Origin of the sequence: Pseudolactococcus plantarum, from assembly GCF_002441715.1 — a bacterium.
GTDB lineage: Bacteria > Bacillota > Bacilli > Lactobacillales > Streptococcaceae > Pseudolactococcus > Pseudolactococcus plantarum.
The window spans coordinates 115,343-214,459 of sequence record NZ_JXJX01000001.1; the positions used below are offsets into that span (position 1 = coordinate 115,343).

116 protein-coding genes and 1 pseudogene (1 of these 117 running past the window's edge) are annotated in these 99,117 nt (G+C 37.8%); 103 read left to right on the forward strand and 14 right to left on the reverse strand.

What is annotated here, in order from left to right:
- The 3 genes from RU87_RS00560 to RU87_RS00570 form a co-directional block, all read right to left on the reverse strand.
- Nucleotides 1-220, reverse strand: partial view of an S-ribosylhomocysteine lyase gene (locus RU87_RS00560; protein WP_068159758.1) — the start only. Its footprint begins 254 nt before the window's first position; the window shows 220 of its 474 coding nt (coding positions 1-220); its start codon is at nucleotides 218-220; its stop codon lies off the left edge, out of view.
- A gap of 233 nt (nucleotides 221-453) precedes the next feature.
- On the reverse strand, nucleotides 454-870 hold the full coding sequence (locus RU87_RS00565) for a hypothetical protein (protein WP_082782104.1): 417 nt from the start codon (nucleotides 868-870) through the stop codon (nucleotides 454-456).
- Nucleotides 871-997: 127 nt separating this feature from the next.
- Nucleotides 998-1,816, reverse strand: coding sequence for an Rgg/GadR/MutR family transcriptional regulator (locus RU87_RS00570; RefSeq protein ID WP_068159754.1), 819 nt, complete (start codon nucleotides 1,814-1,816; stop codon nucleotides 998-1,000).
- Nucleotides 1,817-2,077: 261 nt separating this feature from the next.
- Between RU87_RS00570 and RU87_RS00575 the strand changes: the two genes are divergently transcribed.
- The 12 genes from RU87_RS00575 (at nucleotide 2,078) to RU87_RS00630 (ending at nucleotide 16,836) form a co-directional block, all read left to right on the forward strand.
- The gene (locus tag RU87_RS00575; protein WP_068159751.1) at nucleotides 2,078-2,932 is read left to right on the forward strand and encodes an aldo/keto reductase; all 855 of its coding nucleotides are present in this window, start codon (nucleotides 2,078-2,080) and stop codon (nucleotides 2,930-2,932) included.
- Between the two features lie 329 nt (nucleotides 2,933-3,261).
- Entirely contained in the window at nucleotides 3,262-5,922 is a 2,661-nt protein-coding gene (locus tag RU87_RS00580) for a cation-translocating P-type ATPase (RefSeq protein ID WP_068159749.1), read from the forward strand.
- A gap of 107 nt (nucleotides 5,923-6,029) precedes the next feature.
- Nucleotides 6,030-6,521, forward strand: a complete 492-nt coding sequence (locus RU87_RS00585; RefSeq protein ID WP_068159746.1) for an RNA polymerase sigma factor — start codon at nucleotides 6,030-6,032, stop codon at nucleotides 6,519-6,521.
- On the forward strand, nucleotides 6,508-7,509 hold the full coding sequence (locus tag RU87_RS00590; protein ID WP_068159743.1) for an anti sigma factor C-terminal domain-containing protein: 1,002 nt from the start codon (nucleotides 6,508-6,510) through the stop codon (nucleotides 7,507-7,509). The genes RU87_RS00585 and RU87_RS00590 overlap by 14 nt, the downstream gene beginning before the upstream one ends.
- Nucleotides 7,510-7,684: 175 nt before the next feature.
- A complete protein-coding gene (gene clpB / locus RU87_RS00595; protein ID WP_068159741.1) occupies nucleotides 7,685-10,279 on the forward strand; it encodes an ATP-dependent chaperone ClpB in 2,595 nt (864 codons plus the stop codon).
- Between the two features lie 202 nt (nucleotides 10,280-10,481).
- Nucleotides 10,482-11,354: an Rgg/GadR/MutR family transcriptional regulator gene (locus RU87_RS00600; protein WP_068159739.1), complete on the forward strand. Its 873-nt coding sequence runs from the start codon at nucleotides 10,482-10,484 to the stop codon at nucleotides 11,352-11,354.
- An 81-nt stretch (nucleotides 11,355-11,435) separates the two neighbouring features.
- Nucleotides 11,436-11,741, forward strand: coding sequence for a hypothetical protein (locus RU87_RS00605; RefSeq protein WP_068159735.1), 306 nt, complete (start codon nucleotides 11,436-11,438; stop codon nucleotides 11,739-11,741).
- A gap of 249 nt (nucleotides 11,742-11,990) precedes the next feature.
- The gene (locus RU87_RS00610) at nucleotides 11,991-12,353 is read left to right on the forward strand and encodes a GntR family transcriptional regulator (protein ID WP_068159732.1); all 363 of its coding nucleotides are present in this window, start codon (nucleotides 11,991-11,993) and stop codon (nucleotides 12,351-12,353) included.
- A gap of 2 nt (nucleotides 12,354-12,355) precedes the next feature.
- The gene (locus tag RU87_RS00615) at nucleotides 12,356-13,213 is read left to right on the forward strand and encodes an ATP-binding cassette domain-containing protein (RefSeq protein ID WP_068159728.1); all 858 of its coding nucleotides are present in this window, start codon (nucleotides 12,356-12,358) and stop codon (nucleotides 13,211-13,213) included.
- Nucleotides 13,210-13,941 (forward strand): hypothetical protein, encoded by a 732-nt coding sequence (locus tag RU87_RS00620; RefSeq protein ID WP_068159725.1) that lies wholly within the window; start codon nucleotides 13,210-13,212, stop codon nucleotides 13,939-13,941. The genes RU87_RS00615 and RU87_RS00620 overlap by 4 nt, the downstream gene beginning before the upstream one ends.
- Nucleotides 13,942-14,153: 212 nt before the next feature.
- Complete coding sequence (nrdD, locus tag RU87_RS00625; RefSeq protein ID WP_068159724.1) at nucleotides 14,154-16,400, forward strand: anaerobic ribonucleoside-triphosphate reductase; 2,247 nt, start codon at nucleotides 14,154-14,156, stop codon at nucleotides 16,398-16,400.
- Nucleotides 16,401-16,545: 145 nt separating this feature from the next.
- On the forward strand, nucleotides 16,546-16,836 hold the full coding sequence (locus tag RU87_RS00630) for a hypothetical protein (protein WP_068159721.1): 291 nt from the start codon (nucleotides 16,546-16,548) through the stop codon (nucleotides 16,834-16,836).
- A gap of 161 nt (nucleotides 16,837-16,997) precedes the next feature.
- Here the strand turns inward: RU87_RS00630 and RU87_RS00635 are convergent, their stop codons facing one another.
- Complete coding sequence (locus RU87_RS00635) at nucleotides 16,998-17,636, reverse strand: DUF6287 domain-containing protein (protein ID WP_068159718.1); 639 nt, start codon at nucleotides 17,634-17,636, stop codon at nucleotides 16,998-17,000.
- Nucleotides 17,637-17,940: 304 nt separating this feature from the next.
- Here RU87_RS00635 and RU87_RS00640 point away from each other — a divergent pair, with 304 nt between their 5' ends.
- The 5 genes from RU87_RS00640 (at nucleotide 17,941) to RU87_RS00660 (ending at nucleotide 22,367) form a co-directional block, all read left to right on the forward strand.
- On the forward strand, nucleotides 17,941-18,777 hold the full coding sequence (locus tag RU87_RS00640; RefSeq protein WP_068159715.1) for an energy-coupling factor ABC transporter ATP-binding protein: 837 nt from the start codon (nucleotides 17,941-17,943) through the stop codon (nucleotides 18,775-18,777).
- The gene (locus RU87_RS00645; protein ID WP_068159712.1) at nucleotides 18,753-19,607 is read left to right on the forward strand and encodes an energy-coupling factor transporter ATPase; all 855 of its coding nucleotides are present in this window, start codon (nucleotides 18,753-18,755) and stop codon (nucleotides 19,605-19,607) included. Before RU87_RS00640 ends, RU87_RS00645 begins: the two co-directional genes overlap by 25 nt.
- On the forward strand, nucleotides 19,600-20,400 hold the full coding sequence (locus RU87_RS00650) for an energy-coupling factor transporter transmembrane component T family protein (protein WP_068159709.1): 801 nt from the start codon (nucleotides 19,600-19,602) through the stop codon (nucleotides 20,398-20,400). The genes RU87_RS00645 and RU87_RS00650 overlap by 8 nt, the downstream gene beginning before the upstream one ends.
- 11 nt (nucleotides 20,401-20,411) lie before the next feature.
- A complete protein-coding gene (dapD, locus tag RU87_RS00655) occupies nucleotides 20,412-21,107 on the forward strand; it encodes a 2,3,4,5-tetrahydropyridine-2,6-dicarboxylate N-acetyltransferase (RefSeq protein WP_231860417.1) in 696 nt (231 codons plus the stop codon).
- A gap of 126 nt (nucleotides 21,108-21,233) precedes the next feature.
- On the forward strand, nucleotides 21,234-22,367 hold the full coding sequence (locus RU87_RS00660) for an N-acetyldiaminopimelate deacetylase (protein WP_068159707.1): 1,134 nt from the start codon (nucleotides 21,234-21,236) through the stop codon (nucleotides 22,365-22,367).
- 17 nt (nucleotides 22,368-22,384) lie between these two features.
- Here the strand turns inward: RU87_RS00660 and RU87_RS00665 are convergent.
- Nucleotides 22,385-22,561: pseudogene (locus RU87_RS00665) on the reverse strand (RNA polymerase factor sigma-54); the annotation flags it as partial.
- A 273-nt stretch (nucleotides 22,562-22,834) separates the two neighbouring features.
- Nucleotides 22,835-23,413 carry an NAD(P)H-dependent oxidoreductase gene (locus RU87_RS00670; RefSeq protein WP_068159704.1) on the reverse strand — a complete coding sequence of 193 codons (579 nt, stop codon included), beginning with the start codon at nucleotides 23,411-23,413 and terminating at the stop codon, nucleotides 22,835-22,837.
- A 33-nt stretch (nucleotides 23,414-23,446) separates the two neighbouring features.
- On the opposite strand from RU87_RS00670, the gene RU87_RS00675 reads away from it, so the two are divergent.
- The 4 genes from RU87_RS00675 (at nucleotide 23,447) to RU87_RS00690 (ending at nucleotide 26,394) form a co-directional block, all read left to right on the forward strand.
- On the forward strand, nucleotides 23,447-24,001 hold the full coding sequence (locus RU87_RS00675) for a TetR/AcrR family transcriptional regulator (RefSeq protein ID WP_068159700.1): 555 nt from the start codon (nucleotides 23,447-23,449) through the stop codon (nucleotides 23,999-24,001).
- A 112-nt stretch (nucleotides 24,002-24,113) separates the two neighbouring features.
- Nucleotides 24,114-24,836 (forward strand): ATP-binding cassette domain-containing protein, encoded by a 723-nt coding sequence (locus RU87_RS00680; RefSeq protein WP_068159697.1) that lies wholly within the window; start codon nucleotides 24,114-24,116, stop codon nucleotides 24,834-24,836.
- Nucleotides 24,833-25,504: a methionine ABC transporter permease gene (locus RU87_RS00685; protein ID WP_068159695.1), complete on the forward strand. Its 672-nt coding sequence runs from the start codon at nucleotides 24,833-24,835 to the stop codon at nucleotides 25,502-25,504. The genes RU87_RS00680 and RU87_RS00685 overlap by 4 nt, the downstream gene beginning before the upstream one ends.
- Nucleotides 25,505-25,557: 53 nt before the next feature.
- Nucleotides 25,558-26,394 (forward strand): MetQ/NlpA family ABC transporter substrate-binding protein, encoded by an 837-nt coding sequence (locus tag RU87_RS00690; RefSeq protein ID WP_068159692.1) that lies wholly within the window; start codon nucleotides 25,558-25,560, stop codon nucleotides 26,392-26,394.
- Between the two features lie 113 nt (nucleotides 26,395-26,507).
- Here RU87_RS00690 and RU87_RS00695 read toward each other — a convergent pair whose 3' ends face one another.
- Both RU87_RS00695 and RU87_RS00700 read right to left on the reverse strand, forming a co-directional pair.
- Nucleotides 26,508-27,860 (reverse strand): MATE family efflux transporter, encoded by a 1,353-nt coding sequence (locus tag RU87_RS00695; RefSeq protein ID WP_068160098.1) that lies wholly within the window; start codon nucleotides 27,858-27,860, stop codon nucleotides 26,508-26,510.
- A gap of 249 nt (nucleotides 27,861-28,109) precedes the next feature.
- Entirely contained in the window at nucleotides 28,110-28,307 is a 198-nt protein-coding gene (locus RU87_RS00700) for a cold-shock protein (protein ID WP_068159688.1), read from the reverse strand.
- A 130-nt stretch (nucleotides 28,308-28,437) separates the two neighbouring features.
- Between RU87_RS00700 and RU87_RS00705 the strand changes: the two genes are divergently transcribed.
- From RU87_RS00705 to RU87_RS00800, 20 genes are all read left to right on the forward strand, one after another.
- The gene (locus RU87_RS00705; protein ID WP_068159685.1) at nucleotides 28,438-28,953 is read left to right on the forward strand and encodes a 5-formyltetrahydrofolate cyclo-ligase; all 516 of its coding nucleotides are present in this window, start codon (nucleotides 28,438-28,440) and stop codon (nucleotides 28,951-28,953) included.
- Between the two features lie 10 nt (nucleotides 28,954-28,963).
- On the forward strand, nucleotides 28,964-29,674 hold the full coding sequence (locus tag RU87_RS00710; protein ID WP_231860416.1) for a rhomboid family intramembrane serine protease: 711 nt from the start codon (nucleotides 28,964-28,966) through the stop codon (nucleotides 29,672-29,674).
- Between the two features lie 319 nt (nucleotides 29,675-29,993).
- Nucleotides 29,994-30,311: a PTS sugar transporter subunit IIA gene (locus tag RU87_RS00715; RefSeq protein ID WP_068159682.1), complete on the forward strand. Its 318-nt coding sequence runs from the start codon at nucleotides 29,994-29,996 to the stop codon at nucleotides 30,309-30,311.
- Nucleotides 30,312-30,395: 84 nt separating this feature from the next.
- Nucleotides 30,396-31,823 carry a PTS sugar transporter subunit IIC gene (locus RU87_RS00720; RefSeq protein WP_068159680.1) on the forward strand — a complete coding sequence of 476 codons (1,428 nt, stop codon included), beginning with the start codon at nucleotides 30,396-30,398 and terminating at the stop codon, nucleotides 31,821-31,823.
- 128 nt (nucleotides 31,824-31,951) lie between these two features.
- Nucleotides 31,952-32,170 (forward strand): hypothetical protein, encoded by a 219-nt coding sequence (locus RU87_RS00725; RefSeq protein WP_068159678.1) that lies wholly within the window; start codon nucleotides 31,952-31,954, stop codon nucleotides 32,168-32,170.
- A 208-nt stretch (nucleotides 32,171-32,378) separates the two neighbouring features.
- Complete coding sequence (locus RU87_RS00730; RefSeq protein WP_068159675.1) at nucleotides 32,379-32,801, forward strand: DUF3284 domain-containing protein; 423 nt, start codon at nucleotides 32,379-32,381, stop codon at nucleotides 32,799-32,801.
- Nucleotides 32,802-33,037: 236 nt separating this feature from the next.
- Nucleotides 33,038-33,355 carry a PTS sugar transporter subunit IIA gene (locus tag RU87_RS00735; RefSeq protein ID WP_068159672.1) on the forward strand — a complete coding sequence of 106 codons (318 nt, stop codon included), beginning with the start codon at nucleotides 33,038-33,040 and terminating at the stop codon, nucleotides 33,353-33,355.
- Nucleotides 33,356-33,415: 60 nt separating this feature from the next.
- Nucleotides 33,416-34,684: a PTS sugar transporter subunit IIC gene (locus RU87_RS00740; RefSeq protein WP_068159668.1), complete on the forward strand. Its 1,269-nt coding sequence runs from the start codon at nucleotides 33,416-33,418 to the stop codon at nucleotides 34,682-34,684.
- A gap of 73 nt (nucleotides 34,685-34,757) precedes the next feature.
- A complete protein-coding gene (locus tag RU87_RS00745; protein ID WP_068159665.1) occupies nucleotides 34,758-36,152 on the forward strand; it encodes a glycoside hydrolase family 1 protein in 1,395 nt (464 codons plus the stop codon).
- Nucleotides 36,153-36,871: 719 nt separating this feature from the next.
- Nucleotides 36,872-37,363, forward strand: coding sequence for a stage II sporulation protein M (locus tag RU87_RS00750; RefSeq protein WP_068159663.1), 492 nt, complete (start codon nucleotides 36,872-36,874; stop codon nucleotides 37,361-37,363).
- The gene (locus RU87_RS00755) at nucleotides 37,360-37,560 is read left to right on the forward strand and encodes a hypothetical protein (RefSeq protein WP_096835780.1); all 201 of its coding nucleotides are present in this window, start codon (nucleotides 37,360-37,362) and stop codon (nucleotides 37,558-37,560) included. The genes RU87_RS00750 and RU87_RS00755 overlap by 4 nt, the downstream gene beginning before the upstream one ends.
- Nucleotides 37,561-37,661: 101 nt before the next feature.
- Nucleotides 37,662-38,735: an efflux RND transporter periplasmic adaptor subunit gene (locus RU87_RS00760; protein WP_068159656.1), complete on the forward strand. Its 1,074-nt coding sequence runs from the start codon at nucleotides 37,662-37,664 to the stop codon at nucleotides 38,733-38,735.
- A complete protein-coding gene (locus RU87_RS00765) occupies nucleotides 38,722-39,387 on the forward strand; it encodes an ABC transporter ATP-binding protein (RefSeq protein WP_068160094.1) in 666 nt (221 codons plus the stop codon). The genes RU87_RS00760 and RU87_RS00765 overlap by 14 nt, the downstream gene beginning before the upstream one ends.
- Nucleotides 39,384-40,580: an ABC transporter permease gene (locus tag RU87_RS00770; RefSeq protein ID WP_068159653.1), complete on the forward strand. Its 1,197-nt coding sequence runs from the start codon at nucleotides 39,384-39,386 to the stop codon at nucleotides 40,578-40,580. Before RU87_RS00765 ends, RU87_RS00770 begins: the two co-directional genes overlap by 4 nt.
- 356 nt (nucleotides 40,581-40,936) lie before the next feature.
- Nucleotides 40,937-42,298: a bifunctional metallophosphatase/5'-nucleotidase gene (locus RU87_RS00775; protein ID WP_068159648.1), complete on the forward strand. Its 1,362-nt coding sequence runs from the start codon at nucleotides 40,937-40,939 to the stop codon at nucleotides 42,296-42,298.
- Nucleotides 42,299-42,349: 51 nt separating this feature from the next.
- Nucleotides 42,350-43,009 (forward strand): YutD family protein, encoded by a 660-nt coding sequence (locus RU87_RS00780; RefSeq protein ID WP_068159646.1) that lies wholly within the window; start codon nucleotides 42,350-42,352, stop codon nucleotides 43,007-43,009.
- A 213-nt stretch (nucleotides 43,010-43,222) separates the two neighbouring features.
- A complete protein-coding gene (gene rlmN, locus RU87_RS00785) occupies nucleotides 43,223-44,341 on the forward strand; it encodes a dual-specificity RNA methyltransferase RlmN (RefSeq protein ID WP_068159643.1) in 1,119 nt (372 codons plus the stop codon).
- Nucleotides 44,342-44,414: 73 nt separating this feature from the next.
- Nucleotides 44,415-44,921 (forward strand): VanZ family protein, encoded by a 507-nt coding sequence (locus RU87_RS00790; RefSeq protein ID WP_068159640.1) that lies wholly within the window; start codon nucleotides 44,415-44,417, stop codon nucleotides 44,919-44,921.
- Entirely contained in the window at nucleotides 44,921-45,529 is a 609-nt protein-coding gene (locus tag RU87_RS00795; RefSeq protein ID WP_068159637.1) for a nitroreductase family protein, read from the forward strand. Before RU87_RS00790 ends, RU87_RS00795 begins: the two co-directional genes overlap by 1 nt.
- 72 nt (nucleotides 45,530-45,601) lie before the next feature.
- A complete protein-coding gene (locus tag RU87_RS00800; protein ID WP_068159634.1) occupies nucleotides 45,602-46,045 on the forward strand; it encodes a CoA-binding protein in 444 nt (147 codons plus the stop codon).
- Between the two features lie 33 nt (nucleotides 46,046-46,078).
- On the opposite strand, the gene RU87_RS00805 is transcribed toward RU87_RS00800, so the two are convergent.
- Complete coding sequence (locus RU87_RS00805) at nucleotides 46,079-46,483, reverse strand: DUF4430 domain-containing protein (RefSeq protein ID WP_068159631.1); 405 nt, start codon at nucleotides 46,481-46,483, stop codon at nucleotides 46,079-46,081.
- Between the two features lie 86 nt (nucleotides 46,484-46,569).
- Nucleotides 46,570-47,343: a DeoR/GlpR family DNA-binding transcription regulator gene (locus RU87_RS00810; protein ID WP_068159629.1), complete on the reverse strand. Its 774-nt coding sequence runs from the start codon at nucleotides 47,341-47,343 to the stop codon at nucleotides 46,570-46,572.
- A 227-nt stretch (nucleotides 47,344-47,570) separates the two neighbouring features.
- On the opposite strand from RU87_RS00810, the gene ulaG reads away from it, so the two are divergent.
- The 21 genes from ulaG (at nucleotide 47,571) to RU87_RS00915 (ending at nucleotide 66,897) form a co-directional block, all read left to right on the forward strand.
- A complete protein-coding gene (ulaG, locus tag RU87_RS00815) occupies nucleotides 47,571-48,638 on the forward strand; it encodes an L-ascorbate 6-phosphate lactonase (protein ID WP_096835782.1) in 1,068 nt (355 codons plus the stop codon).
- Nucleotides 48,639-48,671: 33 nt separating this feature from the next.
- On the forward strand, nucleotides 48,672-49,121 hold the full coding sequence (locus RU87_RS00820; protein ID WP_068160092.1) for a PTS sugar transporter subunit IIA: 450 nt from the start codon (nucleotides 48,672-48,674) through the stop codon (nucleotides 49,119-49,121).
- A 56-nt stretch (nucleotides 49,122-49,177) separates the two neighbouring features.
- On the forward strand, nucleotides 49,178-50,647 hold the full coding sequence (gene ulaA, locus RU87_RS00825; protein ID WP_425268470.1) for a PTS ascorbate transporter subunit IIC: 1,470 nt from the start codon (nucleotides 49,178-49,180) through the stop codon (nucleotides 50,645-50,647).
- A gap of 32 nt (nucleotides 50,648-50,679) precedes the next feature.
- Nucleotides 50,680-50,979, forward strand: a complete 300-nt coding sequence (locus tag RU87_RS00830; protein ID WP_068160086.1) for a PTS sugar transporter subunit IIB — start codon at nucleotides 50,680-50,682, stop codon at nucleotides 50,977-50,979.
- Between the two features lie 8 nt (nucleotides 50,980-50,987).
- Nucleotides 50,988-51,629 carry a 3-keto-L-gulonate-6-phosphate decarboxylase UlaD gene (locus RU87_RS00835; RefSeq protein WP_068159603.1) on the forward strand — a complete coding sequence of 214 codons (642 nt, stop codon included), beginning with the start codon at nucleotides 50,988-50,990 and terminating at the stop codon, nucleotides 51,627-51,629.
- 1 nt (nucleotide 51,630) lies between these two features.
- Nucleotides 51,631-52,479 (forward strand): L-ribulose-5-phosphate 3-epimerase, encoded by an 849-nt coding sequence (locus RU87_RS00840; protein ID WP_068159598.1) that lies wholly within the window; start codon nucleotides 51,631-51,633, stop codon nucleotides 52,477-52,479.
- Entirely contained in the window at nucleotides 52,472-53,203 is a 732-nt protein-coding gene (gene araD / locus RU87_RS00845) for an L-ribulose-5-phosphate 4-epimerase AraD (RefSeq protein WP_068159593.1), read from the forward strand. The genes RU87_RS00840 and araD overlap by 8 nt, the downstream gene beginning before the upstream one ends.
- Before the next feature lie 259 nt (nucleotides 53,204-53,462).
- Entirely contained in the window at nucleotides 53,463-54,665 is a 1,203-nt protein-coding gene (locus RU87_RS00850; RefSeq protein WP_068159591.1) for an SAM-dependent methyltransferase, read from the forward strand.
- Between the two features lie 168 nt (nucleotides 54,666-54,833).
- Nucleotides 54,834-59,228, forward strand: a complete 4,395-nt coding sequence (locus tag RU87_RS00855; protein ID WP_068159587.1) for a PolC-type DNA polymerase III — start codon at nucleotides 54,834-54,836, stop codon at nucleotides 59,226-59,228.
- A gap of 114 nt (nucleotides 59,229-59,342) precedes the next feature.
- On the forward strand, nucleotides 59,343-60,317 hold the full coding sequence (comGA, locus tag RU87_RS00860; protein ID WP_068159583.1) for a competence type IV pilus ATPase ComGA: 975 nt from the start codon (nucleotides 59,343-59,345) through the stop codon (nucleotides 60,315-60,317).
- Entirely contained in the window at nucleotides 60,250-61,251 is a 1,002-nt protein-coding gene (comGB, locus tag RU87_RS00865; protein ID WP_167373816.1) for a competence type IV pilus assembly protein ComGB, read from the forward strand. The genes comGA and comGB overlap by 68 nt, the downstream gene beginning before the upstream one ends.
- A gap of 1 nt (nucleotide 61,252) precedes the next feature.
- Complete coding sequence (comGC, locus tag RU87_RS00870; RefSeq protein WP_068159581.1) at nucleotides 61,253-61,588, forward strand: competence type IV pilus major pilin ComGC; 336 nt, start codon at nucleotides 61,253-61,255, stop codon at nucleotides 61,586-61,588.
- Complete coding sequence (gene comGD / locus RU87_RS09565) at nucleotides 61,530-61,988, forward strand: competence type IV pilus minor pilin ComGD (RefSeq protein WP_143471352.1); 459 nt, start codon at nucleotides 61,530-61,532, stop codon at nucleotides 61,986-61,988. The genes comGC and comGD overlap by 59 nt, the downstream gene beginning before the upstream one ends.
- Nucleotides 61,960-62,265, forward strand: a complete 306-nt coding sequence (comGE, locus tag RU87_RS00880) for a competence type IV pilus minor pilin ComGE (RefSeq protein ID WP_068159577.1) — start codon at nucleotides 61,960-61,962, stop codon at nucleotides 62,263-62,265. Before comGD ends, comGE begins: the two co-directional genes overlap by 29 nt.
- The gene (comGF, locus tag RU87_RS00885) at nucleotides 62,240-62,683 is read left to right on the forward strand and encodes a competence type IV pilus minor pilin ComGF (protein ID WP_068159573.1); all 444 of its coding nucleotides are present in this window, start codon (nucleotides 62,240-62,242) and stop codon (nucleotides 62,681-62,683) included. Before comGE ends, comGF begins: the two co-directional genes overlap by 26 nt.
- 47 nt (nucleotides 62,684-62,730) lie before the next feature.
- On the forward strand, nucleotides 62,731-62,985 hold the full coding sequence (gene comGG / locus RU87_RS09595; protein ID WP_269447759.1) for a competence type IV pilus minor pilin ComGG: 255 nt from the start codon (nucleotides 62,731-62,733) through the stop codon (nucleotides 62,983-62,985).
- A gap of 46 nt (nucleotides 62,986-63,031) precedes the next feature.
- Nucleotides 63,032-63,883: a 4-(cytidine 5'-diphospho)-2-C-methyl-D-erythritol kinase gene (gene ispE, locus RU87_RS00895; protein ID WP_068159565.1), complete on the forward strand. Its 852-nt coding sequence runs from the start codon at nucleotides 63,032-63,034 to the stop codon at nucleotides 63,881-63,883.
- A gap of 95 nt (nucleotides 63,884-63,978) precedes the next feature.
- On the forward strand, nucleotides 63,979-64,827 hold the full coding sequence (locus RU87_RS00900) for an aminotransferase class IV (RefSeq protein WP_068159551.1): 849 nt from the start codon (nucleotides 63,979-63,981) through the stop codon (nucleotides 64,825-64,827).
- Between the two features lie 69 nt (nucleotides 64,828-64,896).
- Entirely contained in the window at nucleotides 64,897-65,346 is a 450-nt protein-coding gene (locus RU87_RS00905) for a zinc-dependent MarR family transcriptional regulator (protein ID WP_068159548.1), read from the forward strand.
- Nucleotides 65,346-66,089, forward strand: a complete 744-nt coding sequence (locus RU87_RS00910) for a metal ABC transporter ATP-binding protein (RefSeq protein ID WP_068159544.1) — start codon at nucleotides 65,346-65,348, stop codon at nucleotides 66,087-66,089. The genes RU87_RS00905 and RU87_RS00910 overlap by 1 nt, the downstream gene beginning before the upstream one ends.
- Nucleotides 66,082-66,897: a metal ABC transporter permease gene (locus tag RU87_RS00915; protein ID WP_068159540.1), complete on the forward strand. Its 816-nt coding sequence runs from the start codon at nucleotides 66,082-66,084 to the stop codon at nucleotides 66,895-66,897. The genes RU87_RS00910 and RU87_RS00915 overlap by 8 nt, the downstream gene beginning before the upstream one ends.
- Before the next feature lie 99 nt (nucleotides 66,898-66,996).
- Here the strand turns inward: RU87_RS00915 and RU87_RS00920 are convergent, their stop codons facing one another.
- The 3 genes from RU87_RS00920 to RU87_RS00930 form a co-directional block, all read right to left on the reverse strand.
- Entirely contained in the window at nucleotides 66,997-67,356 is a 360-nt protein-coding gene (locus RU87_RS00920) for a DUF1304 domain-containing protein (protein ID WP_068159537.1), read from the reverse strand.
- Nucleotides 67,357-67,417: 61 nt separating this feature from the next.
- A complete protein-coding gene (locus RU87_RS00925) occupies nucleotides 67,418-68,074 on the reverse strand; it encodes a nitroreductase family protein (protein WP_425268471.1) in 657 nt (218 codons plus the stop codon).
- Nucleotides 68,071-68,478, reverse strand: coding sequence for a MarR family winged helix-turn-helix transcriptional regulator (locus tag RU87_RS00930; protein WP_068159532.1), 408 nt, complete (start codon nucleotides 68,476-68,478; stop codon nucleotides 68,071-68,073). The genes RU87_RS00925 and RU87_RS00930 overlap by 4 nt, the downstream gene beginning before the upstream one ends.
- Nucleotides 68,479-68,623: 145 nt before the next feature.
- Between RU87_RS00930 and RU87_RS00935 the strand changes: the two genes are divergently transcribed.
- The 5 genes from RU87_RS00935 to thrC all read left to right on the forward strand — a co-directional run bounded on the left by RU87_RS00935 (nucleotide 68,624) and on the right by thrC (nucleotide 73,670).
- On the forward strand, nucleotides 68,624-70,771 hold the full coding sequence (locus RU87_RS00935) for a transglycosylase domain-containing protein (RefSeq protein WP_068159528.1): 2,148 nt from the start codon (nucleotides 68,624-68,626) through the stop codon (nucleotides 70,769-70,771).
- Nucleotides 70,772-70,982: 211 nt separating this feature from the next.
- Nucleotides 70,983-71,132, forward strand: a complete 150-nt coding sequence (gene rpmG, locus RU87_RS00940) for a 50S ribosomal protein L33 (protein WP_068159525.1) — start codon at nucleotides 70,983-70,985, stop codon at nucleotides 71,130-71,132.
- A complete protein-coding gene (gene secE, locus RU87_RS00945; protein WP_068159524.1) occupies nucleotides 71,132-71,326 on the forward strand; it encodes a preprotein translocase subunit SecE in 195 nt (64 codons plus the stop codon). Before rpmG ends, secE begins: the two co-directional genes overlap by 1 nt.
- 124 nt (nucleotides 71,327-71,450) lie before the next feature.
- Nucleotides 71,451-72,044, forward strand: a complete 594-nt coding sequence (gene nusG / locus RU87_RS00950; RefSeq protein ID WP_068159522.1) for a transcription termination/antitermination protein NusG — start codon at nucleotides 71,451-71,453, stop codon at nucleotides 72,042-72,044.
- Nucleotides 72,045-72,158: 114 nt separating this feature from the next.
- Nucleotides 72,159-73,670, forward strand: a complete 1,512-nt coding sequence (thrC, locus tag RU87_RS00955; protein ID WP_068159519.1) for a threonine synthase — start codon at nucleotides 72,159-72,161, stop codon at nucleotides 73,668-73,670.
- 75 nt (nucleotides 73,671-73,745) lie between these two features.
- Here the strand turns inward: thrC and mscL are convergent, their stop codons facing one another.
- Nucleotides 73,746-74,129 (reverse strand): large-conductance mechanosensitive channel protein MscL, encoded by a 384-nt coding sequence (gene mscL, locus RU87_RS00960; protein ID WP_068159517.1) that lies wholly within the window; start codon nucleotides 74,127-74,129, stop codon nucleotides 73,746-73,748.
- A gap of 226 nt (nucleotides 74,130-74,355) precedes the next feature.
- Between mscL and rpsJ the strand changes: the two genes are divergently transcribed.
- From rpsJ to ilvA, 36 genes are all read left to right on the forward strand, one after another.
- Nucleotides 74,356-74,664 carry a 30S ribosomal protein S10 gene (gene rpsJ / locus RU87_RS00965; protein WP_003138102.1) on the forward strand — a complete coding sequence of 103 codons (309 nt, stop codon included), beginning with the start codon at nucleotides 74,356-74,358 and terminating at the stop codon, nucleotides 74,662-74,664.
- 13 nt (nucleotides 74,665-74,677) lie between these two features.
- The gene (rplC, locus tag RU87_RS00970; protein WP_068159512.1) at nucleotides 74,678-75,301 is read left to right on the forward strand and encodes a 50S ribosomal protein L3; all 624 of its coding nucleotides are present in this window, start codon (nucleotides 74,678-74,680) and stop codon (nucleotides 75,299-75,301) included.
- A 23-nt stretch (nucleotides 75,302-75,324) separates the two neighbouring features.
- Entirely contained in the window at nucleotides 75,325-75,951 is a 627-nt protein-coding gene (gene rplD, locus RU87_RS00975) for a 50S ribosomal protein L4 (protein ID WP_068159509.1), read from the forward strand.
- Entirely contained in the window at nucleotides 75,951-76,238 is a 288-nt protein-coding gene (locus tag RU87_RS00980) for a 50S ribosomal protein L23 (RefSeq protein WP_003138097.1), read from the forward strand. Before rplD ends, RU87_RS00980 begins: the two co-directional genes overlap by 1 nt.
- Before the next feature lie 14 nt (nucleotides 76,239-76,252).
- On the forward strand, nucleotides 76,253-77,086 hold the full coding sequence (rplB, locus tag RU87_RS00985) for a 50S ribosomal protein L2 (RefSeq protein ID WP_068159506.1): 834 nt from the start codon (nucleotides 76,253-76,255) through the stop codon (nucleotides 77,084-77,086).
- 139 nt (nucleotides 77,087-77,225) lie between these two features.
- Complete coding sequence (rpsS, locus tag RU87_RS00990; protein ID WP_003138095.1) at nucleotides 77,226-77,504, forward strand: 30S ribosomal protein S19; 279 nt, start codon at nucleotides 77,226-77,228, stop codon at nucleotides 77,502-77,504.
- A gap of 19 nt (nucleotides 77,505-77,523) precedes the next feature.
- Nucleotides 77,524-77,868 carry a 50S ribosomal protein L22 gene (gene rplV / locus RU87_RS00995; protein ID WP_068159503.1) on the forward strand — a complete coding sequence of 115 codons (345 nt, stop codon included), beginning with the start codon at nucleotides 77,524-77,526 and terminating at the stop codon, nucleotides 77,866-77,868.
- Between the two features lie 12 nt (nucleotides 77,869-77,880).
- Nucleotides 77,881-78,534, forward strand: coding sequence for a 30S ribosomal protein S3 (gene rpsC, locus RU87_RS01000; RefSeq protein ID WP_068159498.1), 654 nt, complete (start codon nucleotides 77,881-77,883; stop codon nucleotides 78,532-78,534).
- A complete protein-coding gene (gene rplP, locus RU87_RS01005; RefSeq protein WP_003138092.1) occupies nucleotides 78,534-78,962 on the forward strand; it encodes a 50S ribosomal protein L16 in 429 nt (142 codons plus the stop codon). The genes rpsC and rplP overlap by 1 nt, the downstream gene beginning before the upstream one ends.
- Nucleotides 78,952-79,158: a 50S ribosomal protein L29 gene (rpmC, locus tag RU87_RS01010; protein ID WP_068159496.1), complete on the forward strand. Its 207-nt coding sequence runs from the start codon at nucleotides 78,952-78,954 to the stop codon at nucleotides 79,156-79,158. The genes rplP and rpmC overlap by 11 nt, the downstream gene beginning before the upstream one ends.
- 22 nt (nucleotides 79,159-79,180) lie before the next feature.
- Nucleotides 79,181-79,441, forward strand: a complete 261-nt coding sequence (gene rpsQ / locus RU87_RS01015; protein WP_003138090.1) for a 30S ribosomal protein S17 — start codon at nucleotides 79,181-79,183, stop codon at nucleotides 79,439-79,441.
- A gap of 23 nt (nucleotides 79,442-79,464) precedes the next feature.
- On the forward strand, nucleotides 79,465-79,833 hold the full coding sequence (gene rplN, locus RU87_RS01020) for a 50S ribosomal protein L14 (protein WP_003138089.1): 369 nt from the start codon (nucleotides 79,465-79,467) through the stop codon (nucleotides 79,831-79,833).
- Nucleotides 79,834-79,905: 72 nt separating this feature from the next.
- Nucleotides 79,906-80,211, forward strand: coding sequence for a 50S ribosomal protein L24 (gene rplX, locus RU87_RS01025; protein WP_068159492.1), 306 nt, complete (start codon nucleotides 79,906-79,908; stop codon nucleotides 80,209-80,211).
- Between the two features lie 22 nt (nucleotides 80,212-80,233).
- Nucleotides 80,234-80,776, forward strand: a complete 543-nt coding sequence (gene rplE / locus RU87_RS01030; RefSeq protein ID WP_068159491.1) for a 50S ribosomal protein L5 — start codon at nucleotides 80,234-80,236, stop codon at nucleotides 80,774-80,776.
- Nucleotides 80,777-80,793: 17 nt separating this feature from the next.
- A complete protein-coding gene (locus tag RU87_RS01035; RefSeq protein ID WP_031366996.1) occupies nucleotides 80,794-80,979 on the forward strand; it encodes a type Z 30S ribosomal protein S14 in 186 nt (61 codons plus the stop codon).
- Nucleotides 80,980-81,217: 238 nt separating this feature from the next.
- Nucleotides 81,218-81,616 (forward strand): 30S ribosomal protein S8, encoded by a 399-nt coding sequence (rpsH, locus tag RU87_RS01040; protein WP_047914738.1) that lies wholly within the window; start codon nucleotides 81,218-81,220, stop codon nucleotides 81,614-81,616.
- A 118-nt stretch (nucleotides 81,617-81,734) separates the two neighbouring features.
- Nucleotides 81,735-82,271 (forward strand): 50S ribosomal protein L6, encoded by a 537-nt coding sequence (gene rplF, locus RU87_RS01045; protein WP_068159488.1) that lies wholly within the window; start codon nucleotides 81,735-81,737, stop codon nucleotides 82,269-82,271.
- A 200-nt stretch (nucleotides 82,272-82,471) separates the two neighbouring features.
- The gene (gene rplR, locus RU87_RS01050; RefSeq protein WP_068159485.1) at nucleotides 82,472-82,819 is read left to right on the forward strand and encodes a 50S ribosomal protein L18; all 348 of its coding nucleotides are present in this window, start codon (nucleotides 82,472-82,474) and stop codon (nucleotides 82,817-82,819) included.
- A gap of 20 nt (nucleotides 82,820-82,839) precedes the next feature.
- Nucleotides 82,840-83,334 carry a 30S ribosomal protein S5 gene (gene rpsE, locus RU87_RS01055; RefSeq protein WP_068159482.1) on the forward strand — a complete coding sequence of 165 codons (495 nt, stop codon included), beginning with the start codon at nucleotides 82,840-82,842 and terminating at the stop codon, nucleotides 83,332-83,334.
- Between the two features lie 10 nt (nucleotides 83,335-83,344).
- Nucleotides 83,345-83,524: a 50S ribosomal protein L30 gene (gene rpmD, locus RU87_RS01060; RefSeq protein ID WP_068159480.1), complete on the forward strand. Its 180-nt coding sequence runs from the start codon at nucleotides 83,345-83,347 to the stop codon at nucleotides 83,522-83,524.
- A gap of 137 nt (nucleotides 83,525-83,661) precedes the next feature.
- Nucleotides 83,662-84,111: a 50S ribosomal protein L15 gene (gene rplO / locus RU87_RS01065; RefSeq protein ID WP_068159477.1), complete on the forward strand. Its 450-nt coding sequence runs from the start codon at nucleotides 83,662-83,664 to the stop codon at nucleotides 84,109-84,111.
- A gap of 150 nt (nucleotides 84,112-84,261) precedes the next feature.
- Nucleotides 84,262-85,572 (forward strand): preprotein translocase subunit SecY, encoded by a 1,311-nt coding sequence (gene secY, locus RU87_RS01070; protein ID WP_068159473.1) that lies wholly within the window; start codon nucleotides 84,262-84,264, stop codon nucleotides 85,570-85,572.
- A gap of 180 nt (nucleotides 85,573-85,752) precedes the next feature.
- Complete coding sequence (locus RU87_RS01075) at nucleotides 85,753-86,400, forward strand: adenylate kinase (RefSeq protein ID WP_068159471.1); 648 nt, start codon at nucleotides 85,753-85,755, stop codon at nucleotides 86,398-86,400.
- A gap of 135 nt (nucleotides 86,401-86,535) precedes the next feature.
- Complete coding sequence (gene infA / locus RU87_RS01080) at nucleotides 86,536-86,754, forward strand: translation initiation factor IF-1 (RefSeq protein ID WP_003138071.1); 219 nt, start codon at nucleotides 86,536-86,538, stop codon at nucleotides 86,752-86,754.
- 29 nt (nucleotides 86,755-86,783) lie between these two features.
- A complete protein-coding gene (gene rpmJ, locus RU87_RS01085) occupies nucleotides 86,784-86,900 on the forward strand; it encodes a 50S ribosomal protein L36 (RefSeq protein ID WP_082782100.1) in 117 nt (38 codons plus the stop codon).
- A gap of 16 nt (nucleotides 86,901-86,916) precedes the next feature.
- Entirely contained in the window at nucleotides 86,917-87,282 is a 366-nt protein-coding gene (gene rpsM / locus RU87_RS01090; RefSeq protein WP_068159468.1) for a 30S ribosomal protein S13, read from the forward strand.
- Between the two features lie 15 nt (nucleotides 87,283-87,297).
- Nucleotides 87,298-87,681, forward strand: a complete 384-nt coding sequence (gene rpsK / locus RU87_RS01095; RefSeq protein ID WP_003138068.1) for a 30S ribosomal protein S11 — start codon at nucleotides 87,298-87,300, stop codon at nucleotides 87,679-87,681.
- Nucleotides 87,682-87,734: 53 nt separating this feature from the next.
- Nucleotides 87,735-88,670 (forward strand): DNA-directed RNA polymerase subunit alpha, encoded by a 936-nt coding sequence (locus RU87_RS01100; RefSeq protein WP_068159464.1) that lies wholly within the window; start codon nucleotides 87,735-87,737, stop codon nucleotides 88,668-88,670.
- Nucleotides 88,671-88,693: 23 nt separating this feature from the next.
- Complete coding sequence (rplQ, locus tag RU87_RS01105; RefSeq protein ID WP_068159461.1) at nucleotides 88,694-89,074, forward strand: 50S ribosomal protein L17; 381 nt, start codon at nucleotides 88,694-88,696, stop codon at nucleotides 89,072-89,074.
- Nucleotides 89,075-89,549: 475 nt separating this feature from the next.
- On the forward strand, nucleotides 89,550-90,941 hold the full coding sequence (locus RU87_RS01110; protein ID WP_244173063.1) for a glutamate-cysteine ligase family protein: 1,392 nt from the start codon (nucleotides 89,550-89,552) through the stop codon (nucleotides 90,939-90,941).
- Nucleotides 90,925-92,085, forward strand: a complete 1,161-nt coding sequence (gshAB, locus tag RU87_RS01115) for a bifunctional glutamate--cysteine ligase GshA/glutathione synthetase GshB (RefSeq protein WP_068159458.1) — start codon at nucleotides 90,925-90,927, stop codon at nucleotides 92,083-92,085. Before RU87_RS01110 ends, gshAB begins: the two co-directional genes overlap by 17 nt.
- Before the next feature lie 196 nt (nucleotides 92,086-92,281).
- A complete protein-coding gene (gene ilvD, locus RU87_RS01120; protein ID WP_068159455.1) occupies nucleotides 92,282-93,994 on the forward strand; it encodes a dihydroxy-acid dehydratase in 1,713 nt (570 codons plus the stop codon).
- Nucleotides 93,995-94,219: 225 nt separating this feature from the next.
- Nucleotides 94,220-95,923: an acetolactate synthase large subunit gene (locus tag RU87_RS01125; protein ID WP_068159452.1), complete on the forward strand. Its 1,704-nt coding sequence runs from the start codon at nucleotides 94,220-94,222 to the stop codon at nucleotides 95,921-95,923.
- Nucleotides 95,916-96,392 carry an acetolactate synthase small subunit gene (ilvN, locus tag RU87_RS01130; RefSeq protein ID WP_068159451.1) on the forward strand — a complete coding sequence of 159 codons (477 nt, stop codon included), beginning with the start codon at nucleotides 95,916-95,918 and terminating at the stop codon, nucleotides 96,390-96,392. Before RU87_RS01125 ends, ilvN begins: the two co-directional genes overlap by 8 nt.
- A gap of 174 nt (nucleotides 96,393-96,566) precedes the next feature.
- On the forward strand, nucleotides 96,567-97,589 hold the full coding sequence (gene ilvC / locus RU87_RS01135) for a ketol-acid reductoisomerase (RefSeq protein WP_068159449.1): 1,023 nt from the start codon (nucleotides 96,567-96,569) through the stop codon (nucleotides 97,587-97,589).
- Between the two features lie 108 nt (nucleotides 97,590-97,697).
- Nucleotides 97,698-98,948 (forward strand): threonine ammonia-lyase IlvA, encoded by a 1,251-nt coding sequence (gene ilvA, locus RU87_RS01140; RefSeq protein WP_068159446.1) that lies wholly within the window; start codon nucleotides 97,698-97,700, stop codon nucleotides 98,946-98,948.
- Nucleotides 98,949-99,117: the final 169 nt, after the last annotated feature.

Below are 99,117 nucleotides of genomic sequence, written 5' to 3' on the forward strand. Positions count from 1 at the left end.
AATCAATCAAGCCATCGATACGATCGCGAATCAGGCTAGCCATCAAATGCTCAATCGTATGTAAACCGCCTGTTGGAATTTCTTGTTCATTAGGCTGTACTAAACGCACATCAAAATTAGTGATGATATCACCTTTTGGTCCAGTTTCTGCACCAATTAAACGAACGTAAGGAGCTAAGACCTTTGTGTGATCAAGCTGAAAAGATTCTACTTCTGCCATGATATTCCTCCATTTCTTTATGCTTCATTATACTCCATGAACCCAATAATATCAAGGGATTATGGTGTTATCTAGGTAATTATGATTTATTAAAAAGTATGATAGTTTATTGGAGGAATAGTGAATTTAGGACTATAACATCAAAGTAAGTAATTTTGGCATGTCGGTAGACATTAATTTGCCCTCTACCCCATATGCTGTCGAATTTGATAGATTAAACAATTCTCCTATAGTCACAAAAAAGACCCTGATGAAAATTCACGTGCTAGTTTTGGGAGTTTCCAAAATCCATATGCTTGTATGATGAACCACATGATTTCAAAAACAGCAAAGATAAACATGACTGGATGAAAAGCGTGAATTAAGAGGTAAGTCATAAACCAAATAGAAAATAGCAGACGTCCTGCAGCATCATAAGCACCATAAATAGCCATAGGATAGCGAATACGAAGGATGGACCAGATAATGACGATAGAACCAAATAAGTTAACAAATACGACATGAATCGGCGCAAAAGTAGGTGTGGGAGAGAGTTGATTTAAAAAATGGTTGAGAAGTTGGAAGCTCCAAGGGGTAACAAAAGGTATGGTAAAGATAAAGTCATACATACCTGATAGGCGGACAATTTTTCTATAAGTTTCTGAATTCATTTAGTGATTTCCTTTCAATGTTGGCAGATGACACGCAATGAATCGTATCTCTGATTAATTTGATAGGTTTATTGTAGCCTATTGGAAGACACTAAACAAACTAAATCCGTTGGGAAAAACCAACGATTTAATTTGAATCAGGGTGTATTTCTTTTTCATAATAAAGTAGCAAGTTTTGGTTACCTAAACGCTCAATCAACTTCAGTGCTTCATTAATTTGTGCTTGTCCGAATGTATCGTCGTCAAATGTTAGGTTGATAACGCCTTGTGCTAGCATTTTTAAGGTTGCGATGTAAAAGTCAGTATGTTCGCGCTGTGGGTAATCCGTTAGGTGTAAAATACGTTTGGCAAGTATTTCTTCTTGCCGAAGGGATAATAAGATTACTGCACGATAGGCAATCTGATATATTCTGCGATAATATTTTGGAATCGTGATATAGTTACCACACTTCGTTTCAAATTCTTGGCAAAAAAGTGAAAGATCAGAAGTGGGTAAACTTTTGAGGGTGAAATAGGCTAAAGAGAGCTCAAAATAGCCCCATTGCTCGACTTGATGTAAGAAATTTCCTATGGCAGCATATTCCTTAGGCTGAAGTGGCTGTACACAGGCTTTAACAGCTAAGGATAAGTAGATTTCTCCAGAACTTTGTGCCTCGTCAAATAGTTTTGCTAATTTGTCTTGATTTTGAGCAAAGTCAGCTATTTCTAATTGACTTAAAAATTCTTCTTGGTAGTCTAAAACATGATGATTAATCAAAAACTCATACTCTGATAAGCTCACATTCATGATTTGTAGCATCGACTCAATTCGCTCAAACCCCATCATTACTTTCCCGTTTTCAAAGCGTGATAAATCGCCTTTGTTAACACCCGCTTCTTCAAAGTAGGATAAAGGTAGTTGTTTTTGTTTACGAAGCATCTGAAAGGCTTCACCGTATTTTGTCACTTGTCAAAGCTCCTTTTTGGGATTTAAATTCCCGTGTTTGTATGCCATTTATTATATCAGATCATAATGAGATGTTGTCAACTAATGATAGCTGTTAAAAAATATCTGATCAATTATCTCATCTCACGATAAATTCATATTTTAATTTTTTGCTAATCAGTTTAGGGTGTACTATAATGAAGCTAATAGCGGTGTTACCGTTATACGTGTCATACTGAATCAGTATCACACGCGCATATCAGGTTTATAAGGAGGAAGCAAATGACTTTATCAGATACATATCAGCTGAATAATGGTGAAAAAATTCCTGTTGTAGGATTTGGGACTTGGCAAACCCCGGATGGTGAGGTTGCTGAGAAGTCGGTGATTGCAGCTATTGATGCGGGATATCGCCATATCGATACGGCAGCTATCTATAAAAATGAAGGGTCTGTTGGCCGAGGGATTGCAAATGCTTCAGTAGCACGAGAAGCCCTTTTTGTGACAACAAAACTCTGGAATGATAATGTGACTTATGAACAAGCAGCAGCGGCTATTGATGAGAGCTTAGCTAGATTAGGACTTGATTATCTTGATCTGTATTTGATTCACTGGCCAAATCCAGAACGCATTCGTGAGACGATAGGCTACGAAAAACGTAACGCTGAGGTTTGGCGTGCAATGGAAGATGCAGTGACAGCTGGTAAAATCAAATCAATTGGTGTATCGAACTTCCGTCCGCATCACATAGATGCCTTGTTGAAAACAGCGAAAATTGTGCCAGCCGTGAATCAACTCTATATTAACCCAAGTGATCAGCAAGAAGAAGTGGTTGCCTATAACAAAGCACATGGTATCCTGACAGAAGCTTATTCACCGCTTGGTCGTGGTGAACTTCTAGAAGTCCCTGCTATAGTTGAAATTGCTGAAAAATATGGCAAAAGTACAGCACAGGTTGTCCTCAAATGGTCACTCCAAAAAGGCTATCTACCGTTACCAAAATCAGTGACACCGTCACGTATTATCGAAAATGGTCAACTGTTTGATTTTGACTTATCTGATGACGAGCTAACAGCAATCGATCAACTTCATGGTGTGGGATCACTAACAAGGGACCCAGATACGATAGATCACTAAGCACGTTCTCATTTAGGTGTCAGAACAGCATGAAACATAAGGTCTATTTAAAAAATCAAATCACTTAACTTGAATTCTCTTTAAAATTTGGTATAATTAAAGAGAACTCAAGGGAGTAGCAAGCAGAATTCTGCGCGACTATCGTCATTACGGCCATATCTGGCTCGGTAGTTGCTTAATATGCGAGACTTGTAGCTGTAGCTACAGGTCTCTTTTTTTATCATAGTCTCTATGAAGATGATAAAAAACTGTTTTGCCTCATAAGAGAGATCGGAGTCATTGCTGGATAGAAACTCTATCTATCGGATTTATTTTATAAGGAGAAAAAATTGTCGGAGAAAAAAATCTATACGCAAACCCCAGATGATGTCTTGGCTTCTTTAGCAACGACTAAAAAAGGATTAACTTCTAGTGAAGTGGAAACACGTCTCACGCAATATGGTAAAAATGAGTTAGACGCGGGTGCTAAAAAGACTTTATTGGTGAAGTTCCTTGAACAGTTTAAAGATTTAATGATTATTATTTTGATCGTTGCAGCTATCTTGTCTGTTGTGACAAGTGGTGGTGAGGATATTAGTGATGCCATTATTATCTTAGCTGTTGTGATTATTAATGCAATTTTTGGTGTTTACCAAGAAGGTAAAGCTGAGGCAGCTATCGAGGCATTAAAATCAATGTCAACACCTTTAGCGCGTGTCCGTCGTGATGGCCACGTAGAGGAGATTTCATCAGATTTATTAGTACCTGGTGATATCGTCTCTCTAGAAGCTGGTGATGTTGTGCCTGCTGATATGCGATTACTTGAGGTTAATTCACTGAAAATTGAAGAGGCTGCCTTAACGGGTGAGTCTGTACCAGTAGAAAAAGACTTAGCGGTAGCGGTTGCTGAGGATGCTGGTATTGGTGATCGTGTGAATATGGCTTACCAAAATTCAAATGTGACTTATGGTCGTGGATTAGGTGTTGTGGTTGCAACAGGTATGAAGACTGAGGTTGGTAAAATCGCCTCTATGCTTCAAAATGCCGAAGAAACTGATACACCACTTAAACAGAATTTGAATAGTCTATCTAAAATCTTGACTTATGCGATTTTGTTAATTGCAGCAGTTACCTTTGTGATAGGGGTATTTTTACAAGGTCATCCACCGCTTGAAGAGTTGATGACCTCTGTAGCACTTGCTGTTGCGGCAATACCAGAAGGGTTACCTGCTATTGTAACGATTGTCCTTGCACTAGGGACACAGGTATTATCTAAGAAAAATGCTATCGTAAGAAAACTACCAGCTGTTGAAACACTTGGATCAACTGAAATCATTGCTTCTGACAAAACAGGAACATTAACAATGAATCAGATGACTGTTGAAAAAGTCTATACGAATGGTCAATTACAAGATGCAACGGATGATATCGCACTTGATGATATTACGCTGCAGGTTATGAACTTTGCCAATGATACAAAGATTTCAAAAGAAGGTAAACTGGTTGGTGACCCGACAGAAACTGCACTTGTACAGTATGGTATCGATCATAACTTTGATATTCGTCAGAATCTTAAAACGCAACCACGTGTAGCAGAATTACCATTTGATAGTGATCGTAAATTGATGAGTACGGTACACAAAATCAGTGAAGAGAAGTATCTCATTGCTGTTAAGGGTGCGCCAGATCAACTCTTAAAACGCATTACTAAAAAGCTCGTTAACGGTCAAGTTGTCGAGATGACACAAGCTGATCGAGATGAGATTTTAGCATTGAATAAATCACTCGCAAAACAAGCACTGCGTGTCTTGATGATGGCCTACAAGTATGATCATCAAGTACCAGCACTTGAAACTGAGACACTTGAGCAGGATTTGATTTTCGCAGGCTTGATCGGTATGATTGACCCAGAGCGTAAAGAAGCAGCTGAAGCTGTTCGTGTCGCTAAAGAAGCAGGTATCCGCCCAATCATGATCACAGGTGACCACCAAGATACTGCAGAAGCGATTGCCAAACGTCTAGGTATCATCGATGAAGGTGACACAGAAGATCACGTGTTCACTGGTGCTGAACTGAATGAACTCTCTGATGAAGAGTTCCAAAGAGTTGTCTCTCAATACTCAGTATATGCGCGTGTGTCACCTGAACATAAGGTGCGTATCGTCAAAGCATGGCAAAACGAAGGTAAAGTCGTTGCCATGACAGGTGATGGTGTCAATGATGCACCAGCACTAAAAACGGCAGATATCGGTATTGGTATGGGGATCACGGGTACAGAAGTCTCTAAAGGTGCTTCTGATATGGTTCTGGCTGATGACAACTTTGCAACGATTATCGTCGCAGTTGAAGAAGGTCGTAAGGTTTTCTCAAATATTCAAAAAACGATTCAGTACCTGCTTTCTGCTAATACTGCAGAAGTGTTGACGATCTTCTTAGCTACTTTATTTGGTTGGGATGTGTTAGAACCTGTTCATTTGTTATGGATTAACTTAGTAACAGATACCTTCCCTGCGATCGCCCTTGGGGTAGAACCTGCTGAGCCGGGTGTAATGACACATAAACCTCGTGGTCGTAAAGCAAGTTTCTTTAGTGGTGGTGTACTCTTTGCCACAATCTATCAAGGGCTGTTACAAGCAGCACTTGTGTTAGGTGTTTATGGTATCGCAATTAAATGGCCAGTTCATACGGGTGCTGCGATGCATGCGGATGCGTTAACGATGGCGTTTGCGACACTTGGGCTAATCCAGCTCTTCCATGCCTTTAATGCGAAATCAGTTTACCAGTCTATCTTAACGGTTGGTCCTTTCCGTAGTAAAACATTTAACTGGTCTATCGTGGTATCTGGTGTCTTGATGGCGGCAACAATCGTTGTTCCTGGTTTTAATAGCATTTTCCACGTCGCACACTTAGATGGTTACCAATGGGCAATCGTCTTTGCTGGATCATTTGCTATGATTATCATCGTAGAAATTGTTAAAGCAATCCAACGTGCTATGGGATTAGATAAGTAATACAATAAAACTTTGTCAATAGACAAGGTTTTTTGTCATATTAAATTATGCTATCGATTTTTGTAACCAATTCAGATTTGATTCGTTATATAAGTAAGGAGGGAATTGTGAACATTAGTCGATATGAAGCGTTACTTGTGACTTATACTTTAGAAATTCAACGCTATTTAGTCAAACATGGTGCAACCGTCAGTGATGCACAAGATATCGTCCAAGACGTGCTCGTGAAATTAATTCAGGCTGATATTATATTGTCACCTGATAAACTACGACCCTGGTTATATCGGGTGGCACTGAGTCGATTTTATGATTTGTACCGGAGAAAAAAACGCTATCAAGCACTTTTAAATGAGCAGTTTTATTTACTCTATGGTAATCAGGAATATGTAGATGAAAGTAGCGCTTTCTTACTCCATGAAGCCATCAAAAAGTTAGATGATTACCAGCTCGCCTTGATTGTACTTTATTATGAAGAGGATAAGTCTATTAAAGAACTATCAAGTATTTATCAGATTTCAGAGGCTAAGGTTAAGACAGATTTATACCGAGTTAGACAAAAATTAAAAAGAGAAATGGAGCAAGCAGATGAACGAAACTGAAGTTTTTGGCAAGATGATCAAAAAAGAAAAAAGAAAAAAGATACTATTAACAGTTAGTATCTCTATCGGAACCACACTCATCATCGCTTTATTTGGTTTCTTTATGATCAACCAAAGAATGGGTGTGCAATTTAAAAAGGCACAAGAAGTCGCAAATATTACAGATTTGATAGAATCACCAAATATTACCTCCACTTCTCAATATACCAGTGAATATGGGCGTTTTAGTTCACAACTCAGGAGTGAAAGATTTAAAAATATTGATGGGTATATGGTGAAAACTAGTCCTTTAGAAATTGACTATAACTTGTTTGGTGTTGGGTATGGGGGCATTCAGAATTCTCCATTAACTGTGCCAATTAGTAAAACAAAACAAATCGGTGCATTTAGTCGACAAAATGGTGAGAAAATTCCTATCTTTTTCAATCCTAAACATGAACTGAATCAGGATGAGCAAGCAGTCGGCTTATCTCATGAGTCTAAAACTTTATCTAGCTTAACAAAACATGTGGCCGAGGTTGCGATTTCCTTTAAAACCCCCATGAGTTACGCAGAGATACAAAAAGCGCTGCCTGATAATCTCTTGATTAATTGGTATTGGATCGGCATGGATAATGATAAGTTGGCAGTTACAGATACAGTTGGTAGGGTCATCGGTATTAATACTGATAGAGATGGGAGACTAATAGATGAGTCACTAAAAACAAACGATTCATCTGAGTGGGCTGATAATAACTACCCGGCATTTGTTGCTGCTGTCAAGAAAGCAGCTAGTCAACGGTCTTATACGGTCAATGGTATCGATATTTACCAAGATGCCTTAAAACAAGTCAAAAAATATCCTAGTCTAGATAAGGCTAAATTCTCTGGTGTCATTGTTAGCGGTCGCACAGAAAATCTTGCTAAATTAGATGATGAGCCCTATATTTATGCGACTAGCGTGGGTGTTGAAGCAGAGATGTTACCTTATATCGAGCCAATCAAATAAGTAAATGACTTGTCTAATCAGGCAAGTTTTTTATTTTATAAGGCTTGCTAAATAGATTAACTCATTTAAAATAAAAAGTTTGACCTTTGTTGACCAAATCGGTATAATAGGTATTAGAGATGAAACATCTCTAGAAATATCGTAATTTTACTTCTTAGAAAAGGAAGGAATGAACATGCAAATTGAAAAAATGACAACAACTTTACAACAAACATTAGCAGAAGCACAAAAAATAGCACAAGTACGTCAACACCAAAATATAGAGATTGCACATCTTTGGAAAGTATTGGTCCAACCTGGCCAGTTTGCGCGTGATTTTTATCAAGATTTAGGTCTAGACTTAGGCAGTTTTGAAGCAGTAATTGATCAGGAACTAGATAAAATATCTGTCGTAACGGGGAGTAATATCGCCTATGGTCAAAATCTAAGTCAAAATTTATTTAACTTATTTAATCATGCAGAGCAGCTTGCAACGCAGTTTAAGGATGAATTTCTATCAACAGAGACGGTCTTATTAGCGCTGTTTTCACAAGCACAAAATGCCTTAACCAAAGAGCTGAAACATCAAGGTGTCACGCAAAAAATGGTTAAAGAAAAGATTGAAAGTATGAGAGGGGGAAGTTCTGTGACCAGTCAAAATCAAGAAGAACAATATGAAGCATTAAAAAAATATGGGGAAGACTTAGTCGAAAAAGTTAAATCTGGTAAGATGGATCCCGTTATCGGACGCGACGAAGAAGTTCGTGATGTTGTTCGAATTCTGTCTCGTAAGACCAAAAACAATCCTGTGCTTATCGGAGAACCCGGTGTTGGTAAAACAGCTATCGTCGAGGGGTTAGCACAACGTATCGTCAAAAAAGATGTGCCGACAAATCTACAAGATAAAACGATCTTTAGTTTAGATATGGGTGCCTTAATCGCAGGTGCTAAGTTCCGTGGAGAATTTGAAGAGCGGCTGAAAGCTGTCCTAAATGAAATCAAAAAATCAGATGGTCAAATTATTTTATTTATCGATGAAATTCACACGATCGTAGGCGCAGGTAAAACAGAAGGCTCTATGGATGCAGGAAATCTCTTGAAACCTATGTTAGCTAGAGGTGAGTTGCATTTGATTGGTGCGACGACTTTAGATGAATACCGTCAAAATTTTGAGAAGGATAAAGCGTTAGAGCGTCGTTTCCAAAAAGTATTAGTCCAAGAACCTACTGTTGAAGATACTATCTCTATTTTGAGAGGGCTAAAGGATCGATTTGAAGTCCATCATGGTGTGAAAATTCACGATAATGCGTTGATTGCTGCAGCAACACTATCAAACCGTTATATTACGGATCGTTTCTTACCTGATAAAGCCATTGATTTGGTCGATGAGGCGAGTGCAACGATTCGTGTGGAGATGAATTCATCTCCGACAGAGTTAGATCAAATTACACGTAAGTTGATGCAACTTGAAATCGAAGAAGAAGCCTTAAAGAAAGAAACGGATGATGCGTCTAAGAAACGGTTGACGCTTTTACAAGAAGAACTTGCCAATACCCGTGAAACAGCTAATAGTCTTAAGATGCGTTGGGAAACTGAAAAAGAAGCAGTTGAAGCTATCCATACAAAACGTGCTGAGTTAGAACAAGCACGGATTGAGTTGGAAAATGCTGAGAATGCCTATAATCTCGAGCAGGCAGCCATCTTACGACATGGCACTATTCCAAAACTTGAAAAAGAGGTCGTCGCGTTAGAGCAGGCGCAAACTGAGGACACAGCGAATCATTTGATTCAAGAATCTGTAACAGATCAAGAAATCGCCCAAGTAATCGGTCGATTGACCGGTATACCTGTGACGAAGTTAGTTGAGGGTGAAAAAGAAAAATTACTACATCTGGCAGATACTTTACATCAAAGAGTTGTCGGACAAGAAGAAGCAGTTGATGCGGTATCTGATGCCATTATCAGAAGTCGAGCAGGCTTACAAGATCCTAATAAACCTTTGGGTAGTTTTCTTTTCTTAGGACCTACTGGTGTTGGTAAAACAGAGTTAGCCAAAAGTCTAGCAGAAAACCTATTTGATTCTGAAAGCCATATGGTTCGTATCGATATGAGTGAATATATGGAAAAACATAGTGTCTCTCGTTTAGTCGGGGCACCTCCAGGATATGTCGGCTATGATGAAGGTGGCCAATTAACCGAGGCTGTTCGTCGCAATCCATATACGATCGTGTTATTAGATGAGATCGAGAAAGCACATCCAGATGTCTTTAACATCTTACTTCAAGTCTTAGATGATGGTAGATTAACCGATTCTAAAGGTGTTGTGGTAGATTTTAAGAATACTGTGATGATCATGACCTCTAATATCGGCTCACGGATTCTACTTGATGGTATTGAAAGTGATGGTAGTTTAGAGAATACGACCAAAGAAGCGGTTTTAGATGAGTTGAAGTTACACTTTAAACCTGAATTCTTAAATCGTATCGATGATACTGTTGTCTTTACACCACTGACATTACAAGTTGTCAAAGAAATCATAGACAAAATCGTCGTACAATTATCAGCACGCTTGGCACATCAAGATATCCATCTAGAATTAACAGAAGATGCGACAAACTGGATAGCTAAAAATGCTTACGAACCAGAATACGGTGCACGTCCTATCAAACGATTTGTGACCAAACATCTGGAAACACCTCTTGCCAAAGCATTAGTCTCTGGTAAGTTTGCACCAAATACTGTTGTCCTTGTTGGCTTAAAAGATGACAAATTATGTTTTGATGTGAAATAAGGGTTAATAATTGAACGAAGACCAACAATCTGATTGTCAGATTGTTGGTCTTTTTTTGTTTCTTTTAATTGCTCAACTGACAAATCATCACAATATGTAAGCGTTTTTAAAAATACCTGTTTTTTTAAGATTAATGTGTTATGATTAAGTTAACAGTTAAATAAAAAACGTAAACTATCTAAATGACAGAAAGGACTTATGTATGCAGTATGATGATTTTGAAGATGATGTTTTTGATATTCAAGCTACATTTAAAGCTTTACGTAAGGCAAGAGGCTATACACAAGCTGATTTGGCAGATGGGACTGTTTCTAAATCTCTTATCTCTAAGTTTGAAAGTGGGATCAGTATGATATCGGCTGATAAGATGCTATATCTGATTTCAAAGCTTAATATGACAGCTAATGAATTTGTTGCGGCCTTGACTCATTATCAGCCAGACCATATGCAACGACTCTATCAGACCTTAAACCAACTTCATCTCTCAGGTCTGCAAGGTGTGGACAGTTCAGAAAAGTTAATAATAGAAAAGGCGACCGATAAGTTTGACATTCTGTCTAATATCATGATTAAAAGTGCTTTGCAAGAGCTGACTGGACAGCACTATATTTGCGAATGTGAAAAATATATTGTTGGTGATTATTTAACTGAAATTGATAATTGGACTGAGTTTGAGGTCAAGCTGCTTTATTACGTTTCTCCTATTTTGGATAGTGGCGATTGTCGTTGGTTTGGGGAAATATTGATTGAGAGACAATCCTATTTTTATCATGGTGCACATCGTCGATTATTTATTTTAACGTTAATTAGGCTGTACCAATGTTTACTGGAGCATGGGACGTTAGATTATGCTACATTCTTTAGAGATAAAATTTGCCAACTAGCGTTTGATGATCATTTAATTGCGACTGTGAAGTTTCAAATATTAAGGGATTTACATGATTACATCAACAAGCCAACAAAAGAAAATGTTATTAAAGCAGAGCGCTACCTAGATCATATTGAGGCATTGGGTGTCAAAAGTATTGTCGATGATGCAAGAGCTAGACTGAGGAGACAAAATGAACATGACTAATTTCATTTTAGTCTAATTTTTCGTTATGGAGGCTATGTACCAAGAGTAGCAGCTAGTCCAGCATAAAAGAAGAGGTATCATATGCGTGTGAAAAGAAAATATATTGTGTTAGTATTTCCTGTATTGATGATGATTTATGGTGTGATTTATATAACTTTTTGGACTCATACGTCCCTGACGGTTTATGGTGTTGATAAGATTGAGACTTATAAATTGACTAATGATAAGTCAACCGATGATTTTAAAATTAAGAAGATGTTCTTAAGTAGTGGGGAAGTTATCGATAATCTAACGCTAAGAGATATAAAGGCAAGAGGCCTGTTAGTCTTTAATACAAATGAGGCGTTTCAAAAAAATGTAGGATTTGAAAAATCAATGCTAAATTGAGCTCGTGTGCTGTTCTTTGTAAACCCAAAAAGATACGTCGTATAAGTAATCAGAATAGTTAAGCATCACTATAAACATATGGTCAAACCCCTTCGTGATTAGGCGAGGAGGTTTTTATGTTAAACTTTTTTTATTTTTTTGTTGACAAACTCTTTTTTTAGTTATATACTTAGTTAGTCAAGTAACGAACCAGTTAGGTTTGCGATTGAAACATACGATCGTCATAAATAACGATAATAGGAGGTATACATGAAGTTTGATGAGTCAAGTCACTTACCCTTATTTGAGCAAGTCGCACAACAGATAGAAGCAGCTATTTTAAGTGATGCTTTTCCGGAGGCTAGTCAAATACCATCGACTACTGAAATTTCTAAACAATTTCAGATTAATCCAGCAACTGTGTTAAAAGGGATGAATTTATTAGTTGATAAAGCAATTATTGAGAAAAAGAGAGGGATTGGTGTATTTGTGAAACAAGGTGCAAAAAAAATCATTCAAGAAGAAAAGCGTACGTACTTCTTTAATCAAGAAATCAGTCAACTAATTGAAGAGGCGAAGCGCCTTGATATTACCTTATCAGAGTTAATCACAAAAATAGAAAGTGGGTATTAAAGATGAGTTTAGCTATTCAACATATTGAGAAATCTTATCGTAATCAGCAGGTCTTAACGGACATTCAAATCGATTTTCAACCAGAAACACTCTATGGTTTATTAGGTAGAAATGGTGCTGGTAAAAGTACTTTGTTAAATGTTATCAACAGTCGTATTTTTGCAGATAAGGGAAGCATTACCTTAGATGGTGAAAATTTGATTGAAAATGAAGCATTACAAAATCGTGTTTTCTTAACTAGTGAGGATAATTTGTATCCTAAGTCGATCAAGGTCAACCAAGTCTTAAAATTAACCGAAGCTTTCTATGGTGGATTTGACTGGGTATTTGCCAATCATTTAATCAAAGCGTTCAAGTTAAATCCTAAGCTCAGTTTTAAAAAATTATCAACAGGTTACCGTAGTATTCTAAAATTGATTATTGCGCTTTGTGTGCCCGTAGACTATATTTTCCTAGATGAACCGATTTTGGGGTTAGACGCGAGTCACCGTGATTTATTTTATCGTGCTTTGATTGAGACTTATAGTGAACGGCCACGAACATTTGTCATCTCAACTCATTTGATTGAAGAGGTTGCTAATTTGATATCAGAATTCATTATCATTGATGGTGGTCGAGTGATCGAGCAGAAATCAGCAGAAGATATCCAGCAGTCTGGTGCAACCGTTTCAGGTGCCAAAGAGCTTGTTGAAGACTTTATACAAGGTATGAATATCATAGGTATGGATCGCTTAGGTAGTCTAGTGAGTTACTATATAAAAGATTATCAACAGCAAGAGGTGCCAGATGGGATCAGCATCTCACCACTTAATTTGCAGGCATATTTTGTTAAATTAACACAAAGAGAGGAAGAAAAATGATGAAATTAAAAGCAGCATTACAGTATCGTATGATCTATCAGTTAAAGTCTTTGGGAATATTCTATCTGTATTTCATCGGGTTCGCAGTTGTCTTGCCTGGTCTAGCTATGTTTTTCTCTAATACCTCAGCTACAGCAGAATCAGAGTTAACTCTCCCTGCTTTAATCTTTGCTATTATCCTTTCAGTCATTGGCATTCGGTCTGATTTTAAATTATTCATTCAAAATGGCCTGAATCGTTTGCATATTTTTGTGTCTAACTTGATCAGTAATTTTGTGATTGCTAATGTTATTGTACTTGCGATGGCAGCTTTCAGATTAATTTTTAAAACGTTTTTTTCAGATCACTTTGACTATCAGTTTATGATCCTTGATTTTTATCAGCCAAAAACCTTGTTTTCTCAGTACTTACTTTTATTCTTGATCATCTTTTGGGGCATGGCATTAGGGCTGGTCATTGGTCTATTTTTAGATCGGTTCTCATTTATAGTTCGCCTATTGATTGGTGGTGGTGTGCTCTTATTTCCTATTTTATTTGGGACTGTCTTTACGACTTTGAGCGAGGCTGGTAAAGATAACGTATTAACGAATTTAGCACATACTTTAGGAATCACGGAAAATGGCTTAAAAGCGGGACCACTTATGTTGACTTTATTTATCTTGATCTGTGTGAACTTAGTGCTTGCTTATTTGATGAATCGTCGTCGTGAATTACAACGCATTGCTTAAATTATCAGCTACAGATTTCTCTGCTTACGCAGTTTATCTGGCTTTATAGCAGGTCAATCAATGAATTTAAAACTCTCCTTGACAAACTATATATAGTGTGTCAAGGAGGTTTTTTAAATTATTTAATACCATATATAGTTAATCTATCCTTTACAACTTTAAAAATGAGTGGTAGAATGTAGCTAAAATAGTTTAGAAAATGGGTAGTGAATATGAGTACTGTAACAAATATGGAGATAGGTCTTGATACGATAGTTGTCATCAAACGAGATGGTCGTCAGTTAAGTTTTGAACCAGAAAAAATTTATGAAGCACTGAGAAAAGCTTCAGATGAACTGACACATATTTCACCTGTTCAAGAAGTAAAACTAGAACGGTTGACAGACAAAATTGTGGCAACGATTTTTGATCGGTTTGATAAAGATGTTCAAATTTACGAAATTCAAAATATTGTTGAACATGTCTTATTAGATGCTAATGAATATCAGCTAGCTAAAGTGTATATTAACTATCGAACACAACGTGATTTTGAACGGTCTCAGGCGACAGATATTAACTTTACCATTGATAAATTGATTAATAAAGAGCAAGCTGTCGTCAATGAAAATGCTAATAAAGATAGTGATGTGTTTAATACACAGCGTGATTTAACAGCAGGGATCGTTGGTAAGTCAATCGGTTTGAAGTTATTACCACCACATGTTGCAAATGCCCACCAAAAAGGTGATATTCACTTTCATGATCTAGATTATCAACCTTATGCACCGATGACAAACTGTTGTTTGGTTGATGTAAAAGGGATGTTGCGAGATGGCTTTAAACTGGGTAATGCAGTGATTGATAGTCCGAAATCAATCCAAACAGCTGCTGCACAAATTTCACAAATCATTGCCAATGTCGCGTCTAGCCAGTACGGTGGAACGTCTGTAAACCGGATAGACGAGGTGCTTGCACCTTATGCTGCTCTAAATTTTGCTAAGCACATGCAAGATGCTCAAGAGTGGGTAGCACCTGAAAAACATGAAGCATATGCGCGTGCTAAAACGAAAAAAGACATCTATGATGCCATGCAAAGTTTAGAGTATGAGATTAATACACTGTTTACCTCAAACGGCCAAACACCTTTTACAACTTTTGGTTTTGGACTTGGTGAAGACTGGTATGCGCGTGAAATCCAAAAAGCAATTCTTGAAAATCGTATCAAAGGGTTAGGAAAAGAAGGTCGTACAGCGATTTTTCCTAAGCTTGTCTTCACGTTGAAACGTGGGTTGAATTTGAATGAACAAGACCCGAACTATGATATCAAGTGCTTGGCAGCAGTGTGTTCGACGAAGCGGATGTATCCAGATGTCGTGAGTTACGATAAAATTGTCGAACTGACAGGATCGTTTAAAGCGCCGATGGGCTGTCGTAGTTTCTTGCAAGGTTGGGAAGATGAAAATGGCAATGATGTTGTTGATGGCCGTATGAATTTAGGGGTTGTGACCCTGAATTTACCACGTATTGCTTTAGAATCAAAAGGGGATAAGTCAAAATTTTGGCAACTTTTCCATGAACGTATGTCTGTCATGAAAGACGCTTTAGTTTATCGTGTTGAACGTGTGAAAGAGGCGATTCCTGCCAATGCTCCTATTCTTTATGAAAATGGCGCATTTGGTAAACGTCTTGGTAAAACTGACTCGGTAGATGAGTTGTTTAAAAATCGTCGTGCGACAGTTTCTGCTGGTTATATCGGTTTATATGAAGTCGCAACTGAATTTTACGGTGGCCAATGGGAAACAAATCCTGAAGCTAAAGCTTTTACTCTGGATATCTTACGTGAGATGAAAACGGCTGTTAATGAGTGGTCTGATACATATGATTATCATTTTTCAATCTATTCAACTCCATCTGAAAGTTTGACGGACAGATTCTGCCGTTTAGACACAGAAAAATTTGGTATTGTAAAAGATATTACAGATAAAGAATACTACACAAATTCGTTCCATTATGATGTTCGTAAAAATCCGACACCATTTGAAAAATTGGAATTTGAAAAAGATTATCCGGTCTATGCTAGTGGTGGGTTCATTCATTATTGTGAGTATCCGATGTTACAACAAAATCCCAAAGCCTTAGAAGCAGTGTGGGATTTTGCTTATGATCGTGTTGGGTATCTTGGTACAAATACACCGATCGATAAGTGTTATGAATGTGAGTTTGAAGGCGACTTTAAAGCGACTGAACGTGGATTTCAGTGTCCAAATTGTGGGAATACTGACCCTAAGACAGTTGATGTTGTGAAACGGACTTGTGGTTATCTTGGTAATCCACAAGCACGTCCGATGGTTAATGGGCGTCATAAAGAAATTGCGTCACGTGTGAAACATATGAATGGGTCTATCGGACATCTATCAAATGGGGATGATTTAGATAGCGCAACTGTTGATGCAGCAAAATCTAAGTTTTTTAAATCATAATTGATCGTCAAAAAACAGCAAGACTGGCTTGCTGTTTTTTTGAGTATAAATGATGTGACAAGTTGCAGATTAACAATACTCGTTATTGAGGTCATTTTCTATGGTACAATAGAGCTATTGCCAAAAAATGTATGGGAGAATGAGTATGAAACGATTGATGCTAGATGTTGTGAGAATCAGCGGGAAAGTTACCTGTGGTATGGTTCTCTTTGTGAGTTTTTGTTTGATTGGTTGCTTTGGCTATACCGCTATTATGAAAAATTCATTTAGTCTTCCCTTTAACTGGCTTGCCTTTTCTTACCAAACAACAGCTTCAGGCGGATATGGTGTTCAGATGGATTTTACTCAAGGGGCCATATCAGCAGTATGCACTGCGATCATCTGTATGAGCTTATTTATACTAGGTATTCAAAAAGTACCAGCTATTAAAAAATAAGTCAAAAAGGTTTTTGATTATGCCTGATAGGCATCAAACTCAACAGCAGTTGTGGGTGATTAGCAGAAATAAAGATACAAATTGGATAAGTCGGTTAGATGTTTCGCTATGACCGTGTTTAAGATAACTACAGTCGGATGGGTATCATCCGTAAACTGTAGTTATTTTACTTTATAGAAATATCGTGTAGTAGGGAAGTTACGGGTACCATTCGCATTGTTAGTATCTGTACGATCTTGTGTGACAAGTATGCGAGGTTTCGAGGTATCAGACGTATCACCATCGGGATTAGCAAAACCTATTTTTAATAACAATAAAGCAAATAAATTTTTAGAACCTGCGCCATCACCAGAACCATAAAAAGCGTAAGGTGCTTTGCCAGAATAGACAGTATTTACTTGCGTATAGTCCGTCCAATTTGGTGCACCACTTACGGTCATGCCGGTATTAGTTGTACCATCAGTATTGATGATGAGTGTCTCTCCCAATCCATTTTGCCATGTACCAGCTAAAGTGGCAAAGTTATTCTGACTAATTGCATCAATATCTAGGTCTTGTGCGGTTGTTGTGGCTGTACTTGGTTGAGGTGTTGCCGGTTCAGATGATTGAGGTTGGCTGGTAGATGTTGTCTCAGGTTCTTTTGAGGTCGTACTTGCTTGACTTGTTGTTTTCGATGCACTTTTTGTAGTACTTTTTATAGTGCTACTTTCTGTGGTTGCCTCTTTACTATTTTTTTGAGTTGAACAGCCTACAAGTAAGATCGTGCATAATAAAGTTGTTAAGATATTTAGTTTTTTCATGATGTTCTCCTCGACCAGTTATGGTAACGATGACATGGGGTGTGTTACAGGATTGTACAGTATCAGTTTATCATAATTAGCGTCTAAATTGAGAAATGAGCAAGAGGTGGGGGCGCAAAAAGACAAACAGTATATACCAACTATTTGGTAGTATTATCTCTGATAGTCTAAGAACTTGTGGAGCGTCAGTTTAGATGGTCTTTTTTTGCTTACTTATCAGTTGTTACCCGAGACTAAAATACGCTAACCGCCCGTTTGGTGCTTACTATTGCGGTTAGATGAGGTTACGTGATATAATACAGTCATGCAGAAAATTCTGGAAATAAAAAATTTAACTTATAAATATGAGGAAGCAAGCGACAGTTACGCAGTAAATGACGTGTCTTTTGATATTCTACGTGGTGAGTGGGTGTCGATTATCGGACGTAACGGGTCTGGTAAGTCGACGACCGCACGCTTGATAGACGGGCTTATGGCTGCAGCCTCAGGTGAAATATGGATTGATGGTGAGCTTTTAACACAAGAAAATGTCTGGCAACTCCGTCAAAAAATAGGCATGGTGTTTCAAAATCCAGATAATCAGTTCGTAGGGGCAACTGTCGAAGATGATGTTGCATTTGGTATGGAAAATCAAGGCGTGTCTCGAGAAGACATGCTGGCACGTGTAGGGACGGCTCTTTCACGTGTTGATATGACTAAATTCAAAACAAAGGAACCAGCACGACTATCAGGTGGCCAAAAACAGCGTGTAGCGATTGCTGGTATCGTGGCGTTGAGACCAGATATTATCATACTTGATGAAGCAACGTCAATGTTAGATCCCAAGGGACGTTTAGCGATTATCGAGGTCGTACGAGAAATCAAAGAAGCATTTGGGTTGACTGTTATTTCTATCACCCACGATTTAGATGAAGCAAGTTTGTCTGATAAAATCATCGTGATGAATAATGGTCGTGTTGAGCAAATTGCTGAGCCAAGCACGCTGTTTCTCAACCGAAATTTGGTAGAGATTGGCCTAGATATTCCATTTTCTGCTAATCTAGCGAATGATTTGCAAAAAAAGGGGTTAGAGATTCCTGAAAAATACTATACAGAAAGCGAGTTAGCTGACTTTTTATGCCAATCCATTTTGACAAAGTAACCTATACCTATCAGCCTAATACGCCTTTTGAGAGTCGCGCATTGTTTGACATTACCCTTGATATTGTCGATGGTAGTTTTACAGCAGTCGTTGGCCATACTGGTTCAGGAAAATCAACGTTATTGCAACAACTGAATGCCCTCTTGTTACCTACCTCAGGTACAGTAACAGTTGATGATATCACAATCAGATCAACCAGTAAAACGAAAGAAATTAAGCCGGTCAGAAAGCAAGTCGGTGTGGTTTTTCAATTTCCTGAAACACAGCTGTTTGATGAAACGGTGCTAAAAGATGTTGCTTTTGGGCCGCAAAATTTTGGCGTGACAAAGGAAGTAGCAGAAGAAACAGCGCGTGAAAAATTACGATTAGTTGGTATTTCAGATGAGTTGTTTGAGCGCTCACCCTTTGAATTATCTGGTGGTCAGATGCGACGTGTTGCGATTGCGGGAATTTTAGCGATGAATCCCAGTGTTTTAGTGTTAGATGAGCCAACTGCTGGACTTGACCCGAAATCTAGAATTGATATGATGCGGTTGTTTGAAAGTATCCATGCGTCTGGTGTGACACTTATTTTAGTGACACATTTGATGGATGATGTAGCAGATTATGCAGATATGATGTATGTCCTAGAAAATGGGCGCGTGATCAAATCGGGACAACCACGTCAGTTATTTCAAGATGTTGCATTTATGACGCAACATCAGTTGGGGGTACCTAGAGCAACTGAGTTTGCCCTGCTTTTACGTGCGCGAGGACAACATATTGAACAGCTACCGATTACACGTGCTGAGTTAGTGGATTATTTGACGGAGGCAGCCAAACATGGATAAATTAATCATTGGCCGCTACATTCCGGGTCATTCTATGATTCACCGTATGGATCCTCGCAGTAAGTTAATTGCGATGTTCGCTTTTGTGTTTATTATTTTTTTAGCACATGATATTGTTGGCTATGGTATCTTGGGCGTATTTGCGTTACTTGGTGTATTGCTTAGCCAAATCAAGTTGTCGTATTTTCTAAAAGGGTTAAGGCCTATGATTGGCTTGATTTTGTTTACTGTCATCTTTCAGATGCTGTTTACAACAGGTGGTGAGGTGCTTTTTCAATTTTGGATTTTAAAAATCACAACTTACTCACTACAAAATGCTTTTTTCATTTTCATGCGCTTTGTACTGATTATTTTTATGTCAACCTTGTTAACACTAACAACGCCGCCTTTAACATTGGCTGATGGCATTGAGACGGGTCTTGCACCTTTAAAAAAAATTAAGGTACCAGTTCATGAAATTGGCTTGATGTTGTCAATTTCACTCCGATTTATTCCGACCTTAATGGATGATACGACTATGATTATGAATGCACAAAAGTCGCGAGGAATGGATTTTGGTGAGGGTAATCTGATTCAGAAAGTCAAGTCTGTTATTCCAATTCTCATTCCACTATTTGTTTCAAGTTTCAGACGTGCTGATGATCTCGCAGTAGCTATGGAGAGTCGCGGGTATCAAGGTGGAGAAGGTCGGAGTAAATATCGTGTACTAAAATGGCATTTCTGTGATACACTATTACTTATAAGTTTGCTTGCGATTACAGCTATCTTAATCGGTTGGAATATGTTTAATTGAAGGAGATTATAATGTCTAATACTATGAATGCACAAGAAATTATTCAATTTATTGCGAATGCTGAGAAAAAAACAGCTGTGAAGGTGACGTTTGAAGGCGAGTTAGCTACAACTGTCCCAGATTCAGTTGTTAAGCTTGGCAATACGTTGTTTGGTGATTGGGCAGATATTGCCCCGCTTTTAAGTGGGTTAACAGAAAATAAAACGTATGTAGTAGAACAAGATGGTCGCAATTCAGCAGTTCCTTTGCTTGATAAACGTGAGATTAATGCACGAATTGAGCCAGGTGCTGTCATTAGAGATCAGGTTACGATCGGTGATAATGCTGTGATCATGATGGGTGCAGTCATCAATATCGGTGCAGAGATTGGTGCAGGTACCATGATTGATATGGGTGCTATTCTTGGCGGTCGTGCAATCGTTGGAACTAATTCACATATTGGTGCGGGCGCTGTGCTTGCAGGTGTTATCGAGCCAGCTAGTGCTGAACCAGTACGTATTGGTGATGATGTGTTAGTTGGTGCGAATGCTGTCGTTATTGAAGGTGTTCAAGTAGGCAATGGCTCTGTCGTTGCTGCTGGTGCGATCGTCACACAAGATGTTCCTGAAAATGTTGTTGTCGCTGGGGTGCCAGCACGCATCATTAAAGCAATTGATGATAAAACAAAACAAAAAACAGCTCTAGAAGATGCATTACGCACGCTTTAATTAGCCTGTTCATAACGCAATATTTGACGAAGACAGGCTTGATAGACCGTCGAGTTTGTCACAGATAAAAAGGCAAAGCGTGTTTTGCCTTTTTCGCTATTAGTATACAGATATAAGGAGACGTCTATGCTTGATCTTATTGCAATTCGTAGAGCACTACATCAGATACCAGAAATAGGGCTAGAAGAAGTTAAAACTCATGCTTATTTGATGGCTACCATTCAAGAGATGATTGCAGGTAAATCATTTGTTGAGATCAAGACATGGCAGACTGGTATTGTCCTAAAAATAAATGGCAGTGCACCTCAAAAAACGATCGGTTGGCGTACTGATATTGATGGCTTGCCTATCATAGAAGATACTGGTCTTGAGTTTGCATCACGTCATGAAGGAAATATGCATGCGTGTGGGCATGATATGCATATGACGTTAGCACTCGGTGTGTTAGAGCAGATGTTAGTGCACCAGCCTAAAAATAATTTGCTTTTTCTGTTTCAACCTGCTGAAGAAAATGAAGCAGGTGGCATGCTTATGTATGAAGCAGGTGTATTTGATGGAGAATACCATCCGGATGAATTTTATGGCCTTCATGTTCGACCTGATCTTAAGGTAGGCGATATTGCGACGAATACTGGGACTTTGTTTGCTGGAACGTGTGAGGTCAAAGTAACATTTAAAGGAACAGGTGGTCATGCAGCGTTTCCACAACATGCGAACGATGCCTTAGTTGCAGCAAGCTATTTTGTCACGCAGGTGCAAACGATTGTGAGCCGAAATGTTGACCCAATAGAAGGTGCTGTGGTCACATTTGGTAGTATGCATGCTGGGACAACAAATAATGTCATCGCAGAAACAGCTCATCTACACGGGACAATTCGAACATTAACACAAGAGATGAATGACTTGACCCAAAAGCGTATCCGCGAAATTGCTGAGGGCGTGGCACTCAGTTTTGGCTTATCTGTTGATATTGAGCTTCGACAAGGTGGTTATTTACCAGTTGAAAACAATCCAGAGTTGGCGACAGAATTGATGACTTTCTTTGATCAAGCAGAGGGTGTTAATCTCATCGATATTGCTCCAGCTATGACTGGCGAAGATTTTGGCTACCTATTATCCAAGGTGCCAGGTGTGATGTTTTGGCTTGGTATAGAGACACCTTATGCACTACATCATCCTAAAATGTCGCCTGATGAACGGGCACTTGCCTTTGGCGTGAAACACATCTCAGATTTTCTAAAAGTAAAAGCAGCCCAATAAGCAATGGGGCTGCTTTTTTAATAGCTTTTTCGCTTGCTAGAGGCTAGTATACCCAAAGCGTTTCTATATTTTACAACAGTTCTTCTAGAAATAGCTAGGTCGGATTGACTCATTAGGTCGGTTATTTTTTGATCAGACAAAGGGTGTTGTTTATCTTCAGTTTCGACTAATTGTTGTCGTTTTGATTTAACAGATAAGCTGGAAACTGCTTAACTTTTTGCGATGTTTTGACCATCAAATGATGAGAGATTTTTAAGATGGATACCTATCAAATCCAGGACGATGTTTGTAAAAAAATAATTCAGCTGTACTACTTAGCAAATAATATTATATAATTGCAATAAGATGAATTATTTTTAAATGTTATGTTAATAGTTTGTTAAAAAGTAGTTGTTTAACTTGAAACAGATAGCATAATCCGTGCTATGTCTGAAATAATGCCGAAATGACAGCATTTTAACTATAGTTCATAGTTTCAGAAAATAGTTAGCAACTTTTTTCAAGAACTGTTGTCTTTGGTTTAAGCTACTGTTTTTAACATTGGGTAAACTCAGCATTTTATTAACTTTTATCCCACACATGTCTGCTAAGATCTGTTTCTTTAAGACGTTTCCGTAGTCTTTTTGGACAAGTTTTGCAAATAGATATGGTGTGTCATGTGTGACAATGATATCAGCTGTTTTGCCTTTTAGGAGTTTAATGGGAATGAGTTTTTTTGGTGCGTAGGCATAAGCAAAGTTTTGGACGAAAACTCTGTCAATGAATCCTTTTAAGATAGCAGGCATCCCACTCCACCAGATAGGAAAGATAAAGATGATGTGATCACTATGCGTGATAGCATCTCGATAGGCTTGCGTTTCTGGATCAAATTGTAGATCTCTGCGTCTATGTACTTTATCAAAATAAAGTACAGGATTAAAGTTGTCTTGATAAAGATCAATTGTTGTGACTGTGTGTTGTTTATCAATACTCTGTAGGACAGTGTCCAAAATGTTTCCGTTTAGACTATCATGATGTGGATAGCTATAAATAATTAATATGTTCATGAACTTAGTATAACGCTTGAGTAGTCAAACACGATGAACAAAAATAAGGAAAATGGTGATTTTTTGAAAAAAGAAACGAGAAATAAGCTAATTGATGCTTTCATAGCGCTGACCAATCGTAAGACATTAGATCATATATCTATTAGTGAACTAACAACATTAGCGCAGATAAACAGAGGAACTTTTTATCTTACTTATGAAGATTTTAATGATTTTATCCTCTCTATAGAAAAAGAGCTATTAACTGGTTTTAAGAAGACGATATTTGATCATACGATAGATTGCGGATTAGGTGAAGGGATGGTTGACGTTCTAACCTATATTTATGACAATATGCCACTGCTAAAAATCTTTATGTTAGATCAAAAATTTGTTGAAAAAGTTAAAGCAATTATTGCTGACTATATTCAAGCCTTTCATAAGTTTAACGCAACGATTCCGATTGAGTATAGTCGGTCAATCTTATTAAATACAACGCTATCTATCATCCAACTTTGGATTTTTGAACCTCAGCCCAAAACAGTTAGAGAAGTTGCTGATATATTTTATAAAACCAGAACCATTGCACCGATGGATTTAGCGATATGATGAAAAATGACATCGGTCTAAAGTGATGCATTTTATTTTGTGAATCACCAAGTTTTTTGTAAAATAAAGAGTAGTCTTTTTAGATAACTAGTTAGAAGTAGAGGGGCATCAGATGATTGATGTGATTAGTGTATCTAAACGGTATTTAAATCATGTAGCATTAGAAAACTTATCATTTTCTGTTGAAAAAAATGATATTTTAGGGATTGTGGGTAAGAGTGGTTCAGGAAAAACGACCTTACTTAAACTCCTTAACTTGGTGGAGAAGCCAACAAGTGGTCAGATATTGATAGATGGAAAGACAACTGATCAACTAAGCAAAACGCAACTATCGCACTATAAAGCAAAGATTGGTGTTGTATTTCAACACTATAATCTTTTAGCGAATAAGACGGTCGCACAAAATATTGCATTGCCGTTGACATTAGTCGGTCAAAAAAATAGCAAAAAAGTAGCTGAATTATTGAACTTTGTTGGGATGTCAGAAAAAGAGAACGCGTATCCAGCTGAACTATCTGGTGGTGAAAAACAACGCGTCGCAATAGCAAGAGCGCTAGTTAGGCAGCCAGAAATTTTATTGTGCGATGAGGCAACAAGTTCTTTAGATGAAGACAATACAGCAGCGATTTTACGATTATTAAAAGATAGTCATCAAGCATTTGGCATCACTATATTTTTTGTCAGTCATGACTTGGATGCTGTTCAAAAACTTTGTAATCGTGTATTAGTTTTAGAGAAAGGACGGGTATTAGGTGAGGTCAATAACACACCTGAGCTACTATCTGAATCAGAGAGTTCTTATCTAGATAAAGTACGTCGGAGGATGGTGGAATGAGTTTAATACAGTCAGTTCAGTTTTATTTACCTGAGCTTTTGATTGCCATCAAAGAAACGTTTATCATGATGGGGATTGCCATCATGAGTTGCTTAGTTTTTGGGTTACCGCTAGGCATTATGATGTTTGATTCAAACCCACAAATAAAAGGTAAGCGGCACTTTCGGTATTGGCTATTTAATTTTTTTGTCACGTTTGTCAGATCTTTTCCGTATTTATTATTTGTCATCACCTTAATTCCTTTGACACGCTTATTACTGGGTAGAGCATTTGGACCGTATCCGGCTTCTTTTCCCTTAAGTATCATTGGTGTTGTGATTGTTGCACGTTTAGTAGAGCAGGTATTGCTAGATGTACCAGTCGAGACTAGAGCACTAGCTGATGCCTTAGGGGCAACAAAATGGCAATACATCTGGCACTTTTTATTGCCAGAAGCACGGAGTGGTCTAATTTTAGCTTATACGACTGCAATTGTCAGTTTGGTTTCTTATTCAACTGTAATGGGTATTATTGGTGGCGGAGGTATTGGTAGCTTTGCGATTTTATATGGCTATCAAAGTTATCAGTATGGGATTATGGCACTAGCGATTGCGATGATGATCCTTATTGTTTTCGTGATTCAAATGATAGGCAATACAGTCGCATACAAATTAGATAAAAGAAAATAGGACATGGTAACACTTGTCAAGTTGTTACCATAATAAAAAATAGGAGTAATATAATGAAAAAATGGGCTTTAGCAGTTGTGATGGTTGGATTAGGTCTTTCGTTAGTGGCTTGCGGTAGCAATAAGTCGAAAAATGACACAAGTGATAGTAAAACAGATAAAAAAGATAAAGTAATTACTGTTGCAAGTCAGACAACACCCATGACAGATGTCGTTAAGGTAGCTGCAAAGGTTGCCAAAAAAGAAGGTTGGGATATCAAATTAGTTCAAGTGACTGATAATGTAGCCTATAATGATATGGTTGCTAGTGGTGAAGCTGATGCTAGTTTTGCAGAACATAAACCATATATGCAAAAATACAATTCAGAAAAAAAAGCTAAATTAGTTGCGATTCAACCAATTTATAATGCTAAAGTAGGATTTTACTCTAAAGATTATAAATCAATTGATGCAATTCCCGAAGGCAGCAAAGTTGCCATCCCTAATGATCCTTCTAATCAAGGACGTGCTTTAGCTATCTTAGCTGAACAAAAATTAATTACGTTAAAATCTGGTGTAGGTGCTAACGGGACAATCAAAGATATTACTGAGAATCCAAAACACCTAGAATGGTTACAAGTAGATCTACTTAATTTATCAGCAGCCTACAGTGAACCAGGTGTCGCATTAGTTTATAATTACCCAACTTATATCGCAAAAATTGGGTTGAAACCAGCTGATGCACTATTTTTAGAGAAAAAAATTGATGGTCGTTTTGCGATTCAAGTTGTCGCAAGACAAGATAATCAAGATTCTGATAAGATAAAAGCACTGAAAAAAGCTATGACGAGCAGTACTGTTCGTGACTTTTTAGAGAAAAACCACAGTGCAACACTTGTGCCTGCGTTCTAAGTAGGCATCTGCTCGTGTTAGCGTTAAAGCAACTAAAAAAACCTTTGGTAGTAATCTACCAAAGGTTTTTTGTGTGTGATGACTCAAACTGAATTAACGCGCCTATCATAAGATTATAGGATAGACAAATTTTGCTCACTTTTCGTTTTCAAATCTTTAGTAATTCTGAAATAACTTGGTACCAGAATCACGACACTACCAATCCAGGCAGCTGGACTAGAAAATAGGACACCGATTAATCCGATTGTAAACAGTCCTAAAATGGATACACCAGCTCTCATCAGGAGTTCTGCTATACCAGCTAAAGTTGGGACTAAGCTATTACCATACCCTTGAATAAAGGAACGGACAACAAATAGTATGGCTAATAGCCAGTAAAATGCACCGTTGACTAAGTAGTAATCAAACGCTAACTGAATGATTTTTGTTTCCTTGTGACTGATAAACAGTCCTGAGAAAAACTGATTAAAGACGAGTAGCACTACGGTAAATAAAATCCCCCAGATGACATTGATAATCACTGAGTGTTTCAAGCCTATTAACATCCGTTTATATTGTCTAGCACCAAAATTTTGAGCAGTAAACGTAGTTACGGCAAGCCCTAAGCTCATCATCGGTAGCATGGCAAGTTGATCAATTTGTCTGCCGATAGCTTGCATGGCAACAACATCTGTACCGAGTTTATTTAGAACGATTTGTAAAGTTAAGCTACCAATTGCAATGATACTAGATTGAAATCCCATTGGGTAGCCAAGCCTTGCGTGTTTGTGTATTTCAATCTTATCTAACTTGAAATGTTGCTGTTTAACATGCAGTAGTGGCATTTTTAGCTTGATGTAGATCAGCAGATAAACAACTGAAAATGCTTGTGCAATAATCGTTGCGATACCAGCTCCGAATACACCAGTATGTAAGCCTAGAATGAAGTAAAATTCTAGAATAACATTGAGTACAGTAGAGATGATTAAAGCGATTAAAGGTGTTTTAGAATCTCCAAGGGCACGTAGTACATTTGATAAATAATTAAAGACTACTGTGAAAATCATCCCACCAAAGATGGCCCTCAGAAAATCATGCGCGTCAGCTATTAAATCTTTTGGTGTTTGCATCCACTCCAGTAAAGGCAGTGAAAAGGCATAAGCAATCACAGTGAGTCCTATCGATGTGATTAAGGTTAAGAAGAACCCTGTCACATAAGATTTTTTTATACCTTCTAAATCATTAGCACCAAAACGTTGTGAGATGATGATGGCAAACCCGCTGGTAATCCCTATAGCAAATCCCATGACTAAGAAATTTAGCGCACTGGTTGCACCAACCGCAGCAAATGCGTCTTTTCCCAGTGTATGTCCCACGATAATCGCATCAATGAAGTTATAAAACAGTTGAAATAAATTGCCTAAAAGCAGTGGGAGCGTAAATAATAAGATGACCTTAATTGGTGTTCCTTTTGTTAAATCTATCATAATGATTATCACATCGTTTGATGATCACAAACGACGATAGGATAGCTCCTTTCTATAGTTGTATGAGTTTAAAAGTTATGTTAAAAATTGTTGCCTTTATTTTTCTGCAATATCTTTAGTTTAACATAAAAAATAATGGCTAACATGAAAAAAATATGAGAATAAAAAACAAAACATACTTCAAAAAGTATGTTTTGTTTTACTTAACTATCTGTTTTACAACTAATAGTTAATTATATTAAGCTGGAATTAACGAGTAACGTTAACAGCTTGTAAACCGCGAGCGCCATCTTCAACGTCGTAGCTTACTGCTTGACCTTCTTCAAGAGTTTTGAAACCGTCTGTTTGGATTGCTGAGAAATGTACGAAAACGTCTTTTCCGTCTTGACCAGTGATGAAACCGAAACCTTTTTCAGCGTTAAACCATTTAACTGTACCTTGTGCCATTTTGAATCTCCTTCGCCCGTTGGGCATTTTAATTTTGTGTAAATCTGAAACCGCTTAGAAAGGATGAAACAAAATGAACCAAACTTTTTAAATCGTAAACAAACTACCCCTTTATGGTATCATAAAAGATATGAAAAAGAAAGCAGAAATACGAAAAAAAATGAAAGTATCCTTAGGGTGCTTTGACTCAGTTGAAAAAGCACGTCAGACAGCAGAGATTATAACACAATTTCAGTTATCTGATGTCTATAAACAGGCGAAGATTATTGGTGTTTTTTTGCCCATGCCATTTGAATTTGATATCACCAAAATATTTGAAGATGAAACAAAACGTTTTGTCATTCCGAAAACACTGGCTGATCATCAAATGATTTTTACAGATTATGAGCCAGATAACCTAATGATGACGGCTTTTGGTGTCAAAGAATCGATGTCAACTGTTAGTGTGACACCTGATTTAATTGTTGTGCCAGGTCTTGCGTGGAATCTAGAAGGTTACCGTGTTGGCTTTGGCGGCGGTTACTATGATCGTTACTTAGCAAACTTTCGAGGGAAGACGGTTAGCTTGGTTTATGACTTTCAGATGACCTCAGAGTTGCAACCAGAAAAATTTGATGTGCCTATTTCTAAGATATTTAAGGTATAATATAATAACTATGAATAAACTGACTAATTTTCGCAATGAATTTAATCGATATCCAACTACTTATATACTCGCAACCATTACCTTTGGGGTTTGGATGACTCAACTACTAAGATATGGTGCTCACTCCCAAAATCCAATCAACCTGTTTCATTCTGGTGCCCTATTTGGTCCAGATATCATCGCACATCCTATACATCTTTGGCGTCTTGTTACACCTATATTTGTGCATATTGGATGGGAACATTTTTTACTCAACTTTTTTACTCTGGTATTTATTGGTAGACAGATAGAGGGTGCATTTGGTAGCCAACGTTTCTTCATGATTTATCTCCTCTCAGGTATTTATGGTAATATTGTCATCTTCTTTTTAGAACCATTTTCTCTCTCAGCAGGAGCCTCAACTTCACTGTTTGGTGTATTTTCAGCTATGGCAATGATCGGATATCTGACAAAGAATAGCTCTTTTCTAGAGATCGGAAAGCAATTTGCTGTGCTTGTGTTGGCTAACTTGGTCATCAACTTGTTTCAGACAGATGTTAGTATTTCTGGACATATTGGTGGTGCTATCGGTGGGATATTACTTGCAGCACCGTTTGCACCAAGAATCGTTGCACATAGAATTTCAAAAATTCGAAAAATTATTTTCTTCACCATTTTCATTGTTTCAGCGGTCCTATTGATTTGGTTCGGACTGCATCACAGTTTTAATACGCTTTATTAAAAAAGGAAAGCTTGGATTAATTTAGGCTTTTTTTCGTGTCATTCTTTGATTAGCATTAGCTAGATTAATGTTGTGAATAAAATAATTAGTTTTTTAATGGGTTGAATCCTTGCAAAACAAAAATAAATAATGTAGAATTGGTATATACAGATGTAAGCGTTTTCTTTTTTATTATGGTTTATATGCTTTGTAAATACTAAGAAACTGTCTTAAGTTATGTCAGAATGGCTGACAAAACATCTGAACTTACACCATATCATATGTTTAATATTCGTCAATGCTGACTGTTTGAAAATGATATGAAAGAGAGAGGTGATATATGAACGATGAACAAATGGCAGAGATTATGCCATTAATTATGTATGGTGGCGAAGCAAAATCGTCTGCTATTGAGGCGATTCAAGCTGCCAAACTAGGAGACTTCGAAAAAGCTGATGAACGCCTTGATGCGGCAAATCAAGCGATTGTTTCGGCACATCATGGTCAGACAAATTTGTTAACCCAAGCAGCGAGTGGTGAAGCGGTATCTGTATCAATTTATATGGTTCATGCACAAGACCATTTGATGACAGGGATTGCTTTTGTTGATTTGGCTAGAGAAATTATTGAACTTTACAAGGTAATAAAAAAATATTGATGCCTACTTTGTCTTTTAAAGTAGTGACTCAATTTATATGCTTACTTTGTGCATAGCGTCTTAAGGGACATAAGGAGAGTTTTTATGAATGCTATTACACTTTGGATGGAGAAATACTTCGTCCCGCTAGCGGCTAAAATAGGTGGTCAAAAACACCTGATTGCCTTGCGTGATGCTTTTATTGGTACGATGCCTGCGACGATGGCAGGGGCAATTGCGGTAATGATTAATGCAATTGTTCGTGACCTACCAGCTAAGTTTTTCCCAGGATATGATGGTAGTACTGTTCCTGTTATAAAAGAAATTATTGGTATTAACGGGTTTGTATGGAATGGTACATTAGCGATTGTAGGTGTTATTTTTGCTTTCTCATGGGGATATAATCTTGCAAAAGCCTATCACGTTAATGAATTAGCTGGAGGGATCGTCTCTCTTGCGGCATTAATTCAAGGAGTTGGGTTCTCATTCTCATCAACAGCAGCAGTAAAATTACCAACAGCAGTAGCTAAAGCGATTAATGGCGGGACTGCAACAAGTGGTATGTCTTACTCAGATGGTACCTTAACTGCTGGTGGTTGGGGATGGCTGAAACTTGGCCAGTTAGATGGTAATGCTTATTTTGTCATTATGGTGATGGGTGCTTTAGCAACAATCATCTATGCAAAATTGATGCTCAAAGAAATTACCATCAAAATGCCTGATTCTGTGCCACCAGCTGTAGCTAAAGCATTTACAGCCATTATCCCAGCTACGGTCGCACTATATATTACGGCAATCATTTACTACGTCTTTAGTATAACACTTGGCAAAAATGGCGATGTCATGATTACTTGGGTCCAAAAAACAATTGCGGAACCATTTATGAATATTGGTCAAAGTTTAGGGGCTATCCTATTAGTGACCTTCCTAGTTTCTTTGATGTGGCTCTTTGGCCTCCATGGTTCAAACGTTATGGCGCCAGTTCTCGAAGGGATTTGGGGTGTCGGACTACTTAAAAATAGTAATGTTTATCAAGCAGGGGGCATGAAAGCCGTAAAAGCCGCAATCAAAGCAGGTAATGGTGATGCGTACATGTGGGTTCGTAACTCATTTGATAGCTATGCATGGTTTGGTGGTGTTGGTGGGACAATCACCCTGTTGATTATGATCTTAGCATTGTCTAAACGAGAAGATTATCGTGTGGTTGCAAAACTAGGGATAGGTCCATCTGTGTTCAATATTAATGAACCAGTTATGTTTGGTTTACCAATTGTATTGAACCCAATCTTCTTCATTCCGTTTATTTTGGCGCCATTAGCAGGTGTAACAATTGGTTATGTAGCAACAGCTCTACATTTGGTTGATCCTATTGTTACAGCGGTACCGTGGGTTGTACCACCATTCTTGATGAGTTTGATGGCAACAGCTTATGACTGGCGTGCACCAATCGTGACGCTCGTGTCATTTATTGTAGCACTTGCGATTTGGGCACCATTTGTTATCGCGGCAAATGCCACAAAATCTGTAGATTAGCGTGCGCCTATAAAAACTTCCTTTGGTATTTTAAAAGGAAGTTTTTATCTACCAAGATAATCACTCGGGCATATGTGAGACTTGCAGCACAAGAAGTTAAGTGTTAGTATGAAATCGGAGGAAATGACATGATTGTGATTCATATGGCAGCGATGCAGGATAAAGTGATTGCATTATTAGAGAATTTAGATGGGGACTTTACTTACAAATTTTCAGAAAAAAAGGGGATAAAACTATTTTTTGACGTCACAAAAGGTGCGCCAGCTCAGGCCGCTGTAGTAGCAAAAAATGCCATCAAGGCTGAACCTTGGGGAACAGCACTTTATTTCAACACTGAGGTTATTTAAACCCTATAATTAGTGTAAGAGTTATGTAGCAGCTAATCGTATAAAAAAGGAGAATCCATGCAAAAATGGGGTTGGGGATTGGTTAGTGTCGCGCTCTTAATATTTGTGACGATATATCAAAATCAAAGGTCCTTTTCATTATTTAGTTTAATATTACTGATCATTGGGATTGTCATGAACGTAAAAGGAACAAAAAAGGAGAAACAAAGTGAAGATCACAAAGACAATTGATGTACCACGTCAATTCATTTTTGACAAAATTACTGAATCTAGTTTATACGATATAAAACAAAATACAGGTAAAACACCAAAAATATCGAGCTTAACCGGGTTTGAATATCAGAAAAATTTTGGCAAAAATCAATCAGGTAAAATTAAGTTTGATGAAGTAACAGAACCGTCTATTTACGCCTTTACAACAAAAACGAATAGAAATACATTTAAAACACGTTGGGAGCTGCATAAGATTGATGATCAATCAACAGATGTTGTGATTGCTGAGGAGAGCAAGTCATCAGGGATGGTTCAAAATATCAATGATACGATCATGGCATTTATGTTTGGTAAACTCAAGAAACGTCAAATGCTTGCGATATTGGATGAAATTAGCAAGGCATATAATGGCCGTTAAGTTAAAAAATTTCAGAAATGCTAAACACCTAGACTAGTTCTAGGTGTTTAGTTTTTGTTAAATTAAGGAGTTACCTGTCGAAAAATTAAAAATATATTTAAATGTGTGAAAGGGGTTGCAAAAACATTAGGTTAATGATATTATATTGGTATAGACCACTGTTGATATTAGACATTTCTTTGATATCGACTATAGTGGCATATCATTTAAACTATTGATACTCAGAGAGGAGACATATGAACGATGAACAAATGGCGGTTATTATGCCGCTAATTATGTACGGTGGTGAAGCAAAATCATCAGCTGTTGAAGCAATTCAAGCAGCTAAAGCAGGAGATTTTGACAAAGCTGATGAACGGATTAAAGCTGCGAGTCAAGCGATTGTTGAAGCACACCACGGTCAGACTGATCTACTAACAAAAGCAGCTAATGGTGAAGAGGTACCAGTCTCAATCTATATGGTACACGCACAAGATCATTTGATGACAGGGATTGCTTTTGTAGACTTAGCAAAAGAAATTATCGAACTTTATCGTGTTATGCCGAAGCAATAGGTCATTAGATAAAGCAAAAAGAAACGGCGCTAACTAGCGTCAATACAAGGAGGACTAGTAATGGACGGATTTGTTCAATGGATGGAAAAATATTTCATGCCAAAAGCATCTAAAATTGCAGCACAACGGCACTTAATCGCCATTCGTGATGCATTTGTAACAACGATGCCTTTAATGATTTTAGGGGCACTCGCAACCTTAATTAATAACCTGCCAATCCCAGGATATGAAGAGTTATTAAATAAAATTTTCCCAATGATGTACAACAAAGCACCAATATGGAAAAGCTTTGGTGGTAACATTTGGAATGGTACGTTTGCAATTTTTGCCATATTAGTGGCCTTCTTAGTTGCACATAACTTAGTTAAATCTTATGGTAAAGATGGTATCGCAGCTGGTACAGTATCGGTTGCATCATTCTTTGCAGTAGGTGGCCTTCAAGGTATGGGCGCAACTGGATTATTTATCGCTTTATTGATTGCGATTATTTCAGGAGAACTATTCCAACGCTTGTCAGGTAATCCAAAATTAGTGATCAAAATGCCTGATGGTGTACCGCCAGCAGTTGCAAAATCTTTTGCGGCTTTATTACCTGCTATGATTACTGTCGGCGTATTTAGCTTATTTACATCAATTCTATTTGCTTTAGGTGTTGATAATATTGTGCTTTCTTTCTATAAAGCCGTTCAAGAACCGTTCATGGGTCTAGCCAATAGCTATCCATCAGCATTGTTATTAGCGTTTGTGACACCATTCCTCTGGTTCTTTGGCCTACATGGCGCTAACATGGTAGATCCATTAATGCAGACAATTAATGTACCAGCGATTGATGCAAATATTAAAGCAGTAGAAGCAGGAACTAAAATTCCTTATATCGTCAATAAACCTTTCTTTGACTCATTTGTAAACTTAGGTGGTACTGGTGCAACACTTGCGCTATTGATTGCAATCTTAATCGTTGGTCGTCGTAATAAGCCATTTAAAGTGGTGACTAACTTGAGTTTGGCACCTGGTATTTTCAATATTAATGAACCAGTGATGTTTGGGTTACCAATCGTTTTAAACCCAATCATGTTTATTCCGTTCATTCTCGTACCAATGGTACTTGTAACAGTTGCCTATATTGCGACAGCTACGGGTATAGTACCCGCTGCAACGTTCATGCCACCATGGGTAACACCACCAATTATTGGTGGATTCCTAGCAACGAAAAGTATTGCTGGTGGGGTACTTGCTGCTGTTAACTTACTGATTGCAGTTGTGATTTACCTCCCATTTGTAAAAGTAGCCACTGATCAATATTTGAAACAAGAAGCTACAGAAGACTAAAAAATAGAGGATTGAGCCATCATCATACGAATGATAGGTTCAATTCTTTTGTTATAGAAAAGGAAGAAACGTTATGTCTTATCAATTTCCAAAAAATTTTTGGTGGGGATCTGCAGCAAGTGGCCCACAAACAGAAGGTGTTTTTGAAGGTGATCATAAAGGCGAAAATATCTGGGATTATTGGTACAAAACACAACCAGACAAATTTTTTAATCAAGTAGGGCCAAATCTAACATCACAAGTTTATCAAAAATACCAAGAAGATATCCAGTTAATGGTAGAAACAGGTCATAATTCTTTTCGAACGTCTATTCAATGGAGTCGCTTAATCCCAGATCCAACAACTGGAGTGATTAATGAAGCAGCAGTCAAGTTTTATAATCAACTGATAGACGACTTGTTGGCGAACGGTATCGACCCTTTTATTAATTTGTATCATTTTGATATGCCCATGATTCTCCAAGAAAAAGGTGGTTGGGAAAGTCTTGAGGTTGTCGAGCTTTATGTCGCTTATGCTAAAACATGTTTTGAATTGTTTGGCGATCGTGTTAAAAAGTGGTTTACCCATAACGAGCCGATCGTGCCTGTCGAAGGTGGTTATCTTTATGGCTGGCATTATCCTGATAAAGTTGATTTAAAAGCAGGCATTCAAGTCCTATATCATGAGGCTTTAGCTAGCGCTAAGGCGATTGCAGCCTATCACGCCATGGATTTAGATGGTGAAATCGGTATTGTCTTAAATTTGACACCGACTTATCCAAGAGATGAGCAAAACGAAGCAGACCTTGCAGCTGCTCAATTTGTAGATGGTTTCTTTAATCGCTCATTTCTAGATCCAGCTGTTAAAGGTCATTTCCCGCAAGATATGATTGACTGGGCCAAGGCAAATGAGTTACTCCCTCAAACGACACCAGAAGATTTAGCCATTATCGCAGAGAATATTGTTGACTTATTAGGGGTTAACTACTATCAACCGCGTCGTGCCAAAGCAAAAGAAACACCAGTAGAAAAGCGTGAAGCAGGCTTGCTTCCAGAAGACTTTTATGATGTTTATGATATGCCAGGCAAGAAAATGAATCCTTATCGTGGTTGGGAGATATACGAAAAGGGAATCTACGATACACTGATTAACTTAAAAGAGAATTATGGTAATATCAGGTGTTATATTTCTGAAAACGGTATGGGTGTTGAAGGAGAAGAACGTTTTGTCAACAGTAATGGCATGATAGAAGATGACTATCGCATTGAATTTGTGACAGAGCATTTAAAATGGGTCCATCGTGCTATCCAAGAAGGTAGTCAAGTACAAGGCTATCATATGTGGACATGTATGGATAACTGGTCTTGGTTAAATGCCTATAAAAATAGATATGGCTTTGTTGCTGTTGATCTCGACAATGATGCAAAAAGAACAATTAAAAAAAGTGGCTATTGGTTCAAAACAGTTAGAGATAACAATGGATTTTGATCTCTAATGCGTGAAACGTCGCTAATACCAAAAAATAGTTATATCAAAAAAGACGACGATATGTTGTCTTTTTTTGATGTTAATGGCTGTAGTTTGAATAATGGTAGATGCTGTATTGATTAGATAACTGTCTGTTTAGTGTGTTAACATAATCTTTAATCTTGTGTGTCATATTGATGTCAATAAATAAGCATCCGTTGACCATAGTCAGTGTTTTTGTATAGACCAATTATTAAAAAGTTTCATATATTCAACTTTTTAAATATCGTTTTTTTTAATGATAAAATTAAAGGATAAGGTTGATAGTGTATTGCTTATCAATCTTATCCTGACAAGTCGACAGTCAGGTGTTAAAAATCAGATTCGTAGTCCTAAATTTTTTTGTTTTTATATTTTAAATTATCTTGATCAAGTCATTTAAAATATGAAGATGTTGCTAGTTTCGCGATGCTCAGTAGTTACTTTTATGATATGTATCGTAATTATAAAAAGACCACATTTGTGTTGACTGTTTCATTTTAAAATTCAAGTATTGCATTTCTTTTATAATATTAAGCTACGTTTTATTATCAAAATCTATGAATGTACTTGGGGTATGAAGAGCATTCTTTGTGAAAATTTGTATGTAGTATTGTTACAATTGTTACTTTTAAAAAAGAAATATCTGTGTTATAATTAAACTCTTTTACAGAACGCACGTAATATAAAGGAGGATGTGTTTGATAAACAAAACTGATGTAAAAAAAGATTTTTGGCTAACTTTTTCGCTTTCGATGATAGGCTTAGTGGTTGGCATATGTATAACTAAATTATCGGGTGTAGGGATAACGCATGCTCTTAAAAAAATGGCATTCCATGAAATATTTAATCATAATGCAGGAGTCGCTTTATTAATTTTAACTATTGGGGCGCTGACATTCGGTGTTGGAGGTCTAGTGATTTTATTTCTTAACGGTGTCACAATGGGAATAGCAAGTGGCAGTTTGTCTCTAGAACAAATAATATTACTACTGTTACCTTATACCGTATTTGAATTATTGTCATTTGTTTGTGTTGCTTTAGCAGGTATAGCTATTGCTAAAAATATAAGGGAATTTAGGAAAGGAAAAAAATTTAGCAGTTTAATTAATGACTGGCCATATGTTCGTCTGCTGTTGGCTGTTACCTTCTTTTTATTAGCTATCGCGGGTTTTATTGAGGTCTATTTATGATAAATAAAAAGGAGATGAAACGATTGCTATATAAGAAAGAGGCAACATTACCAAGTTTTATTGAGATATTTTTGTTTATTGCAACCATTTCGGGTGCTGTTCATTACAAAGCATGGTTTGTTTTGATATTGCTACTTTTAGTTAATTTACCTGAGTTAATCGTTGTGTTTCGTGCAATAAAAAAATATGGTCAATGATACTATTATAATGCTAAGAGCTGTTATAGTTAGCGGATCAAATTTTTTATTTGCTAGCAGCACAGCGATAAAGTTAGAGAGGCGTTGATTGAGGATTAGAAATGAAAAAAATGTATAAGAAACATCCGGTAGTTGTTATATTAACGAGCATTATTAGCATAATGATTATCGGTATAGTGGTTTTATCAACTGTGTTACCTAAAGGAAATTCTAGTAAGACGAAAGATTATTCGCTTTACACCGTAAAGGCTCAGGCAGATGATATTTTTAAAGGTAGTGTGATCGCAAAAACATCAACAGACTATAGAGATGATGCAGCCCTTGGTGAACTTTCTCAAGTTAATGTTTCAGATGGACAGGAAGTGAAGGCTGGCGATGTTTTGTTGACCTATACAAAACCTACTGATGATTTATCAAGCCAAGAGTTTGCGATCAAAGGAGCTGAAAACGATTTAGCAAATGCTCAAGCCGATTTAGCTGAGGCAGAGAAAAAAGATGTTAAACTGCGTAATGACTTTAACAAGTCGAAAGATGATAGCGAAAGACAAGCCATTAATGCTCAGATTGAAACGAATCATGAGTCTTGGAAAGCTGCACAACGTGCGATAACTACTAGTGTGCTAGCACGTGATCAAGCAAAGGCTGCACTGGATGGTCAAAAGGCAAAACAAACAGCTACTGTAACTGCTAAAACGGACGGTTTTGTGATTATGGGTAACAAGTCAGAAACGTCACCTTTACTTAGTGTTGTTAGTCGTGATACGCTCGTTAATGGTAAGGTGTCAGAATATGATTACGATAAGCTCAAGGTGAACGATGTGGTAACGGTCGAAACGATTGATTTAGCAAAAAAAATCACAGGAAAAATTACCTATATCTCGCCAGTTCCAGAAAAAGCAAGCTCTGAAACAGCAGCGAGTCAGTATGCGTTTAAGGTTAATTTAGATGAACACTTGCAAAATGGCTATACAGTTCAGATTCATAAAAAAAACGAGACACTTTATATTCCTAAGTCTGCTGTTAAAAATGGAAAAGTTTACCTGAAAAATGGGAAAAAATTTGATCGTGTAGCCGTTGAAACTAAGGAAACGACTAGTGGCTTACAAGTTATCTCTGGTCTAAAGATAGGTGATAAGCTCATCAAGGAGGCATCAGATTATGTTGATACGCCTTGAGAATATTACAAAAACCTATGCACTCGCGAGACAAGAATTTACCGTTTTAAACGCTATCTCATTAACCATTTCTGAGGGTGATTTTGTTGGCATTATGGGGCGTAGTGGGTCTGGAAAGTCCACGTTGGTTAATCTAATAGGCTTTCTAGATACGAAATTTAAGGGCACCTACTATTTTGAAGATAAATTAGTCGAACAATATACAGATGATGATTTATCTAAAATCAGAAATGAAAATGTTGGATTTGTCTTTCAAAATTTTGGATTGATTGAAAAGATGACAGTTGGGCAAAATGTCGAACTGCCTTTGTTGTACGCTGGTGTTTCTCATCAGGAAAAAACGCGTTTAGTTTTGGAAAGTTTAGAAAAAGTTGGGTTAGCTGATTTTGTGAATCAGTCTGTCAAACTTTTATCTGGTGGTCAAAGACAGCGCGTCGCCATTGCCCGTGCGATTGTCAAATCACCTAAATTTATTATCGCAGATGAACCAACTGGTGCACTGGATAGTAAGACATCTCTTGAAATCATGCAATTATTTACGGAATTAAATCAACTTAGTGGTGTGACAATTATTTTAGTCACGCATGATGCCAATTTGATGTCGTATTGTACTCGTGAGATTAAGGTGGCTGATGGTGAGGTGATAATGTGAATGTGATTACGATTATCAAAAATGCCTATCAAGCACTTCGCCAAAATATGCGGCGAAGTATTTTAACAATGATCGGGATTGTCATTGGTATTGCTAGTGTGATTACAATTTTGTCATTAGGACGCGGATTTGAAGCGTATACAATCAAAAATCTGACAGCTTCTAATGAGAAAAATGTAGCAGTTAATATTAACTATTCGCCGACAGACTATGAGCAATTCAGTACTAATAAAATGCGTTATTTTTCTGATGAAGATTTGAGAGTTGTGCGTGACATTGAGGGCGTGGAAAAAGTCGACTATGTTAAATCAGATGACGATTTTTTGACGGTTGAGTTACAGGTAGCAGCAAAAAAGATAACTAGACATCTAGGCTTTGTTAAATTTGATAAAGAAAGAGTTGTGATTGGTCGCTCGATTACGCCCGAGGAAAATGAAACGCACCAAAGAGTCGCTATCATTAGTCGAGAAACAGCAAAAGATATTAATGCTAACCAAGATAGGGTATTAGGAACAGGGATTGAGATAAAAGGTGAGTTGTATCAGATTGTTGGGATTTATGAAAGTGGTTCATCAGGTCTATTTGACATGAACCCTGATGTTAAGATTCCTAAAAAGTCCTATCAGTATTATACTAATAATGAAGGGAATCCTACGCAGATAAAAATCACCGTTGCGAGTGATTATAAGCCAAGTAAAATCGCACAAAAAGTCATCAAGAAACTTGAAACAGTAGGTGTGAGTCGTAATTTTGGAGACTATTCGACTTTTGATATGAGTTCGTTAACAGACGGGATTGGCAAAGTTTTGAAGATGTTGACTTACTTTATTTCAGCTATAGCGGGTATTTCTCTCTTTATTGCAGGTGTGGGTGTTATGAATATGATGTATACATCTGTTTCTGAACGGACACAAGAAATTGGGGTTCGTCGTAGTGTTGGTGCAAGAAGACGTGACATCCGGAATCAATTCCTGGCTGAGGGTCTAATGCTAACGATATCTGCTGGTGTAATCGGTTATATCATTGGGTATTTAATTGCTCTGCTGGTATCTGCCTTTTTACCATTTAAAGTCTCACCTGACTTATTTACAATTTCTCTAACGCTAATCATTACAATCGTGATTGGCCTAGTCTTTTCGATCACGCCAGCCAATATGGCTGCACGAAAAGATCTGGTTGAGATATTAAGATAAAGCATTAATATAGATAACTTGCTCTAAGCATTCAGGCAAAAATTTTATTCAAAAGATTTTGTTGCTAGGTTAAATAAGTTAATCAAGAAATTGAACCGGCCTTTTCTAGTTCAATTTCTTTTTTGATGTGTTGACTCAGCTATACAGAAAATCTGGTGATGTCGTCTTTTTTAAGTTTGCATCCAAAAAATACAGCATGAATCAAATCTTGAAAGATGATAACCAATCTATAAGTCTGTCTAACGAGATAATACCAAGGTATATGAAAGTATATAGTGATTGTTTAAGGCTTTCAAATGGGGGAATTACAAGATATAAGGGAACATAGAAGGATAGATCTGTGCTATAATGATGCTATGACTAATCAAGGAAATGTGTTAAAAATCTTACATTTAAACGATTTGCACTCCCATTTCGAAAATTATCCAAAAATAAAACGCTTTTTTACTGATCAGGCTGTTGGCTATACTGATGTCTTACGTTTTGATATTGGGGATAATGTTGACCGCTCCCATGCTTTGACAGAAGCAACTTATGGGCAGGCAAATATCAGTTTAATGAATGAATTGCAGCTAACTGCTGCAACAATTGGTAATAACGAGGGGCTAGGCTTACCTAAGGAGAGGTTAGATAGTCTTTATCAGTCGGCTAATTTTGATGTTGTGTTAGCGAATCTCAAAGATAAAGCCAAACAGCCTAGTTGGGCTATTGAGAAAAAAACTGTTATGACCTCTTTTGGCATGACCATCGATATTTTTGGTTTGACAGCACCATACCCTCTAGCCTATCCACACATGGGGTGGGATATTTTAGATCCACAAGACATATTGGCACAGCAGTTGTCAACATCAACAGCAGATTTTACGATATTATTAAGTCATTTAGGGTGGCGTTTTGATGAGCAAGCGGCATCGCAGTTTACTAATTTAGATTTGATTTTAGGATCGCATACCCATCATATTTACGAATATGGCAAATATATAGATGGGACAATGCTAGCTGCAGCAGGTCGTTACGGTGAACATGTAGGTGATATTACACTTATCTTTGATGAACATTTCCAGTGTATTCAATCAGATATTATTGCTGAGGAAGTTCGCCACCTGCCTTCATTACCTGCAGATAAAACAGTTATAGACGGGTTAGAGATGGAGGGACATGAGTTGTTACAAGCGCAACAAATTACCGATTTATCTCATCCGTTCATCAATCAAGCGCCAGATTATACTGCGGCACACGTTGTAGCTGAAATATTGGGTGCTTATTATCAGGTGTCGACAGTTGTTATGAACAGTGGGATGATCGTTCAAGATATACCGCAAGTGCTTACGATGGATGCCTTACATGATATTTTACCTCACAGTATCAGAATGGTGAAATTAACCGTAACAGGTCGAGAACTAAAAGAGATCATGCAAGAATTACACCAAGTTGGTAATTACTTAAAAACCCAGAAGATCGTCGGAATGGGCTTTAGAGGAAAAGTTTTTGGTGATATCATTACAGTAGGGTTATCTGAACATCAAGGACAACTTTTTTATCAAGGCGAAGTGATTGATGAAGCTGTATATTATACTGTATTGGTACCAGATCAGTATATATTTGCGTCTTATTTTCCTATTTTGAAGGCTTCAGGCACTGCAGAAATTCAGTTTCCAAAATTTATGAGGGAAATCGTCGCGGATTATTTGAGAACGGATAGTTATCCAGAAGTTTAACAGGTATGGTAAAAATTACAGTATTTAAAACAAGGAAAGAAATAACAAAATATGGCAAAAGTAGTTCCAGAAGAAGAGAAAAATTATAATAAATTTCCTGGTGAGCGTGTCATTGTTGTAGATGACGTGGTGACAATTGGCGATAAAGTGTATCATCTCGTTCATAATTATCAAGATGGTTTTGATAAAGATAAGTTAGCACAACGTTATTCAGATATTTTTGTAAAGTATGATTATATTGTCGGGGATTGGGGACATGAACAACTACGCCTTAAGGGGTTTTTCTCAAGTTCTCGTAAAAAAATTGCTGATGAGTTGAAAATTTCACACTTGGAAGAGTATATTAAAGAATATATGAATTATGGAGCTGCATTTTTTGTCTTGAAACGGATGAGAAGTAAAGACATCAAACGCAATGAACCCTTTTTATCAGAAAAAGTCTATGAAGTAGATGCGCCTGACATAGCGACGATAGAATTGACTAGCAAAAAAGGTAAGACCAAGAAAACTGCAGTGACTCAAAAGCAGACTAAATCTGTCAAGCGTCAAGGTACTCAAAAACAACGTCAGGCAACTAAAGGCACATTTGATCAAAAAGAAAAAGCGTCATCGAAACGACCATCTTTTGACAAACAAGAAGATAAACAAGCGCTTAAACAAAAAACAACCACTAAACGGCCGGCGTTTGTGGTGAGAACGCGTAATAAGTGATCAGTGCAGTGCGCATATTGTGTTGTACTCATAACCATTTGATATCATATTTTTGAGATATTGCTAATATGTTTGGCAATGTCTTTTTGTATAAGCAAGTACGAAAAATGGGATATAGTTGATGATTTAATGGCTTATCATTTAAAAGATGATTAGCACAGTATGACATTTTGTCTATTGCGGTGCTATGCGGTTACATGCTATACTATTAACATGACTAAAACTATTCAAAAAGAACAAATGAAACCCTCTATATATGGCTTAACACGTGACCAATTAATCGAGTGGGCGATTGAAAATGGCGCCAAAAAATTTCGTGCGACACAAATCTGGGATTGGCTTTATAAAAAGCGTGTCACATCGTTTGATGATATGACAAATATCTCTAAAGACTTTATCGAGAAATTAAAGGATCAGTTTGTGATCAACCCCTTGACACAACGTTTGGTGCAAGAGTCTAAGGACGGTACAGTTAAGTATTTATTTGAGTTACCAGATAATATGTTGGTCGAGACTGTTTTGATGCGCCAAAAATATGGTTTGTCAGTTTGTGTGACGACACAAGTTGGCTGTAATATCGGCTGTACATTTTGTGCATCTGGTTTGATTAAAAAACAACGTGATCTGACAGCTGGTGAAATCACAGCACAGATTATGTTAGTACAAAAGTATTTCGATGAACGTGGTCTTGATGAACGCGTCAGCCATATTGTGGTGATGGGGATTGGCGAACCATTTGACAATTATAACAATCTGATTAATTTCATCAGAACAGTTAATGATGATCATGGACTAGCTATTGGTGCCCGTCATATCACAGTGTCAACGTCAGGGTTGGCACATAAAATCAAAGAATTTGCAGGGACAGGCTTGCAGATTAATCTCGCAATATCGCTACATGCCCCAAATAATGAGGTAAGAACGAGTATTATGCGGATTAACCGCCAATTTCCAATTGAAACCTTGTTTGAAGCGATTAATTATTATCTTGACAAGACAAATAGACGTGTTACCTTTGAATATATTATGCTCAGTGGGGTCAATGATAGACCTGAACATGCGCGTGAGTTGGCAACCTTGTTAAAAGATATGAAGAAGTTAGCTTATGTGAATCTGATTCCTTATAATCCAGTTAGTGAGCACGATCAATATAGCCGTTCATCAAAAGAGGATGTCCTTAAATTCTATGATATTCTCAAGAAAAATGGCATAAACTGTGTCATTAGACAAGAACATGGGACTGATATTGATGCCGCATGTGGTCAATTACGAAGTAAGACAATGAAAAAAGATAAGACATCAAAAACTGCGGTTGAATCCGTTACAGTTTAACTGATAACTAGCTATCAACATAAACACTAGTTGACTTTAATAGGTCGATTGGTGTTTTATGTTACAATAAATTATGCGATTATTTGATAAAAATGAAAAACTAACCCAACCGTTTCAAAAAATTGTAAAAATAGGTGCTGTATGCTACACTATTGCTATCTGTATGATGTGTTTTCTACCCCAATCTATCTATCCCAGTATCAAACAGATAGAAACACCGGGGATCGTACATTTCGGTCAGATTGTAACGATATTAACACCATTTAATACACTAGTCCATCTTGGTAAAATACCAAGTATACAAGACCTAGTTGTCATTGTGTTACAAAATGTTGCAAATGTATTTTTGCTTTTACCACTGGTCTTTGCAATCTGTCTACTAATACCAAGTGTTCGACAGTTTAAAAAGATTTTGTTAATCAGTTTTTTGATGAGTTTAACAATCGAAAGCACCCAAGCACTGTTAGATTTACTATTCAACTTTAATCGTGTATTTGAAGTGGATGATTTGATAACCAACACCGTTGGGGGTGTACTTGCTTACTTACTATATAAAGTGTTAAGGAGAATTAAGGGATAATGGAATTTTCAACATTGAATCATAACCGTCATAAAGTAACTGAATTTGATGGTCGTAAACTAACGATTGCTGATGTTAAAGCGATTTTATCAGAAGCTGTGCTTGCACCTTCAGCTCATAATATTCAGCCTTGGCATTTTGCCATTGTTGTCTCGGATGAAAAGCGCTATGCATTATCAACTGCCATGCATGCAAAAAATGCTGCGCAACATGAAGGCGCAGGAGCTACGATTGTCGTGTATTCAGATACAGATTTGACTGCACGAGTTCATGATTTGGTAGCAATCGGGGACGATTTTTTACCTGATGAGGCTAAAGCGATGTTATTATCTAGACTGCCAGGTATGTTTGAGAAGTTTTCTGATGCAGAACTATCAGATTATCTGGCTTTAAATATCGGTCTTGTATCACAAAATATTGTACTTGCAGCGCATGATAAAGGCTTGAAAACGAACATGATACTAGGGTTTGATAAGGCGAAAGCTAAAGAAGTCCTTGCGATTGAATCGCGGTTTAGACCTGAGCTTATCATTACGATGGGGTACTCAGATCAAGAGGGTACTGCATCATATCGCTTACCAGTAAATGATATCACTGATGTGATATAGTCTTGGTGTGTTTGTTAACTAATGACAATAAAACTGTTCTGTAAGCTTTATATTACGAGATAAGGAGTTACCATGATAACAACATTTGACAATGAGACAAAAGCAGTGATCACAGATTATCTACGTCAAGCCAAAACGATTGCAGTCGTAGGCTTATCGGATCGAGAAGATGCAACCAGCTTTATGGTTGCAAAAGCGCTACAAGATGATGGCTACCAAATTATTCCGGTTAATCCTCGTTTAGCTGGACAAGAGATACTAGGTGAAAAAGTATATGCTAGTATTAAAGATGTGCCAGTACATATCGATATTGTAGATGTTTTTCGTCGTTCGGAGTTTTTACCTGATGTGGCACGGGACTTTATCAAGACAGATGCTGATGTTTTCTGGGCTCAGCTAGGGTTAAAAAGTGATGAGGCCGCACGTATTTTACAAGAACATGATAGAAACAAAATTGTCATGGATATGTGTATTAAAGTAGCTTATGCCTATAGTGGCTTAAGAGATGAAAAATAATCATAAAAAAAAGCCGATACGGCTTTTTTTATGTTAAAAACTACCGAGATAAAAAGCAACTTTATCTCCTTTTTTGAGCTGAATATCAGCTGCCCCTTTATCTGCCATTTTACCATTAATATCAAACATCCAGTATTTTTTAGCAGCTTCATCTTGTTTTTTGCCATCTATTGAAGTGATAAATCCGCCTTTTTCGTCGACTTTAAAGTTTTCCTTTAATGCCTCTAGTAAAGTCTGGTTTTTGCTGATGGTTACTTGTTTTGTTTCATCAACTTTTTTATCATTTTCGAAATCCAATGTAATAGTTGCGGTATCTTTTGATGCTGAACTGGTGTTAGTTTTGTCAGCTTTCTCTTGATTACCACAAGCAGTTAAGCTCATAGTTAGTCCCAAAGCTACAACCATTGTTGCGGCTTTTTTTAATGTCAATACTGTCATAATTTATTTATCTCCTTTATCCCATTGTACTATACTTTAAAAGATATTGAGCTAAAATGATTTGCTAAAGAGGGCGTAAGTAGAGATTAAATTTGAATTTGTATGACGTTAACACCACAATCTTCAATTTGTTTTAATCGTTCAGGGTCTGAAAAAGTGTCTGTAATCAGATAATCAATACAGGTGAGATCGCAGGATTTAAAATTAGCAGATTCACCTATTTTCCTATAGTCAGCAATACAAATTACGATACCCTTTGTTTGTTTGACTATGACTTCATTGATTTTCGCCTCATGGATAACAGGCGTTGTTAAGCCACGAGTTACCGAAATACCATAGCAGCCAATAATGGCAATATCTGCTTGGATGGTCTCAAAAAATGCCTGTGCGGCTTGCCCAATCAAAGCTTCTTTAGGGAAACGGACTTCGCCACCAGAGAGAAAGACAGAGGATTCTGAATGATGATCAAGTGCAGCCACTTTGACATTGTTGGTGATGATGGTTACTTTTTTGTTGATGAGGTATTTTACTGCATCAAGTGCAGCAGAAGAAGAGTTGATAAAAACGGTTTGTCCGTCTTTGACAAAAGAGGCAGCCGTTTTAGCTAAAATCTCTTTAAGTATTTCGATATTTTGATTGTCGCAGTTATCGATGACAGTGCCAGTGTTTAATCTTTTAGCTTTACCATGACTTCGGATAACTTTGCCCATCCTAGCAAGACTAGACAAGTCTCTTCTAATCGTCGTTTCAGATACATTTAGTCGCTGACTCAATGCGTTAACAGTATGCAGATGATCATCCTCCAGTACGGTTAACAAGGCTTTTTGTCTTGCTTGAACATTCACGATAGCATTTTTCATATACTGCCTCCTCATTATCTTGTATGCATAAAAGTAATCGTATCATCTTTTAAATATAGTATACTGCATTTGCAAAAGCTTTAATAGCTATAAATCATACTTATTGGCTCATATGATCATAAAACGATAAAACGATCATATAACTTACTTTGAAACCGCTTTCTTTTTTGTTATGATTATTTTGTAAAGCAATTAAAGATTATTTAATTAAGATGGAGGCATAAAAAATGGTAAACAAAATTGCAGATGTCACAAAGGAATCATGGATTCTCTCAACATTTCCTGAGTGGGGGACTTACTTGAACGAAGAAATTGAAGCTACAGTAGTTAAACCGGGAACAGTTTCACTATGGTGGTTAGGGTGTACTGGTATTTGGCTGAAATCAGAAGGCGGTACGAACATTCTTTGTGATCTGTGGTGTGGTACAGGAAAACGTACACATGGTAGTGGCAAGATGGTAAAAGGTCATCAAATGATGCGTATGAGTGGCGCACTTAAACAGCAACCTAACTTACGGACACAACCATTTGTTATCGATCCATTTGAAATTAAAGATGTTGATGCATTAGTGGTAACACATATTCACTCAGATCATCTGGATATTAATACAGCTGCAGCAGTTCACAGTAACTGCCCGGAGGCAAAATTTGTTGGTCCCCAAGAAGTTGTTAATATCTGGCTAAAATGGGGTGTGCCAGCAGAAAAAACAATCGTTGTACACCCTGGAGATGAGGTTGCAATCGGTGATGTGACATTGCTTGCACTTGAAGCATTTGATAGAACAGTTTTGGTGACTGAACCTGATCCAGAAGTTATTCTAAAAGGTAAGATGCCTCAAGATATGAATGAATTAGCTGTTAACTATCTCTTCCAAACTACTGGTGGTAATATCTATCATGCAGGAGATTCCCATTACTCTAACATGTTTGCCAAACATGGAAATGAGCATAAAGTAGATGTTTGTTTAGGCGCATATGGAGAAAACCCACGTGGGATAACGGATAAAGTGACCTCTGTAGATTTGCTTCGTATGGCAGAGTCTTTAAATGCAAAAGTAGTCATTCCGGTTCACTATGATATCTGGGCAAACTTTATGGCAGATCCTAAGGAAATTACAGAAATTTGGAAATTTAAAAAAGATCGCTTGAATTATCAATTTAAACCATATATTTGGCAAGTAGGTGGGAAATTTACTTTTCCAGATGATAAAGATAGATTAGAGTTTAATTTTGACCGTGGATTTGATGATGCTTTTGCAATTGATAATGATACGCCATTCCCATCATTTTTATAAAAAAGGAGAGTAACCAGTATGGCAAAAACAGACATGTTGAGGTATTTTCATGACAATGATCTGGTTAGCATTTGTGACAAGCAACCTGAGAATTGGGAAGACGCAATTCGCATATCTTGTGAAAACTTGATTGATAAATCAATCATAAATGATACTTACGTTGAGGAGGTTATTGCAGCTGTGCAGACTTACGGACCATATATTGTGATAGTACCTGGTGTGGCAATGCCTCACTCAACTGCTAAAAGTGATGGGGTATTTGGGACAGCTATTGCCTTTACAAAGTTTAAAGATAAGGTCTATTTTGAAGCAGAAAATGAAGAAAAGCAAGCAAAATTATTTTTCACCTTAGCTGCAAAAAATCCGGATGAACATATGACTAATATCGCCAATTTATCAGACTTACTAATGACTGATGGTGTGATTGAAGCACTTGAAAATATAGAGACGATGCTTGATTTTGAAAATTTACTTCAAACTTAAGCGTAATTTCGGGCTAGGCATATCAAATACTCTAGCCCATTGAGGAGAAGCGTAACATGGGAAATATCTTTGATGCAATCATGGTCGCATGGGACTTTTTTGCAAAAAATATCTTAACACAGCCGGCATATTTTATAGGGTTTATCGTTTTAATTGGCTATATCTTATTAAAAAAACCATGGTTTGAGTGTTTAGCAGGATTTTTGAAAGCGACTGTTGGTTACTTTATTTTGTCAGTGGGATCGGGAGGGTTAGTTAATAATTTTCGCCCCATCTTGTCTGGTTTAAAAGATCGATTTAATTTAGATGCAACCGTTATTGATCCTTACTTTGGTCAAAATGCGATTGATGCTGGGATTATGAAAACTTTTGGTCGTACGTTTGGCGATGTCATGGTTCTATTACTCATTGCCTTTATCGCTAATATCATTTTAGTTCGTTTTCAAAAATATACAAAGATGCGCGCCGTTTTTACAACAGGTAACGTACAAGTACAACAAGCAGCCACTGCTTTTTGGTTAATTTTGTTTTGTTTTCCAAACTTAGGCCGTATCGAAATCCTTGCTGTAATGGGATTGATTTTAGGCTTGTACTGGGCAGTGGGATCCAACCTAACTGTTGGCTATACACAAGAATTAACAGAAGGTGCAGGATTTGCAGTAGCGCATCAACAAGTGTTTGGGATTGCGATTGTCTCTGCTATCGCAGAAAAATTTAAATCTAAGAAGTCTAAGAAAATTGAAGATATCGAGCTTCCTGGGTTTCTATCTATGTTTAATGAGAATATGGTGGCAACTGCTATCTTGATGTTAGGGTTCTTTGGTATCATCATGACAGTGCTTGGTAAAGGCTATTTTATAGATCAGAAAATTATTCCCTCAACACAAAACTTCTTTTTCTATATCATGACAACATCGCTCCAGTTTGCTGTTAACTTAGCTATCTTACAACTGGGTGTCAGAACGTTTGTATCAGAGTTAACAGAGAGTTTCACTGGTATTTCAAATACTTTATTACCGGGTGCAGTACCTGGGATTGATGTGGCCGCAACCTTTGCATTCGGCTCACCTAATGCAGTGACAGTCGGTTTCTTGTTTGGTGCCTTAGGTCAGTTCTTGATGATTGGGTTATTAATTTTGTTAAAATCACCTGTTGTGATTATCGCAGGCTTTATCCCTCTCTTCTTTGACAATGCAGCATTTGCTGTTTATGCAAATAACCGAGGGGGGATTAAGGCAGCTTGTGTCTTACCATTTCTTTCAGGTGTGATTCAAGTTAGTGGGTCTGCTTTAATCGCCTCCTGGGTTGGTTTATCTAAGTATGGTGGCTATCTTGGTATGTTTGACTGGGCGACGGTTTGGCCAGGATTTACAGTGATTATGAAAGTATTGGGTTATGCTGGAATTGCTGTGGTCGTCGCTATTTTAGTGATCATTCCTCAATTACAATATCGAAAAGATCCAGAAGGGTACTTCTTGGTTGTTGAGGATTATGACGCTTATGCAGCACGTAAAGTAAATGAATGAGTGTTACAAAAAATAGAAAAGAGGGTAATAGTATGAGAGTATTAGTATCGTGTGCAAATGGATCTGGAACAAGTTTGATGATGAAGCGAAGTGTAGAGAATGCGATGAAGACATTAGGGATTAAAATTACCAATATTCACCATTGCTCGATTTCAGAAGGAAAAGGTCAAGCGGGAAATTATGATGTGGTTTTTACCCCTCTAAACTTCGTAGAGATGTTTGACGGTGCCAAAGCTAAGGGAGTCACTGTAGTTGGTGTGAAAAATGTGATGAGCGCTAAAGAGATTCAAGAACGAATTGAAACCGAAACAGATTTAATTTCACGAGTTTAGGAGAGGATATGACAAGACCAAATTTACAAGTTGCCTTGGATCATTCAGATTTACCAAGTGCGATTGAGGCTGTTAAGGCTGTTGGAGATATTGTAGATATTATTGAAGTCGGCACGATTTTGATTTTGCAAGCAGGTGATCAGGCTGTGAAATGTATTCGGGCCATGTATCCGGGAAAAACGATTGTTGCAGATACAAAATGTGCTGATGCAGGAGGCACTGTAGCTGAAAATGTTCAAAAAGCAGGTGCAGATTGGACGACAGTTATCTGTTGTGCAACAATACCTACAATGAAAGCAGCAGCTGAAAAGATTAGTGACGTACAGGTCGAACTCTATGGGGATTGGACTTATGAACAAGCAGAACTTTGGTTAGCAGCAGGTATTACGCAAGTTATCTATCATCAAAGTCGAGATGCACTTTTAGCAGGAGAAACTTGGGGTGACAAAGACTTGACTAAAGTTCAAAAATTGATTGATATGGGATTTCGTGTTTCTGTTACAGGTGGCTTAACTGTTGAAACTTTGGCGTTATTTAAAGGGATGTCTATATATACATTTATCACAGGACGTGGGATTACAGCTGCAAAAAATCCAGAGCAAGCGGCGACTGAATTTCTAAATGAGTTAAACAGAATTTGGGGGGCGTAAGATGTTAGGCATCTATGAAAAAGCTTTACCTAAATCAATCTCATGGCCTGAGAGATTGGCACTAACCAAGCTCTTAGGATTTGATTTCATAGAGTTATCAATAGACGAAACAGATGAACGGATTGCGCGTTTGGACTGGACAAAAGCACAACGTCAGGAGATTTTGTCTGCTATTATGGATACAGACATCCCGATTTTATCCATGTGTTTGTCAGCTCATAGACGCTATCCATTGGGATCGGCAGATATTAAAAAGCAAGAGATGGCTATTGAGCTACTTAAAAAAGCTGTTGATTTAGCAAGTGATTTAGGCATTCGTACGATTCAACTTGCGGGCTATGATGTTTATTATGAGCCTAAAACAATAGCAAGCCGGCAGACGTTCATTGAAAATTTAGCAAAATGTGTTGCGATTGCTGCAAACAAAGGTGTCGTATTAGCTATTGAGATTATGGATGATCCTTTTATTAATTCAATCTCTAAATTTTTAGCGATTAAATCACAAATTCCGTCCCCTTATTTACAGGTTTACCCTGATCTGGGTAATTTATCCGCATGGCCTGAAAATGATGTTGGTCATGAATTAGAAAAAGGTATCTCAGAAATTAGTCAGATTCATTTGAAAGATACACTGGCTGTAACATCAGACTTTGAAGGTAAATTTAAGAATGTTAAGTTTGGCGAAGGCTGTGTTGATTTTATGGGCTGTTTAAAGACTTTGAAACGTTTGAATTATTCTGGTTCTTTTGTAATGGAGATGTGGAGTGAGACGAGTCCTTCTCCAGAGGTGGAAATAGAAAATGCAAAGGCGATTGTCTTACCATTTTTAAAGGAGGCTGGCTATGCTTAAAATATTAGATGAGGTGGATTCAAAAGTATTAACTGACATGAAATATCGGGTTTGGCAAGCTAATCTTGCTTTGGCTAAAGCTAATCTAGTTGTCTTAACTTGGGGCAATGCGAGCGAAATCAATCGTGATCTTGGGATTATTGTCATAAAACCAAGTGGTGTCCCATATGAAGCGATGACAGCTGATCAAATGGTTGTGACAGATTTAGCAGGCAATCTTTTGGAGGAAGGGTCTTTAAACCCCTCATCTGATTTACCGACACATGTCTATCTTTATCAGCAATTTAAAGGAGTCAACGGCATCGTCCATACACATTCCAAGTATGCGGTAATGTGGGCCCAATCTGGTCGAGATATTCCGCCATATGGCACCACACATGCTGACACGTTTTATGGGCCAATCCCTTGTACCCGTCAACTGACAGAAGATGAAGTTGTCACAGCCTATGAGCGAGATACGGGGAAGGTAATTGTGGAGAGATTTATAAATGATCAGATTGATCCGCTTGCAGTCCCAGGTATCTTAACGATCGGACATGGCCCATTTACTTGGGGTGTGACAGTTGAAAAAGCTGTTGAAAATGCAATCGTACTAGATGAAGTCGCCCATATGGCTTTATTTACTGAGATGTTAAATGATCATCGAGATGTACTGCCAAATTACTTATTAGATAAGCATTATTTCAGAAAACATGGTAAGCATGCCTATTATGGTCAAGGATAAGAAAAGCGTAACAAACAATTTTGTTTGTTACGCTTTTTGCTAAAGTTTCACGAGACTCATCATACTAAACGATACACAAGAAACGTCTCTATCAGCAGTCCTTAACAGTGTGAGTTTAAGCCATTAGGCTGATTCATATATCGGCTTTGAATATGAAAAAAACATGGGAAATTTTTAAAATAATCAAACTTTCGCTGTAAATAATTGACATTACAAAATATTTTGTCTAAAATACAAATTGTACTTAAGGGGGGGAAAGATGTTAGACAAAACGATATACAAACAAATTTTTAAAGCGAGTTTTGACGCCCCAATCGACGTTGAATTCTGGGATGGTGAAGAGGTAAGTTATGGTGAAGGAACACCGATTGCCAAAATCAAATTAAATGAAATCATCCCAATCAAAGATATTATGGCTCATGCATCACTCACGTTTGGTGAGGCTTACATGGACGGTAAAATCGAAATTACTGGAGATTTACAACAATTAATCACAGTCATTTATCAATCTAAAGATAGCTTTATGAACAATTCTAAGTTTTCAAAGTTCATTCCAAAACGGTCACATTCTGAAAAAGCTAGTAAAGCAGATGTGCAAAGTCATTATGATATCGGGAATGAGTTTTATAAGATGTGGTTAGATCCAACGATGACTTATTCATGTGCTTATTTTGCTAGTGAACAGGATTCTTTAGAAGATGCACAATGGAATAAAGTGCGTCATATTATCAATAAACTACATGCTAAACCAGATGAAACTTTGTTGGACATTGGCTGTGGCTGGGGAACTTTGATCTTCACTGCTGCAAAAGAGTATGATCTTGAAGCGACTGGTGTGACACTTAGTCAAGAACAATATGACTTTGTAACAGCTAAAATAAAAGCAGAAGGTTTAGAAGGCCGAGTTCATGTTTATTTAAAAGACTATCGTGAGCTGGTACAAACTTATGATCATGTGACTTCTGTCGGCATGTTTGAGCATGTTGGTAAAGAAAACTTGCAAGAATATTTTGAACAAGTTAGCAACCGCTTAACTGATGAAGGGACAGCGTTGATTCATGGTATCACTGGACAGCACGATGGTGCTGGTGTGGATGCATGGATTAATAAATATATCTTCCCAGGTGGGTATATTCCAAATGTTGCAGAAAATATCACCCATATTCTTCATACACCAATGCAATTAGATGATCTTGAACCACTACGTCGTCATTATCAACGTACGTTAGAGATCTGGACAGAGAATTTCCACAAGGTAAAAGAAGATGTGGTCGGCACTTACGGCATGCGTTTTTACAGAATGTGGGACTTATATCTACAATCTTGTGCAGCATCATTTGAGTCAGGAAATATTGATGTAATGCAATATCTTTTGACAAAAGGTGCTTCATGTAAAAATTTACCAATGACACGCGCTTATATTTATCACGCTGATGTAGCGCATGGTATCAAATTAAATTAACTTATGACTAAAAGACTGCTTGGGTAAGCGGTCTTTTTTTCGTCACTTATCGTTTATGTTTATCTCTTATGATCATAAGTGTTGTAATTGTTTTTATCCGTATATTGCGATGTAGTGATGTGCTATAATAAAAGTAACATCAATTCATGAAATTAAGAAAGAAGTCTAATGAACGAGTTATTTGAGAAACTAATGGATCAGCTGGAAATGCCGGTTGATATTAGAAACAATCCAGTATTTCAAGGTCATATTGACAAAGTAGAAGTACATGCTGTTAGTAAAATTTGGCATTTTTATTTGACTTTTCCTAGTATTTTACCAATTACTATTTATAAAGAGCTTGTCTATCGATTAGAGATGGCTTTTTCAAATATTGCTAAAACAGAGGTAAGTATCAAAACAAGTGATGGCAGTTTTGATGAAGCCTTGTTAAATGCGTATTTGCCAGAAGTTTTTGAAAAAAAGGGGTGTGATACGCCTAGTTTTACAGCCATTTTCAAGAAATATCAATTTATCGCAGGCAACCAGTCCTCAGATGCACAGCTCTTAGTCGGTGAGTTGTCGAATTTAGAGTATTTTGTGAAGCATTATTTTCCAGTTATGGAAAAACATTTTCAAGATTTTGGCTTTACAGATCTACATATCATACCCAAAATTGATTATGACTTAACGGATAAGTTAGTCGCTGAGTACGAAAAGAAATCCGAAGCAGCTTTAGCTGAAATTCTTGCTAACCAGCCTGATCCCGCCTATTTTGAAGACCAAGCATCAGCGCCGCAAAAAGACCTACACCTATCACCGACTCATCTTGCCTTAGGTAAAGAAATCAAGTCCACTGATCCTGTTGTTCAGATGAAAGATATCGTCAACGAGGAAGCGAATGTCACGTTTGAGGGCTATGTGTTTGCAGCTGAACATAAAGTATTCAAAAATCGCACAACAGGCAAAGAAAGTCATATGCTTGAAGTGAAGATGACAGACTATAGTAGCTCTTTTATTATCCAAAAATGGGGTAGAAAGCCTGAAGAGCAGGCGATGTTTGATTTGGTCAAAAAAGGAATGTGGCTCAAAGTTAAGGGTAGCGTTCAGATGGACCAGTATAAGCATGAACTTGTCATGAGTGTCCGTGATATGATCGAAATTAAGGCTAAAAATATCCGCAAAGATTTAATGCCTGATGATGCAAAACGTGTTGAATTTCATGCTCACACCAATATGTCGACGATGGATGCGATTGCAGATGTCTCTGATTTAGTTGCACAAGCTGCACGTTGGGGGCACAAAGCGATTGCGATTACGGATCATGCAGGAGCGCAAAGTTTTCCACATGCTCACTCAGCAGGTAAGAAAAATGGCGTCAAAATTCTTTATGGTATCGAAGCCAACCTAGTAGAAGATAGAGTCCCTATTACCTATAATGAAGACGATAGTAGTCTATCTGACTCAACTTATGTTGTATTTGATGTGGAAACGACAGGGCTTTCAGCTGTTTACAACCAATTAATTCAGGTTGCAGCATCAAAAATGCACAAAGGCAATGTCATCGAACAATTTGATGAGTTCATCGATCCAGGCCATCCGGTCAGTGAGTTTACAACTCAGTTGACAGGTATTACCGATGATATGCTAAAAGGCTCAAAACCCTTAGAAGATGTTCTGAAATCTTTTCAAACATTTTGTGAAGGGAGTATTCTTGTCGCCCATAATGCCACATTTGATGTCGGCTTTATGAACATGAACTATCAACGCTTTGACTTACCAGTGATTAGTCAGCCAGTGATTGATACACTCGAATTTGCTCGTAATCTATATCCAGAAATTAAACGTCATGGCTTGGGTCCTTTGACGAAACGTTTTCAAGTTTCTTTGGAAAATCACCATTTGGCTAACTTTGATGCTGAGGCAACTGGACGACTCTTATTTATTTTTCTCAACGATGCCAAACAAAAATTCAATATTGAAAAACTGAGTGATCTCAATACAAAGGTTGTTGATGAAAATTCGTATAAAAGAGCACGCGTCAAACATGCGACGATTTATGCGAAAACACAAACAGGGCTGAAAAATCTATTTAAGCTAATTTCTTTCTCAAATGTTAACTATTTTGCTGGCGTACCTAGAATCCCTAAATCAGTACTTGAAGCACATCGTGACGGGCTTATTGTAGGCTCAGCATGTTCTGAAGGGGAAGTATTTGAGGCGGTGACGAATAAATCGTTTGATGATGCATTAAAGATTGCTGATTACTACGATTTTATAGAAATTATGCCACCTGCGGTCTATCGTCCTTTGATTGTCAAAGAAACGGTTAAAGATGAGATTGAGCTGCAACGTATTTTAAAAGATATGTTAAAGATTGCAAATCAGCTTGGTAAACCAGTTCTTGCAACGGGAAATGTCCATTATATAAACCCAGAAGACGCAGTTTATCGTGAAATCATTGTCCGCTCTCTTGGGGCAGGAGCTATGATCAACCGACCTATTGGACGCGGTGAACATGCCATGCCAGCGCCCTTACCAGAAGTTCACTTTAGAACGACCAATGAAATGCTTGATGCGTTTGCCTTTTTAGGAGAGGAAGTGGCAAGAGAAATTGTCATTGAAAATACCCAAAAAATGGCAGAGTCATTTGATGTGCTAACACCAGTCAGACAAGATCTTTACACACCTTATATTCCTGAATCTGAGGAAAAAATGGCTAAGCTGACTTATGAGAAGTCTCATGCCATTTATGGCAACCCTTTACCTGATATTGTCGATTTAAGAATTGAGAAAGAGTTGAATTCCATTATCGGAAATGGGTTCTCTGTTATTTATCTCATCTCTCAGATTCTTGTTGAACGCTCTAATAACCGTGGCTATCTTGTCGGGTCTCGTGGCTCAGTCGGCTCCTCCTTTGTCGCGACCATGACAGGGATTACAGAGGTTAATCCCTTGCCACCACATTATGTTTGTCCTGGGTGTCAATTTTCGGAGTTTTTCACAGAAGGTCAATATGGGTCAGGATTTGATATGCCTGAAAAAGCTTGTCCAAACTGTGGTGAGCGCTTGAAAAAAGATGGACATGATATTCCTTTTGAAACGTTTTTAGGATTTAAAGGGGACAAAGTACCCGATATAGACCTTAACTTTTCCGGAGCAGATCAGCCTAGTGCGCATTTAGATGTTCGAGATATTTTCGGGGAAGACTATGCCTTTCGTGCGGGAACAATTGGTACGGTAGCTGAGAAAACAGCTTTTGGATTTGTTAAAGGCTATGAACGAGATTATGGTCATTACTACCGGGGGGCCGAGATAGAGCGTTTAGCTGCAGGTAGTACCGGTGTAAAACGGACAACTGGTCAACATCCCGGTGGGATCATTGTTATTCCAGGCTATATGGATGTTTATGATTTTAGTCCGGTTGCTTATCCAGCTGAGGATATCAATGCCGAATGGAAGACAACGCATTTTGATTTCCATGCCATTCATGACAACATCTTAAAACTTGATATCCTTGGGCATGATGATCCGACCATGATTCGTAAACTTCAAGATTTATCTGGTATGGATGCCTCAACTATCCCGATGGATGACCCAGATGTCATGAAAATTTTTGCTGGAACAGAGGTCTTAGGGGTGACACCAGAACAAATTTTTTCAAAGACTGGTACCTTAGGTGTCCCTGAAATGGGGACAGCATTTGTTCGTGGCATGTTGGAAGAGACGAAACCTAGTACGTTTGCAGAATTATTGCAGATTTCAGGCTTGTCTCATGGTACCGATGTATGGTTAGGGAATGCACAAGAATTAATCAAGCAAGGGATTGCCAACTTAGCAAACGTTATCGGGTGTCGAGATGATATTATGGTGTATCTAATCCACGCGGGATTAGATGAATCTATGGCCTTTACGATTATGGAGCGCGTGAGAAAAGGGTTATGGAACAAGATAGACGATGAAGAGCGTGAGACTTATATTGCTGCCATGCGAGAAAATAATGTACCTGAGTGGTACATTGACTCGTGTAGTAAGATTAAGTATATGTTTCCCAAAGCCCATGCGGCAGCTTATATCATGATGGCATTACGTGTTGCCTACTTTAAGGTGCATATGCCAATCTATTACTATTGTGCCTGGTTTTCTATTCGTGCTAATGCTTTTGATTTGAAAGTAATGGGAGATGGCTTAGCTGCTGTCAAAACAAGAATGACAGAAATTAAAAGCAAAGGGTTTGAAGCTACCAATGTTGAAAATGCGCTGTTTAGCACTTTAGAACTTTGTAATGAGATGTTGGAACGTGGCTTTAAGTTTGGCAAGTTAGATTTGTATCGTAGTGAAGCTGATGAGTTTATTATCGATGATGATACGTTGATTCCGCCTTTTTCTGCCATGGATGGTCTAGGTGGTAATGTAGCCAGACAGATTGTAAAGGCACGCGCAGATGGAGAGTTCTTAAGTAAGACTGAACTCAGAAAACGTGCAGGCGTTTCTCAAACTTTAGTGGATAAGATGGATGAGATGGGCATTTTAGGAAATATGCCTGAAGACAACCAATTAAGTCTGTTTGATGATTTGTTTTAATACTTAGTATGCTATCCTATGAAAGATAAGTATTCATTAGCTATACTCTATTGATATAAAAAATCTGTTAGCGTTGCTAGCAGATTTTTTGCGTATAAATATAGAGGTATAAAAATGGTACAAAAAATCGCGATCAAACTCTTACTCAATGCACTTGATTTTGGTGCTAGTGATATCTATATTTTACCAACCGAGGGGACTTTCTCAATTAGTTTGCGACATTCAGCATCTCGCAAACACTATGCTGTCTTCTCAGAGTCAATTGGACAAAGTTTAATTTCTCATTTCAAATTTATTGCTGGTATGAACGTTGGTGAAAAAAGACGCACACAACTAGGCTCTTGTAGTTATGTGATAGCTGCACAAACATTAAGAATTAGATTATCTACGGTGGGTGATTTTCAAAATCGTGAAAGCTTAGTATTACGCCTATTGCCTAAGTCGGATGCGCCTTTGCTATTTTGGGATGAAACAGATTTGACAGATGTCTTGTCGTTGGTAGACAGACGAGGTCTTTATCTATTTTCTGGTCCAGTGGGGTCTGGAAAAACAACACTGATGAACCATATTGCAAAAGAAAAGTTTTTTGAAAGACAGGTGATTACCATTGAGGATCCGGTGGAGCTTGTTAGTCCAGAATTTTTACAGTTACAGCTAAATGAAGCGATTGGCAATACCTATGATCATCTGATTAAACTCTCACTTCGTCATATGCCTGATCTGGTGATAGTAGGTGAGATACGAGATCAAGAAACTGCCCGGGCAGTGATTCGCGCTAGCTTAACAGGCTATACTGTATTCTCGACTGTTCATGCCAGATCGATTAGTGGTGTTTATGCAAGATTAATAGAACTTGGTATTGACTCAAGTGAGTTGACAAACGCCTTATCTGCGATTGTTTATCAACGTCTTATAGGTGGAAAAGGGATCTTAACTTATGCTGATAAAAACTTTCTTAATCACACAACTCAAACTTGGCATAACAAAATTGAAGGGCTCGTTAAATCAGGAGATATTAGCAGTGATATGGCATCATCAGAAAAAAATACCCATCAAACAACAAGTCAAACTGATGACTTTGATGCATAATTTATTGAGTAGTGGCTTCAATTTATCAGAGATGATACATTTTCTTGAACGCTCGAAACTTGTTGATCAAACATTTGTCACGACGATGCGTACTTGTCTATCAGATGGTCAAAGTTTGTCACAAATTTTTTCGACCTTACAGTTTTCGGAGTCAGTCGTCACGCAGATAGCACTGTCAGACCACCACGGTAATCTTAGTCAAACATTAGCTTTGATTACCAACAACTTAACAAGCAAAGCACAAGTCAGGAATAAGTTAATTGCGGTGAGTACCTATCCTTTGATATTAGTTGTCACGTTGATTATGATGATGGTAGGGATGAAAAATTACCTGTTACCACAAGTTGGTAGAGAAAATATTGCTAGTATCGTTTTACATTATCTGCCTTCAGGCATTTTGTCTGTAAGTGGTCTCTTAATCATTGCTGTTTTGTTGTTCAGGCATTATTTTAGACAAACATCTGCCTTGCGTAATTTTCAAAAAATAGGTACTTTGCCTTGTATTGGTAAATTCGTAAAACTCTATTTAACCGCTTTTTATGCAAGAGAATGGGGGAACTTGATCAAACACGGCCTGCCCTTAAGTCAAATAGTCGAGTTGATGCTGACGCAAGAAGATAGGTTATTTCGTGAAGTGGGGCAAGACTTGTTGGCAAGTATGCAGTCGGGAGAGTCTTTTCATAAGCCAATCGCAACTTATAGATTTTTTACACCGGAACTTGCTTTAATTATTGAATATGGAGAAATGAAAGCAAAGCTAGGCGATGAACTGTTACTTTATTCAGAGTTATCATGGCAGTCATTTTTTCATAGGGTAGATACGTCGCTAAATTTAATACAGCCATTCATTTTTTTATTGGTGGCTTTAATGATCGTATTAATCTATGCAGCGATGTTACTACCTATCTATGCTCAGATGGATATAGGACTATGAGATGAAGAAAAAGAAGATAAATATAGTTAAAAAAAGGGTTGATTCGTTTACGCTTATTGAAATGTTGCTAGTTCTGATTATTATTAGTGTGCTGATCATGCTTTTTGTCCCCAATTTGTCTAATCAAAAACAGACAGTTAAAGAGACTGGTAATGCAGCAGTAGTTAAAGTTGTAGCAACGCAAGCTGAATTATATAAAATGACCCATTCAGGGAAAGTTTCTTTGACTATATTGCTAAAAAATGGCAATATCACACAAGAACAGGTGGATGCTTATCATGCGTATTATGAAACAGCTAAAAATAAAGGAGAAACGCCAGAGATTCCAACAGACTAGAGGATTTACAGTTTTTGAGTCGTTATTGGTTTTGACAATTACCTGCGCGTTTATCGTCTTGTTTGAGACGAACTTTCGACAAACAGTCCACATCATTCGAGGAGAACTATTTGTGCTTGAGTTTGAAAATAAATTAAGGCACCAACAATCACAGGCGCTTACTAGGGCAGAGGTGAGAAAGATATCTGCCACAAATAATGTCATTAGCCTAAATGGGGAAGTGCTTTTAGTACCCAAAGAAACGATTTTCTCTGATTTTGATATTACCTTTAACCCAAACGGTAATATTCAATCTATTAAACGGGCTAAGATCGTGGTACAACTACCTTATCATGATAATCAAACAATCACATATCAGTTACAGTTAGGAAGTGGTTTATATAAAAAAACGACAAGTTAATGCGTATATTCTGTTAGAAAGTCTCATTACAATGGTTTTGTTAGGTGTCATCACATTCGTTGTGCTAAGAGAAATTTCAGCTAATCGCTTATTACTTTATCGACAAAATAAGGAGATAGAGGAACTTAATGTTGCATTTATGGCTTATGATAGCAAGCAAACAACCTTAAGTGCAAACGGTGTCGTGATTCATTTGGTTAAAACAGATAACCTGCTTACGATTTCAAATGATAGTGAGGAGGTGCTGCGTCTTGAAATACGACAAGAGAAACCTTAAAGCCTTTACTTTATTGGAAACATTGGTAGCACTTTTTGTGATTTCATTATCTGTTTTGGTCATGCAAGGGATGACTAGGATAATTTCACAAGAGCTTGATAGCATCAGAAAATCAGATGACAGAGAGTGGCAAAATTTTTGTAATTTATTGAGACGAGACTTTGAAGGTGCTAAGCTGGATAACGTGCAAGATAATTTTTTGTATCTCATGACAGCTAATGGCGTGCGTCGATACGGTGTCAAAGCAGGTAGTGATGACTTTCGAAAAACTAATGCAGGTGGTCAAGGCTATCATCCGTTGATTTTTGGTATTTCATCTAGTGTTATTTCAGCGCAGCAAAATATCGTAGCAATTCGTTTAATTTTTAGAAAAGGAGATGAGAGACTATTTATCTATGCATTTTCAAGCGCCAAGTAAAAGCTGGGATTCTCCTTTCGGTATTGTCGATTTCGGTCATTTTTAGTTTGATATTAAGTTTTTACTTGACGGCAGTAGTGGACAATCAAAAAAATCTAAATAGCCAAAAATCATTTTTAATTGCACAACTGATGGCAAAGATGACAGTGGGTATGAGTCATGATCAAACAAATGGTAAAATTGTGTTTAACCATGGTCGGGTTGAGTATCAAAAAACAGGAGAAAAGTTGGTGATCAGTGTGTCTTTGACAGATGGCGGGGATTATCGGTTCAAGTTGCCGTTGAGTGAAAAGACTAACTAATCATCAGCCTCTTAACTGTCTTCAGATAATATGATAGAATATTGTTATGGAGATTATAGAAAAAGCACCAGCTAAGATAAATTTGGGTTTGGATGTTAAAGGGAAGCGTGAAGATGGCTATCATGAACTGGATATGATTATGGCAAGCGTCGATTTGTCAGATCGTATCACAGTGAAAGAGATGCCTGACGAGACTGGTATTAGATTACAATCAAATTCTAGTTTTGTACCTTTAAACAAAAAAAACCATGCCTATAAAGCTGCGGTACTCATTAAGCAAACATTTCATATCCAAAAAGGTGTTGAAATCTTTATTGATAAAAAAATACCGATTGCAGCTGGTTTAGCTGGCGGATCTTCTGATGCTGCGGCAACGCTACGTGCTTTGAACAAACTTTGGCAACTTAATTTAAGCCAAGAAGCATTGGCAAAATTAGGTGAACAGATAGGCTCAGACGTCCCCTATTGTGTTTATGGACAGACAGCTCGTGTGACAGGTCGTGGTGAATACGTTAAACCAATCGCAAATGCGAAAAAGCCTTGGGTAATACTTGTTAAGCCTGATTTTGGGGTATCAACACCTGAAATTTTCCGACATGTCAATAGTGAGACGATTAGTCATCCCGATATCAGTAGTTTAGAGGTAGCCGTGATGAATGGCGACATAGACAATGTGTTAACCTATATGGGAAATTCACTAGAGGATGTTACAATTGACAAACACCCTTTGATTTTGAAGATTAAAAATCGGTTATTATCTAGTGGTGCTGATGGCGTTTTGATGAGTGGTAGTGGTCCTACTGTTTTTGCACTTTGCTATCATGAAAAGAAAGCACGTCGTCTCTGTAATAGTATCAAGGGGTTCTGCGACGAAGTTTATTTAGTTCGGATGCTGTAATCAAAAGTTAACTTGAGTCAGCGTATGTTGTGAGAGGTAGCCTACGATAGTAGTGGTTCTTTGGGGTATTTGCTTAAGAAAGATGGAGGCAAAAAATGAAAGATTTAGCATATTATAACGGTAAAATTTCTAGCATATCTGAGATGATGGTCCCTTTTAATGACCGCTCACATTTTTTTGGAGATGGTATTTATGATGCGACAGTTTCCCGAAATGGTATCATTTTTAAGTTAACTGATCATTTAGAACGCTTTTTCTCAAGTATGGCACTTGTTGGGATTAATCCAGACTTTACCATAACGGAGCTTGAGCAGTTGTTGAAAACATTAGTTGGCAAACTAGATGAGGCCGATTACTTTATCTATTTCCAAGTCAGTCGTGGCACAGCACCTAGAGATCACAGTTATTCACCAGATATTATCCCTAACTTATCGATTTATATGAGTCCTTGGCCGATTGATACAGATAAAGATGTACGGTTAAAAGTGATGACCGCCCAAGATAAACGATTTGAGTTTTGTCATATCAAGACCTTAAATCTTTTACCAAACGTCATTGCTTCACAAGAAGCAACTTTAAAAGGTCTAGATGAGGTTGTATTTCACAGGGATCAGCGTGTCACTGAATGCGCGCACAGTAATGTTAGTATATTAGTTAATGGTGTATTTCAAACAGCACCGCTAGATAATTGGATTCTACCTGGAATTGCTAGAAAATATCTATTACTTGCCAGTGAAGCGCTAGGTTTTGGCACTTCTGAGACACCGTTTACGGTTGATGAGATGCTTTTGGCAGATGAGGTGATCATCTCCAGTTCGGCTTCGATATGTATGGTGGTTTCAGAAATTGATGGCAAAGCTGTAGGTGGTAAGGATCCTGAAAGATTGCGTCAACTTCAAGATGCAGTCTATGAAGATTTTTATAAAGAAACGGACAGTCTATAAAGATTATCCGTTTTTCTTGACATTTTTTTAGAGGATGATATACTTAACTGGTAAAGGAAATGTGGTAATATGGACAAAAAGACACAAGAGTTGAGTCAAAGCATTGATTTATTTTTTGCAAAAATCATGCAATTGGCTGAGAACAAACAAGAAATTTTGCTTGGAAAATGCGAATCTGGTGCAGATTTAACCAACACACAAGAGCATATTTTGATGTTACTATTAGCAGGTAAGCTAACAAATGCTAAGATGGCCGAGATGTTAAATGTATCTCCTGCAGCAGTAACAAAAGCACTCAAAAAATTGCGGGAACTGAATTTGATTGTCTCTGAAAAATCTAGGTCAGATGAGCGAGTTGTCCTTTGGTATTTATCAGAAGAAGGTATGCCGATAGCAAAAGAGCATGGTCATCATCATGAGGCAACACTAGCAACGTATTCTGAAGTTATCTCAGAGTTCACAGCACAAGAACAGCAGACGATTATGACATTTTTAAATAAAATGGAGAGGAAGTTTTGATGCCATATATCAAGGTCAAAGATTTAAGTTTTGTATATGACGCAGAACCCGTATTAGCAGGTGTTTCATTTCAGGTTGAAGCAGGTGAATTTGTAACATTAACTGGAGAAAATGGCGCAGCAAAATCCACATTAGTTAAGGCTAGCTTAGGGATTATCAAACCAAAAACTGGTGAGATTGTGATTGCCAAGAAAAATACAAAAGGTAAAAAATTAAGAATATCGTATTTGCCGCAACAAATTGCGAGTTTTAATGCAGGTTTTCCAAGTACAGTAAAGGAATTTGTTACTAGTGGTCGTTTTCCTAGAAATGGGTGGTTTAAACGTGTGACGTCACATGATTTAGAACATGTTGAAAAATCGCTTCGCTCAGTTGGGATGTGGGAACAACGTAACAGACGGATGGGGGCCTTATCTGGTGGTCAAAAACAAAGGGTTGCGATAGCTAGAATGTTTGCTAGCGACCCGGATTTATTCATTTTAGATGAACCTACAACGGGTATGGATGATGTCAGCCGTTCGGAATTTTATAGATTGATGCATCATGCCGCGCATAAACATGGCAAAGCGGTGCTGATGATTACCCATGATGCTGCAGATGTCAAAGCATTCGCGGATCGTAATATTCACCTGGTGCGTAAACAAAATACCCCTTGGCGTTGTTTTAGTGTTCATGAATCATCAGGTGAATTGCTTGATGATCATTTAACTCATATTAAGGATAAGGAGGTGTTAGGTGTTTAGTCTGTTTCAATATGAATTTATGCAACGTGCATTTTTTGCGATTGTTGCAATGGCCTTATTTGCGCCATTATTAGGCGTATTTTTGGTTTTACGTCGTCAAAGTCTCATGAGTGATACTTTGAGTCATGTGTCATTGGCGGGTGTTGCATTCGGTTTATTTATCGGCATTTCCCCTAATCTTTCAACGATTATTATCGTGATTCTAGCAGCCATACTGTTAGAGTATTTAAGAAGACTGTACCGAAACTTTTTAGAAGTTGCGACAGCTATATTGATGAGTTTAGGGCTATCTCTAGCGCTTATATTCTCTAGTGCGGGCAGAGGTAAGGGTGTTAATTTAGATCAATATTTGTTTGGCTCTATTGTAACTGTTTCTTCCACACAAGTTATCTTGCTGGGCATTCTTGCAGGTGTTGTGCTAATCGCATTTATATTATTTATGAGACCAATGTACGTGATGACTTTTGATGAGGATACAGCCTTTGTTGATGGATTGCCAGTGAGGGCGATGTCAATATTGTTTAATATCGTGACAGGGGTCGCAATCGCTTTAATGATTCCAGTTGCAGGTGCCTTATTAGTATCAGCGATTATGGTCATGCCAGCATCTATTGCGATGCGAATTGGTTTGACTTTTAAACAGGTACTTATTTTAGCCGTGGTAATTGGGTTTATCGGCATGTTATCTGGTCTTGTCATTTCTTATGAGAGTGGGGCACCAGCTAGTGCCACAATCACGCTTGTTTTTGTCGCCGTGTTTATTGTCACCTTACTGGGGCAAAAAATGATACAAGTTATAAAAGGTTAAGTAACCTATTTTGAATAGTGGATTATTTAAGTGAAAAAATAAAACGCCCTGGCATCTAATTAAATGCCGGAGCGTTTTATTTGTATAGTAGATAGTGATTTAGAAGCAAGTAGAGACTAATGCGAGTATTGCCAGACCACCCTGTGTTAAGATGATTTTTTTATTACTGGTTAGGCTACCATATAAAGCAACTAAAACGATGTAGATGAGTATCAACCTACTGATTTCAAGTGATGCATTTGCCATAAAAGTGGCGTACAGTAAGCCAATAGCGATCAGGCCGTTATAAACACCTTGATTTTTAAATAGCACAGTCACGCTATCTCTTTTTAATTCTTCTTGAGACAGGTTAAAAACTTTAGCGGTTGTAGCTGAAGGTGTTGCAAAAGTTTCTAAATACATGATATAGAAAAACTCTAGCGCAACTAGGCTGTTTAAGAGTGTTGATATGATGGACATAGGGTCTCCTTATAAAAAAATGCTAGCTTTTTTGCGACAGCAAAAGATGCGTTATGTTTAGTTATTTAAATTCAGTAATCGTTTCTGCTGGCAAGCGCACAGATTGATAACCAGCTTCTGCTGCTTTGCCGATAGAGATGATCATAACAGGGACATAGCGATTTTGATCTAATCCAAATGTCTCTGCTAGCTTATCACTATCAAAACCACCGATAGGGTTAGTGTCATAACCGTGAGCTCTAGCGACTAACATGAATTGCATCGCTGCCAAACTGGTATCAATTTTGACGATATCATTCATTTGTGCTGTGCTTAAAGACTGGTACATCGGCACGATTGAAGCAAGTTGTCGATCTCTCACGTCTTGTGGCATTTTACCCTCTGATACTGCTATATCATATATGGTTTCACCTAATTCGTAGCAGGCTAGATCACCAAAGCATAAGACCATTGCTGCCGATGTATCATTTTGTAAGGCATTAAATTTAACTAAGGGCTTTAATAGCTCTTTTTGCTCAGCACTTTCAACGACCACAAATCGCCATGGCTGAAAGTTGACTGAAGAGGGTGCAGTAGTAGCTTCTTGAATCATGGCTAACATTTCTTCATGCGAAATTTTTACTGTTTCATCATAAGCACGAATTGATTTTCTGCCAAAAGTAATATCTGAAAAGTCATTGTTGATTAATTGATGTGTCATTATTTTCTCTACTTTCATTTAACTAGTTTACCTAACAAGTGAAGTAGTGTCTCTACTTCGTCATGTGTTAAGGGTAAACTTGCTTGTTGGGGAGGCATCTCGCAGTTGGCTTCACAGTCTGTGATTGCTTTATCTGCATCCGCCGTTAAACTAACAAATACCTCGCGGTTGTTGTCTTTATTTCTCTCGCGCGTGACATAGTGTTTACTCTCGAGTACTTTTAAATGTCTGGTGACTGCTGCGCTATCTATGTGTAACTGATTTTGTAATGTTGTTTGGGAACATCTACCATGCGCTTTTAAAAACATCATCAGTTCATAGCGTGTGATGCTAATGCCTGTTTGTCTTTCAAACTTTGTCGTGGTTTCTTGGTTAACCAACTTGATTTGGTAAAACAGTTTACTGAGCTGTCTGATAGTCAAATAATACCTCTTTCTTTTGATTTATCAATAGTTGACTAGTCAATTATAAGCGAAGATGTGTTGATTGTAAACTAATTTGATTTGCGTGATTGCTGCAAAGACCTCGTTTTAAGGTAGAGTTACTAAAATATGCTAAAATAAGATTATGATAGAAAATGAAGAAAAAAAATCAAGTCTCAGTAGATCAGAAAAAAATAGTGATCCGGGATTAGATAGAAAAATAAAAGCTAAGAAACGACAAATCATTCCAGCACCCATCAAAAGGATTTGGAAGAAGTATAACTTAACCAAAATTACGATTGCCTTGGTTCTTTTTGTTGTGCTAGCAACAGCAAGTTACTTGTTGTTTTTGGCTAAAACAGCAGATGTCAAAACGCTGAAACAATCAATGGAAGCACGTACTGAAATTATCGATAAAGATGGTAAGTCAGCAGGTGCTATGTATGGTCAAAAAGGGACGACAGTTAAGTTCGATGATATCTCTGATAATGTCAAACAAGCAGTTATTGCGACAGAAGATAGAACGTTCTATAAAAATAGTGGGATTAATATAAAACGTACCATATTAGCAGTTTTGACCTTAGGTAGATTTGGTGGTGGTTCTACTATCACACAGCAATTGGCGAAAAATGCCTATCTCACACAAAAGCAAACAGTTGATCGAAAAGCTAAAGAACTATTTTTAGCACTTGAAATCAATAAAAAATATGAGAAAAAAGATATCATGACCATGTACTTAAATAACTCGTATTTTGGGAATGGTATTTGGGGGATACAGGATGCTAGTCTTAAGTATTATGGTAAATCTGCTAAAGATTTATCTGTAGAAGAAGCGGCGACGTTGGTCGGTATCTTGAAGTGGCCAGAAGTCTATAATCCTCTTTATAAAAATGGTCAATTTGCTAAAGATCGCAGAAATACTGTGCTACAGAACATGGCAAATACAAAGGTGATCACGCAAGATGTTGCTAATGCTGCGATGCAGGTAGGCATTACTAGTAATCTAAATGATGCTTATGTTGGTAAGGATGATGACTATACCTATCCAAGTTATTTTGATGCGGTCATTCAAGAAGCCATTAATACCTATGGCCTGACAGAACAAGATATTTTAAATAACGGTTACAAAATCTATACCGGTTTAAATCAAAATATGCAAACAGGTATGCAGACAACTTATGCTACTAGTCCTCAGTTTCCAGTTGCAGCAGATGGTGTGAGTGCGCAGTCTGCCTCTGTTGCACTAGATCCGAAAACAGGAGAGGTTGAGGCCTTGATCGGTCGCGTGCCAACAGCGGAACATAATAGTTTTAGGGGCTTTAACTTTGCAACACAATCTGAGCGTAGTCCAGGCTCAACTATTAAACCGTTAATTGTTTATACACCAGCGATTGAAGCAGGTTGGTCAATTAATAAAACAGTCCATGATAAACCTACAGATTATAACGGATGGTCCCCGCTTAATGCAGATCGACAGTGGCATGGCGATATGCCATTGTATCAAGCGCTGGCCAATTCTTATAATATCCCAGCTATTAATACATTTAAGTCAATCGGGATTAAAACTGGCATCGAAAAAGGTAAGCAATTTGGATTGAATTTGACGAGCAAAAATGAAAATTTAACCACTGCTCTAGGTGCAGGTGTTGGGACCAATCCTTGGCAAATGGCCCAAGCTTATGCTACGTTTGCAAATGATGGTATCATGAATGATGCACATTTAATCAAAAAAATTGTGAATGCAAGTGGACAAACAATCGCGACAGCTAAAGTGAAATCAAAACGTGTGATTGATAGTAACACAGCTCAAAAAATGACAAGTATGATGCTTGGCACCTATACAAATGGGACAGGTATTTATGCAGCCCCTTATGGCTACACACTTGCAGGTAAAACAGGTACTAATGAGGATATTGACCAATGGGTGATTGGGTATACACCAGATGTCGTCATGACACTATGGTTAGGATATGAAAATCCCCAAAGTGACTTACACCGTTTAGACGACACCTCAGCTGGTACAGCATCTGCAATATTTAGGACCATGTCGAGCTCGATTCTGCCCTACACAGATAATACGCAATTTAAAGAAAAGAATGCTTACAGTTTAGATGGTATGGAGGCTACAGCTGTTCCGTCAAATGATCCAGCGGTCAATGATGTCGTGGAAGAAGCTAAAAACAAAACGAAAGTAATTACTGATAAAGCTAAAGATTTTAGTGACAAAGCAAGCAAGAGAGTTAAAGAAGTAGGTGGCAGTGTTTGGGATAGAGTCAAATCATTATTTGACTAGTGCCTCAATTTTTGTTAAAATTATAAATTAGAGATAACGGAGATAACGTATGGCATAAAGTACTAAAACTAGTCAGTGACATATGATACATCGTAACTATTGTAAGCGGTATGTAAGGAGTGGTTTGATACGTTAGTATCAGCCATTTAAAAGTAAGGTGTTGTTTGCTTTTCTTTACAACCGTGTCGCTGAATTGCCTAAAGGAGTAGCCATGATAAAAAAAGCAAGCCTAGCTTGTACGGTCTGTGGATCGAGGAACTATTCGATTACTGTTAGTTCTAACGGACGTGATAAACGTCTTGAAGTTAATAAATTCTGCAAGGTTTGTGGAAAATATAGCCTGCACAAGGAGACGAGATAATGTTTAAATTTATCAATTCGATTATTGCTGAAATGCGTCTAGTGACGTGGCCTACACGCTCAGAAGCATTTAAAGATTTTGGTATGGTACTTCAGTATTCTGCTTTCTTTATGGTGTTCATCGTCATCTTTGACTGGTTGGTTAAAAGTGGTGTCACACAAATCGTTAAAATGTTAGTACCAATGGTCAAATAATATGTTATAATAATGGAAACAGGCGATAAGCCTTTTTCTTATACTAAAATAATGCAGTATAAGTCACATAAAATTGCTAACTAAAGTACAAAAAATTAAAACTGTATACATTAAAGGAGAAGAGATGTCAGAAGCATTTGAAGAAAATATTGAGGAAAAAGCAGCTCAAGAACAGACTGTGAATTTCGATCAAGGTTGGTTTGTTATCCAAACTTATTCTGGTTATGAAAACAAAGTTAAAGAAAACTTACTTGAGCGTGCGCAAACCTACAATATGACTGATAATATTTTGCGTATTGAAATCCCGACAGAAACCGTGGATAAAGAAGTTAATGGTAAACGCAAAGAAGTTGAAGAAAATCTATTTCCTGGTTATGTATTAGTTGAGATGAACATGACTGATGAAGCTTGGTTTGTCGTGCGTAACACACCTAATGTAACCGGCTTTGTGGGCTCCCATGGTAACCGATCTAAACCAACACCGTTATTTGAAGAAGAAATTCAAGAAATTCTTCAAGGTATGGGCAAAGTGGTTAGAGAAATTACTTTTGATGTCTATGTTGGCAAACGTGTCAAAATTATAGACGGTGCCTTTTCTGGTTTTGAAGGGCCTATTACTGAAATACAAGGCGATAAACTAAAAGTTATCGTAGACATGTTTGGTCGTGAAACACCGGTTGAGCTTGAGATGCAACAAATTGATGAATTAGATAGCTAATTTATATAGTAAAAATTCACCAAAAAAACCTTCATTTATTATGAAGGCTTTTTTGAAATATTCTGACAGCTATGCTACAATGAGTTAAACGACAAATCAAACATGAGGTGCAAAATGACTTTAATCTACCAATCTACGCGTGATAAAAATAATCAAGTAACGGCTAGTCAAGCTATTCTTCAAGGTTTAGCTACTGATGGGGGACTCTATGTACCTAGTCAAATACCAAGTGTAGCCCTTGATTTTGGTACGCTAAAAAATGCGACCTATCAAGAAGTTGCAACACGCGTATTGTCAGCTTTTTTAGATGACTATACTAAAGAAGAGATTGCCTACTGTGTTGAACAAGCTTACGATGAAAAATTTGATGATGCTGCGATAGCACCAGTAGTGGCATTAGATGGTCAGTATAATTTAGAGCTGTTTCACGGGAATACCATCGCTTTTAAAGATATGGCTTTGTCAATTTTGCCATACTTAATGACAACTGCAGCTAAAAAGCATGGTGTGGATCGTGAAATCGTTATTTTAACGGCCACTTCTGGTGATACAGGAAAAGCTGCTATGGCAGGGTTTGCTAATGTACCAGGTACTAAAATCATTGTGTTTTATCCAAAAGATGGTGTCTCTAAAATTCAAGAGAGACAAATGACGACGCAAGTCGGTGACAATGTCAAGGTTATCGCTATTGATGGTAACTTTGATGAAGCACAAACAAACGTAAAAGCAATGTTCAATGACACATCGCTACGTGAGGAGATGTTTGCACACCACAAACAATTTTCAAGTGCAAACTCTATGAATATCGGACGCTTAGTCCCGCAAATTACTTACTATATATATGCGTATGCGCAACTCGTAAAAAAACAGGTGATTAAAAGTGGCGACAAAATAAATGTATCAGTCCCTACAGGGAATTTTGGTAATATTTTAGCAGCTTATTATGCCAAACAAATTGGCTTACCAATTAGCAAGCTAATCTGTGCCTCGAATGAAAATAATGTATTAACTGATTTCTTCCACACGGGTACCTATGATAAAAATCGTGAGTTCTTTGTGACAAGCTCCCCATCCATGGATATTCTTGTATCGTCAAATCTAGAGCGATTAATTTTTCATTTAACAAATGACGATGATGTGAAGACAGCAAAATTAATGCAAGATTTGCAAACGACTGGTGAGTATGAGATTACCCCAGATATGTTGGCCCAACTAGATGGTTTTTATGCTGATTTTGCTGATGAAACAGAAATTTCGGAGCGGATATTATCAGCATATGAAAAAGACCATTATGTTGAAGATCCACATACAGCCGTAGCGAGTGCAGTTTATCAAAAGTATGTTGCAGCTACTGGTGATGATAAAACACCTACCGTAATTGCGTCAACTGCTAGTCCCTATAAATTTCCCAAAGCAGTGGTTGGTAGTTTAACTGAGCTGACAGGTCAAGAAGATGATTTCGAGTTGGTTGAGAAATTAGCAGACTTATCTAAAGTCACATTACCTAAAGCTGTGTCAGATTTATTTGGTGCACCAGTCTTACATGAAACAGTTGTGGCTTGTGCAGATATGCAATCAGCAGTGGAAACATATTTAGAGTTTGATAAAGATACTAAAGATCTTTAATGAATAATTAATCGAAAATAAAAAAACTTGTTTAGTCAACTAAACAAGTTTTTTGTTTACTATAATAAGTACGATTTATTTTTGTTTTAACAAATCACGAATTTCAAGTAAAGTTTTGTTTTGGATATCCAATGGATCTTCTTGAACAACCTCTTCATCAGCTTTTTTAGTTGAGACAAAAAGTTTGTTAACTGATTTAACTAAAATGAAAACAATAAATGCTGTAATTAAAAAGTTTAATACATCGTTTAGAAAACTACCATAAGCAAAAGTGGCGTTACCTAATTTGAAAGTAAGTTTAGCAAGCGCACCATTTTGGACAAAGATACCAATTAGTGGGTTGATTAGGTTATCAACCAAAGATTTAACGATTGCTGTGAAGGCACCACCGATAATCACACCGACTGCCAAGTCAAGCACATTCCCTCTTAAAATAAATGCTTTAAATTCGTTTAACATTAAAAACCTCCTATATAATATAGGGTCATTATAACATAAAAAATAATAAATGTGAAAAGACTTGCACAACTGTCAATATTTTGGTATGATAGGAAAGTACTGCGTAAAGCGTAGTATGTAGCGATGAAGCGAGAGGTTGTGATACACCCGGATGCGTTGCCACGCATCATGTATTAGTTTTCCCGTGGAGCTAGCCTATTCTAAGAAATAGACGAGAGGAGAAATAATGGCAAACAAAAAAATCCGCATTCGTTTGAAAGCATACGAACATGGTATCCTTGATCAAGCGGCTGAAAAAATCGTAGAAACTGCGAAACGTACTGACGCATCTGTAGCAGGTCCAATCCCACTACCGACTGACCGTTCAGTTTACACTATCATCCGTGCGACTCATAAATACAAAGATTCACGCGAACAATTCGAAATGCGTACACACAAACGCTTGATCGACATCATTAACCCAACACAAAAAACTGTTGATGGCTTGATGAAACTCGATTTACCAAGTGGTGTAAACATCGAAATCAAACTATAAGAAAGGAACTCTAATGACAAAAGGAATCTTAGGGAAAAAAGTGGGAATGACCCAAATTTTCACCGAAACTGGAGAATTAATCCCAGTAACTGTCGTTGAAGCTGCAGCTAACGTTGTACTTCAAGTCAAAACAGTCGCAACAGACGGCTACGAAGCTGTTCAAGTTGGTTTTGATGACAAACGTGAAGTTTTGAGTAACAAACCTGCCAAAGGCCATGTTGCAAAAGCAAACACTGCTCCTAAGCGCTTCATTCGTGAATTCAAGAATATTGAAGGCTTAGAAGTGGGCGCTGAATTGACAGTAGAACAATTTGAAGCTGGAGATGTTGTTGACGTCACTGGTACGACTAAAGGTAAAGGTTTCCAAGGCGTTATCAAACGTTACGGACAATCTCGTGGACCAATGTCTCACGGGTCTCGTTACCACCGTCGTCCAGGGTCAATGGGTCCTGTTGCACCTAACCGTGTATTTAAAAATAAACACCTTGCAGGTCGCATGGGTGGCAACCGCGTAACAGTTCAAAATTTAGTTGTTGTACAAGTTGTCCCAGAAAAAAATGTCATCCTTGTTAAAGGTAACATCCCGGGCGCTAAAAAATCACTTATCACAATTAAATCAGCTGTTAAAGCTAAATAATAAGGGAAGGAGATAAGTTAAAAATGACAAACGTATCATTGTTTAAACAAGACGGAACAAAAGCCGGCGATATCACATTAAACGATGCAGTATTTGGTATTGAACCAAATGAATCTGTAGTCTTTGATGTTATCCTTAGCCAACGTGCTAGCCTTCGTCAAGGTACTCACGCAGTTAAAAACCGTTCAGCAGTACGCGGTGGTGGTAGAAAACCATGGCGTCAAAAAGGAACTGGTCGTGCACGTCAAGGATCTATCCGCTCACCACAATGGCGTGGCGGTGGGGTAGTCTTTGGACCAACACCACGTTCATACGGTTATAAATTACCACAAAAAGTTCGTCAACTTGCATTGAAATCAGTTTACTCTGAAAAAGTTGTTGAAAACAAACTTGTGGCAGTTGATGCGCTCAACTTTGACGCACCAAAAACTGCAGAATTTGTAAAAGTTCTTGAAGCACTTGCGATCGAACGTAAAGTTCTTGTAATCTTCGAAAACGAAGGAAATAAATTCGCTGAATTGTCTGCGCGTAACATTCCAAATGTTCAAGTCACAACTGCTAACTCAGCATCAGTACTTGATATCGTAAATAACGATAAAATTTTGGTGACACAAGCAGCTCTATCTCAAATAGAGGAGGTTCTTGCATAATGTCATTGTACGACGTAATCAAAAAACCAATCATCACTGAAAGCTCTATGCTTGCAATGGATGAAAAGAAATATACCTTCGAAGTTGATGGGCGCGCCCACAAACTTTTAATCAAACAAGCTGTTGAAGCTGCGTTTGAAGGTGTAAAAGTTGCTTCAGTAAACACTGTGAATGTTAAACCTAAAGCTAAACGCGTAGGTAAATACACAGGTTACACAAACAAAGTGAAGAAAGCTATCGTAACCCTGACTGCTGATTCTAAAAACATTGAAATTTTCGGGGAATAAGAAAGGAGTAATCAGTGGGTATTAAAGTATACAAACCGACGACAAACGGTCGCCGTAATATGACAAGCCTTGATTTTGCTGAAATTACGACTAACAAACCTGAGAAATCATTGTTGGTATCACTTAAAAGCAAAGCAGGCCGTAATAACAATGGTCGTATCACAGTTCGTCACCAAGGTGGTGGACACAAACGTCATTACCGTGTGATTGACTTCAAACGTAACCACGATGATGTTGTTGCGAAAGTTGCAACTATCGAGTACGATCCAAACCGTTCAGCTAATATTGCATTAGTTGTTTATGCTGATGGTATTAAAACATACATCCTTGCACCAAAAGGACTTGTAGTTGGTCAAACAATCGTGTCTGGTCCTACAGCAGATATCAAAACTGGTAATGCTTTGCCACTTGCAAACATTCCAGTAGGTACATTAATCCATAACATCGAATTGAAACCTGGTAAAGGTGGACAATTAGTTCGTTCAGCTGGTGCTTCTGCACAAGTACTTGGTCAAGAAGGTAAATACACACTTGTTCGTTTACAATCTGGCGAAGTACGTATGATTTTATCAACTGCTCGCGCGTCAATCGGTGTTGTTGGTAACGGTGAACATAGCCTTGTTAACATCGGTAAAGCTGGTCGTAACCGTTGGAAGGGTATCCGTCCAACAGTTCGTGGATCAGTAATGAACCCGAACGATCACCCACACGGTGGTGGTGAAGGTAAACAACCAGTTGGTCGTAAATCTCCATCTACACCTTGGGGTAAACCAGCACTTGGTCTTAAAACACGTAACAAAAAAGCGAAATCAAACAAACTTATTGTTCGTCGTAAAAACCAAAAATAATTATCCGCCAGCTCCGGCTTAGCACCGGTAGTGGTCAAACAAGCTGTTGAGGTGACTGTTCTGAGTTTAGGAGTTATTGATAATGCCTAAACGCAAAGAGCACAAAACTCAACACACATTAAAGGAGAAACCATAACACATGGGACGCAGTCTTAAAAAAGGGCCTTTCGTCGATGATCATTTGATGAAAAAGGTTGTTGCTCAAGAAGGCAACGAAAAGAAAACAGTAATTAAAACTTGGTCACGTCGTTCTACGATTTTCCCTAACTTCATCGGTTACACGATTGCAGTTTATGATGGTCGTAAACACGTACCAGTTTATATCCAAGAAGACATGGTAGGACACAAATTGGGCGAATTCGCACCAACACGTACATACCGTGGCCACGCAGCAGACGATAAAAAAACACGTCGTTAATTTATAGAGGAGGAAAAAAATGGCAGAAATTACTTCAGCTAAAGCTACTGCTCGTACAGTCCGCGTTTCACCTCGTAAATCACGTCTTGTAATCGACTTGATTCGTGGGAAAAACGTTGCAGATGCTATCGCAACACTTAAATTTACACCAACTAAAGCAGCAAATGAGATTGAAAATGTTTTAAACTCTGCAATCGCAAATGCTGAAAACAACTTTGGTCTTGAAAAAGCAAACCTATTTGTTTCAGAAGCTTTCATCAATGAAGGTCCAACAATGAAACGTTTTCGCCCACGTGCGAAAGGTTCTGCTTCACCAATTAACAAACGCACAAGCCACATCACTGTGGTTGTGACAGAAAAATAAGGAGGTAAAATCGTGGGTCAAAAAGTACATCCTATTGGAATGCGTGTCGGTATTATTCGTGACTGGGACGCAAAATGGTATGCTGAAAAAGAATACGCAAGTTACCTCCATGAGGACCTTGCAATCCGTAAACTTATTCAATCTAAGCTTGCTGATGCATCAGTTTCTACTATTGAAACTGAACGTGCTGTAAATAAAGTAATCGTTACTTTACACACAGCTAAACCAGGTATGGTTATTGGTAAATCAGGCGCTAGTGTTGATGCACTTCGTGCAGAACTAAACGCGATTACTGGTAAACAAGTTCATATCAATATCGTTGAAATTAAAAAACCTGACCTTGATGCTCACCTTGTAGGTGAAGGTATCGCGCGTCAACTTGAGCAACGTGTGGCTTTCCGTCGTGCTCAAAAACAAGCGATCCAACGTACAATGCGTGCTGGTGCTAAAGGTATCAAAACTCAAGTATCAGGTCGTTTAAACGGTGCTGATATCGCCCGTGCTGAAGGATATTCAGAAGGAACTGTGCCATTGCACACACTTCGTGCTGATATCGACTACGCTTGGGAAGAAGCAGATACAACTTATGGTAAATTAGGCGTTAAAGTTTGGATTTATCGTGGTGAAATCTTACCAACTAAAAAATCAGTGAAAGGAGACAAATAATGTTAGTACCTAAACGTGTGAAACACCGCCGCGAATTCCGTGGTAAAATGCGTGGGGAAGCTAAAGGCGGTAAAGAAGTCGCGTTTGGCGAATTTGGTCTCCAAGCAACAACATCTCACTGGATTACAAACCGTCAAATCGAGGCAGCTCGTATTGCGATGACACGTTACATGAAACGTGGTGGTAAAGTTTGGATTAAAATTTTCCCTCACAAATCATATACTGCAAAAGCTATCGGAGTTCGTATGGGTTCTGGTAAAGGGGCACCTGAAGGTTGGGTATCTCCAGTAAAACGTGGTAAAGTAATGTTCGAAATCGCTGGCGTTTCTGAAGAAGTCGCTCGCGAAGCATTGCGTCTTGCATCACATAAACTTCCTGTTAAAACTAAGTTTGTAAAACGTGCTGAGGAGGAAACAAATGAAGCTTAATGAAGTAAAATCACTTTTGACAGAACTTCGTGGTCTTTCAGCTGAAGAACTCGCAACACGCGAACAAGGTTTGAAAAAAGAATTGTTCGATTTGCGTTTCCAAGCGGCTGCTGGTCAGCTTGAGAACACAGCTCGTCTAAACGAAGTTAAGAAAACAATTGCTCGCGTGAAAACAGTTCAACGCGAAGCGAAATAATAGATAGGGAGAAACCTTTAAAATGGAACGTAATCAACGTAAAGTTTATCAAGGCCGCGTGGTTTCTGACAAAATGGATAAAACCATCACAGTTGTCATCGAAACAAAACGTAACCACCCTGTCTATGGTAAACGTATTAACTACTCGAAAAAATTGAAAGCTCACGACGAAAACAACTCAGCTAAAACTGGTGACATCGTTCGCGTGATGGAAACTCGTCCTTTATCAAAAGACAAACGTTTCCGTCTTGTTGAAATCGTTGAAGAAGCAGTCATTATCTAACAATCTAAAAGGAGGAATTTGCTGTGATTCAATCAGAATCTCGTTTGAAAGTTGCTGATAACAGCGGTGCCAAAGAAATTCTTGCAATCAAAGTCCTAGGTGGCTCTGGTCGTAAATTTGCTGGTATCGGTGATGTTATTGTTGCATCTGTAAAATCTGCAGCTCCTGGCGGAGTTGTTAAAAAAGGTGAAGTTGTCAAAGCGGTAATCGTGCGTACTAAATCAGGCGCTCGTCGTACTGACGGTTCATATATCAAGTTTGACGAAAATGCTGCTGTTATCATTAAAGATGACAAAACACCTCGTGGAACACGTATTTTTGGCCCAGTAGCTCGCGAATTACGTGAAGGAAACTTCATGAAAATCGTTTCATTGGCACCAGAAGTACTTTAATTTAAAGACAAACACAGTCCCCTCTTTTTAGAGGGTGTCGCTTGCGACGTAAGAAAATAGGAGAAAATTCAAATGTTTGTAAAAACAGGTGATACTGTAAAAGTCATCGCTGGTAAAAGCCGCGGTGTAACAGGTAAAGTAATTAAAGCTTTACCAAAAGCTAACAAAGTTGTTGTTGAAGGTGCAAATATTATTAAAAAACACCAAAAACCAAACAACGAAAATCCAAACGGTGCGATTCTTGAAATCGAAGCGCCTATCCATGTATCAAACGTACAAGTACTTGATAAAAATGGTGTAGCTGGCCGTGTTGGTTACAAAGTTGAAGGCGACAAAAAAGTGCGTTACAACAAAAAATCTGGCGAAATCCTAGATTAATAGACACGGAAAGGAGAATATAATGACTAATCGTTTGAAAGAAAAATACACTAACGACGTAATCCCAGCGTTGACTGAAAAATTCAACTACACATCTATTATGGCTGTGCCAAAAGTTGATAAAATCGTACTTAACATGGGTGTTGGTGATGCAGTAAACAACTCTAAAAACCTTGATAAAGCAGTTGCAGAATTAGCTTTGATCTCTGGTCAAAAACCATTGATCACTAAAGCTAAGAAATCAATCGCTGGTTTCCGTTTACGTGAAGGCGTTGCAATCGGAGCTAAAGTAACACTTCGTGGCGAACGTATGTACGAATTTCTTGATAAATTGGTATCTGTCTCTCTTCCACGTGTCCGTGACTTCCATGGTGTCTCAAACAAAGCGTTTGATGGCCGCGGGAACTACACGCTAGGTGTGAAAGAACAGTTAATCTTCCCAGAAATTACGTATGATAACGTAGATAAAGTCCGTGGTTTGGATGTTGTTATCGTAACAACTGCTAACACTGACGAAGAATCACGTGAATTGCTTGCTAAACTTGGCATGCCTTTCGCTAAATAATATAGGAGGTAAATATTTTGGCTAAAAAATCAATGATTGCAAAGAACAAGCGTCCTGCTAAGTTCACTACGCAAGCGTACACACGTTGTGAAAAATGTGGACGTCCACACTCAGTCTACCGTAAATTCCAACTTTGCCGTATTTGCTTCCGTGAATTGGCATATAAAGGGCAAATCCCTGGTGTTAAAAAAGCGTCTTGGTAATTTTTTGGCGATATCTGCTGCGTTAATGTACGGCTCACAATCCTAAGATTGCGTCGCCTCCATTGCCTTGCAGCTAATGCCAAAAATACGTTGCTTTTCTTGCAACGGAAGTGCCCTTGCATGGCTTGGGCAGACCTTTGATGTAATATTATAAATCTACTAGCATCAGTTAGTGGAGTCGTTAATGAGTAAGTGATGAGATACTCATCAAACTATTCATAATAGGAGAAAATAAAAAATGGTAATGACAGATCCGATCGCAGATTTCCTTACACGTATTCGTAACGCTAACATGCGTAAATTCGACGTGGTTGAAGCACCTGCATCAAAAATTAAACGCGATATCGCAAACATCCTTAAAGCTGAAGGATACGTTAAAGACGTTGAATTCATCGAAGATGATAAACAAGGAATCATCCGTGTTTTCCTTAAATACGGTAAAGATGGCGAGAAAGTTATCACTAACTTGAAACGTATCTCTAAACCAGGTTTACGTGTTTACGTTAAATCTGGGGAAGTACCAAAAGTTCTTAACGGATTAGGTACTGCTGTGATTTCTACATCTGAAGGTGTTGTCACTGATAAATCAGCTCGCGCTAAAAATATTGGTGGAGAAGTCCTCGCATACGTTTGGTAAAATTAAGTTAAGCCTTGCTTAACCCATTTTAACTAAAAAGGAAATTCGGTAGTCTACTACTGAAACCCGTGAAAACAGTTCGTTTTTAAACGAATTGATAATCTAACAGGAGACAAAAATGTCACGTATTGGTAATAAAATAATTACTATCCCTGCTGGCGTTGAGGTTAAACTTGACGGCAATACAGCGACAGTAAAAGGCCCTAAAGGTGAACTTACACGCGCTTTTTCAAAAAATATTGAAATTAAAGTTGAAGGTTCTGAAATTACTTTGCATCGTCCAAACGATTCAAAAGAAATGAAGACGATTCATGGTACGACACGTGCTAACTTAAACAATATGGTTGTAGGTGTGTCTGAAGGGTTCAAAAAAGAACTTGAAATGCGCGGTGTTGGTTACCGTGCACAACTTGCTGGAAACAAATTAACACTTTCAGTAGGTAAATCACATCCAGATGAGGTTGTTGCACCTGATGGCGTTACTTTTGAAGTGCCATCTAACACACAAATCAACGTACTTGGTTCTAATAAAGAAGTCGTTGGTGAAGTTGCAGCCTACATCCGTGGTCTACGCCCACCAGAACCTTATAAAGGTAAAGGTATTCGCTACGTTGGTGAATTTGTACGACGTAAAGAAGGTAAAACTGGTAAATAATCTTAAGTTTAGATTTAATAGCATCCTGAATTGGTTGCTATGGATCAGATTTATAGATGATACTAGTCATTGTAATCAGATAAGTTAATTTGATTATTTTGAAAAACAAACTTAACATAACCCTTTTGGAGAGAATTTGGAGTCGCAAAGATTCTTGATAGCTACTAAGAGGAACTAGAAAAAATTAAGAGGTAAATATTGTGATTTCTAAACCAGATAAAAATAAAACGCGTCAAAAACGCCATCGTCGCGTACGCGGTAAAATCTCTGGTACTGCAGAGCGCCCACGTTTGAATGTTTTTCGTTCTAATACAAACATCTATGCACAAGTAATTGATGACATAGCAGGTGTAACGCTCGCAAGTGCCTCATCGTTGAAAGAAAACGGTACTAAAACTGAGCAATCTAAAGCAGTTGGTGCAGCAGTAGCAAAAGCAGCAGTAGCTGCTGGTGTTACTGAGGTTATCTTCGACCGTGGTGGATACCTTTACCATGGACGTGTGCAAGCGCTCGCTGAGGCTGCACGTGAAAATGGACTTAAATTCTAAGGAAAGGGGTAGACACTAAAATGGCTAGAAACGAAGAAGTAAAAGAATTCGAAGAACGCGTAGTTGGTATCAACCGTGTTACTAAAGTTGTAAAAGGCGGACGTCGTTTGCGTTTTGCAGCACTTGTTGTAGTTGGTGATCGTAATGGTCGCGTAGGATTTGGTACTGGTAAAGCTCAAGAAGTACCAGAAGCAATCCGTAAAGCTATCGAATCAGCTAAGAAAAACTTGATTACAGTACCAATGGTTGGTACTACTGTACCACATGAAGTTCTTGGAGAATTTGGCGGCGGTAAGATCTTGATCAAACCTGCTGTTGAAGGGGCTGGAGTCGCAGCTGGTGGTGCTGTACGTGCCGTCCTCGAACTTGCTGGTGTAGCTGATGTTACATCTAAATCACTTGGTTCAAATACACCAATCAATGTTGTTCGCGCAACAGTAGATGGTTTGAAACAATTGAAACGTGCTGAAGAAGTTGCTGCATTACGTGGCATTTCTGTAGCAGACTTAGCGTAAGGAGGATATCATGGCTCAAATTAAAATTACTTTGACTAAGTCTCCAATTGGCCGCTTGCCTGCACAACGCGCAACAGTTAAAGCGCTTGGCCTTGGCAAATTGTCAAGCTCAGTCATTAAAGAAGAATCAGCTGCTATCAATGGCATGATTAACAAAATCGCTCATTTGGTAACTGTTGAAAAAGTTTAAGCTTACTTAATCTTTTCAACGAGTTGGTTTACTAAATATAATACATAAGCGAGCCAGACACTTCCGCGTTTTCCCGCGAAAGTGTCTTGGCGTTTAGTTAGGGATACCTTTTATGGTCCCATAATAGGAGAATATAAATGAAATTAAATGAATTAAAAGCTGCTGAAGGTAGCCGTAAAGTTCGCAATCGTGTTGGTCGTGGTACTTCGTCTGGTAATGGTAAAACATCTGGTCGTGGTCAAAAAGGTCAAAAAGCTCGTTCAGGCGGCGGCGTTCGTTTAGGTTTTGAAGGTGGACAAACACCTTTATTCCGTCGTATGCCTAAACGTGGTTTCTTAAATGTTAACCGCAAAGACTACGCAATCGTAAACCTTGACACATTAAACCGTCTTGAAGATGGCGCTACTGTTTCTGCTGAAACTTTGGTTGCTGCTAAAATCATCAAAGATGTTAAATCTGGTGTTAAAGTTCTTGGTAACGGTGAACTTACAGTTAAAAACCTTAAAGTTGATGTAGCAAAAGTTTCTGCTTCTGCAAAAGCTGCTATTGAAGCTAACGGTGGTGCTGTTGTAACTCCTGAAGCATAAAAGTAGATATCAGTCTGATTGGGAAACCTTCAGACTTTTACTGCTTTTCAATCTTCATTTTAATTTTGGTCTAATGAAGAGGCTAACAGACAACTTGTTTTCTAGTTATCATTACTTTAGGCTAAATAGATAATCTTATAAAGGAGTTCTATGTTTTTTAAACTCTTAGTTCAGGCATTCAAGGTAAAAGAGGTTCGCGCCCGTATCTTGTTTACCCTCGCTATGCTATTCGTTTTTCGACTTGGTGCGCATATTACAGTACCTGGGATTAACGTTAATAACTTAAATGCGTTGAGTGATTTACCGTTTCTATCGATGTTAAATATGGTATCTGGGAATGCGATGCAAAGTTTTTCTGTGTTTGCTATGGGTGTTTCACCATATATCACAGCATCAATCATTGTGCAGCTTTTACAAATGGATATCTTACCTAAATTTGTGGAGTGGAGCAAGCAAGGTGAGATTGGTCGACGTAAACTCAACCAAGTCACTCGCTACATTTCTCTTGTTTTAGCAATGCTACAATCTGTAGGTATCACTGCCGGTTTCCAAGCAATGAGTGCACAGAAAATTGTTGAAAATCCAACTTGGCAAACTTATTTATTCATCGGTGCGATCTTAACAACGGGTTCAATGATTGTTGTGTGGCTTGGTGAACAAATTACAGAAAAAGGGTTTGGTCAAGGTGTATCAGTGATTATCTTTGCAGGTATTATTGCAGGTATTCCAAGTGCGATTAGTCAAGTCTATCAAGATAAGTTTGTAAATATTCGTCCTGATCAATTAACAGGGTCAATCATATTTGTAATCGTGCTCTTAGTAGCTATGGCAATCATCATTTTTGTCACAACTTTCATTCAGCAAGCAGAACGTAAAATACCCATTCAATATACAAAACTAGTGCAAGGTGCACCAACGAGTTCTTACTTACCTTTACGGGTCAATCCTGCTGGTGTTATACCAGTTATCTTTGCAAGTTCAATCTCGACTGCACCACAAACAATTTTACGACTTTTCCAACATTCAGGTAAGAATATTGGGTGGGTTACGACTTTGCAAAACAAACTAGACTATAATACTTGGACTGGTATGATATTTTATGCTGTGCTTATAGGTTTGTTCACATTTTTCTATGCATTCGTGCAAGTTAATCCGGAAAAAATGGCAGAAAACCTACAAAAACAAGGATCTTATATTCCTTCTGTTCGGCCTGGTAAAGGGACAGAAAAATACATTTCACGTTTATTAATTCGTTTATCAACAGTTGGTGCACTCTTTTTAGGTGCGATCTCTATTATCCCAATCGTTGCAACAAATCTATATGGTCTTCCTAAAATGGTAGCACTTGGTGGTACTAGTTTACTTATCTTGATCTCTACAGCGATTCAAGGAGCTAAGCAATTAGAAGGTTATATGCTCAAACGTAAATACAAAGGATTTATGGATGAACCAGTTCAGTAATTACTGACTGTTTGATCTATTGATTACTTTGAAATAATACATGTCAATTTGACATGTATTTTTTTGATATGTTTAGCAAATGCGTCAGTATATTTAGATTTATGCAGACTTAACATTGTCAAAAAGCATGGAAAACGATAGAATAGAGAAGTAGAGAAAAATCAATTAAATGGAGATATAATGAATTTATTAATTATGGGATTACCTGGAGCAGGTAAAGGCACTCAAGCAGAAATGATCGTTGACACTTATGGTGTACAACATATTTCAACTGGGGATATGTTCCGTGCAGCTATGAAGAATGAAACTGAGATGGGTAAATTAGCTAAATCTTTTATTGATAAAGGTGAACTAGTTCCAGATGAAGTAACAAATGGTATTGTTAAAGAAAGATTAGGACAAGATGATATCAAGCAATCTGGATTTTTATTGGATGGTTTCCCACGGACGATTGAACAAGCTGTTGCATTAGACAAAATGCTTGTTGATTTAGGCATCACTTTAGACGCTGTGATTGATATTAAAGTGAATCCAGACATTTTAGTAGATCGTTTATCTGGTCGATTTATTTGTAGAACTTGTGGCGCAACTTATCATAAACTATTTAATCCAACGACAGTTGCAGGAACTTGTGATAAATGTGGCGGACATGATTTCTATCAACGTGAGGATGATAAGCCTGAAACAGTTAAAAATCGCTTAGATATCAACATCAAACAAGGTGCACCTATTTTAGAACACTATGCACAAAAAGGCTTAGTTAAAGAAGTAGATGGACAACAAGATATTGATTTAGTTTCAAAAGCAATCAAAGAAATTCTAGGATAATCGAAAATTTATCATATCTATTTAATATATTTATGGAATTAACTTGTAAAAGTCGGGCTGGTATGATATAATATTCTAGTCCGACTTTTAGATATTTATCAAAAATGGACAAATTTAAAGAGGAGGTAAGTTGACGTGGCAAAAGATGACGTAATCGAAATTGAAGGCAAAGTGATTGACACTATGCCTAATGCGATGTTCACAGTTGAGCTTGAAAATGGACACAAAATATTGGCGACTATTTCAGGTAAAATGCGAAAGAATTATATCCGTATCTTGACTGGTGACCGTGTTACTGTTGAGATGTCGCCTTATGATTTGACTCGTGGACGTATTACATACCGCTTTAAGTAGTCCAAACATTTTTATAGGAGGTACATACAATGAAAGTAAGACCATCGGTAAAACCAATGTGCGAATACTGTAAAGTAATTCGTCGTAATGGTCGTGTTATGGTAATTTGTCCTGCCAATCCAAAACACAAACAACGTCAGGGATAGAAAGGAAACATAAAGAATGGCTCGTATTGCTGGAGTTGATATTCCAAACGATAAACAAGTAGTAATTTCACTAACTTACGTTTACGGAATCGGTCTCAAAACTGCACAAAATATTCTTGCTGCCGCTGGGGTTGCTGAAGATATCCGTGTTAAAGACCTTACAACTGATCAAGAAGATGCTATCCGTCGTGAAGTTGATGGACTTAAAGTCGAAGGTGACCTTCGTCGTGAAGTAAACTTAAACATCAAACGTCTCATGGAAATCGGAAGCTATCGTGGTGTACGTCACCGTCGCGGATTGCCTACTCGTGGTCAAAACACGAAGAACAACGCACGCACACGTAAAGGACCTGCTAAATCTATCGCAGGTAAGAAAAAATAAGAAAGGAGATTAACATTGGCTAAACCTACTCGTAAACGTCGTGTCAAGAAAAATATTGAATCAGGTGTTGTTCATATTCACGCAACTTTCAATAACACAATCGTAATGATCACAGACGTTCATGGTAACGCGCTTGCTTGGTCATCAGCTGGTGCCCTTGGGTTCAAAGGGTCTAAAAAATCGACTCCTTTCGCTGCTCAAATGGCATCTGAAGCTGCTGCTAAGTCTGCTCAAGAACATGGTTTGAAAACTGTTGCTGTTACTGTAAAAGGTCCTGGACCAGGTCGTGAATCTGCGATTCGTGCACTTGCAGCTGCAGGATTGAATGTTACTGCAATCAGTGATGTAACACCTGTACCACATAACGGTGCTCGTCCTCCAAAACGTCGTCGTGTATAATTTCTAGAGTGCTTGTTGCTACTCTAAACACTTTGCACTGAAAGGATATACGCATGATTGAGTTTGAAAAACCAAAAATTACAAAATTTGATGAAGAAAATGTTTATGGCAAGTTTGTTGTAGAACCGCTTGAACGTGGCTATGGTACAACACTTGGGAATTCTTTACGTCGTATTCTTCTATCGTCACTACCTGGTGCTGCTGTTACGAGTATCCAAATTGATGGTGTACTCCATGAGTTCACAACAATTCCAGGCGTACATGAAGATGTGATACAAGTAATCCTTGCTATTAAAGGACTCGCAATCAAATCATATGTTGAAACAGAGAAAATTATTGAACTTGATGTAACAGGACCTGCAGTAGTTACCGCAGGAGATATCCTTACTGATAGCGATATTGAGATTGTTAATAAAGACCATTACCTCTTCACACTTGCGGAAGGACACTCAGTGAACGCTCGCATGACAGTGAATTCAGGACGTGGTTATGTGCTTGCTGAAGATAATAAACAATCTGATGCACCAATCGGCACAATCGCTGTAGATTCATCTTATACACCTGTTAACAAGGTGAATTATCAAGTTGAACCAGCTCGTGTTGGTGAAAAAGATAACTTTGACAAATTGTCTCTAGAAATCTTTACTAACGGCACAATATCTGCAGAAGATGCTTTGTCTCTTTCTGCAAAAATCTTGACTGATCACCTAAGTCTTTTTGTTAACTTATCTGAAGTAGCGCAAGTTGCTGACACATTAGTTGATAAAGATGAAGTGAAACCAGAGCGTGCTTTGGATAAAGTCATTGAAGAGCTAGATCTTTCTGTTCGTTCTTATAACTGCTTGAAACGTGCTGGTATTAATACTGTTGCTGATCTTGCTGATATGAGTGAACCAGAGATGCTCAAAGTTAAAAACTTAGGTCGTAAATCATTGGTTGAAGTTAAAGATAAACTTGACAGCCTTGGCTTATCACTTAAAAAAGACTAATTAAAATCTAATAGGAGGAAATCATGGGTTACCGTAAACTTGGACGTACATCTGATCAACGTAAAGCGATGCTTCGCGATTTAACGACTGATTTGATTATCAATGAGCACATCGTAACAACTGAAGCGCGCGCTAAAGAAGTTCGTAAAACAGTTGAAAAAATGATCACGCTCGGAAAACGTGGCGATCTTCATGCACGTCGTCAAGCAGCTGCTTATGTACGTAATGAAATCGCTGAAAAAGATTTCAATGAAGAAACTGAAACTTTCCCAACTGCACTTCAAAAATTATTTGGCGATATCGCTAAACGTTATGAAGGTCGTAATGGTGGATATACACGTATTTTGAAAACTGAACCACGTCGTGGCGATGCTGCAGCGATGGCAATTATTGAACTTGTTTAATAATTAATTCAGTCATAATAATAAAGCAGTAAGGGGCATAGGTCATAAAACTTTAGAGCATTACGTTCATAAAACGTCTATGACTTATGACCCGATAGTCTTCATCAATTTTTGTGGAGTGTTATGATGGTGGTGCTTGCACTTAGTCTAGCTCTTACTGTCTAGTATCAAAACTAGGCCGCTTGTCCAAAGGACAAGTGGTTTTTATTTTGTTCAAAATTTAAATTGTGAATATAATCAATCAGTCATCCTCTCTTGATTAATATGCTACAGTTTGCGGTTTTAAAAGTGATACTACAGTAAAAATTGTTCGTGATAAGATATTTAAAATATGAAATAGATGATAATATGATAAAATAATAGTACGAAATGAATAGTAGATAGACTATTGTTCATTTTTTATTTTAAGTGATGATATAACTGGTTGCTTAACTGCGTCTAATAAGATGTGATGTAAAAAAGTTAGTAGTTGAAAATGAGAAGGCGGAGGATCAGGCAGGTGGAATTATCACGAGAGTTATTACGTGAACGGTATTTTTCAAAATTGAAAGCAACAGATGAGCTTTTTGTTGGGATTGAGTTAGAGTTCCCTATTGTTAATTTATCAGCAAAGGCAGTCGTTTTTTCTGTTGTATTTGAGTTGTTTGCTCATATCGTTGACCAATTACCATTTTCTATTGAAAAAACAGATGCTTTTGAGCGTCCTATACAACTGGTATCAGATGAAAATGAAGATCGAATTCTTTTTGAAGTTGGGTATAATACACTAGAGTTCGCTTTTGATAAAGCAAAAACAATTCAAGAAGTTGACGATAAATTTAAACAGTATCTATCAGTTATTCAACCGTTCTTGAAAAACCACAACCATTTATTAACAGGGTTTGGTGTTAATCCATTTTGGCATAAGAATGATAACAGACCAGTCGCTAGTCAACGTTATGAGATGTTGATGGCTTATCTGAAGTTGGGAAGAGATACAGGTGTGATCCAAGAAGAGCGTTATCAGTTTGGCGCTTTTATTCAAGGTAGCCAAGTGCAGTTAGATGTGACACCTGATACACTCATGCCAACCCTTAATGATTTTAATGCGATAGAGCCTGCTAAAGCATGGCTATTTGCCAATTCTTACCTTTGGCATACGCATTTGGAAACCTTGATATCACGTGATATCTTTTGGGAAGAATCGATGCATGGTGTTTTTGATGAAAATGTAGGGGTATTTACTGAATATTTTGAAGATCAAGAACAGTTTCTGGATTACTTAGAGAAAACAGCATTGTTTTCTAGTACAAGTGATGATGATATACACTATTTTAATCCGATTCAGGCTGATGACTATTTTAATCATGATGAAATTTCAGGATTTAATTTATCAGGTGAAAGCAATATTTTAACACCTAGTCCCTATGATTTTAACGAACACAGAAGTTATCAGTATCAAAGTTTAACTACGAGAGGAACAGTAGAATTCCGTAGTAGCTGTGCACAACCAATCGCTGATACCTTTACTGTTGCAGCTTTTCATCTTGGTTTAATGGTCGAACTACCAGCGTTTACTGAACTTGTCAAAAGTCATCCATTTTATGAGGATTATGGTCGTGATTATAAGCAACTACGCCGGCGTTTTGCTGCGCAACACTTATCAGATGACGAAGTCAATGATGTTGCGATGTTCGCTAAAGATTTATTAGATTTAGCTACATCAGGACTAAAAAAACGTGGATTTGGTGAGGCAGTGTACTTATCAGCACTTTATCAGCGTATCGCCTTAAAACAAAATCCAGCCCTTGTCGGTTTGAAGTTATTTGAAAGTGGTAAAACGTTATCAGAAATATCGGAGATTTTTGCAAATGAAAAGGACTTTTAAAGTATCAACACAATTACCAGATAATGCTTACTGGTGTTTTGATGAGGAAAGTGTTACAGTAACCTACCAATCAGAGAGAGAATTGACGGCAATATTGGCAGTTTTATCGCGCCTTGATGTACAAAGTGACGCTATTGTTGCACCAAGCAATGACTTCCAATTACCTGGATATGAAACACTTGAATTATCAACGCAAAATATGATCGCAGATGCGATTAAATATGGTATCAATTATCAAGTGTTAGATGAAAATGAACAAATCATCAAATTGACTTATGGCACACACGTAGAGTACATCAAAGAAGGTAATATCACTCGGTTAGATAGTGCATTATCCCATGCACTTATGGAAAATAAGATTGTTACTAAAGAAATTTTGAGATCAGCTGATATTAAAGTACCGTTTGGCTATGAATTTTATCGGATTGAGGATGCAATTGCTTATTTTGACCAGTTACCATCAGCATTTGTTGTGAAGCCAAAATCAACTAATTACGGTATTGGCATCACAATTTTTAAACAAACTGCTACACAAGCAGATTATGAGCAAGCTGTTCACATTGCGTTTGAAAATGATGATGCAATTATTGTAGAAACTTATGCACATGGGACAGAATACCGTTTTTATGTACAAGATAATGCAGTGTTAGCTGTTCTAGAACGATTTCCCGCTAATGTGATTGGCGATGGTATCCATAATATTGCACAACTCGTTGAAACTAAAAACTCAGATATAAGACGTGGTGAACACCATCGGACACCACTTGAAAAAATTATCATAGGGGAAGTGGAGAGATTAACACTTAGTTTACAAGGTGTTGATGAATTATCGATACCAAAGCAAGGCCAACGTATTTTATTACGAGAAAATTCAAATATATCAACTGGTGGAGATTCAATTGATCGAACTGATCAAGTTTCTTCACACTTTAAAGATATTGCTGTTCGTGTAGCCAAGGCATTAGACGTTACAATCACAGGTGTAGATATCATTATTGAGGACTTCACGACAGAGAGTGATTATTTTGTCATCGAAGCGAATCAAAACCCGATGATGCAGATGCATCTTTTTCCAGCTGTGGGACAATCTCGTCGCGTGACAGAAAGTTTAATTACGCTTTTGTTTCCTGAAAGTTTAGCATAGTATTAAAAATGGGGATACGTGTTCGTATTCCTATTTTTTAGTTGACGAAATTTTCTGATAATTCCTTGACGAAAGATTTTAAAGTGTTAAAATAGGGGTAATAGATTTGCTTGAGACACTAGTTGTTTAGAAAAAATATCCTGTATTTTTCAAGCATGTTTAAAATAAATTGTATTTCGTGATAAGAAAGGTTTTTATGAAATTTACGTATAATGGTCAAACAACCGAAGTTGAGCTTAATAAATACTCAAAAACGTTGACACAAGATCCAACACAACCAGCGACTCAAGCTATGTTTTATGGTATCGGGTTTAAAGATGAAGATTTTGATAAAGCACAGGTCGGTATTGTGTCTATGGACTGGGATGGCAATCCATGTAATATGCATTTGAATCAACTTGGTCAAAAAGTTAAGGCGTCTGTTGATGCCACACAAGACCTTTTAGGACTACAATTTCATACGATAGGCGTCTCTGATGGCATTGCTAATGGTACAGATGGAATGCGTTACTCTCTTGTGTCTCGTGAGGTTATCGCAGACTCTATCGAGACAAACGCTGGTGGAGAATATTATGACGGTATCGTAGGTATTCCAGGATGTGATAAAAATATGCCAGGAACAATCATTGGGATGGCAAGACTTGATAGACCATCTATTATGGTTTATGGTGGGACAATTGCACACGGTGAATACAATGGTGAATCACTAAATATTGTCTCAGCTTTTGAAGCATTAGGTGAAAAATTAACAGGTAATATCTCAGATGAAGATTATCATGGTGTGATTTCTAATGCTATTCCTGGTCAAGGGGCTTGTGGTGGTATGTACACGGCTAACACGATGGCAGCAGCAATCGAAACATTAGGGATGAGTTTACCATTTTCATCTACTAACCCTGCTAAATCTGATGAAAAACAACGTGAAGCAGCATCTGTCGGCGAATATATGAAGACCTTACTTGCGCGTGATATCAAACCAAGTGATATTATGACTCGTGAAGCCTTTGAAGATGCGATTACGGTAGTAATGGTACTTGGTGGATCAACCAATGCTGTCTTACACTTGATTGCGATGGCGAGAACAGTTGGGATCGAGTTAACACAAGACGATTTCCAAGAGATTTCGGATAGAACACCAGTTATTGGTGATTTCAAACCTTCAGGGAAATATATGCAAGAAGATTTCCATCGTATCGGTGGCTTACCTGCGCTACTTAAATTCCTCCTTAAAGAAGGTCGTATACACGGGGAACGCTTGACTGTAACAGGTAAGACCTTAGCAGAGAATGTTGAAAATGCCGTGACACTTGATTTTGATAAGCAAGATGTCATTAGACCATTTGATAATCCAGTCAAAGCGACAGGACATTTACAAATTCTTTATGGTAATTTGGCGTCTGGTGGATCTGTAGCCAAAATTTCTGGTAAAGAGGGTGAGCAGTTCACTGGTACAGCACGCGTATTTAACGGAGAACAACACTTTATTGAAGGCATCGAAACAGGGCGTTTACATGCCGGGGACGTAGCAGTTATTAAAAATATTGGACCTGTAGGTGCACCTGGTATGCCTGAAATGTTGAAACCAACTTCTGCTTTAATTGGTGCAGGATTAGGGAAATCAGTTGCTTTGATTACAGATGGTAGATTCTCTGGTGGGACTCATGGATTTGTTGTGGGCCACATCGTTCCTGAAGCGGTCAAAGGTGGTGTGATTGGTCTTGTAGAAGATGATGACATCATTGAGATTGATGCAATCAATAATACGATTAACCTTAAAGTATCTGATGAAGAACTTGCTAAACGTCGTGCTGCTTATCAACTACCAGAACCAAAGGCAACACGTGGAGTCCTTGCAAAATTTGCTAAACTAACTGATGATGCAGCCCATGGTTGTGTAACAGATTTTTAAATAGCTAATCGTTTGTCAAAAAAGCCCGATACGAGTCGAGCTTTTTTTCTTAAAAGACATCAGATTTGTGAATACAAAGTACAGTAATTGCTAAAGTTTTCATGAGTTAATTATAATAGACTTGGTTGAAAAAGTAGTGTAAACGTGATAAAATCTAAATATAATTTGCAATTCGTAATTTTCAGAATTTTTTTAGGTATGAAAATTATTTAAAGGAGAACTCAATTGAAACAGATAAAATTAGAAAAACCAAGAAGTGGTTCTAAACTTGTATTAGATACACTTAAAAACTTGGGAGTAGATACAATATTTGGTTATCCTGGGGGAGCTGTTTTACCACTTTATGATGCATTATATGATTTTGATGGCATCAAACATGTACTAGCACGTCATGAACAAGGTGCAACGCATGAAGCTGAAGGGTATGCAAAGTCATCTGGGAAAATAGGTGTTGCGCTTGTAACGTCAGGTCCTGGTGCGACAAATGCAGTGACAGGTATTGCTGATGCCAATGCCGATTCAGTACCGATGCTTGTGTTTACCGGTCAAGTCGCGACAAAAGGGATTGGTAAGGATGCGTTCCAAGAAGCTGATATTATCGGTATTACCATGCCAATCACTAAATACAATTATCAAATTAGACGGACTGAAGATATCCCAAGAATTATTACAGAGGCCATACATATTGCAACATCTGGCCGTCCAGGTCCTGTTGTGATTGATTTACCAAAAGATATTGCAGCGCAAGAAGTGTCGTATATTAATGATACGACGCTAGACTTACCGTCGTACCAACCAACTATAGAACCTAATAGCTTACAGCTCAAAAAAATAGTGGCACTCTTAGAAAAGAAAAAAAGACCGTTATTATTAGTAGGTGGTGGTGTCAACTATGCCGATGCACACGACGAATTAGTAGCATTTGCAGAACGGTTACAAATTCCTGTAGTGTCTAGTTTACTTGGGTTAGGCGCGATGCCGGTTGAGCATCCTTTGTTTTTGGGGATGGGTGGTATGCATGGCTCATACGCGGCCAATATGGCGTTAGCTGAAACAGATTATTTGATCAATATCGGTAGTCGTTTTGATGATAGGCTCGCTTCAAAACCAACTATGTTTTTGAAAAATGCAACGGTTGCACACATTGATATCGACCCAGCGGAGATTGGTAAAATCGTTAAAACGCACTTGCCGGTAGTTGGAGATGCAAAACGTGCATTAGAGATTTTATTAACTGTTGAAACACCACAGACAACTTACGACAAATGGGTTGCACAAGTACAGGATAATGCTAAAAGAGCACCTTATAGTTTTGAGCCTGAACAAGGGGTTAATAAACCACAAGAAGTCATTAAATTAATTGGTGAGATAACAAATGGTGATGCAATCATTGTGACAGACGTTGGTCAACATCAAATGTGGGCAGCCCAATGGTATCCATATAAACATAGCCGTCAACTGGTTACAAGTGGTGGTTTGGGGACAATGGGATTTGGTATTCCAGCGGCTATTGGTGCAAAACTAGCTAATCCAGATAAAGAAGTGATTGTCTTTGTAGGAGATGGTGGTTTTCAGATGACTAACCAAGAGTTGGCGATTTTGAATGGCTATGGTGTTGCAATCAAAGTCGTGCTGTTTAATAACCATTCACTTGGTATGGTACGACAATGGCAAGAAAGTTTTTATGAAGAGCGTCGGAGTGAATCAGTTTTTGATTTAGAACCAGATTTTCAATTATTAGCACAAGCTTATGGCTTGAAATATGATAAATTCTTAGATCCCACTACAATAGCAGAAGACCTAAAAGTCATTACAGAACCTGTTGGGATGGTTTTAGAAGTTGGTATTTCTCAAAAAGAACAGGTTTATCCTATGGTACCTGCGGGCTGGCACAACGATGAGATGTTGGGGGTGAAATTTAATGCGTAGAATGTTAACAGCAAAACTAAATAATTCGACAGGTGTTTTAAATCGTTTTACGGGTGTTTTATCCAGAAGACAAGTTAATATCGAAAGTATATCAGTTGGTCACGCAGAGGCACCACATATTTCTAGAATTACGGTAATGATTGATGTCGACAATATGGATGAAGTTGAGCAAATTATCAAGCAGTTAAATCGACAAGTAGATGTGTTAAGAGTTAGAGACATTACAGATGTCCCACACGTTGAACGAGAGGTCTTGTTAGTCAAAGTATCAGCACCTGCAGCGATACGTGCAGAACTGTTCGCTATGATTCAGCCGTTTAGAGCTAGCGTAGTGGATGTGGCGCCGAAAACAGTAACAATCCAACTTACGGGTGGATATGATAAAATCGAAGCCTTGTTGAGAGTCGTTAAACCTTACGGTATCAAAAATATCGCAAGAACAGGTGTCACTGATTTCACGAGGGATTAAGTATTGGCTTAATAAGATTACCCAGTTTATTCTTGACAAATTATCTGAAAAGTCGTAAAATTATAGTATATTACAAAAAATTAGTCGTGATAGATTTGCTACCAATATTAGAGTATAGAGATAGCACGTTATAACTAGATGTAATTACATTTAAAAATAGGAGAATATGAAACAATGGCAGTTACAATGTATTATGAAAATGATGTAAAAACACCAGCACTTGCTGGCAAACAAATCGCAGTAATCGGTTATGGATCACAAGGGCATGCGCATGCACAAAATCTACGTGATTCAGGTGAAAACGTTATTATCGGTGTCCGTCCTGGTAAATCTTTTGATGCTGCTAAAGAAGATGGATTTGATGTTTATCCAGTAGCAGAAGCAGTTGAAAAATCAGATATCATCATGATTTTAGCACCAGATGAAATTCAAGCAGATTTGTATGCATCAGAAATTGCACCGAATCTTAAAGATGGCGCTGCAATTGGTTTTGGTCATGGTTTCAACATCCATTTTGGTTATATCAAAGCACCTGAAACAGTTGATGTTTTCATGCTTGCTCCTAAAGGACCAGGACATCTAGTTCGTCGTACTTACACTGAAGGATTTGGTGTACCAGCACTTTTTGCTGTTTACCAAGATGCAAGTGGTAATGCGCGTGATATCGCTATGGACTGGGGTCGTGCGGCTGGTTCAGCACGCGTTGGTATGCTTGAAACAACTTTCAAAGAAGAAACTGAAGAAGACTTATTTGGTGAACAAGCAGTCCTTTGTGGTGGTGTTACTGCCTTGATCGAAGCTGGTTTTGAAACATTAACAGAAGCTGGTTATGCGACAGAACTTGCATATTTTGAAGTCTTACATGAGATGAAACTAATCGTTGACCTCTTATATGAGGGTGGTTTCAAAAAAATGCGTCAATCTATCTCAAACACTGCTGAGTATGGAGATTACATCGCAGGACCACAAATTATTACTGCTGAAGTCAAAGCTAACATGAAAAAAGTTTTAACTGACATCCAAACTGGTCAGTTTGCAAAAGACTTTGTAGAAGATTATAAAGCTGGAAATCCTAAAATGAAAGCTTTCCGTGCAGCAGCAGCAGATCTTGAAATTGAAAAAGTAGGTGCTGAATTACGTAAAGCAATGCCATTTACTCAATCTAACGATGATGCAGCTTTTAAAATTTACAACTAATCATTAAAAATAAGAGTCATTTATTTTTAGTGGATTGAAGGGAATTAGAAAGTTGAGCTTAGCTCGACTTTCTTTTCGGTTTTTCAAAATATTAAGGACTACAACGATATGGTAAGTTATAAAGATGTATTAAAGGCAAATGAGGTATTAAAAGGTGTGGCTATCAAAACACCAATGTTACGAGATAGCTATTTATCAGATAAGTATAAGGCTAATATATACCTCAAACAAGAAAATCTCCAAAGTGTAAGATCGTTTAAACTTCGCGGTGCATATTACGCGATTCATAATTTACCAGAAGATCAAATACATGATGGTGTTGTTTGTGCTAGTGCGGGTAATCATGCACAAGGTGTCGCATATACTTGTAATGATTTGAAAATCCCAGCAACGATTTTCATGCCGACTACAACACCTCAACAAAAAATCACTCAAGTCAAGTTTTTTGGTGGAGATTATGCGGAGATTGCGCTAGTAGGTGATACTTTTGATGAATCCGCAGCAGCAGCGAGAGCTTTTGCGCTGCAAGAAAACAAGACTTTTATAGATCCATTTGATAACCCAGATGTGATTGCAGGACAGGGGACTGTAGCTGTAGAAATTTTGGAAGCTGCAAAAGAAGCACATATCGAAATAGACAAAATCATCGCGGCAGTTGGTGGCGGTGGATTGGTTTCGGGTGTCTCTTTATATGCCAAGCACAGTAGCCCAAAAACAGAAATTATTGGTGTTGAAGCATCAGGTGCTAGATCAATGCAAGCTGCATTTGATAATCAAGGACCAATAAAACTAACTACTATCGATAAATTTGCAGATGGCATTGCTGTACAAAAGGTCGGCGACTTAACTTATCAAATTGCTAAAGATCATGTGGATAACTTAATTAATGTTGATGAGGGCTTAATTTCAGGTACAATCCTTGATTTATATTCAAAACAAGGGATGGTAGTTGAGCCTGCTGGTGCAGCTAGTGTGGCTGCATTGGATATTATTGCAGATGATATTGTAGGACAAACTGTAGTTTGTATTATTTCTGGGGGTAATAATGATATTAATCGTATGCCAGAAATAGAAGAAAAGAGTTTGGTCTATGAAGGCCTTAAACACTACTTTGTTATCAATTTTCCGCAGAGACCGGGTGCTTTACGAGAATTTGTAAATGATATTTTAGGACCAAATGATGATATTACACGTTTTGAGTATATTAAGCGTGCAAATAGAGGGAGTGGGCCAGTCTTAATTGGTATCTTGTTGGCAGATAAGGATGATCAAGGCGTATTGATTGAAAGAATCGCAGATTTTGACAATAAATTTATAGATCTGAAAGGTCAAACTAGCCTATATAATTTACTGATTTGAGAATCTATTTAAAAACATAGTGTACTGACTTGAGTCAAGACACTATGTTTTTTTATCAGAAATACGATAATATTAGGGTTCGATTTGTCTATCAGCGATGAGATTTATGACATAATTTACAAAAATAAGACATAAATATTAAAAAAGTTAAAAAAGTGGTTGACATGGT

Excerpts from the sequence above, each read along its gene's own strand:
- RU87_RS00565 (WP_082782104.1), bottom strand. The coding sequence starts at position 870 with ATGAATTCAGAAACTTATAGAAAAATTGTCCGCCTATCAGGTATGTAT.
- RU87_RS00575 (WP_068159751.1), top strand. The coding sequence starts at position 2,078 with ATGACTTTATCAGATACATATCAGCTGAATAATGGTGAAAAAATTCCT.
- RU87_RS00590 (WP_068159743.1), top strand. The coding sequence starts at position 6,508 with ATGAACGAAACTGAAGTTTTTGGCAAGATGATCAAAAAAGAAAAAAGA.
- clpB (WP_068159741.1), top strand. The coding sequence starts at position 7,685 with ATGCAAATTGAAAAAATGACAACAACTTTACAACAAACATTAGCAGAA.
- RU87_RS00600 (WP_068159739.1), top strand. The coding sequence starts at position 10,482 with ATGCAGTATGATGATTTTGAAGATGATGTTTTTGATATTCAAGCTACA.
- RU87_RS00605 (WP_068159735.1), top strand. The coding sequence starts at position 11,436 with ATGCGTGTGAAAAGAAAATATATTGTGTTAGTATTTCCTGTATTGATG.
- RU87_RS00610 (WP_068159732.1), top strand. The coding sequence starts at position 11,991 with ATGAAGTTTGATGAGTCAAGTCACTTACCCTTATTTGAGCAAGTCGCA.
- RU87_RS00615 (WP_068159728.1), top strand. The coding sequence starts at position 12,356 with ATGAGTTTAGCTATTCAACATATTGAGAAATCTTATCGTAATCAGCAG.
- RU87_RS00620 (WP_068159725.1), top strand. The coding sequence starts at position 13,210 with ATGATGAAATTAAAAGCAGCATTACAGTATCGTATGATCTATCAGTTA.
- nrdD (WP_068159724.1), top strand. The coding sequence starts at position 14,154 with ATGAGTACTGTAACAAATATGGAGATAGGTCTTGATACGATAGTTGTC.
- RU87_RS00630 (WP_068159721.1), top strand. The coding sequence starts at position 16,546 with ATGAAACGATTGATGCTAGATGTTGTGAGAATCAGCGGGAAAGTTACC.
- RU87_RS00635 (WP_068159718.1), bottom strand. The coding sequence starts at position 17,636 with ATGAAAAAACTAAATATCTTAACAACTTTATTATGCACGATCTTACTT.
- RU87_RS00640 (WP_068159715.1), top strand. The coding sequence starts at position 17,941 with ATGCAGAAAATTCTGGAAATAAAAAATTTAACTTATAAATATGAGGAA.
- RU87_RS00645 (WP_068159712.1), top strand. The coding sequence starts at position 18,753 with ATGCCAATCCATTTTGACAAAGTAACCTATACCTATCAGCCTAATACG.
- RU87_RS00650 (WP_068159709.1), top strand. The coding sequence starts at position 19,600 with ATGGATAAATTAATCATTGGCCGCTACATTCCGGGTCATTCTATGATT.
- dapD (WP_231860417.1), top strand. The coding sequence starts at position 20,412 with ATGTCTAATACTATGAATGCACAAGAAATTATTCAATTTATTGCGAAT.
- RU87_RS00660 (WP_068159707.1), top strand. The coding sequence starts at position 21,234 with ATGCTTGATCTTATTGCAATTCGTAGAGCACTACATCAGATACCAGAA.
- RU87_RS00670 (WP_068159704.1), bottom strand. The coding sequence starts at position 23,413 with ATGAACATATTAATTATTTATAGCTATCCACATCATGATAGTCTAAAC.
- RU87_RS00675 (WP_068159700.1), top strand. The coding sequence starts at position 23,447 with ATGAACAAAAATAAGGAAAATGGTGATTTTTTGAAAAAAGAAACGAGA.
- RU87_RS00680 (WP_068159697.1), top strand. The coding sequence starts at position 24,114 with ATGATTGATGTGATTAGTGTATCTAAACGGTATTTAAATCATGTAGCA.
- RU87_RS00685 (WP_068159695.1), top strand. The coding sequence starts at position 24,833 with ATGAGTTTAATACAGTCAGTTCAGTTTTATTTACCTGAGCTTTTGATT.
- RU87_RS00690 (WP_068159692.1), top strand. The coding sequence starts at position 25,558 with ATGAAAAAATGGGCTTTAGCAGTTGTGATGGTTGGATTAGGTCTTTCG.
- RU87_RS00695 (WP_068160098.1), bottom strand. The coding sequence starts at position 27,860 with ATGATAGATTTAACAAAAGGAACACCAATTAAGGTCATCTTATTATTT.
- RU87_RS00700 (WP_068159688.1), bottom strand. The coding sequence starts at position 28,307 with ATGGCACAAGGTACAGTTAAATGGTTTAACGCTGAAAAAGGTTTCGGT.
- RU87_RS00705 (WP_068159685.1), top strand. The coding sequence starts at position 28,438 with ATGAAAAAGAAAGCAGAAATACGAAAAAAAATGAAAGTATCCTTAGGG.
- RU87_RS00710 (WP_231860416.1), top strand. The coding sequence starts at position 28,964 with ATGAATAAACTGACTAATTTTCGCAATGAATTTAATCGATATCCAACT.
- RU87_RS00715 (WP_068159682.1), top strand. The coding sequence starts at position 29,994 with ATGAACGATGAACAAATGGCAGAGATTATGCCATTAATTATGTATGGT.
- RU87_RS00720 (WP_068159680.1), top strand. The coding sequence starts at position 30,396 with ATGAATGCTATTACACTTTGGATGGAGAAATACTTCGTCCCGCTAGCG.
- RU87_RS00725 (WP_068159678.1), top strand. The coding sequence starts at position 31,952 with ATGATTGTGATTCATATGGCAGCGATGCAGGATAAAGTGATTGCATTA.
- RU87_RS00735 (WP_068159672.1), top strand. The coding sequence starts at position 33,038 with ATGAACGATGAACAAATGGCGGTTATTATGCCGCTAATTATGTACGGT.
- RU87_RS00740 (WP_068159668.1), top strand. The coding sequence starts at position 33,416 with ATGGACGGATTTGTTCAATGGATGGAAAAATATTTCATGCCAAAAGCA.
- RU87_RS00745 (WP_068159665.1), top strand. The coding sequence starts at position 34,758 with ATGTCTTATCAATTTCCAAAAAATTTTTGGTGGGGATCTGCAGCAAGT.
- RU87_RS00755 (WP_096835780.1), top strand. The coding sequence starts at position 37,360 with ATGATAAATAAAAAGGAGATGAAACGATTGCTATATAAGAAAGAGGCA.
- RU87_RS00760 (WP_068159656.1), top strand. The coding sequence starts at position 37,662 with ATGAAAAAAATGTATAAGAAACATCCGGTAGTTGTTATATTAACGAGC.
- RU87_RS00775 (WP_068159648.1), top strand. The coding sequence starts at position 40,937 with ATGACTAATCAAGGAAATGTGTTAAAAATCTTACATTTAAACGATTTG.
- RU87_RS00780 (WP_068159646.1), top strand. The coding sequence starts at position 42,350 with ATGGCAAAAGTAGTTCCAGAAGAAGAGAAAAATTATAATAAATTTCCT.
- rlmN (WP_068159643.1), top strand. The coding sequence starts at position 43,223 with ATGACTAAAACTATTCAAAAAGAACAAATGAAACCCTCTATATATGGC.
- RU87_RS00790 (WP_068159640.1), top strand. The coding sequence starts at position 44,415 with ATGCGATTATTTGATAAAAATGAAAAACTAACCCAACCGTTTCAAAAA.
- RU87_RS00795 (WP_068159637.1), top strand. The coding sequence starts at position 44,921 with ATGGAATTTTCAACATTGAATCATAACCGTCATAAAGTAACTGAATTT.
- RU87_RS00800 (WP_068159634.1), top strand. The coding sequence starts at position 45,602 with ATGATAACAACATTTGACAATGAGACAAAAGCAGTGATCACAGATTAT.
- RU87_RS00805 (WP_068159631.1), bottom strand. The coding sequence starts at position 46,483 with ATGACAGTATTGACATTAAAAAAAGCCGCAACAATGGTTGTAGCTTTG.
- RU87_RS00810 (WP_068159629.1), bottom strand. The coding sequence starts at position 47,343 with ATGAAAAATGCTATCGTGAATGTTCAAGCAAGACAAAAAGCCTTGTTA.
- ulaG (WP_096835782.1), top strand. The coding sequence starts at position 47,571 with ATGGTAAACAAAATTGCAGATGTCACAAAGGAATCATGGATTCTCTCA.
- RU87_RS00820 (WP_068160092.1), top strand. The coding sequence starts at position 48,672 with ATGTTGAGGTATTTTCATGACAATGATCTGGTTAGCATTTGTGACAAG.
- ulaA (WP_425268470.1), top strand. The coding sequence starts at position 49,178 with ATGGGAAATATCTTTGATGCAATCATGGTCGCATGGGACTTTTTTGCA.
- RU87_RS00830 (WP_068160086.1), top strand. The coding sequence starts at position 50,680 with ATGAGAGTATTAGTATCGTGTGCAAATGGATCTGGAACAAGTTTGATG.
- RU87_RS00835 (WP_068159603.1), top strand. The coding sequence starts at position 50,988 with ATGACAAGACCAAATTTACAAGTTGCCTTGGATCATTCAGATTTACCA.
- RU87_RS00840 (WP_068159598.1), top strand. The coding sequence starts at position 51,631 with ATGTTAGGCATCTATGAAAAAGCTTTACCTAAATCAATCTCATGGCCT.
- araD (WP_068159593.1), top strand. The coding sequence starts at position 52,472 with ATGCTTAAAATATTAGATGAGGTGGATTCAAAAGTATTAACTGACATG.
- RU87_RS00850 (WP_068159591.1), top strand. The coding sequence starts at position 53,463 with ATGTTAGACAAAACGATATACAAACAAATTTTTAAAGCGAGTTTTGAC.
- RU87_RS00855 (WP_068159587.1), top strand. The coding sequence starts at position 54,834 with ATGAACGAGTTATTTGAGAAACTAATGGATCAGCTGGAAATGCCGGTT.
- comGA (WP_068159583.1), top strand. The coding sequence starts at position 59,343 with ATGGTACAAAAAATCGCGATCAAACTCTTACTCAATGCACTTGATTTT.
- comGC (WP_068159581.1), top strand. The coding sequence starts at position 61,253 with ATGAAGAAAAAGAAGATAAATATAGTTAAAAAAAGGGTTGATTCGTTT.
- comGD (WP_143471352.1), top strand. The coding sequence starts at position 61,530 with ATGCGTATTATGAAACAGCTAAAAATAAAGGAGAAACGCCAGAGATTC.
- ispE (WP_068159565.1), top strand. The coding sequence starts at position 63,032 with ATGGAGATTATAGAAAAAGCACCAGCTAAGATAAATTTGGGTTTGGAT.
- RU87_RS00900 (WP_068159551.1), top strand. The coding sequence starts at position 63,979 with ATGAAAGATTTAGCATATTATAACGGTAAAATTTCTAGCATATCTGAG.
- RU87_RS00905 (WP_068159548.1), top strand. The coding sequence starts at position 64,897 with ATGGACAAAAAGACACAAGAGTTGAGTCAAAGCATTGATTTATTTTTT.
- RU87_RS00910 (WP_068159544.1), top strand. The coding sequence starts at position 65,346 with ATGCCATATATCAAGGTCAAAGATTTAAGTTTTGTATATGACGCAGAA.
- RU87_RS00920 (WP_068159537.1), bottom strand. The coding sequence starts at position 67,356 with ATGTCCATCATATCAACACTCTTAAACAGCCTAGTTGCGCTAGAGTTT.
- RU87_RS00925 (WP_425268471.1), bottom strand. The coding sequence starts at position 68,074 with ATGAAAGTAGAGAAAATAATGACACATCAATTAATCAACAATGACTTT.
- RU87_RS00935 (WP_068159528.1), top strand. The coding sequence starts at position 68,624 with ATGATAGAAAATGAAGAAAAAAAATCAAGTCTCAGTAGATCAGAAAAA.
- rpmG (WP_068159525.1), top strand. The coding sequence starts at position 70,983 with ATGATAAAAAAAGCAAGCCTAGCTTGTACGGTCTGTGGATCGAGGAAC.
- secE (WP_068159524.1), top strand. The coding sequence starts at position 71,132 with ATGTTTAAATTTATCAATTCGATTATTGCTGAAATGCGTCTAGTGACG.
- nusG (WP_068159522.1), top strand. The coding sequence starts at position 71,451 with ATGTCAGAAGCATTTGAAGAAAATATTGAGGAAAAAGCAGCTCAAGAA.
- thrC (WP_068159519.1), top strand. The coding sequence starts at position 72,159 with ATGACTTTAATCTACCAATCTACGCGTGATAAAAATAATCAAGTAACG.
- mscL (WP_068159517.1), bottom strand. The coding sequence starts at position 74,129 with ATGTTAAACGAATTTAAAGCATTTATTTTAAGAGGGAATGTGCTTGAC.
- rpsJ (WP_003138102.1), top strand. The coding sequence starts at position 74,356 with ATGGCAAACAAAAAAATCCGCATTCGTTTGAAAGCATACGAACATGGT.
- rplC (WP_068159512.1), top strand. The coding sequence starts at position 74,678 with ATGACAAAAGGAATCTTAGGGAAAAAAGTGGGAATGACCCAAATTTTC.
- rplD (WP_068159509.1), top strand. The coding sequence starts at position 75,325 with ATGACAAACGTATCATTGTTTAAACAAGACGGAACAAAAGCCGGCGAT.
- RU87_RS00980 (WP_003138097.1), top strand. The coding sequence starts at position 75,951 with ATGTCATTGTACGACGTAATCAAAAAACCAATCATCACTGAAAGCTCT.
- rpsS (WP_003138095.1), top strand. The coding sequence starts at position 77,226 with ATGGGACGCAGTCTTAAAAAAGGGCCTTTCGTCGATGATCATTTGATG.
- rplV (WP_068159503.1), top strand. The coding sequence starts at position 77,524 with ATGGCAGAAATTACTTCAGCTAAAGCTACTGCTCGTACAGTCCGCGTT.
- rplP (WP_003138092.1), top strand. The coding sequence starts at position 78,534 with ATGTTAGTACCTAAACGTGTGAAACACCGCCGCGAATTCCGTGGTAAA.
- rpmC (WP_068159496.1), top strand. The coding sequence starts at position 78,952 with ATGAAGCTTAATGAAGTAAAATCACTTTTGACAGAACTTCGTGGTCTT.
- rpsQ (WP_003138090.1), top strand. The coding sequence starts at position 79,181 with ATGGAACGTAATCAACGTAAAGTTTATCAAGGCCGCGTGGTTTCTGAC.
- rplX (WP_068159492.1), top strand. The coding sequence starts at position 79,906 with ATGTTTGTAAAAACAGGTGATACTGTAAAAGTCATCGCTGGTAAAAGC.
- rplE (WP_068159491.1), top strand. The coding sequence starts at position 80,234 with ATGACTAATCGTTTGAAAGAAAAATACACTAACGACGTAATCCCAGCG.
- rpsH (WP_047914738.1), top strand. The coding sequence starts at position 81,218 with ATGGTAATGACAGATCCGATCGCAGATTTCCTTACACGTATTCGTAAC.
- rplF (WP_068159488.1), top strand. The coding sequence starts at position 81,735 with ATGTCACGTATTGGTAATAAAATAATTACTATCCCTGCTGGCGTTGAG.
- rpsE (WP_068159482.1), top strand. The coding sequence starts at position 82,840 with ATGGCTAGAAACGAAGAAGTAAAAGAATTCGAAGAACGCGTAGTTGGT.
- rpmD (WP_068159480.1), top strand. The coding sequence starts at position 83,345 with ATGGCTCAAATTAAAATTACTTTGACTAAGTCTCCAATTGGCCGCTTG.
- rplO (WP_068159477.1), top strand. The coding sequence starts at position 83,662 with ATGAAATTAAATGAATTAAAAGCTGCTGAAGGTAGCCGTAAAGTTCGC.
- secY (WP_068159473.1), top strand. The coding sequence starts at position 84,262 with ATGTTTTTTAAACTCTTAGTTCAGGCATTCAAGGTAAAAGAGGTTCGC.
- RU87_RS01075 (WP_068159471.1), top strand. The coding sequence starts at position 85,753 with ATGAATTTATTAATTATGGGATTACCTGGAGCAGGTAAAGGCACTCAA.
- rpmJ (WP_082782100.1), top strand. The coding sequence starts at position 86,784 with ATGAAAGTAAGACCATCGGTAAAACCAATGTGCGAATACTGTAAAGTA.
- rpsM (WP_068159468.1), top strand. The coding sequence starts at position 86,917 with ATGGCTCGTATTGCTGGAGTTGATATTCCAAACGATAAACAAGTAGTA.
- RU87_RS01100 (WP_068159464.1), top strand. The coding sequence starts at position 87,735 with ATGATTGAGTTTGAAAAACCAAAAATTACAAAATTTGATGAAGAAAAT.
- rplQ (WP_068159461.1), top strand. The coding sequence starts at position 88,694 with ATGGGTTACCGTAAACTTGGACGTACATCTGATCAACGTAAAGCGATG.
- RU87_RS01110 (WP_244173063.1), top strand. The coding sequence starts at position 89,550 with ATGAGAAGGCGGAGGATCAGGCAGGTGGAATTATCACGAGAGTTATTA.
- gshAB (WP_068159458.1), top strand. The coding sequence starts at position 90,925 with ATGAAAAGGACTTTTAAAGTATCAACACAATTACCAGATAATGCTTAC.
- ilvD (WP_068159455.1), top strand. The coding sequence starts at position 92,282 with ATGAAATTTACGTATAATGGTCAAACAACCGAAGTTGAGCTTAATAAA.
- ilvN (WP_068159451.1), top strand. The coding sequence starts at position 95,916 with ATGCGTAGAATGTTAACAGCAAAACTAAATAATTCGACAGGTGTTTTA.
- ilvC (WP_068159449.1), top strand. The coding sequence starts at position 96,567 with ATGGCAGTTACAATGTATTATGAAAATGATGTAAAAACACCAGCACTT.
- ilvA (WP_068159446.1), top strand. The coding sequence starts at position 97,698 with ATGGTAAGTTATAAAGATGTATTAAAGGCAAATGAGGTATTAAAAGGT.